Origin of the sequence: Massilia glaciei, assembly GCF_003011895.2 — a bacterium.
Taxonomy (GTDB): Bacteria; Pseudomonadota; Gammaproteobacteria; order Burkholderiales; family Burkholderiaceae_D; genus Telluria_A; species Telluria_A glaciei.
In genome coordinates this window covers 1-115,343 of record NZ_PXWF02000202.1, presented here as the reverse complement: position 1 = coordinate 115,343, position 115,343 = coordinate 1, and the positions used below count along the sequence as shown (strand labels likewise).

The following is a 115,343-nucleotide window of genomic DNA, read 5'->3' as shown; positions in this document are numbered from 1 at the left end:
AGCAGCAACGACATCAAGACCGCCAGCACGGCCGCGCTCGGCGACAACGCCAGCGTCACCGTCGCCGGCGACCCGCTCGGGACCGCGCCGGGCAACCTGCGCATCAACGCCGGCAACACGGTGGTGGCAACCGACAGTTCGACCGTCACCGCCGGCGGCGCCTTCACCGGCCTGACCTCCAAGTCGAGCACCAGCGTGGCGAGCACCAACACGGTCACGCTCGGCGCCGGCAGCAAACTGTACAGCGTCGGCGATCTCGAGCTGGGCACCTACAGCCAGGCCACCGTGGTCAACGACGCGTTCGCGCACGGCTACGGCCTGGCCGGCGGCGCCGGCGGAAGCGCCGTGACCGACATCAACGTCAACCAGAAGATCGACATCGGCAACAATGCGCAGCTCGACTCGTGGGGCAATATGCGCGTCACGGCGGGACAGGCCCAAAGCGCGCTGAACCAGAACTTCCTCTCGGCCAGGGCCGAGAACCAGGTCTATTTCGACGGCGCCTTCAACGGCACCGACCCGCACGCGCGCGCCCGCATCCACAACAACGGCGAGATCAATGTCGGCGCCGGCGCCCGACTCGACAGCGTGCGCAACATCGTGCTCGGCACCGTGGCCGGCGTGACGTCGGCCACCGCCACCGGCGTCGGCCACTACACCTTGCTCGGCGTCAAGTTGAAAAACTACGATGCCTCGACCGAGGACGACGGCACCCAGCGGCTGGCCATGAACGGCGCGGCGCGCGCCGGCACGCGCAACAACGTCGCGTTCGGCGTCGACGAACAAGGCAATGTGGTCCAGAATAACGTCGATTCCTGGTCCAAGAACGACGCCTACGATCCGGTCAAGGACGTCACCGAAAGCATCGGTGCGCTCCAAGCATTGTTGACGCCGGGCTTGGACAGTGAGGCCGCGGCTGACATCAACGCGCAGATCAAGGTGCTCACCGCGTTCAAGGACAGCCTCGCCACCCACGTTGCGGCCGGCCCGGTCAAGGCGGTCAAGGTCGGCCCGCTGCTCGCCGCGGCGGGCAACATCGAGGTCGACACCGGCGCCTTTTCGGGCAGCGGCACACTCGACGCCTTCGGCGGCCCGACCATCAAGCTGTCCAACGCCAGCGAGCGCTATCTACTGGTCGACCGGCTGCTGATTCCGAACGAATTGGGCGGCAACATCAAGTTCACCGGCACCGGCAAGCCGAGTGCGGCGTTCCAGGCGAACAATATCCACGAGGTCAACGCCAACGTAGCCGGCGCCATTTCGATCAGCAACACCTACGACAAGTCGATTCCGACCAATCTGGCGCCGGCGCCCGCGATCTTCCTGACCAAGGACATCGACAACGCCGGCGGCTCGCTGTACCTGTACAACGAATCGGGCGACCTTGGCCAGTTCGGTGCCGTCAGGGTCAACAGCCAGAGCGTGCTGATCCGCAACGGCTCGTATTTCGTCAACACCCCGGGCGTCGATTATTTCGTCAACGGCGCCCCGTACACCCAATTCGTCTCTAGTTCGGGCCGGATATTCGAGCTCTCCCACTTCTTTCAATTTAAAGACCACAAGTTCGGCGGAATGGCTTTGCCGGGCGGCTCGGAACCGACCAATGACAGCACGATGTCATCGAACGTCAACGGCGGCCACGGCGTGCCGAAATCGGCGGACGAGGCGGTCTTGTACGTTGCCAATTTTTTCGCGAAGGACTACCTGAAATACACCGGCGCGCAGCCGCTGGGCACGTTCCTGTCGGGCGGACCCAAGCAGTTCCCTGACCAGATCGCGGGCGGCACCGGCTGGATGTTCTTCTATCCAGGCAACGGCTACCTCGAAAACGGCGGCCATGCTTCGCAGGCGTGGCGGGACCAGAACGGCGGCGACACCAATTTCTACGATTGCCGCTGTGGCCACACGGCGCGCTACTCGTTTCCCTCGATCGGGGAGCGCAAATTGAGCAATTCGGTGGAGGCGCCGATGCGGGCGCCCAACGCCCCGCCGGCCAACAGCGTCAAGGTCGGCACCTCGGCCATCATCGTGGCCAAGACCATCGACATCAACGGCGGCATCCAGGCCGGCCTGTCGAGCGATTTTTCGGTCAACATCGCGCCCACCAAGATCGTTGTCGGCTTCGACGCGCAGACCAATCCGATCTTGCGCGACATGATCTCTTGCATCGACGATGCCGCCTGCCGCCCGTTCGCCGCCACCTATTTGCGCAGCAACGGGATGTACAAGTATCCTGGCACCTCGCGCATCAACGCCGGCGACACCCTGGTCGATGTGTATTACGATCCCAACGCCAAACAGCTGGTGCTGCAGAACATCTCCGGCGGCGGCAGCGGGTATGTCAGCCTGCACGGCGCCCTCATCAACACCAACTCCGGCGTCGGCGGCAGCGGCAGCGGCAGCGGCATCAATGTCAGCAACGGCTACGCCCAGGTCAAGGTCAACAACACCACCGGCATCGTGCTGCAGACGAGCGACGTCAACACCGGCAACGGCAACGTGGGCGTGATCGAGATCACCGACACCTTGCGCAAGCCCAATGGCAGGCCGATGACGACCTGGTATGTGAACAAGCTGGGCGAAGGAACACGCACCTACCAAAGCGACACGGCCAGCGATTTCACCGGCCTGAGCCCGATTTCTTTGAATACCAGCAACACGACCGGCTATCAACCCGTGGCGGGCACGCGCTACTACTGGCGCTACGACGCCGATCTGGCACGCTCGTTCAATTTCAACCAGGTCGACTGGAACACCGCGTCGACCACCCCGTGGCGCTGGCAAAGTGCCGGCTCGACCAATGGCAACGACACGCCGGGCCAGTTCTGGACGCGCACGACTTCGGTTGGGAACGATCTCGGCCTGGTCAACACCGCGTTCCGCCAGGATATCTCCGGCAGCGTGACCGGTTATTACCCGAATTTCATCAGCTACGAATACAACGGCCTGTGGAACTGGAACTGGAACGTCGTCACCAACGTCCACATCACCTCGAACCATAGCGTCAAGGCCGATTATCCGATCGCGATCGGGTTCACGGGCGGACGCGAGGCCGGCGTGGTCGGCGTCAATTCGAATGCGTCGATCGTGCTGGGCGGCAGTATCCAGAACATCAGCGGCAACACCCAGCTCGGCGCCAGCGGCACCGGTTCGACCATCAAGGGCCTGGCCACCGGATCGGTCCAGTCGCAATCGCTGTCGCTGTCGGCCGACGCCGGAATCGGCACCCTCGACTCGCCATTGAACGTGACCTTCACCAATCCGGCCGGCGCCGCGCCGCTGCGCAACACGCTCTCGGCCACCACCCGCACCGGCGCCATTGGGCTGTCGCTGCAAGGCGCCGACGCGATCCTGTCGGCCGTCAAGACCGACGCCAACAGCGATGTCTTGCTGCACAGCTACGGCAGCATCTCGGGCGACAGCGCCGCGCCGGGCCCGATCGTGGTGGGCCGCAACCTGCGCTTCGTCAGCGAAAACGGCGCCGTCGGCAGCACCGCCAGGCCGCTCGCCATTTCGGCCCTGTCGACCACCACCGCCGGCGGCGCCGCCAGCGGCGGCATCGTCGACGCCACCGCCTATGGCGACATCGGCCTGCACCAGCTCGGTGGCGATATGTACATCGGCCATGTCAGCACCACGGCCAATGTCAATCTGACGGCCGACGGCAGCCTGCTCGACGGTCGCGCCATCGACAGCAAGGACCGCAGCGCCGAGCTCGAAGCGCTGTGGGCCAAGCGCAACATGAAGGGCGGCGCGGCTGACTCCGACAGCAAGGCCTTCGAAAATTCGGTCAACGGCCAGTACCGCAACTACTGGAACCTGATGAGCCTGGGCAGCGCCGGCGCCGACGGCGTGTTCACCCTCAACGCGCAGGGCATGGCCGCGTTGCAGGGACAGGCCGACGCCAGCGTCGCCCGCACCGCGACCGCGGCCGAAGTGCAGGCGTACGCGCAGACGCGCTACCTCGCGTTGACCACCGGCCTGCGCGACGCCGGCGTGGGAAATCTGCAAAGCGCGGGCGACTACTGGAGCCTGATGGCGCTCGGCGGCACCGACGGCGCCGGAAAATTCACCCTCGGCGCCGGCGGCGTCGCCGCCCTGCAGGCGCAGGCCGACGCCAGCGTCAACGGCACGGCCACGCCGGCCGAGGTGGCACTGTTCGCGCAGCAGCGCTACGACGCCCTGTCGCCGCAGGAGGCAATCAATTTCAAGACCAGCACCACGCAACTGGCGGCCATGAACGCAGGCCGCTACTGGACCTCGGACGCCTTGCTGTACCAGATCAACGACGCGGCCCTGCAGCCGGCCAGCAGCGTCATTACGGCGGTGACGGACACCAACATCTCCGGCGCCAACGTGACGCTCGTTTCGAACGGCAGGAACATCGGCGCCCTCGGCACCCCGGTCGCTTTCGACATGTCGGGCGGCCTGACCGACAGCGCCCTGACCGGCGCCCAGAAGGCCGCGCTGGCGTCGGCCAATTCGGCCGGCGACGTGATCAACCAGGTCTACCAACGCGGCGGCGTGATCGACGCCGGCTGTTCGGCCGCGCTGGCCGACTGCAAGCTCACTTCATTCGACATCAAACAGACCACGCCGCTCACGCTCAAGGCCGACGGCGCCCTGGCGGCCGTTGCCTTGAACGGCAATATCCGGATCCAGGCGCAGGGCGTATTGCCCGTGGCGCATCTCGAAGCGGGCGGCGACGTCAGCGTCATCAGCGAACGGGGCATGCGCAATGTCGCCGAGGCCGGGCGCCCGGCGATCATCTCGGGCGGCAACTTGGTGCTGCAAAACGGCAGCGGCTCGATCGGCGACGCGGCCCGCTTCATGACGCTCTCGGGCGGCGGCGTGATCGAGTCGGCGCGCAGCGGCGACGCCGTTGGCGGCGACATCTACCTGGAGGCGCTGACGGGCAACCTGGCCTTCAACAATCTGTACGCGACCAACATTCTTTCGCTCAAGGCCAGCTCGCAGTTCGCCGGCCAGGGCAATGTCTACAGCACCAACGTGATCGGCGGCCAGATGGCGCCCTCGCTGGCCGCGCGCGCGCTCGTGTTGGACACGACCGGCAGCGTGTACCAGGTCGACACGGCTTCACCGCTGCTCACCCGGTTGGTGGCGGACACGGGCAGCGGCCTCGGCGCGGGCACTGTCAGCGGCGTGGTGCGCGGCGCGCTCAATCTGTCCAACGCGACCACCTTGCGGCTCGATAATCTGCGTGTCGACGGCAAGGCCAGCATCACCGCGCAGAGCGGCAATCTCGCGCTCGCCAGCGTGACCGGCCCGGACCTGAACCTGTCGGCCACGGCCGGCAAGATCGTCGGCGCGCCTTCCACGTCCGGCGCCAGCGCCCATGTCACCTCGGGCGGCACCGTCACGTTCAACGGCGGCGCGCAAGCGGCGTCGGCGGCCGGCAGCGGCACCGGCATCGGCGTCAGCGCGGCCGAGCGGCTGGTCGTGGCGGCCAACGCGCTCGACGCGACGACCGCCTCGGGCGACATCTTTGTCGGCCTGGTCGGCGGCGCCGGCCCCGACACCTCGGTGCGGATCGCCAGCGTGCCGGGCAGCACGATCGACCTCAGTTCGGCGACCAACTTCACGGCCACCAGCATCGTATCGGGCAAAGGCAGCGCCAGCGGCACCGCGCTCGACACGGGCAGCGACATCAAGCTGGCCACCACCGGCAGCGCGCTCATGACCATGGGCAACATCGACGCCGGCCGTGATTTGTACCTGAGCACGGTAGACGGCAGCTTCACGAGCGCGCCCGGCAGCACGGTCGCCGTCACGCGCGACCTGCACCTGACCATGACCGGCAAAGGCACCTTAACCGATTCGGCCGCTGCTGGCGGCGGATCGACCGCAGCCATCACGGCAGGACGCGATATCTTCATGAACGCCGCCGCGCTCAATCTCGGCAACGTCGCGGCGGTGGGCGGCATCAACTTAACCGCGCGCAACGGCGACATCACGTTTGCCAACCTGACCGCGAACGGCGCCGACGTGGTCGCGAGCGCCGGCGGCGACATCGTCGGCATGGGCAACGGCAAGCTCAGTGCAAAGCGCGACGCCAAGCTCGGCGCGCGCAACATCACCTTGAACAACCTCAGCGTCGGAAACGACGCGTTCATGACGCTCAACGGTGGCCAACTGGCGGCCGTGGCCGGCAGCGTGGTCGACGTCAAGCGCGACCTGCATGTCCTGGCGACTGGCGGCGTCACGCTGACCGACGCCAAGATCGCCGGCCTTGTCGCGGGGCGCGACCTCTACCTCGACGCAGCCGCACTGAGCCTGGACAATGTCAAGGCCACCCGCAGCCTGGTGCTCAACGCCAGTGGCGGCGACATCGACTACACCACGCTCAATGCCGATGGCGGCGACGTGCAAGCCGTAGCGACGGGCAATATCAACGGCGCCGCGAACGGGCAGTTGCGCGCCGCCGGCGCTGTCGCGCTCAGCGCCGCCAACATCACGGTGGCCGGCGTGCAGGCCGGCACGAACGTGGCGCTGACCACGGGCGGCGACGCTGCCTACGCGACGGTCAATGCAGGCAACGACGTGCAGGCAAGCGTGGCAGGCACATTGAAGGGTGGCGCGGGCGGCCTGCTGCAGGCCGGCGGCAATGCGACGCTCCAAGCGGGCGCGCTCAACGTCGATCGCATGCTGGTCGGCGGCAACGCCACCGTGTCGACCACGACAGGCGGCCTGGTCGGCGGTACGCTGCAAGCTGGCACCATCGCGCTTAACGCGATGACCGGCCTTACGCTCAACAGCCTGACGAGCACTGGAGCGGCAACACTCAACGCGGGCACAGATGCTGGAATCGGTACGCTGGAGGTTGGATCTGATCTGACGGCAACGGCAGGTGGCTTGATCAAGTTGGACAACGGCACGGTCACGGGAAAAATGCTGTCGTCCAGCGCCTCGCTTGGGCTGGGCAACGTGCGCGTCCAGGGTGATGGCAAGCTGGACACGACCGGACAAATGCAAGCGGTCAACTTGACGGTCGATGGCAGTCTGCAAGCGACCGCCGGCGCGGACATGCATCTGGCAACGGCCACTGTTGGCGGCGACGCCAGCCTGTCCGGCGCGGCACTGACGCTCGACAATGTGCAAGTCGGCCGCGACATGACGCTCGCTTCGAGCGGCAACACCGCCTACGTCACGCTCCAAGCCGGCAACAATGTGCTGGCGAATGTGGCGGGGACATTGACGGGTAGCGCGGGCAGCCTGCTGCAAGCGGGCGGCGACGCGACAGTTCTGGCCGGCGCGCAAGCGTTCGACCGCGTGCTCGTCGGCGGCAACGCCAACCTCACGACCACGACCGGCGGTCTGGTAGGCGCTTCGCTGCAAGCTGCTAGCATCGCGGCCGACACAAAGACCAATCTCGCGATCGACGCATTGTCAAGCACCGGACTGACAACCTTGAACGCCGGCACGGATGCGAGCATCGGTACGCTGGCAGTCGGATCTGATCTGGCGGCGACGGCGGGCGGCATGTTCAGGTTGGACCAAGGCACGGTCGCCGGCAGAATGCAGTCGTCCAGCGCCTCGCTGGCGCTGGGCACGATACGCGTCCAGGGTGATGGCAAGCTGGACACGACCGGACAAATGCAAGCGGCCAACTTGACGGTCGACGGCAGTCTGCAAGCGACTGCCGGCGCGGACATGCATTTGGCAACGGCCACTGTTGGCGGCGATGCCAGCTTGTCCGGCGCGGCACTGACGCTCGACAACGTTCAGGCCGGCCGCGACATGACGCTCGCGTCGAGCGGCAATACCGCCTACGGCACGCTCAAAGCCGGCAAAAATATGCTGGCGAATGTGGCGGGGACCTTGACCGGTAGCGCGGGCGGCCTGCTGCAAGCGGGCGGCAATGCGACGCTCGGGGCGGGGGCTGTGGCCTTCGACCGCATGCTGGTCGGTGGTAACGCGAGCGTGGCGACCACGACCGGTGGTCTGGTTGGCAACACGCTGCAAGCTTCAAACGCCGCGCTGGCCGTGAAGGCCGATCTGCAACTGCAGAACCTGAGCACGTCAGTCGCGGCGCAAGTCAAGACAGGGCAGGCGCTCGTGATCGGCAACCTGACGAGCACCGGTCCGGTCACACTCGACGCCGGCACCGATGGCAGCATCGGCGCAGTGGCGGTCGGCAACGCCGCGATGGCATCGGACATGGCCGCGACGGCGGTCGGGCTGCTGCGGATGGACAGCGGCGACATCTGGGGCCGGCTGCAGTCGGCGAGCGACACGCTCGAGCTGGGCACGGTGCGCGTGCATGGCAATGCCAAGCTGGCCACCGCCAACCAGATGCAGGCGACCCGCCTTACCGTCGATGGCAATCTGCAGGCGACTGCCGGTGGCGCCATGCATTTGGCCCAGGCGGGCGTTGGCGGCGACGCCAGCCTGACGGGCGCGTCGCTGACGTTCGGCGAGGTGCAAGCCGGCCACGACTTGACGCTCGCCACTGGCGGCAACGCCACATACGCGACGCTCAAAGCCGGCAGCGACTTGCTGGCGAACGTCGAGGGGACATTGTCGGGAAGCGCGGGCAGCCTGTTGAAAGCGGGCGGCAACGCGACGATCCGGGCCGGAGCGCAGGCCTTCGACCGCATGCTGGCCGGTGGTAACGCCAACGTGACGACCACGACCGGCGCAATGGTCGGCGGTTCGCTGCAAGCGTTGAATGCCGCGCTTGACGTGAAGACCGATCTGCATCTGCAGACCATCGGCACGACGGACGCGACGCGGCTCAAGACAGGGCATGCGCTCACGATCGGCAGCACGACGAGCGCCGGTCCGCTCACATTGGACGCCGGCACCGATGGCAGGATTGGCATGGTGGCGGTCGGCAACGCCGCGAAGGCATCCGATATGGCGGCGACCGCGGGCGGCCTGCTCCAGATGGGCAGCGGCGACATATGGGGCCAGCTGCAGTCCTCGAGCGATACGCTCGAGCTGGGCACGGTGCGCGTCCATGGCAATGCCAAGCTGGCCACCACCGGCCGGATGCAGGCGACCCGGCTGGCGGTCGACGGCGATTTGCGGGCGACTGCCGGCGCCGAGATGCAGCTGGCAACGGCGAGCGTCGGCGGCGACGCCAGCCTGACCGGTGCGTCGCTGGCGCTCGGCGAGGTGCAAGCCGGCCACGACCTGACCCTCAACGCCCTGCGCGGCGATCTCGCCTACGCCAAGCTCACAAGCGGCAACGATGTCATGGCGACCGTGGCGGGGACGATGACTGGCGGCCTGCTCACTTCCGGGCGTGACGTCCGGATCTCCGCGCGCGGCGTCAATGTTGATCAGATTCTCGCGGCGCGTGACGGCAATGTCGTGACGACCGGAGATATTGCGAGCCGTTCCATTATTGTTGGCAATAATCTGACCCTGGACGCTGGCGGTTCGATCACCGCCGCCGGCATCACGGCGGGCAACGCGCTGACCATGACGGCGGGAAAGGGGATCGACATCGGCGCCATCTCCGCGGCCGCGCTGACCACCAGCACGCCTGGCACTATCAAGTTCGATGACATGGTCGTGGCGGGCCAGGTGAACCTTGCCGCCGACAGGATCGAGGCGGACCTGCGCTACATCGGCCCCGGATCGCTGGCGTTCGACGTCAGCGGTTACCAGGGCGGCTTTGCGAGCAGTGTCGACCTGCGGATCGACGCCCCATACGGCCTGCTGTTCCCGACCTTCCGGGCCAAGGCCGCCACGGTGAGCTCGACCTCGCATTCGAACCGGATCGACAAGGGCTATGTGACCGGCACGCTCCACTTCATCACCCCGACAGGCAGCATGATGATGAACAATGTCAACCCGACTTCGGTGGCCGGCGCGGCGGTGCAACTGTATCAACCCGGTTTCGCGTTCTCGTTGACGCAGGACGGCATCCACTACACGACGGACGCGTACGTCACGCAGTACGCGCCGCACGTGCGGACCAAGTTGTTCAATTATCAGGAGAACCGCCTCCCAATCGGCATCCCGGTATGGGCCATCAGCGCCGCCCGCGACGCCGACCGCTATTCGATCGCCGGCCCCATATTGCGCTTGTCCGGCGCGCCTTTGCCTGCCCGGCGCGCGGCCGAGCCCGAGACGGTGCTCGATGTGCCGGCCGACGGCGACACCATCAATTTGAACGACACGGTCGGCCAGGCGCAAGCTAGCGACACCTTTATTGGAAATTAAGCACAAGTGATGAAGACAACGAAGAAAACGCCGGATGCCGGTAACAACATCGACCGCCCGCGCAGTGCCGGCGCGTCGGGACGGACCTTGCGCCGCCTCGCAGGCGCGATCGCCTTGATGCATGGCGCCGCGGCCTTCGCCCAGGTGGTGGCGCCCAACCAGGTCGATGCGGCGGCGTTGCAGCGGCAGGAGACTGAGCGGCGTCGCATTCAGGAGCAAGCGGTGCGGGCGGTCGAAGCGCCGGTGCCGGTCATCCGCAACGAACAGCCCGCGCCCTCCGCCGTGCCGATGACGCCCGGCGTCCAATTCACGCTGCGCGAAATCCGCTTCGGACCAAGCACCTATCTGAGCGGGGCCGATCTCGCCGGGCTCGCCGCGCGCCACGTCGGCAAGAAGATCGATTTCAACGACCTGTCGAACCTCGTCGCCGAGGTCAACGCACTGTACCGCCAACGCGGCGTCACCACTGCGCGCGCCATTTTGCGGCCGCAGAAGATCGAGGGCGGCGTGGTGCAGATCGAGTTGGTCGAGGCGCGCCTGGGGCGGGTCGAAGTGGCCGGCAACGCCTACACCAGGCCCGGCTGGGTGGCGGGCTGGTTGTCGGGGCAGCAGGGACAGACGCTCGATCTGGAGCGCATCGAAGACCGCTTGCAGCGCTTCAACCGCGGCGGCGAGGTGCAAATGGAGGCCAGTCTGCGCCCGGGCGCCAGTTTCGGCCTGAGCGACATCCTGCTCACGGTGCGCGAACCGGCGCGCTTCCAGGTTCGCGGGTTTCTCAACAACGAAGGATCCGAGAGCATCGGGCGCGAGCAGCTGGGTGTCGACGCGACCTTCAACGGCCCGGCCGGCATCGGCGACCGGCTGGCGCTGAACGTGACGCGCTCGCGCGGCGCGACCATGGGGTACGTGTCGTACAAGGTGCCGTTCAACCGGCGCGGCGGCAATGTCAGCGCGACGTACAGCGACAGCGCCACCAACGTCCTGGCCGGCCCCTATGCCGCGTTGGGGATCACCGGCAGGTCGAAATCGTTCCAGCTCGCCGCCGTCGAGCCGGTTTGGCACAGGGGCGGCGTCTGGATCGATCTGGCCGCTTCGGTCGGCCGGACCGCGAGTGAAAACCTGATCGACGGCTTAATGCTCAGCGATAGCGTGATCCGGAATCAAACGATCGGGGCCACGGTCAGCGCGCTGTCGAGCCAACGCAGCATGAACCTGACGCTGACCGCCACGCGCGCCACGGCGACGGCCGTCAACACCGAAAAGCGCAGCTTCACGGTGCGCCAATTGGCGGGGACCCTGGTCGAAAATTTCGGCGACAAACATTTCGCCTCGCTGCGCGCGACGCTCCAGAATACGAACCAGGTCATCTTGCCGCCATCGTTGTTGTTCCAACTTGGCGGCGTCGCCTCGGTGCGCGGCTACGAGGTCGGGGCCGTGTCTGGCGATAACGGTTATCTGTTCAACCTCGAGTTCCACCGCACCCTGAGCGATGATTTCAGCGCCTTTGTGTTCTCCGACGTGGGCGGGGTGCGCATCCGCGATGTGCCGAATCAGCGCGTGCAGTCGATCGGGGCCGGTTTGGATTTGCAATCGGGCAAGGCGATGCGGGCCAACATCACGCTCGGCTATGCGCTGAAGGAAGTGTTGCCAGATCAAAGCAAACTGCGCCTTACCGGACGAGTCTCCTACGAGTTTTGACGCGGGGGCGTTCGTTTGGACAAGCAAGGGAAGGGGGGCGGCGCCGCCGGAAATAGGGGGCGCCAAGACAAAGCCGGCTGGATTTGCTATACTTGACTAAATCGTTCAACTAATCAGGCCTTTCGGTGTTTCCACCGCAAGGATTGTTTGTTTGAAACGAGGCAACATTTTAGCACTGATGAAGGTTGTGATGCGTCTGACCACCAAAGGCCGTTTTGCTGTAACCGCGATGATCGATCTTGCCCTGCGCCAGGGCAAGGGCCCCGTCACGCTCTCGGGCATCAGCCAGCGCCAGGCCATCTCGCTGTCGTATCTTGAGCAATTGTTCGGCAAGTTGCGGCGCCATGAGATCGTCGAATCGATCCGCGGCCCGGGCGGCGGCTACAGTCTGGCGCGCCGCGCCGACCAGGTCACCGTGGCCGACATCATCATCGCCGTCGACGAGCCGCTCGACGCGACCCAGTGCGGCGGCAAAGACAATTGCCACGGCGCCGACCCGCTGACCGGCGCGCGCTGCATGACGCACGAGCTGTGGGCCACGCTCAACGAAAAAATGGTCGATTACCTCGACTCGGTCTCGCTGCAGGACCTGGTCGACCAGCAAAAATTGAAGAATCCCGAACAGAGCGTCGTGGTGGTGCACCGCAACCACGCCGCCGTCGAACCAAACTGAAGTAATGGAGTGAACTGATGAACGCGCCTTTGGACAAAAAACTCGAGCAGACCTTCGTGACTGCACCGCATTTCCCGATCTACATGGATTACTCGGCGACGACGCCGATCGACCCGCGCGTCGCCGACAAGATGATTCCGTTCCTGCGCGAGCAGTTCGGCAATCCGGCCTCGCGCAGCCACATGTACGGCTGGACCGCCGAGGCGGCCGTCGAAGAGGCGCGCGGCCACGTCGCCGCCCTCGTCGGCGCCGACCCGCGCGAGATCATCTGGACCTCGGGCGCGACCGAAAGCAACAACCTCGCGATCAAGGGCGCCGCCCAGTTCTACAAGACCAAGGGCAAGCACATCATCACGGTGAAAACCGAGCACAAGGCCGTGCTCGACACCGTGCGCGAGCTCGAGCGCGTCGGCTTCGAGGCGACCTACCTCGCGCCGCAAGACAACGGCCTGATCACGATCGAGCAGCTCGAGGCGGCGATCCGCCCCGACACCATCCTCGTCTCGGTCATGCTGGTCAACAACGAGATCGGCGTGATCCAGCCGATCGACGCGATCGGCGAGCTGTGCCGCGCGAAGGGCATCGTGTTCCATTGCGACGCCGCGCAGGCGACCGGCAAGGTCGAGATCGACCTCGCCAAGAGCAAGGTCGACCTGATGACCTTCACGGCCCACAAGACCTACGGCCCCAAGGGCATCGGCGCGTTGTACGTGCGCCGCAAGCCGCGCATCCGCATCGAGGCGCAAATGCACGGCGGCGGCCACGAGCGCGGCCTGCGTTCGGGCACGCTGCCTACGCACCAGATCGCCGGCATGGGCGAGGCCTTCCGCATCGCCAAAGAAGAAATGGCCAGCGAACTGGCGCGCGTGACGGCGCTGCGCGACCGCCTCGCCAAGGGCCTGCTCGAGATCGAAGAGGTCTACGTCAACGGCGACATGGAGCACCGCGTGCCGCACAACCTGAACGTGAGCTTCAACTACGTCGAGGGCGAATCACTGATCATGGCGATCAAAGACATCGCCGTGTCGTCCGGTTCGGCCTGCACCTCGGCCAGCCTGGAGCCGTCGTACGTGCTGCGCGCGCTCGGGCGCAGCGACGAACTGGCGCACAGCTCGATCCGCTTCACGATCGGCCGTTTTTCCACCGAAGCCGACATCGACTTCGCAATCGACCTGCTCAAATCCAAAGTACACAAGCTGCGCGAACTGTCGCCGCTGTGGGACATGTTCAAGGAAGGGATCGACATCGCCTCGATCCAATGGGCCGCCCACTAAACCGCATTCACCTATTTCAGGAGCACCAAAATGGCTTATTCAGACAAAGTGTTGGACCACTACGAAAATCCGCGTAACGTCGGCGCCTTCGACAAGGGCGACGACACCATCGGCACCGGCATGGTCGGCGCGCCGGCCTGCGGCGACGTCATGAAGCTGCAGATCAAGGTCGGCGCCGATGGCCTGATCGAGGACGCTAAATTCAAGACCTACGGCTGCGGTTCGGCCATCGCATCGAGCTCGCTCGTGACCGAATGGGTCAAGGGCAAAACGCTCGACCAGGCGCTGGCGATCAAGAACACCCAGATCGCTGAAGAGCTGGCGCTGCCGCCGGTCAAAATCCACTGCTCGATCCTGGCAGAGGACGCGATCAAGGCCGCCGTGTTGGACTACCAGACCAAGCACCCGGCCGCCGTCGCCTAAGCTGGAGAAACACATGGCAATCACACTGACCGAAAAAGCGGCCAAGCACATCAACCGCTACATCGAACGTCGCGGCAAGGGTGTTGGCTTGCGTTTTGGCGTGCGCACGACGGGCTGTTCGGGCTTGGCTTACAAGCTCGAATACGTCGACGAGGCGGCGACCGAAGACAGCGTCTTCGAGTCGCATGGCGTGAAGGTCTTTGTCGACCCGAAAAGCCTGCCTTACATCGACGGCACCGAGCTCGATTTCGCGCGCGAGGGTTTGAACGAAGGTTTTCGGTTCAACAACCCGAACGTCAAAGACGCCTGCGGTTGCGGCGAGAGCTTCCGGATCTAAACGGCGTCGGATGCAAAACCACTTCGACCTGTTCCAGCTGCCGGCCACGTTCGCGCTCGACATGAACGCGCTCGATTGCGCCTACCGCGACGTGCAGGGGCGCGTGCACCCGGACCGCTTCATCAACGCGACCGACGCCGAGAAGCGCGTCGCGATGCAGTGGGCGACGCGCGCCAACGAGGCCTACCAGACCCTGCGCAACCCGCAAAAGCGCGCCCAGTACCTGTGCGAACTCAATGGCGTCGATTTGCAGACGGAGTCGAACTCGGCGATGCCGATGGCCTTCCTGATGCAGCAGATGGAGTGGCGCGACGAGCTTGGCGATGCGCGCGCGGCGAAGGACGCGGACGCGTTGGAGGCGCTCGACGAGCAGGTCAAGCTGGAGCGCAAGAATCGTTTGACGGCAATCGGTGAGCAGATCGATAGCGGCGACTTCGAGCACGCGGCGCAAGGCGTACGCGCGCTGATGTTCCTCGAAAAATTCAACGAGGAAGTCCACTACGCCTTCGAGGCGCTAGAAAGTTGATGGCACGTTAAGCAGTGTTGTAACGCCGCAAAACCTACCCACGTCATTCCCGCGAAAGCGGGAATCCAGGCATTACCTGGATTCCCCCCATGCTGAGGTGGCGACCACTTAAACGATGAATCTTCAGCCAAGTATCAGCAGAAAATTCATCGACGCCAGCTATGTAGTTGGCGACTTCGCGTTGACGCTCGCTCAGTATGGATCCCCGGTAAAGGGGGCGCCGAGCCTGGGGACGACATGTTGTGATTGCATTGGTGTTCGCGTAAGCGCGACCTCAGTATGGATCCCCGCCTGCGCGGGGAAGACGTGCTAACAAAATAAAAGAAAATCGGCAAAGCTAATATGGCACTTCTCCAAATCTCCGAACCCGGCATGTCGACCGCGCCCCACCAGCACCGTCTGGCGGTGGGCATCGACCTCGGCACCACCAACTCGCTGGTAGCGACCGTGCGCAGCGGCATTCCCGAAGTGCTGAGCGACGAGGACGGCCGCCCGCTGCTGCCGTCGATCGTGCGCTACCTGCCCAACGGCCACGCGCACATCGGCCACAAAGCCCAGCCGCACCAGACCACCGACCCGAAGAACACGATCGTCTCGGTCAAGCGCTTCATGGGCCGCGGCCTGGCCGACATCGCCCACGCCGAGAACCTGCCCTACGATTTTCAGGATGCCCCCGGCATGGTCCAGATCAAAACCGTCGCGGGCGTAAAAAGCCCGGTCGAGATCTCTGCCCAGATCCTGGCCACGCTGCGCCAGCGCGCCGAAGACTCGCTCGGCGACGAACTCGTGGGCGCCGTCATCACGGTGCCCGCCTACTTCGACGACGCCCAGCGCCAGGCCACCAAGGACGCGGCCCAGCTGGCCGGCCTGAACGTGCTGCGCCTCTTGAGCGAGCCCACCGCCGCCGCCATCGCGTATGGCCTCGACCATGGCTCCGAAGGCGTGTTCGCGGTCTACGACCTTGGCGGCGGCACCTTCGACATCTCAATCCTCAAGCTCTCCAAGGGCGTGTTCGAAGTGCTGTCCACGGGCGGCGACTCCGCGCTCGGCGGCGACGACTTCGACCATCGCCTGTTCTGCTGGATCTGCGAGCACGCCAAACTGGCTCCGCTCTCGCACGAAGACACGGCCACGCTCATGGTCAAGGCGCGCCAGGCCAAGGAACTGCTCTCGACCAACGCCGACACCGTCATCGACGCCATTTTGAATTCCGGCGAGATGGTGCACCTCAAAATCAGCGCCGAGACCTTCGCCGAGATCACCAAGCACCTCGTCAACAAGACCATGACCGCGATTAAAAAGGCCATGCGCGACGCGGCCGTGTCGGTCGAGGACGTCGACGGCGTGGTCATGGTCGGCGGCGCCACGCGCATGCCGCACGTGCGCCGCGCGGTCACCGAATTCTTCAAGACCATCCCGCACGCCAACATCGACCCCGACAAGGTGGTCGCGCTGGGTGCGGCGATCCAGGCCAATCTGCTGGCCGGCAACCGCGCCGCCGGCGACGACTGGCTGCTGCTCGACGTGATCCCGCTCTCGCTCGGCATCGAGACCATGGGCGGCCTGGTGGAAAAAATCATTCCGCGCAATTCGACCATCCCGTGCGCCCGCGCGCAGGAGTTCACTACCTTTAAAGACGGCCAGACCGCGCTGGCCGTGCACGTGCTGCAGGGCGAGCGCGAACTGGTGTCGGACTGCCGCTCGCTGGCGCGCTTCGAGCTGCGCGGCATTCCGCCGATGGCCGCCGGCGCCGCCCGCATCCGCATCACCTACCAGGTCGACGCCGACGGCCTACTGTCGGTGTCGGCGCGCGAAACGCGCTCCGGCGTGGAGGCGTCGATCACGGTCAAGCCCTCGTACGGCCTGGCCGACGACGAAGTGGCACGCATGCTGCAGGACTCGTACACCTCGGCCGAAGTCGACATGGCGCTGCGCGCCCAGCGCGAAGAGCAGGTCGAGGCCGAGCGCATTTTGCTCGCAACGCAAGCGGCGCTCGATGGCGACGCCGCCTTGCTCAGCGACGAGGAGCGCGCCGACATCGACACCCTGATGGCCGGTGTGCGCGAAGCCCTCGCGCGCTCGAACGAAACCGCGCCCGGGGCCGGCGTTGACCCTGCCGCCAACCAGGCCGCCTTGCACGCCGCGGTCGAGGCGCTGGCCCAGGGCACCGAAGAATTCGCCTCGCGCCGCATGGACCAGAGCGTGCGCAGCGCGCTGGCCGGCAAACGGCTCGACCAGGTATAGGCAGCCCCGAAAGCAGCCCCGAACAAATCCAGAGGAAATCAAAGTGCCGCAAATCGTATTCCTGCCCCACCCAGTACTGTGCCCCGAAGGCGCGGTGATCGAAGCGCCCGCCGGACAGTCGCTGTGCGACGTGATGCTGGCCAACGACATCAACATCGAGCACGCCTGCGAAAAATCGTGCGCCTGCACCACCTGCCACGTGCTGGTGCGCGAGGGCTTCGATTCGCTCAGCGAGGCCGACGAGGACGAGGAAGACCAGCTCGACAAGGCCTGGGGCCTCGAGGCCGTGTCGCGCCTGTCGTGCCAGGCCAAGCTGGGCCAGGCCGACCTGGTCATCGAGCTGCCCAAGTACACGATCAACCACGCCAGCGAAAACCATTGATCGGAGCCGCCATGAAATGGAGTGATATTTCGGCGATCGCCGAGGCCCTGTACGACAAGCTGCCCGAGGTCGATCCGGCCACCGTGCGCTTCGTCGACCTGCACAACTGGGTCGTCGAACTCGACGGCTTCGACGACGACCGCACCCGCGGCGGCGAAAAGGTGCTCGAAGCGATCCAGGCGGCGTGGATCGATGAAGCGCGCTGACCAGGGCAAGAAGGGCGCCGCGCCCGAGGCGCCGGCGCTGGCTCCCGAAATTCGGCCCGGCCAGTCGGTCGCGCTGCTGCAGGAACTGCACATCCTCACGCGCGACGGCAAACTCAACCAGGACAGCCGGCGCAAGCTCAAACAGGTCTACCACCTGTACCAGTTCATCGAACCGCTGCTGCGCGAAATCCAGCAGGACCACGCCGACATCTCGCTGGTCGACCATGGCGCCGGCAAGTCCTACCTCGGCTTCATTTTGTACGACCTGTTCTTCAAGGGACGTGGCGACGGCTCGCGCATCTACGGCATCGAGACGCGCGAAGAGCTGGTCCAAAAGTCGACCGAGCTGGCCAAAAAGCTCGACTTCCCCGGCATGTCGTTCCTGAACCTGTCGGTCGCCGAATCGACCGAATCGACCCAGCTGCCAAAGCGGATCGACATCGTCACCGCGCTCCACGCCTGCAACACGGCGACCGACGACGCGATCGACTTCGCCCTCAAAAAGCGCGCGCGCTTCATGGTGCTGGTGCCGTGCTGCCAGGCCGAAGTCGCCTCCGTGCTCAAGAAGAACAAGGGCAAGGACCTCGGCAAGAGCGCGTTGACCGAGATCTGGCGCCACCCGCTGCACACGCGCGAATTCGGCAGCCAGATCACCAACGTGCTGCGCTGCCTGCAGCTCGAGGCGCACGGCTACCAGGTCAACGTGACCGAGCTGGTGGGCTGGGAGCACTCGATGAAGAACGAACTGATCATCGCGTCCTATAAAAACCTGCCGCGCAAGCGTCCGAGCGAGCGCCTGCAAGAGGTGCTGGTCACGCTGGGCCTCGAAGAAATGGGGCAGCGCTTCTATACCGGCAAACTGGCCGAGGCCGACGCCATGGCCCCGCACTGACCGCAACCGAATCGATACCTATGAACCAGACGACCAAACCCTGGATTGACCTGCGCAGCGACACCGTGACGCTGCCCGGCCCCGCGATGCGCGCGGCGATGCACGGCGCCGGCGTGGGCGACGACGTCTACGGCGACGACCCGAGCGTGAACCGGCTGCAGGACTACGCGGCCGAGCTGTTCGGCTACGAGGCGGCCCTGTTCGCGCCTTCGGGCACCCAGACCAACCTGATCGCGCTGCTGGTCCATTGCGCGCGCGGCGACGAATACCTGGTCGGGCAGGAGGCCCACACCTACAAATACGAAGGCGGCGGCGCCGCGGTGCTGGGCAGCATCCAGCCGCAACCGATAGCCAACCAGCCCGACGGCAGCATCGCGCTGGCCGACATCGCCGCCTACATCAAGCCCGACGACATGCACTTCGCGCGTTCGCGCTTGCTGGCGCTGGAAAACACGATCGGCGGGCGCGTGCTCGGCGCCGAATACATGGCCGCGGCCACCTCGCTCGCGCATGCGCGCGGCCTGGCCACCCACCTCGACGGCGCCCGCATCTGCAACGCGGCGGTCAAGCAGGGCATCAGCCTGCGCGCGGCCACCGCCGGTTTCGACACGGTCTCGGTGTGCCTGTCCAAAGGCCTCGGCGCGCCGGTCGGCTCGTTGCTGTGCGGTCCGCGCGCGTTCATCGAGCAGGGCAAGCGCTGGCGCAAGATGCTCGGGGGTGGCATGCGCCAGGCCGGCCTGCTGGCGGCTGCGGGCCAGCACGCGCTCGAACACAATGTCGAACGGCTCGCCGACGACCACGCCAACGCCGCCGCGCTCGCGCAGGGCCTCGCGCAGATCGCCCAGATCAAGGTCGCCACGCCGCAAACCAACATCTTCTATGTCGACGTGCCGGAAGCGGCCGTCGACGCCTTGCGCGCCGCGCTCACGCAGGCGGACATCAAGGCGACGGTCGGCAAGCACACGCGTTTGGTCACCCACCTTGGCGTCACGGCGGCCGACGTCGAACACGTCGTCGCCGTGTTCACGGCTTTTTTCAAAGACTGGCAAGCAGCTACATGACCGACAACACCATTCGCCTCGCCAAACGCGTGGCCGAGATGATTCCGTGCTCGCGCGCCGAAGCCGACAAATACATCGCCGGCGGCTGGATCAGCGTCGACGGCGTGGTGGTCGAGGAGGCGGGCGCCCGCGTGGCCGACGAGCAGGACGTGGTGATCCATCCGGACGCCACGCTGATCGAACTGGTGCCGGTGACGATCTTGCTGCACAAACCGGCCGGTTTTAGCGCCGGCGTCGACACCGATGCCGCGCCCGCGCTCGAGTGCCTCACGCAAGAGACCTTGCTGCTGGCCGACCATGGCAAGCAACGCTTTTTAAAGCGGCACCTTAGTAACCTGACCTTGACGTCGCCACTCGAGACCAAGGCCAGCGGCCTGGTGATCTACACGCAGGACTTCCGCGTGGCGCGCAAACTGGTCGACGAAGGCCAGCGTGTCGAGCAGGAGTACATCGTCGAAGTCGGCGGCGCGATCCGCGAGGGCGGCCTTGCCGCGCTCAACCATGGCCTGACCTTCAACGGCAAGGAGATCGCGCCGATGAAGGTGAGCTGGCAGAACGAGACGCGCCTGCGTTTCGCGCTCAAGGGCGTCAAGCCGGGCCAGATCACGCATATGTGCCGCATGGTCGGGCTTAGCGTGGTGAGCATAAAGCGCATCCGCGTGGGACGCATCTCGATGGCCGGTTTGCCGGTCGGGCAGTGGCGCTACCTGCACGAATACGAACGCTTCTAATTCGGGACAGAATTGAAAACGCCACTTTTTTACGTGGCGTTTTTTATTCGTTCTCGGTCTGCAGGTGGCAATTTAGTGGTTTTTAGTTCGGGCACATCTGAAGTAGGGCGTCATCGTATATTATTTCATTTTCGAAAAATTATTAAATAAATGAAAATGATGATAAGGCAAGGCATTGCCCGGATGCTGCTATGCGCAAGTACGCTTGCAATGCTTACTGCTTGCGCCACGACCAACGACGCGACCGATCCGCTGGAACTGCGTAGTGGATCTCGCGAGAGCCCCGTGGTCGTGAGTGTCACGCCCAACCTCAGCCAGATCATGGGTTTCGACGAGATCACCGTGACCCGGATTGACCCCGAATTTAGGCAGCGGGTCGAGCATTTCGTACTACGCCAGATCGCTCCAGGATTGACGCGCGACACCACCCTTTAGGCCCATAAGTTACTGTGCCTGGGCGACAATTCCGATTTGATCGGGAGATTCGTCGTTCATCCGAACAAGGGTGTGGACCTTGGGCGCCTGGTCGTTACGCGCATGAACAAGAAGGACATTGTCGGCCGCAGCCGGCAGGCGAAGTCGAACCTGAGCTTGATTGAGAAGTTTTCCCCACAGCACCGGCAGTTGTTTTCGGGCGATGTGGAGGCGGGTTGGAACGGCGCCGAAGAGGGCCGGTATGTTGTCGAAGAAAATGCGCTTGCGCGCCCGTTGGGAGCGGACTGTCTGACCGAACTGGCGGACGGAACGATGATTGCGGCGAGCCGCCTCGGCACGGTCCTCATCAGATCGAGCAAAGGGATATGGAGGGCGGTGCGGGGGCAGGGCATCGAATCGTTGCTTTGCGTCACCCCCGTTTCGCTTCCGAACGCGGAGTTTCTGGCAGTGGGGGAATTGGGCACCATTTTGCGCAAGCCGCCCGGGATCGACAAACTGCTTCCCGTCGATGGCGGAGACCTGCCAATGGGCAATCTACTGCGGATCGAGGGAAATGCCGAGGCGGGCTGGTTTGTTTTGCATGAGAAGGGGGACGAGCTTAGCCTACTGCACTCCCGGACGCTGGAAGCGGGCCAATGGCGTTTCGTGCGGAAGGAAACGCAAAAAGGCGATCTCTGGAACGCTTTCAGTTCGATCTGGATGTGGCGCACCAACAATGGCTTTGGCTACACCGTCTCAAATGGTCCTATCCATATCATGGACTTTGCCACCGGCGAGTGGACGGAAAGGGCGACGCCGAAGAACGAGCGCATCGCAGTGATCATCCACAGCCCGAACGGCACCTTGGGCGCGCTCACTGCGCCTAGAGGCGGTTTTTCAAAAGCGCTCGCCACGGTGTACTTCTCGAAAGACGATGCGCAAAGCTGGGTGCCGGCGGCGCTGCCGTTCAAATCCACCCCGTTTCCCATCATGCGCGGAGCGGACGGCACCGTGCCCATCATGCACTCATGGGACGGCACCATGCATGTCAGCGGCGGCAGTCTATCCGAGGCCCATGTCAGCAAGGACGAGGGAAAGACGTGGACGAATGAGGGGCGTTCCGGCAGATTGATGTCGCCCCTGAAATCGGGCGGTCTTGTCGCTTTGAATTTCGGCGTCGATAGGGTTTTCTCGATCATCCATTCGGCCGATGGCGGAAAAAACTGGGAAGTTGAATACAGCACCTCCGATCGACGCGCAGATGGCGCCGCGAATAAGAAGCCGTAGACGCTTGCCCGGGCTGACGCCGGGGCCAGCCGGAAATGGCGTTCTACGCTTTCGCCTTCTGCTTGGCCGGCGCGGCCATCTGAATCAGCCGCGTCCCCATCAATTTGTCATGCAGGAACTGGCGGTCCTTGTCGAGGAAGGCCGTCATGGCCCACGCGGCCAGATTGATCGCAAACAAGCCGAACACTTCGGCCTTGCCTGTTGGTTTCAAAGCATAGATGAGTATTGCCGCCGGCAGAAACCAGCCGCAGGCGAGCAAAAACCTGCCCAGGGCCACGCGCGGGGGCATCCTCGCAAACCCCGGCTTGACCAGTTTGATGCGCCAGGTCTTCATGGCCAGCGTGTGTCCGCTGTCGACCCAGCAATGGATGAAGTAGGCGGCCGCGATCAGGAATATCCACATCGACAAGCCATGCTGGAAGGCGTCCGCCTTCGTATCCTGCGCGCCAAACACGAATCGCGCGATCAGCAGATAAAGCAGGACGCCGAAGAACTCCACCGCGGTCAAAAGGAAGGCCTCGTACACCATGGCGATCAGGCGGCGTTTCAGGGTCGGTGTTGGCAGGCTTGTTGTCGCAGGCGAAGAACTATTTTGCATGTGGTGCGGGAGCAGCCGGCGTAGCCGGAGGGAGGGTGGTGGTAAGCGTCGGCGTCGGGGCGACTGGCGCCGGCACACAGGCCGGCAGCGGCGCTGCCGGATTCTTTATCGTGCCGGCCGGGCAGGCGGCCTCGGGCAAGCGCGCCGGCGCCGGCGGCACCGCTGTCGCGGCCTGCGCCGCGGCCTTGGGCTTGGGCGGCTCGGGCCTGGGCGGCTCTATGGCGGCCGGCTTGGCGAGTTTGTGCTTGGCAGCCGCAGCGTTGGCGGCGAGTTTTCTCTTTTGCTCGGCGGACAGCTGCTGGTACTGTTCCCACTTGGCCGACTTGCTGTTCGGGGCGATCTGCTTCGAGCGCGTGTAATTCTGGCGCACAACACGGCGCTCTTCGGGAGACAGCCTGCTCCATTCACGCATGCGCGCGTGCATGCGGCGTTGCTCCGCCGGCGTCATGGTCGCAAAACGGTTGGCGATGCCGAGCCATTTGTCGCGGCGCGCGCCCTCCATCCTGTCCCACTGGCCCGCGAGCGGCTTCAATGCAACACGTTGCGCTGGAGTCAACTCGCTCCAAGTCTTGGCGGGGGCGGCCGGCACCAGCAGGGGCGCCTGGGCCGCGACGGCGCGATCGCCAACTTGTTGCGCGGTGGCGGGCGGCGCCGCCAGCGACAACACTGAAAGCGCTGAAAGCGCGGCCAGGCAGGCCTGCAGGCGGGAACGGATGTCGATGCCGGCCATCCTTATTGGGCGCGCTCGGCGCCCTCGGCGAGGTAGGCGTTAAATCCGTCGTCGAGGTAGGCGGTCAGCGGGAGTTCGTCGGACAACACGCCGGCTTCGAGTTCGGCCAGTTCGAGGCCGCGGCGTTGCTCCTCGACCTCGAACACGCCGGCCAGGCCGACCACGAGGGCGAGCAGGGGAACGGCGACGCCGATGCGTCCGCCCAGCGAAGGTAACGAATAGTTGCTTAGGAGCTTGGCGGCCAGCGAGAGCCGGGCCAGGCGCGCAGGCGTCTGTGCCTTTTTGCGCGATAGGGCCAGTTTGCGGGCCGAAGCGAGCCGATCGGTTGTCGATGCGGGCAGATCGTCGAGTTTCTCGTTGAGCGCGTGGCGCACCTTGTACGCGAAATTGATGTCGTCGGTATTCATAATGTAATTCCCAAGGCTTTCAGCGAATCGGCGAGCGTATGCGTTGCGCGCGAGCAGTGCGTTTTGACACTGCCTTCGGAACATCCCATCGCTTCGGCTGTTTCGGCCACGTCCATATCGTGTAGGTAACGCATAAGGAACGCTTCTCGTTGACGCGCGGGCAGTTTTTGTACCTGGGCATCGATGATTGTCAGGGTCTGCATGCGCTCGGCGAGGTCCGCGCTCGATTCTGCCGCCGCAGATCCATGTTCCGCCTCATAGGCTTCGAGTATATCAAAATCGTCGTTCCCTTCGACGCGCTTGCCCATTGCCGAGAAAAGGCTGACCCAGGTGTTGCGCACCTTCTCGCGTCGAAAGTAATCGAGTATCGTATTTTGCAGGATGCGCTGGAACAACATCGGCAGTTCCGCCGCCGGCTTGTCGCCGTATTTCTCGGCGAGCTTGATCATGGCGTCCTGCACGATGTCCAGGGCGGACTCGTCCTTTCGCACGGCGTAGACGGCCTGCTTGAAAGCGCGGCGCTCAACGTGCTCGAGGAAATCGGATAGTTCTTTGTCTGTCGCCATGCGGTCGGGGATGGTTTGAGGCCCTGGGTCGATCAAGTTTCGTTTCTTTAAGCTCGCAATGGCATTTTGGAAAACTGACGCATCCTAGCAAAAATTGCCGCTTTCCGCAGGATATTTGGGGTTCAGGGACCTAAAACGGCCCGGCGGGACCCGATAGCCCTTGACCAAAATGGTGCGACGCAGTAAGGTGGAGAACGCTTTGCCACCCCGAAGCTTTATGGTCAGGTCGCCACCGGCACACAACGCAGGCATCGGCATGACGCGCTTTCATATGTAGGCAGTTTGTTCTAACCCGCGCCACAAGCGCGAGAGATCCGCACAACCGCCAACAGAAACTCAAGCCGAACGAGTTGCGTTCAGCGTCGTTTCGTAACGTATCTATGGGTACGTGAAAGATCGGCGTCACCGCAGAAAAAGGGGAGCCTGAGCCACTGTTGCGTAACGCGTATTTCGTTAGGAAAGAACATCCGATCACCTCCCAATGGGTCTTGAAAGGAATGTATCATGAGTAACGAAGCAGCAGTTCCCATCACGGGCGCTGAGATATTAGTGCGTTGCCTGGCCGAGGAGGGCGTCAAACACGTCTTTGGCTATCCGGGCGGTGCGGTCCTCTATATCTACGACGCCATCTTCAAGCAAGACAAATTCCAACACGTCCTCGTACGCCACGAGCAGGCGGCCGTGCATGCGGCCGATGCCTATTCGCGCAGCTCGAACACGGTCGGCGTCGCCCTCGTGACCTCGGGTCCGGGCGTGACCAACGCCGTCACCGGCCTGTCGACCGCGTACATGGATTCGATCCCGATGGTCGTCATCTCCGGCCAGGTGCCGAGCCACGCGATCGGCCAGGATGCATTCCAGGAATGCGACACGGTCGGCATCACGCGGCCCGTGGTCAAGCACAATTTCCTCGTCAAGGATGTCAAGGACCTCGCGCTGACGATCAAGAAGGCGTTCTTCATCGCGCGCACCGGCCGTCCCGGCCCGGTGCTGGTCGACATCCCCAAAGACATCAGCATGCACAAGTGCTTCTACGACTATCCCAAGGATATCGAGATGCGCTCGTACAAGCCGGTCGACAAGGGCCATTCGGGCCAGATCCGCAAGGCCGTGCAACTGCTGCTGCAGGCCGAACGCCCGATGATCTACACCGGCGGCGGGGTCATCCTCGCCAACGCTTCGCCCGAGCTCAACCGCTTGGTCGACCGTCTCGGTTTCCCGTGCACCAACACCCTGATGGGGTTGGGCGGCTACCGCGCCTCGAGCGAGAACTATGTTGGCATGCCCGGCATGCACGGCACCTACGAAGCGAACATGGCGATGCAGCATTGCGACGTCCTGATCGCCATCGGCGCCCGCTTCGACGACCGCGTGATCGGCAACCCCAAGCACTTCGCCTCGCATCCGCGCAAGATCATCCACGTCGACATCGACCCGTCCTCGATCTCGAAACGGGTCAAGGTCGACATCCCGATCGTGGGCAACGTCAAGGACGTGCTGGTCGAATTCCTGGCCCAGCTCGACGCCAGCGAGGCCAAGCCGAACGCGCCGGCCGTCAAGGACTGGTGGAAACAGATCAACGAATGGCGCGGCCGCGAATGCCTCAAATTCCAGGATTCAAGCCTCGTGATCAAGCCGCAATCGGTGGTCCAGAAGGTCTGGGAGCTGACCAAGGGCGACGCCTTCATCACCTCCGACGTCGGCCAGCACCAGATGTGGGCGGCCCAGTACTATGGTTTCGACAAGCCGCGCCGCTGGATCAATTCGGGCGGCCTGGGCACCATGGGCGTGGGCCTGCCGTACGCCATGGGCGTGCAGATGGCCAACCCCGACGCGACCGTGGCCTGCATCACGGGCGAGGGCTCGATCCAGATGTGCATCCAGGAGCTTGCCACCTGCAAGCAATACCATTTGACGCCGAAGATCATCCTGCTCAACAACCGTTTCCTCGGCATGGTGCGCCAGTGGCAGCAGATCGACTACGGCTCGCGCTATTCGGAGTCGTACATGGACTCGCTGCCGGACTTCTCGAAGCTGGCCGAATCGTTCGGCCACGTCGGCATGAAGATCGAAAAACCCGGTGACGTCGACGGCGCGCTCAAGGAGGCGTTCGACATGAAGGACCGCCTGGTGTTCATGAACTTCATCACCGACCAGTCCGAAAACGTCTGGCCCATGGTCAAGGCCGGCAAGGGCTTGTCCGAAATGCTGCTCGGATCGGAGGACTTGTAATGCGCCATATCATCTCAGTCCTGCTGGAAAACGAAGCCGGCGCGCTCTCGCGCGTGGTCGGCCTGTTCTCGGCCCGCGGCTACAATATCGAGACGCTGACGGTGGCGCCGACCGAGGACGCGACCCTGTCGCGCATGACCATCGTCACCAGCGGCTCGGACGACATCATCGAGCAGATCACCAAGCACCTGAACCGCCTGATCGAGGTGGTCAAGGTGGTCGACCTGACCGAGGGCGCCCACATCGAACGCGAGCTCATGCTCATCAAGGTGCGCGCGGTCGGCAAGGAGCGCGAGGAAATGAAGCGCACCGCGGACATCTTCCGCGGCCGCGTCATCGACGTCACGGAGAAGACCTACACGATCGAGCTGACCGGCAACAAGGGCAAGCTCGACGCGTTCATCGACTCCATCGACCGCGCCTCGATCCTCGAAACGGTGCGCACCGGCGGCTCCGGCATCGGCCGCGGCGAACGCATCCTCAAAGTGTAAGACCGTGCCGACGGCACAATCCCAAACAATTGAATAAATAAAACTAGGAATATGACCATGAATGTTTTTTACGACAAAGACTGCGACCTCTCCCTCGTCAAGGGCAAAAACGTTGCCATTATCGGCTACGGCTCGCAAGGCCACGCGCACGCGCAAAACCTGAACGATTCGGGCGTCAACGTCACGGTCGGCCTGCGCAAGGGCGGCGCCTCGTGGACCAAGGTCGAACAGGCCGGCCTCAAGGTGGCCGAAGTCAACGACGCGGTCAAGGCCGCCGACATCATCATGATCTTGCTGCCCGACGAGAGCATCGCCCAGGTCTACAACGAGAACATCGCCCCGTTCGCCAAGCAGGGCGCGGTGCTCGCGTTCGCGCACGGCTTTAACGTGCACTACGGCCAGGTCGTGCCGCGCGCCGACCTCGACGTCATCATGGTCGCCCCCAAGGCGCCGGGCCACACCGTGCGCGGCACCTACGCCAACGGCGGCGGCGTGCCGCACCTGATCGCGGTCTACCAGGACAAGTCCGGCTCGGCGCGCGACATCGCGATGTCGTATGCCATGGCCAACGGCGGCGGCCGCGCCGGCATCATCGAGACCAACTTCCGCGAAGAGACCGAGACCGACCTGTTCGGCGAGCAGGCGGTATTGTGCGGCGGCGCCGTCGAACTGATCAAGGCTGGTTTCGAGACCCTGACCGAAGCCGGTTACGCGCCCGAGATGGCCTATTTCGAGTGCCTGCACGAGCTCAAGCTGATCGTCGACCTGATCTACGAGGGCGGCATCGCCAACATGAACTATTCGATCTCCAACAACGCCGAGTACGGCGAGTACGTGACGGGCCCGAAGATCGTGACCGAAGACACCAAGAACGCGATGCGCCAGTGCCTCAAGGACATCCAGACCGGTGAATACGCGAAGAGCTTCATCCTCGAGAACAAGGCCGGCGCCCCGACCCTGATCTCGCGCCGCCGCCTCACGTCCGAGCACCAGATCGAGGAAGTCGGCGCCAAGCTGCGTGCGATGATGCCTTGGATCGCCAAGAACAAGCTGGTCGATCAGTCGAAGAACTAAATACGTGGTGCGGTCCGGCGGCGACAACTGTATCGCCGGAGCCGCCTCACTCCCCCGTCGTTCCCGGGCTCGGCGCCCCCTTGGCGGGAATCCATGCTGAGCATGCAGTCACGCGCCATCTGCAAATTTGTAACGTGGCCTAAAGGGTTGAACGGCGCGTCAAGACCGGCTCAGCATGGGTCTCCGCTAAGGGGGGCGCCGAGCCCGGGGAGTCATTTCTGCCAATGGCAGGAATGACGGGTGTTTTCATGGATCGCAGACTGTTCCTGGAGCGCGACTCGGCTTTTGCCCGAGCGGTGCCGTTTTGCGGGAAGTTGTATTCAATTGCAACTTTTCATTACAGCAGCGCGGTCAAAGTTGAAATACGGGTAAGGTGCTGGTTTGGACAAGCAAAATGGGGCGGCATGCCCCATTGCCGTCTGTTAACCTTCGGAGAACCACAATGGCACCATCAAAATTCATGATCCTGGCCGCCCTCGCGCTGGCCGCGCAGGTGCAGGCGCAGAACCTGCTGCCGACCACCGGCACCCTCGTCATCGTCCCCGCCTTCGGCGAGGTGACGCACCCCAACGACGAGGCCGTCGCGACCTTCATGGTCGAGGAATTCGACAAGGACAAGGCCGCCGCCGCCTCGCGCGTCAACCAGAAGATGAAGCAGGGCACCGAGATCGTCCGCAAGCAGGACCCCCAGGCCATCCTCAAGACGCAGGGCTACTACACCTACCCGGTCTACCCGGAGGAGCGCCCCATGCCCGACGGCAGCATGCCCGCCAAGCGCCTGCCCACCGGCTGGCGCGTCGGCCAGTACCTCGAAGTGAAAACACAAAATTTGAACGCGCTGCCGAAAACGGTGGCCGCCGCCCAGAGCGTGCTCGGTCTTAACGGCCTGCAATTCGGCCTGAGCCCGGCCACGCTCAAAAAGGTCGACGACCAGCGCATCGCCGCCACCTACCGCAACCTCAACGAGCGGATCGGCTCGATCGCCGCGGCGATGGGCCGCAAGGTGTCCGACGCCGTGCTCGACACGGTCGATTTCGAAGGCTCGGGCAATTACGCCGGTCCGCAGAGCGAAGGCGCGGTCGGCGCCATGATGATGAGCAAGCGTGGCGGCGGCCCCGAGCAGGTCGCCGAACCGAGCTTCGAGCCCGGCGAGACCACGCTGCAGATGCGCCTCGTGGGAAAGGTGAAGTTCAAGTAAGTACATCGTTTCGCTAAGTTGACTGTCTGCCCACTATAATGGACGGTCAAGCGGCGGGCCCGACCCGGGGCCGCCGCGGCAGCGATTAAATTACTCGAAACGGAAATCCATGGCCACCTTCCCACGCCGCCGCAAGCCCGCCAACCCGCAGGCCGCCAAAACGCCCAAATTCGCACGCTTTAGCAAGTTCGGGCGCCGCGCGTCCGAAACGGCCGGCGTGGCCAAGCGTCCGCGGCGCGGCATCTACCTGCTGCCCAACGCGTTCACCACGGCGGCCCTGTTTTGCGGTTTCTACGCCATCGTCAGCGCCATGGGGTTGCGCTTCGAACACGCCGCGTGGGCCATTTTCGTGGCCATGATCCTCGACGCGCTCGACGGCCGCATCGCGCGCCTGACCAACACCCAATCCGAATTCGGGGCCCAGTACGACAGCCTGTCCGACATGGTCTCGTTCGGCGCCGCGCCGGCGCTGGTGATCTACGAATGGTCGCTCAGCGGCATGGGCAAGCTCGGCTGGGTCGCCGCCTTCGTTTATTGCGCCGGCGCCGCGCTGCGCCTGGCGCGCTTCAACACCAACATCGAAGTGGTCGACAAACGGTTCTTCCAGGGCCTGCCCAGCCCGGCGGCGGCCGGCATGGTGGCCGGTTTCATTTTGCTCATGACCGAATTTGGCCAGACCGGGCGCAGCCTGGCCTGGATCTCGTTCGGCATCGCGTTGTTCGCCGGCCTGACCATGGTCACCAACGTGCCGTTCTATAGTTTTAAGGATGTCAATTTCCGCAAATCGGTGCCGTTCATCGTCGTGTTCCTGATCGTGCTCGCGTTCGCGATCGTGGCCAGCGCGCCCTCGATGGTGCTCATGCCCGTGTTTGTTTTATACGGTTTGTCCGGTTACGCGGTCTACTTCTGGCGCCTTGCGAAGGGCATGCCGGTCAGTATCGTGCAGACCGACGACGAACCGGTCGATCAAAGCGAGCGCCGCTGACCAATCGAGGTAGTTCGATGGCGGCGGGGTTTGCGCGTGTCTTGCGCGTGTCTTGCGTGTGTTTCGCGTGTGTTTCGCGTGTGTTTCAATAGATTACTGGAGCTGGCATGACTGATTCGAACCGCCTCATCATTTTCGACACCACCCTGCGCGACGGCGAGCAGTCGCCCGGCGCCTCGATGACCAAGGACGAAAAGGTCCGCATCGCGCGCCAGCTCGAGCGCATGAAGGTCGACGTCATCGAGGCCGGTTTCGCGGCCGCCTCGCCCGGCGACTTCGAGGCCATCCGCGCGATCGCCGCCGCCATCAAGGACTCGACCGTGTGCTCGCTCTCGCGCGCCAACGAGCGCGACATCGCGCGCGCCGCCGAGGCCCTGCAGCCGGCCGAGCGCAAACGCATCCACACCTTCATCGCGACCTCGCCGCTGCACATGAAAATGAAGCTGCGCATGGAGCCCGAGCAGGTGCTCGAGCAGGCCATGGCGGCGATCCGCTACGCGCGCCAGTACACCGACGACGTCGAATTCTCGCCCGAGGACGGCAGCCGCTCCGACGAGGACTTCCTGTGCCGCGTGCTCGAATCGGTCATCGCCGAGGGCGCCACCACCATCAACTTCCCCGACACGGTCGGCTACGCGGTGCCCGAGGTGTTCGGCCAGACCATCCGCCGCCTGCGCGAGCGCATCCCCAACTCCGACAAGGCGATCTGGTCGGTCCACTGCCACAACGACCTTGGCCTGGCGGTCGCCAATTCGCTCGCCGGCGTCATGATCGGCGGCGCGCGCCAGGTCGAGTGCACCATCAACGGCCTGGGCGAACGGGCCGGCAACACCGCGCTCGAGGAACTCGTCATGGCGGTGCGCACGCGCTCCGACTACTTCAAGCTGCAGCTCGGGATCGACACCACCCAGATCGTTGCCGCCTCCAAGATGGTCTCGCAGATCACCGGCTTCGCGGTGCAGCCGAACAAGGCGGTGGTGGGCGCGAACGCCTTCGCGCACGCGTCCGGCATCCACCAGGACGGCATCCTGAAGGCGCGCGAGACCTACGAGATCATGCGCGCCGAAGACGTCGGCTGGACCGCCAACAAGATCGTGCTGGGCAAACTGTCGGGCCGCAACGCGTTCAAGGCGCGCCTGCAGGAACTCGGCATCGAGCTCGAATCCGAGGCCGACGTCAACGCCGCCTTCGGCCGCTTCAAGGAGCTGGCCGACCGCAAGTCGGAGATCTTCGACGAAGACATCATGGCGCTCGTGTCCGAAGAGGACCACGCGCACGAGGGCGAGTTCTACCATTTCGTCTCGCTGGCGCAGCGCTCCGAGACCGGCGAGACCCCGAGCGCCAAGGTGGTGTTCTCGATGGACGGCAAGGAGGTCACCTGCGAAGGCGAGGGCGACGGACCGGTCGACGCCACCGTTAACGCGATCGAAAAAGAGGCCGCCAGCGGCGCCGAGCTGGTGCTGTTCTCCATCAACGCGATCAGCAACGGCAGCCAGTCGCAGGGCGAGGTGACCATGCGCCTGTCGCGCGCCGGGCGCATCGTCAACGGCGTCGGCTCGGACCCGGACATCATCGTGGCCACGGCCAAGGCCTACCTGTCGGGCCTGAACAAGCTGCACTCGAAGGTCGAACGCGTCAATCCGCAGCAGTAGCGGGAGGGGCGTCCCGCCCTTGGCGCGCCCCGGCCGACATGATGAAGACTATTTCTCGGTCAGCGACTCGACCGCATCCCAGTCCCGCGCGGGCGGCTCGGCGATGTGGCGCGCGCAGCGGGCCATGTACAGTTTGGTCAGCCCGTCGCGCGGCGCGGCTTCGAACCGGGTCAAGGCCTGCTCGAAGCGGCCGCCGCGGTAGTCCGCGAGCGCCTGCGCGTGCAGCGCCAGCTCGCCCGATCGCCGCGCGCTGATGTCGCTGCGGTGCCCGATCACGGAAAAAATCGCGACCGCCTCCTGCTTGCCCTTGACCCGCACCAGATCGAGTTCGCGGAACGCGATACCCGGGCAGCGGCGCATGGTGGCCTCGCTGACGATGATCGCCTCCCCGTAGTGTTTGCACAGGCCCTCGAGCCGCGAGGCCAGGTTGACCGTGTCGCCGAGCACCGTGTAATTGAGGCGCGAGCGCGAACCGATGTTCCCGGCCACCACGATGCCGCTGTGGATGCCGATGCCGATCGCCAGCGGCGGCCAGCCGTCGCGTGCGAACTGCGCATTCAGGGCGGGCAGGGCGCCGACCATCGCCAGCGCCGTCTCGAGCGCGCGCTGCGGGTCGTCCGGCGCCACCAGCGGCGCGCCGTACAAGGCCATGACGGCGTCGCCGATGTATTTGTCGACCACGCCGTCGTGGCCGTCGATCAGGTCGCTCACGGTGCCGAGGTAGGTGTTGAGCATCGACAGGATTTCGCTTGGCGCGCGGCCCTCGCACAGGGTGGTGAAGCCGCGGATGTCGGAGAACATCACGCTGACCTCCTGTTCCTGCCCGCTGAAGTCGATGTTCTGCGACAGCAGCTCCTCGGCGATCGCCGGCGAGACCACCTTGCCGAGCATGTCGCGCACCTTGTCGCGCTCGATCAGGCCGTGCACCATGTCGTCGAACGAGGCCGCCAGCGTGCCCAGTTCGTCGTGCGCGCCGATGTCGCCGATGGTTTCGTAGTGCCCGGCGCTGATGCGCTTGGCGCCGGCGGCGAGCCGCCGCACCGGACGCGTGACGCGGCTGGCGATATAGATCGCCGCGAACGCCGCCATCAGCGTCGACAGCACGAACACGGCCAGCAGCTGCCAGCGCAGCACATGGTAGTCGCCCAGCGCCTCGTCGAGCGAGCGTTGCAGCGCGCCGAGCAGGACCCCGCCGCCGGTCTTGCGCAGGGGCGCCTCGATCGCCACGTACTCCTCGCCGGCCATCGCGGTGATGCGCGCGGCCGCGCCGCCGGCCGCCGGCAGCATCGCGCCCTGGTGGTTGGCCAGGTAGTCGCGCCGCTGTTGCTGGTCCAGGGTCGACGCGAGCAGCATCGGCTGGCCCGCCGGCGTGCGCCACACCAGGCTCACGCTGGTGTGGGTTTGCCGCTCGAGCTGCTTGGCCAGCAGGTCGGTGACCTCGAAGCCGATGCCGACCCAGGCGATGGTGAGCGGGCCTTTGACCGGCACCAGCACCACCTGGTAGGCCCTGCCGTCGATGATCTCGATGCTCGAGGCGACCTCCTGCGGGTCGTTGGCGGCGCTGTCGCTGAGCGCGCGCAGGGCGGACGGCGCGCGCTTGCCGGCCGGGTCGAGTGTGTCGGCCAGCGCGCCTCCCTCGAGGTCGAGCACGAACATCCAGTCGGCCCCGAGGCGCTTGCGGTAGCTGCGGAACGCCGACATCAGGGTGGCCGGGTCGCCCACGCTCACCAGCGCCTTGAAGGCGAAATCGTGCGACAGCAGGCGCGCGAACTTGCGCAGGTTGTTCTCGCGCGTGGACATGGTCTCCTGCAGCGACAGCAGGGTCAGTTGCAGCGCCTCCTCGCTGGCGCCGATGGCGCTGCGGTTGGCCGCGGTGCCCACGGTGAAGAACACCAGCGCCTGCAGGACGAGCACCAGCACCACGATGAACGCGACCAGGCGGGTGCGGAAATGACGAAAGACGAAGCGTTTGGCCATGGGGAGGGGAGTGGAAAATATTGCCTTCATTCTACGCGCTGTCGGGTTGCCAGAAGCGAGAATCGGTCTGGCGAGCAAAGGTCCGGCGCCGCACGGCTGCGCAAGGCCGCAGCCCTGCCGTGCCTTACGCCGGGCTGCGGCGCCGATTCCGCCTCCTGGCCGCATCCAGGCGGCCGACAGGGATACTAGGTGGCGGCGCCGCCGGCCATGTGCTGCTTGCGCAGCGCGCGGTCGATATCGGCCGCGCGCTCCCGCAGCTCGCTCAGGAGTACGGCGAGCTGGCTGGTGTAAACCGATTTCACGTTCGGATGCGCGGCCACGAGCTTGTCGATCTCGAGCAATTTGAACATCAGGCCACGCAGGCGGTCCGCAGCGGCCTCGGTCACTTGCATCGACTGGGTCGCGGTGGTGATGTCGAGCATGAGCTGGTTGTTGAACGCGAGTTTTTGTGCCAGATAGGCGCCGGCGTCTTGTTCCGCGAACTTCCGGACGCCATTGAGCTCGTTGGTTTTCTCGGACAGGATGCGCTCCCCGTCGAGGCGGGCGACTTCGCTTTCGATTTTTTCACCAAACTCCTGATCGTCTTCCCGTGCCATGAGGCGGCGCGCGTACTGGTTGTCCTTCATCGACATCTTGACCATCAATGGGAGGGTGTCGATCAGCAATGCTGCCAAGTAGAAGGCCAAGCAGGCGGCCGCGACGCTCAGGTCGCGCGCCGCGAGTTTGAACAGCGCGATGGTCTGCGAGATGAAGTTCGGTTTATTCGCGCGCTCGACCAAGTCGCGCGAAACGCTGGCATCGCCTTCGAGTTTGCTAGCGACGCCCTTGACGTGTTTTGCATGCTCGCTCACGGCCGTGCTGGCCTCGGTGACCGATTGCTGCAGGCGCATGACCTGCGCGGCCTGGCGGCTTTTCAGGGCCCCCTCGGCTTCCTGCACCGCGACGTCGGCCCTATTGATGGCGGCTGCTGCCGTGCGCATTTTGGCTTGCACCGCTTCGAGCGCGCGGATACGGACGCCACGCCGCTTTTCGTCCTTGTCACTGGCGACCGCCGCCTTGGCCAGCGTGCTTGCCTTGAGGCGCAGCGCGGCGAGGTCCGCCTGCGCGGCCGACAGCTCGCTGCGGGCCGCGCTCAATTTGTCGTTTGCTTGTTCGACCTCGGGATCGCGCGGCGGGTTGGCGAATTCGGCGCGGGCGCGTTCCTCGCCGTCCTCCAACTTGCTAGCGCGGTCCTGGATCGCCGCCATGCCGGACAGGCTTTCGTTTTGCGCCTTCAGGACCAGCTGGCTGGCGACGCCTTCGCTGTGGAGCGCCAGGTTGATTCGATCATGCATCATCAGGGTGAGAATCGGCACCACTTGCATCGCGGTGATCAGAAGCCCGGCGCCGATCCGTACGACGATGGCCTTGGTCAATGGGTTTCCTGGCATCAAAGTTCCGAGGATCGCGCACTCGAGCGCTGCCGCGAACGAAAATACGAACGCAAATGTTGCGAGATTTGCCAGCAGGCCGAAGCCGAAGGCCTGGCTGAGTTTGAAGGTGATGCCGCCGGCCGTGATCATCGCCGTGCCCACCATCAGCAAGGCGAGCGCATGGAAGGTGCTTTGCAGCGATTTGCTCGACGTTGCCATGAGCCGGCGGTCGACGCCGACAAGCGAGCGCAACAGGCGCGCCCAGACCACGCCGGCGCGCTTGAAGCAGCGGGCGATGAAAGAGGCGATCATTACAAACAGCGTGAGCAGGCGGTGTACGAAGCTGGGACCGTGTTGCTCGTTATCGAAATTACCCATGATTCACTCCCGGTTCGAGATGATCGCCGCAGCATTCTGCGGCGATGTGCTTGTCGGATCGAGTCAGCATGGGGGTGATTTTCAACCCGGTGCGAATTAAAAACCTTAAGGCCGCGTGTTTTTCGCTCAGGTGCTTGTTTTGAAAATACTCAAGGCCGCGAGTCTTTGCGCGAGGCCGCGGGCTCGATAAAGCCGAGCAGGAACTCCTGCAGGGACGGCATGTCCTTCAATATCTGATCTGCGGCCAATTTCGACATGATCCAGGCAACATCGATTCTTTGCGCCGGAGCGGGACTGTCGACGATGGCGAAAAGGTCCCCGAATTCGAGTAGTCCGCGGCGCAAGCAGGCGACCAGCAAAACGTATGCGCACGGGGTGATGCTTGGTATCTCCTCCTGCTCATGCCATCCGAGCAGGCGCAGCAGCGGACCGTGCGGGTTTACATAATGTGGGTCGGTGGTAAACACCACGCTGACCTCTCCGCCGATCTCCTCGACGCCGACTGCGCCGTCGCGGTTGGTGAACAGGATATTGCGCCCGTCGCACTGCTCGAGCGCCACGTCGAGCAGCGTTTGGGGGCGCCAACGGGCCGAAAAGCAATCGGCTTTGGGCATGCAAAGCGCCTCCCTCGCCAATCGGAAAAAATTGTCGGTGTCGCTCGTTAGCTGTTCGAGGAAGTCGTCGAGGCCGCCATCGTAAGAGCGTTTGACGATCTGGATCACACTGTTCGTGTCCACTACGCTGCCTTGCGGCAACTCAGCCAGCACCTTGGTGATCTGCTCAAAGGGATGGTGGTTGTCGCTCAGCAGATTGAACGGGTTGCCGACCTTTTCATGCATCTTGACGATTGCCTGCCTTGGTAATACCCCGTCGCTCGGGAAAACATTTAAAAATGGCATTGCTCCGAACGAGAGCCCGTGTTTGACGCGTACCGCCAGTTGCGGCAACTGCTGTAAATGATGGGGGTGCAGGAAGCCGGACTGGTTGCCGAAGAACCGGTAACACATGCTGCATAGCGTTTCAAGCTTTTCGGCGTGCTTTTGCCCCCAGTCCTTGGATTTTTGCTTTTGATTGATCCTGGCAACCAAGGTCATCTCGTCGGTCGTGGCGCCGCGCAACCACATCAGCACCATGGTGAGCAGCTTGAGCAATACAACCTTCTTGAGGGCGCTATCCAACTGGTTGACAAAGGCGCGGCCGAACGCTTCGTTCTCGATGTAGGAGGTAAGCACGTCCATCAATAAAGCGAGTTGGAGGATATCTAGCTCCAGCCTCAGGCGCGAGCGCACCGCCTCCTCGAGTTCGGACAGGGCCTGCGGCGTCATCTGTGGTTGCTGTGACGCTTCCGGGACAAGCTCGCCTGCAACCTTTCCGAAGTCCGGGGCGCAAATCAGTCCTGGCAGCAAGGCCTCGACACTCCAGTTGCCGCTCGCGGGATGCTGCCTCAGCGCGTCGAGCCAGCGTGAGATCGGCGCCACCGCGTGCAGGCTGGTCCCCGTGTCGATCAGCGCCGCCCCAGCAGGCAATAGGCTGTGCAACAGGCTGTCGGTTTTGCCTTGGGCGCTACCTTGGGTGCTAATAAGCAGGATCCCCCCTTCCCGGTATTCGGAGGCCTTTTTAAGCACCACAAGGCACAGTTCGTCCAGCTTGCCCTTGTTTCCCGACGACTGATAGCCAACCGTGCTCTGGATGAAGCGGGTTATCAAAGGCAAGCCTTCCATGCGGTTTTTGTTCGCTTTGCGAACGGAGTCGAGCACGGTCCTAAACAGCGGAAAGCTGTAGTCTTCGAGCGCATGTTTGGGATTGATCGCTGAGAATTTGGGCGGCACATCCTTGCCAACGCGTTTGAGCGTATCGAGATCGCTTTGCAAGACGATATACGACAGGGACTTGGTGTTTGTCTCCGTATAGAAGTCGTTCAGGAACCGTTGGCGCAGCGCGGGGACCGCGAACGCGGACAACGGTATGCAGACGATCGCCTCGGCCGGCGGGGTGTGGGAATTCTTGTAGCCGAGCCTGCCGGCCCGGCCGAGCAAGTTATGGTATTGGTTGGCCCCCAATCTCTGCGGGGTTGGAATCGCAAAAGGATCGGCTGGGTTGTCTCGCGACATTTCCAGGGTTGTGAGGATCAGGCACGAAGCGCTCAGGTTCACGCCGTAGGTCAGTGTCTCTGTGCACATCAGCACCTTCGGCTTTTCGTTCGCGAGCACCGGCGCACGGAAGATCTTTGCGATCACTTCGCGCAGTTTTCTCGGTAACTGGCTGCTGTGGACATAGATCCCGCGGGCGGCCCAGCGCAGCATATTGCCGACGTTGGTCTCGGTCAGCCCGGACGAGTACAAGGCGAACGCGTACTTTTCCGGCACGGGGCACTGATCGACAAGATTGTCGAGTCGCTTCCAAAGCGCGTTGGCATAGCTTTCCGTATCGCTGACTGATTTGACGGCAACAATGGTTGTCTGGTGCACCTTGCGCTTGGACAGGATGAAGTCGTGTATTTGCCGGCTGATGTAATTGCGCTGGTTGGCGCGCCGGTTGAAGCTGTCCGCTTCGGTTCGGCTTGGCGCCAGCGTTCGCATTGTCATCTCCAGGTCGGACGGCGTCATATGGCGATTCGCGTTTTCCTTGAATTCCACGATGTCTTTCTCAACCCAGTCGGGTTCCCCCTTGCACGCGATTTCGTACATCACCGCGACTTTATGGCGCACCGGTACGGGGCGATCACTCACGTTGAGCAGGCAAGGACCAGCATCATCGTCGTCGACCCGGAAATCGAGCCAGCCGAGTTCGACCAGTTTCTGTGCCATTCCCTCGGTGGTGATGCCGACTATCTGGAGCGGGATACTCGAGAATTCGCCACTCAGGCGCAGGCGTGCCACTTGGGTTGCGTGGGAAATGAGCAAGTCGAGCAGGCCGCCGCGCGAAGGGTCTGCCAACATGTGCAATTCGTCGACGATGATCATCGTGAGATTGTTGAGCAAACGATGGCTATCCTCCGAACTGAACAATAAATTCGCCTTCTCGTTGACGATGCAGGCGAGTCCGAACCTGCCACTGGCAATGGCGTAGTCGTCCTTGCTGTAGTCCCCGGTCGACAACATCACACGCACCGTCTGTTGTTGCGGCAGCAAGGCCTTCAGATCTTCGCTGATGTTTTCGTGAAATTCCTCAACCAAGGCGCGGGTCGGTCCGATATAGAGCACCGAGCCGGCGCGGTTGTGCAAGCCATTGAGCACCAGTGCCTGCAGCAGCGTGGTCTTGCCGCAACCGGTCGGGCCGCTGATCAGCGTGTGCCGCAGCGCCTCGCTGTTGCCACCGAAGGGAGCGAATACCTTATCGAAGTTGCCGGGCTGCAGCGCCTGGATTTGAATGGGCAGCAATGCGCGCGCGGGCCGTTGTTTGAAGAACTCGTTGAGCCAGTCTTCTTGCGAGGTCGGGCGCAGCGCCTTTGGGTCAACGGCTGCGGCGAATAGATCTCTTTCCGTCAAAGTGCCTTCGGGGATGTCCGGCGGGGGCGCGACCTGCTCCGCAAGGGGAAGCGCGTACCTTGTTGCGAACTCCGCTAGCAGCCACGACGGCGAACCGTTCGAAGCGTAGAACGGTTCGAACACCGTTTCCGTCTCCGTACCCTTGTCGGCGAGCGCGTCGTAGTCGTCGCGGTGGATCCAGAGACTGAGTTTTTTCTGCTTCGCGTACGCAGCCTTGAGTTCGGTGTCCGCGCTATTGAGCGGATTGACCTGCCAACGATGTTGGACGATCGCCGCCAGGCCCGTCACCAGCACCCTTTCCTCGCCCGGCCGCACCGCAATTGCCTTGTGAAAAGTGGCCAACAGATGGAATGCGAGCGTGCCGGAGGCGCCATTCAAATTGAGGCGATTGTTGTGCCCCAGCACCGCCTTGCGCGCCTGCACGTCGCCGTCGAGAACGATATCAACCGAATAGCCTTTCAGGGTGAATTGCTGCAAATGCTCAAGATAGGGTGAAGCGAAGGCGACCTCGGCACGACTTCCATTTTCCCGATCGAGCATGGTGACCGTGGGCTCATCGTCGGGGCGCGCGCTTATGTAGGCGCAGACGACCACTTCTTGTCCCAATACCGATGCAATGATGGGAAAACCGATCTCCATCGTCTTCTTTTCGCGGGTATGCGCAATGTCGGTGATCTCGGCGGCGATAGGTATGGGGTTTTTCATGGATGCTCCTGCGGGAGATTGGGGGGTTATCGCGAAAAACATTTCTTCTCTTGTCTCTAGGGCGAGGCGCACTTCGTGCTCGAACAGGTCGACCGTCAGAAGCTCCTCAAGGACGCTACCTCCGGTGCCGCCGATTCCGAACACGACCAGTCGAAGGGCTGACAGCTCCCTATAGCGGAAAGGGCGCACCGTCAGCGTATGTGCGCTCCAGCTTATCTCGATCCGATCCGATTGCTCCAGCACGATGGTGGCGCTGAATTGGGCGCTGCTGGCCCGCGCCAGCGGAGTGGCATGGAACGCGTGGCCAAGCATGCCGCGCAGCGTTGCGCCGGCCAGGGCAAAGATCGCATGTTCGCGTGCGCGCTCCGGCACCAGCGTGCGCGCCGCGCGCGCCATGGCTGCCCGCACGGTGCCGTCGTCCCACTCCCAGTCGGCGCTCAAGGCGCCGACCGTGTGCAGGCGCCGCAAGTGGTCCACCGCCACGCCGCAGCATCCCATCTGGCGCATCGGAAAATACGCCGCATAGCCGGATGCCTTGAGCGGCCCGACATCGTCGGCCAGCCAGCGCGCGCCCAGGTCCCAGCATTCGGCGAGGCCGAGCCTGATTTGCAGTCCGGCGTGGGCACGCCAAATGCTGAAATCGGCGCGGCGCTGCCGCGCGTGCGCGTTCGGCCCGCCCTCCCTGGTTTCCTCGATCCACTTTTGGAGCGCCACCGCGTAGCCCCACCATTGTTCGCGCGTGACCGACTCGTAGTCGTACAACTTGCCGCTGCCGCCCCGCCTAAGCGCGGACCACGCGACGCCGAAGAAATCGTCCGGCTCGCGCAGCGTCGCCAGCAGCAGCGCATGCTCCTCGGGCGCGGCCGGGGCGGGGGCGGCAGCGATCGCGATGAAACCAACGTCGCCGTCCAGTCCCTTAAGGTCGCCGAGATGGAAACCGTCACCGACGTGGGCGATCAAGACGCAGCCATAGCCGGCACTGCGCGCATTCTCGCTCCAGCGCAGCAGTTCCTCGCCGCCGCAATCGACACTGACCAGGCTGAGGCGTTCGACGTTGAAATTCCTTGCCCCCTTCGCGCCAGTCCAGTTAAACCATGCCGTCGGGATCCGCTCCGGCGGCGCGGCGCACGACGCGAGTGTCTGCAGGGCCCCGGGCGTCAGCGCGTAGCTAACCAGTTGATTCATGTTCCAGCTCCAGAGTGGTGTGAGTGGCCAAACAGCGGCTGCGACCCCTTCAGCGGGCCGGCCCTGTGCAAAATGGGCGAAGCGAGGTCCTGCTTAATGGCCAGGCCGGAGAGCATTGGTGTCATCGCCAGGGTGATCAAGGTGTTGCGCATCGCGCCATCGCCGGGGTAGTCGGCGAGCGTCCGATTGCGTCTGGGTCCGGCACCGGTCGGCATCCGCACCTGCGGGACCAGGAACAGGAATCGGCTCAGGGCCTGGCCGGTCGGGCACGCAGACCTGTGGGCGGCAAGCCCGGCCGCGACATTGTTGATTACCTCGTCGACATGTTTCTGGAAAAGCCTGCCGTACAGCCAAAGGAATGGGCCCGCCGCAGCCGCGCTTTCCCGTTGCGCGAACGACGTTTTGTCACGCCAGTCGCCGGGCATGTCCTGCCAGTCAAAACCGGGCGCCAGCACTTCTGTCGCGCCGACATTTTTGTAATAGATTGCGCGTGTCATGGCGAGAATGGGCGCTGCGGCGGCATCTGGCGCGCAGTCCGGATTGACCGCCAGCGCAAGCTTGCGGACAAGTTCGACCTGCTCCGTCGCGGCGTTTTGGTTGCCGCTGGGTGAAGTGCAGGGAGGTTCGCTCAAGCCGTGATAAAACACGCCCAACTTGGCGGCGAGCCCGATCAGCGCGCTGCTGCGATAGGTCGAGTCGAGCAGCTGCTTGAAGATCTCCAGCACGAACGCGTGGTCGGCGGCCTTGATCGGCACCAGGGCGCGCGCGGTGTTGGCCGCCTTGCCCGCAATGTCCGGCTGTTTGCTCCATTCAAAGGCGCTCGTAATTTCGGTTGAGAATTTCTCGCCTTGATCCTTATCCGTCCCCCCATACAAACGCATCAAATTTTTCGAAATGCAGCCAGCAGACGCGGTGGTGTAGCAGCGTGAACGGAATACGTCGCTGATATCTCTACTGCACCACAACACCGAGATCAACCACGAAACGCATGGGTGGCCATGATGATCGCGCCAGACGAGGCATGCCAGCGCCGCACGGGTGGCGAAAAAGGAGTCGTCGCGAGAATATTCGCCGGTTTGCTCGACGAATTTCCCGTTTTGTTCGCATAGATAGACAGCGGCGAGCTGCGTCTGCAGCTTAGCGGGGTCGAACTGCACGCCGATGCTTTGCAAGCGGCGCAGGGTGGGCGCGACGCCGTGCTGAGCGCACAGGAGCATTGCCAAGCAATAAGTTGCCCGGTCCTTCGACTCGAACGTTGCGAGCACGCCGTCAATCGCCGGCACCAGTTTCGAGCAAAAACGCAAGAAGGCGTCAATGTCGCTTTGCGTATCCTGGCATATCAGTTCAAACGCACCCAAGGCTACGTGGCCACAATCAAGCGAACGCGTGAACCGCAATAAAGCCTCGCAATAGCACAGCCCCCTGGCCTCGCTTTCCTGCTCGCTGGCGGCGGAAAGTTCACATTGCTCTGCGGCAGCCTCGACCGCCACGGCTAAGGGGGAGGCGTCGAGTCCATGCCTGGCTAGCAACTCGCTAACTTCGGCGCGCCGGAAGGCGCTGCATACACCAGTTTCGAGCATTTTTTTCACGGCCGTTCGGCCGGGCACGCCGGTATAGTAGTTGTAGATACTGACGATCGCGCGTTTGCTCTCTTCGGTCGCCCCTTTCAGAAACTCTGCCACCGGATCGCCTGGGGCCCGACCGGCCCACTCCTCGAGGATCGCCGCCTGTTGTTGTTTGCGTGAATGCATTTACTCTTTCTTGTCGCGCACCGGAGGCTGGGGGCGGTAAATAACTAGCAATAAGTTCAAATAATCATTTGTAATTGATAGTAAGTACTATACTCGACTTCCCCCAGCGGCCTTCTGGCGCCTTTTCGGCCTGCATGCCTTCAATTGCTCCCCAGGGCGCGCAGCTTGTGGCATTCCGGAACCAGCTCGCGGCCCTGGGTGCGCAGCGGGCTGGACGGGAAACGAGCCGCCAGGCGCTGCATGTAGGCGGCGGCCATTCCGCAGCTGTGTCGCATCGCCGCCGCGATGGCTGCGTTGTGCAGCGCGACGTCGGCCACTCGGCTGTCGGGGTAGCGCAGCAGGAATGCCATGTAGGCCGTCTCCGCCTGCGCATAACGCTCCGCCTTGAACAGCTCCTGGGCGGCGCCGAATGCGGCCGGCGGATACTTGACCTCGGCCAGCGCGCGCTGGAGTGTTTCGAGCCGCCGTGCGAGCTCGGCGTCGTGGCTGCGGCCCCGGGCGTCGAGTTCGGCGGTGGCTTTTTCATTGCGATCGAGCTGACCCGCATGTTTGTCGAGGCGGTCCGTATGCACGATGCTCACCATCACCACCGTGAACAAGGCAAGCAGCGCCACCAGCGTGGCGCCGAGCGCGTAGCGCTGGGCGACGCGCGCCAGGGGTTGCGCCGGCTTGGCCCTTGGCGCCGCCGGGGTGGGACGCGGCACTGCGGCGCCGCCCGCCGCGGGCGCTTCAACGCCGGGCCCGGGACGGGGCCGGTCTCGCGCCTCCGGCCCCGCTGCGGCCCCCAGGCCCATCCGGTTGAGCAGCGCCTGCAGGTCCGCTTCGGCCTGGCGCAGCAACTGATCGCTGTCGCGCTTGGCCAGCTCGGCCACGCTGCCGTCGTGGCCGGCGCCGCCCGCCGCGCCGCGGTAATGGCGCAGCGGTGCGGGGGCTGCTGGCGGGCGCATTCTTTTTGGCGACGGGATTTTCATGGTGTCTCTCCTTGGCGCGATGGGATGGGAGCGGGGACCGGCGCGCTGCCGGCCACCAACGGAAGCATGAGCTCGCGGCCGAGCCAGATATTCCCCGCGACCTGGGCGTTGTTGCGTTTGCGGAGACGCGCCGAAGTCGCGCCTGGCACCCCGCAAATGATCAGATTCACGTCAAACGACGCACAAAAATGGGCCACCGCGGTGCCCAGGTCGCCGTCGCCCGATGCCAGGATGAGGTTGTCGGGCAGGTGGCCCTGCAGCAGCATTCCGAGCCCGAGCAGGATGTCATGGTCCGAATTCGCTTTTTCGACATGACCGTGGAAGGTATGGACCGTTTGCTTGGGGCGAACGTGGGCATCGATCCCCGCGCCCTCATACACCTGAGCTACCTGGTCCAGGCATTCCTCGGATGCCGTCGAATAGGCGTGTGCCTGCAACGCGGGAACCGTCGCCCCCAGTACTTGCATGAATGCGCCCCAGTCCAGTTTCAGGCCGGCGCGCTTGAGTGTGAAGGCGATATTTTCACCGTCGATCACGAGCAGGGTTTTGCCCTCGATATCGGAGGGGAATTGGCTGCGGGCCGGAATCCCCAATTCCTGGGGCCCGGCCCGGCCACGGGGGCAATGCGGACGGCGGGACGGGGCAGGTTTAAGCGGATCCGGCGAGCCGTCCGGCGTCACCGGAATCGGCGCCAAGCCGCCGCATGCCGCCAGAACCGGCATCATGCTGAGCAAGAAATCGTTGGCTGCGCCAAGACGCGCGCGCGCCATTTGTGCCGGCTTCGGAAGGCTTGGCGGAGCCGATGGCTCCTGCTGCGCCGCGAGAGGGCTTGAATTCGACATGTTAGTTTTCTCCTCGATCGACTGCACAGTGCAGTAAGCCAAGAGTAGTCATAACGGACGCCGAAGTCCTTAAGGCCGCTTGTAAAGCACCCGTCGGCTTGCGCCGGCAATATTGGCGAATAGGCAGCGTTGGCGCGCCCCGATTCCTCGGGAAAGGGGTCTTTTAAGTAGACAAGACTGGCACCTCCCCCCGTTTTCGCATATACTTGCCGGTCTGGCCGTTTTGGCCAGCCATCAATCGAAGTTCACGGTGCGCTGGGTTGCGACTCTTGCACCGCATGTGAAAGGTAATATCATGACCGTAGAAAACATCAACAAAGCCGCCATCATCGCGGACAACGCACGTGGCCAAAACGACACGGGTTCGCCGGAAGTCCAGGTCGCATTGCTGACCGCACGCATCAACGAACTGAACGGCCACTTCAAAGCCCACGCGAAGGATCACCATTCCCGCCGCGGCCTGATCATGATGGTCAACCGTCGTAAAAGCCTGCTGTCCTACCTGAAAAGCAAAGACGCTACACGTTATCGCGAGCTGATCGCCAAACTCGGTCTGCGCAAGTAATCATTGCCACACACGGTTTAAACAAAAAATGCCTGCTCCAGTTCGCTGTAGCGGGCATTTTGCATTTCAGAGGGCGCTGACAGGCAATCAATTTTGCCCGGAGCCATCTAAAACGCGCAAGTGAGAATCTAGTAAAGGCGGCCACGATCTGGCCGTCTGCGGTGAGGTGAACGACAGCTCCTGAAAATCTGTCGGCAATTAGAAAGGGATTACCCATGTTTAACAAAGTTACGAAGACCTTCCAGTACGGCCAACATCAAGTGACCCTTGAGACCGGCGAAATCGCGCGTCAAGCGTCCGGCGCCGTCATGGTGTCGATCGAAGACACCGTGGTCCTCGCGACCGTGGTGGCGCGCAAAGACGCCAAGCCGGGCCAGGATTTCTTCCCGCTGACCGTCGACTACGTCGAGAAGACCTATGCCGCCGGTAAAATCCCAGGCGGTTTCTTCAAGCGCGAAGGCCGTCCCTCCGAAAAAGAAACCCTGACCTCGCGCCTGATCGACCGTCCGATCCGTCCGCTGTTCCCGGAAGGCTACCTGAACGAAGTCCAGATCATCATCCACGTGCTGTCGGTCAATCCTGAGATCGACCCGGACATCGCCGCCATGATCGGGGCCTCGGCCGCCCTGTGCGTGTCGGGCATCCCGTTTTCCGGCCCGATCGGCGCCGCGCGCGTCGGCTACGCCAACGGGCAGTACATCCTGAACCCGACCACGACCGAACTGAAGACCTCGGAAATGGATCTGGTCGTCGCCGGCACCGAAACGGCCGTCCTGATGGTCGAGTCCGAAGCCAAGCAACTGTCCGAGGAAATCATGCTCGGCGCCGTCGTCTTCGGCCACGACCAGATGAAAGCGGTCATCGACGCGATCCACGACCTGGTGCGCGACGGCGGCAAGCCGGAAGTCGAGTGGGCCCCGCCCGCCAAGAACGAGCAACTGATCGCGCGCGTCAAGGATCTGGCCGACGCCAAGATCAACGAGGCGTATCAAACCAAAGACAAGGTCGCCCGCACCGCCAAGCTCAAAGGCGCCTTCGCCGACGTCTACGCGGCGCTCAAGGAAGACGCTGCCGCCGCCGGCACCCCGGTGCCGGACAATGTCGACGTCGGCAACGTGCTGTTCGACATCGAAGCCAAGGTCGTGCGCTCGCAGATTTTGAACGGCGAGCCGCGCATCGACGGCCGCGACACCCGCACCGTGCGCCCGATCTCGATCCGCACCAGCATCCTGCCGCGCACCCACGGTTCGGCCCTGTTCACCCGCGGCGAAACGCAAGCGCTGGTCGTGGCCACCCTCGGCACCGCCCGCGACAGCCAGAAGATCGACGCGCTGATGGGCGAGTACACCGATTCGTTCATGCTCCATTACAACATGCCTCCGTTCGCGACCGGCGAAACCGGCCGCGTGGGCACGCCCAAGCGCCGCGAAATCGGCCACGGCCGCCTGGCCAAGCGCGCGCTGCTCGCCGCGCTGCCGGCGCCGGAAGACTTCAGCTACTCGGTGCGCCTGGTCTCCGAAATCACCGAGTCGAACGGTTCCTCGTCGATGGCTTCGGTGTGCGGCGGCTGCCTCGCGCTGATGGACGCCGGCGTGCCGATGAAGGCGCACGTGGCCGGCATCGCCATGGGCCTGATCAAGGAAGGCGGCAAGTTCGCAGTCCTGTCCGACATCCTCGGCGACGAAGACCACCTCGGCGACATGGACTTCAAGGTTGCAGGCACCGCGGCCGGCATCACCGCCTTGCAGATGGACATCAAGATCATGGGCATCACCAAGGAGATCATGCAAGTGGCACTGGCGCAAGCCAAAGAAGGCCGCGACCATATCCTGGGCGAAATGCAAAAGGCGATGCCGCACGTGAAGACCGAACTGTCGGACTTCGCACCGCGCCTGATCACCATCAAGATCAACCCCGAAAAGATCCGTGACGTCATCGGCAAGGGCGGCGCCGTCATCCGCGCGCTGACCGAAGAGACCGGCACCCAGATCGACATCAGCGACGAGGGCGTGGTCACGATCGCGTCGGTCGACGCCGCCGCCGGCCAGGAAGCCAAACGCCGCATCGAGGAGTTGACCGCATCGGTCGAAGTGGGCAAGACCTACGACGGCGTCGTGCTCAAGCTGCTCGACTTCGGCGCCATCGTGCAAGTGATGCCGGGCAAGGACGGTCTGCTGCACATCTCGCAGATCGCCAACGAGCGCGTGGCGGCTGTCGCCGACTACCTCAAAGAAGGCCAGGCAGTGCGCGTCAAGGTCCTCGAGACCGACGACCGCGGCCGTTTGAAGCTGTCGATGAAGGCCGCCGAAGGCGCCGAAGCCGCAGCGCCGTTGTAATCAGTAACAGCCTCGGCTGAGTAAAAACCGCCAGCGCGCAAGCCTGGCGGTTTTTTTACGCCCCTCGCTTTGGCGCCGCATCATCGTGGCCAGCCCGGCCGCGTGAATTTGGTGCTGCCCTGAACGCCTATGCGCCAAGTTGGTGAGCTTGGCGTCCGGCCAGCCCCGGAGCGGGCTTGGCACGATTCATGCAATTGGTTGTGGCAATACGTTGCCGCGATCCGGCATTGGTCACCACCCTGGAAGGAAATCGACATGATCGAGCAAGCAGAAAAAACGGCGCGGACAAGCGCCACGCCAGCGGCCCCAACGACGCTCTCGGGCGACGTCATCGGCGCGCTCATCAACCTGTCGGGCCGCCGCCGCTTCACCTCGCAACGGGTGGTGCTGTACGCGGTGCTCGCCTCGATGGGCCATGACGGCGCGATCGAGACCGCGCGCGAAACCTTGGGCATGCTGCGCGACGCCCACCTAACGCTGGTCGAGGGCAAGGGCGTCTTCCCTGGCGTATTTTGCGAGCAGTTGCGCGAAGCCTACTTCGGCACCCTGCAGGGTGACAAGGCGATCCGCATCTTCATCCGGCATGCCGAGAGCACGCTCGACGCCATCAGCGGCAACACGCACGGCGCCCCCGGGCTGCTCGAGGAACTGTTGCGCATCTCGACGCCCTTGCTCAGCATCCTCAACGGCCTGACCCTGATGTACGAGGAGCAATCGAAGCGCCACGCGCAGATGCAACGCAAGGAACTGCAGACCATGATGGCCGAGATCAAGGTCGTCAGCAAGCAGGCGCGGGTGGCCGCGCTCAGCGCCCAGATCGTCGCCGCGCGGGCGGGGCTTGAGGGCAAGGCGTTCGCGGCCGAGGCGGGCAATATGACCAGCATCACGGGCCGGATGGACGAGCTGGTGCACAAGGCCTTGCACGGCGCGCTGGCGCACTAGCCAATAGAGCGGGCAAACCGGGGTATGTTGAGGGCGTCCCCCGCGCACGGACTCTTCATGGCGGCGCGAACGCATCCCGGGCATGCGCACCGGGGGGGCGCGCCCGCACGCCAGCGGACGGAGCGCCGCCCGGCGAAATCGCGGGCCCGCCCGCACCCGCGCACCGACCGGATCGGGTAGACTGCCAGTCCCCAATCACGCTGCGGCGCGCGACAAGCGCACATATGAAAATCCTGGAATACGCCGAGTTCTCCCCGCCGCGCAACAAGGCGCACTACGAAAAGGTCAGGCAGGCGATCGAGCGCGACGACTTCCGCTCGGTCGATGTCAAGAAGCTCGCCAATGTAACGCATGGCAAGTTCTATCGCGCAAAGCTCGACTATGCCGACCGCTTGCTGTTTTCCACAGTCCGCTTCGAGGGGGAGGTGTATGCCTTGATGCTCGAGGTGATCGAACAGCACGCCTACGACAAGTCGCGCTTCCTGCGCGGCGCCCATATCGACGAGGATAAAATTCCGGCCGTGGAAGCGATCGAGGCGGGCGGGAACGCCGAGCCGATGCGCTATCTGCACCCCGAACGCCGGCGCGTCCAGTGGCTCGACAAGGCGATCTCCTTCGATGACGCGCAGCACGCCGTGTACCAGCTGGCGGCGCCACTGATCATCGTCGGCAGCGCCGGCAGCGGCAAGACGGCGCTCACGCTCGAGAAAATGAAACATGCGCAAGGCGAGGTCCTGTATGTGACGCACTCGGCCTATCTGGCCCAGGCCGCACGCGATCTGTATTTCGCCCATGGCTTCGAACGCGATGGACAGGAGGCGACATTCCTTTCCTACCGCGAATTCCTCGAATCGATACGCATCCCCGCCGGGCGCGAGGCCGGCTGGCGCGATTTTGCGGCGTGGTTCGCCCGCATGCGCCAACAATTCAAGGACATCGACGCGCACCAGGCTTTCGAGGAGATCCGCGGCGTGCTCGCGGCCGATGCCGCGGGCGTTCTCACGCGCGAGCAATACTGCGCGCTCGGAACGCGGCAGTCGATTTTCGCCCCGAACGAGCGCGCGACGCTGTACGAACTGTTCGAGAAATACCGCGCGTGGTTGCGCGAGGCCAAGCTGTTCGACCTCAATCTCGTGGCGCACGACTGGCTTGGCCTGGCCCCGGCGCGCTACGATTTCGTGGTCGTCGACGAGGTGCAGGATCTGACCGTCGTGCAATTGGCGCTGGTGCTCCAGTCGCTCAAGAAGCCCGGCCAATTCTTGCTGTGCGGTGATTCGAACCAGATCGTCCATCCAAATTTCTTTTCCTGGACCAATGTCAAGAGTTTGTTCTGGCGCGATCCGGACTTGGCCGAGCGACAGCAATTGCAGATTCTGCGGGCAAATTTCAGGAACGGCACGCAAGTGACCCGGGTCGCCAACGCGCTGCTGAAAATCAAGCACCGGCGCTTCGGCTCGATCGACCGCGAAAGCAATTTCCTGGTCAACGCCGTCAATCAGGAGGCCGGCGCGGTCAGCCTGTTGGCCGACAGCGAGACCACGCGGCGCCACTTGAACGCGCAGACGCGCCGCTCGACACGCTTGGCGGTGCTGGTGCTGCGCGACGAGGACAAGGCCGAGGCCAAGAAACAATTCGACACGCCGTTGATCTTCTCCGTGCATGAAGCCAAGGGCCTCGAGTACGACAGCATCGTGCTGTTCCGCTTTGTTTCCGGCAACCGCGCGCAGTTCAATGAGATCGCCGCGGGCGTCGATGCGGCCGACCTCGCCGGTGACGAGCTGCAATATGGCCGGGCCAAGGACAAGACCGACAAGTCGCTCGAGATATTCAAGTTTTATGTGAACGCCTTGTATGTCGCGTTGACGAGGGCGATGCGCAACGTCTACCTGGTCGAATCGGATGTCGGCCACCCGCTTTTGGGCTTGCTCGATATCGCGCAGGCGGGCGCCGCCGACACGATCGAGGCGCAGTCGTCAAGCCTCGAGGACTGGCAAAAGGAGGCGCGCAAGCTGGCCTTGCAGGGCAAGCAGGAACAGGCCGATGCGATCGAACGCCTGATCCTCAAGACCACGCCGGCCCCGTGGCCGGTGTTCGACGAGGCCAAGCTGCGCGAGACGTTGACGAAAGTGTTCAGCGAGAAGGCGCCGGGCAGCAAGGCCAAGGGCCAGTTGTTCGACTACGCAAGCTGTTTCGACGAGCCGACCCTGGCCTACTTCCTCGACCAGGACGCTGGCTTCGAACAGGCGCGCAACTTTCAAAAGCTCGGCGCCACTTTGGCGCGGCGCCACTACCTGCCGTATTTCGCGCGCAATCACAAGGACATCCTGCGGCTTTGCGACAGGCATGGCGTCGAGCATCGCACGCCGATGAATCAGACGCCGCTGATGGCGGCGGCGGCGGCCGGCAATGTCGCGCTGGTCGAAAGCTTGCTCGCCCGCGGCGCCGACACCGGCGCCATCGACCACCTGGGCCGCAATGCGCTGCACTGGGCCATGGCGACGGCCCTGCGCGACGACGCCTACGCGCCGACAGCGCTTGGCGCCATCTACCAGTTGGTGGCGCCGTCCTGCATCGACGTGATGGCCGGTGGGCGCCTGGTGCGCATCGACCGGCACCAATCGGAGTATCTGATGTTTCAAACCATGTGGGTCTTGTTCAAATCGTGTTTTGGCAACGTCGACCCGAACTGCCGCGGCGCCTTCGACGCCGCCATGCTGCTCAAGGCCTATGCCAGGATGCCGGCTGAGATGCTGGCGCCGGAGCGCAAGAAACGCGCCTTTATATCCGGCGTGCTGGCACGCAACGAGATCGGGCGCGATTATGCGTACAACCGGCGCCTGTTCAAGCGTGTGTCGACGGGGCTCTACCAATTCAATCCGGAACTGGCGCTGCGCCGGCGCGGCGGCGACGGCGAGCAATGGCTTTCCGTGTTTTCCGTACTCAACCTTCCCTTGATCAAAGAGTCGGCCGACCCGCGCTACGCCGGACATATCGACCAGTTGCTCGCGCTCGCGGGCATGCCGCCCGCGGCCGAGTCGATCGCGTTCGCGAATAGCGGCCTGAAGCGCCTTGCCACGATGGAAATGGCGAAGCGGACGGCCCCGTCCACGGGCGCGCCGCAAAGACGGTGATTGCAGCCGCCTTTTCGGCACGCGGGCTGGATCAACCTGCCGCCGGAGAGGTAACGCTTATCAGGGGGGCGGCTTGCGCAAGGCTTTGTTCAAGACGCCCAGCGCCTTGTCGAATTTTTTCAATTCAAAGTTCTGCGGATCGTCGTGGGCGCCGGGAATGCCCTCGTCGACCACCGCGTGAAACGCCGGCACCAGCCACGTCCCGGCGCGCGCGCTGGCAGCCGCGTACAGCAAGGCGAGCTTGTCGTACTGCGCCGCGGTGAATCCGGGCGAGGGCGCGAGCGCGTCGTTCGGCCCCTTGCGCGAGCGCTCGCGCCGGCGCGGCTGCACCAGTTCTATATGCAGGTACAAGCCTTTGCCCGGCGGGCCCAGCAAATCGTTCTCAAACTTGGTCGCGCGCCACGGCACGCCAAAGTCATGCCCAGTCAGCGTCTCGCCCTTGCGGTTGACGAACACATGGGCCACCGCATCGGATCCCGCGTATTTGTCCAGCTTGTTCAGCGCCGCCGATCCGTTGCCCGGAAAGCGCGCCGCGTTGCCCAAGGCGGGCCAACTGGTGTCGTGGATCACGAAGTAGCGCGCCGCCGGCGCCTCGGCGTCGCCGTCGTTCGCCCGCGACAGCGTGCCTGCGAGCGCGCCGCCGACATCGGCCTCGTCGATGCCGCGCGCGGCCAGATGGCGCTCCAGCGCGGCCATTCCAACCATCGGCTCGCCGACGAGCGCCGCCAGCGCCGCCGGCAGGCGGGCGGGGCGCGACGCCACCTTGCCCCATTTGGCGACCGGACGCAGCAGACAGGCGGCCTGCGCGCGCGGCGTGCCCGCATATGTCAGCGTGGCAAGGTCGAAGCCGCATACGCCGCCCCCCTGTGCGTTGGCGCCGCCGCCCGCGGCCAACAGGACGGCGCCGAGCAGCGTGCGCAGCGCCGCGCTCATCGGGCCAGATGGGCGCCGAGCCGCTTGCCCAGGCACAGCAGGGTCAGGGTCGGCGGCAAGCCCCACGCCTGCGGAATCACGGACGCGTCGCAGACATACAGGTTGGCGGTTGTCGTCTGCAAGTCGCTGTCGACGCCGTGCCCGATGCGCACGCTGCCGCCCGGATGCGCCGCGAAATGCCAGCTCTTGAACACATGCTTGGCGCCCGCCGCGGCCAATATCTCGCGCGCCATGGCGACCCCGGTGTCGAGCTTTTTGCGGTCCGACGGCGCCAGCGTCTTGTCGACCCAGCGCGGGCCGATGGCGCCGCCGATCTCGTCCCTGATTTTGACCATCAGGCTGAGCGTGCCGCGGTGCGCGAGCAGGCGGTCGAAGCGGCCGACCTGGGCCGTGAAACCCTGGTACATCGGTTTGGGCAGGGTCATGTCGGCCAGGGTGATGCCGTCGGCGTCGAGGCGCAGCCCGGCCGCCATCGGCACTTCGGCCCCGCCGTCGAGCCCGTCCACGCTGCCCATTACGGCGACCACCGGATCGCTGAAAAAGGCGCTGCTGCGCGGCCACAGCCCGGACGCGTGCAACAGGCGCGGGCTGCCGACCCCGCCGCCGGCGAGCACCACGATGCGCGCCAGCGCGCGTGCGCGCACGCCGCCGCGCGTGAATTCGACGCCCACGGCCCTGCCGTCCTCGACGATCACGCGCTCGACCCTGGCGTTGTCGTGCAGGCGCGCGCCCAGCCCGACGGCCTCGTCGAGGAAGTCGCGCGCGCTCCACTTGGCCCCGAACGGACAGCCGTAGGCGCAGCGCCAGCAGCCGCTGCGGCAGGTCTGCGGCCGGATCATCTTGTCGAGCTTGCGCCAATCGAGGCCCAGCGCGAGCGCGCCTTGCATCAGGCGCGTGGCCGCCGGACCGATCAGCTGGTCGGGCAGGGGCCCGATCGGCAATTCGGCGCGCAGCGCGGCGAGCGCGTCGGCCAGCGCGACGCCGTGGCCGGCGAACATGGCCAGCGGCGGGTCGGCCGCGGTGGCGAAGTTGACGGTCGAGCTGCCGCCGGCGTTGATGCCCTGCACCAGCAGCGAGGCGTCGCGGTGGACGAACGCGCCCCTGCCGGGCACCGCCGCGAAGCGCGCCATCTGGCCGACGGTGCCGGCGATGGGCGCCGCGCTGCCCTGTTCGAGCACGAGCACGCGCAGGCCGCGCCGCGCCAGCTCGCGCGCCACGCTGGCGCCGCCGGGGCCGCTGCCGGCCACGATGGCGTCGTACTGGGGTGGGGCGGCTTGCTTCATGGCGGCGTTTTTCTCGGGATTGTGTGCTGGCGCGACGAGCCACAGTATCCGCGCCCGTGGCGGCGCCGTCAAACTGCCCGTGCGTTGCTTAAACACATGACGTTTGCCGGCTCGTCGCGCGTTTTGGTCAACCGGGTGGCGCAAATTGCAGTTCATCGCATTCCGGTGGAGCGGCGCGGGGGGGGGGCGCTATAGTGATTACATACCGCAAACGAATTCTCAGGAGCCAAAAATGAACATCGCCAAAAACATGGAACTCATCTTCGTCGCCGCCCTCGCCCTGATCGGTGTGAGCGGCCTGGCCGACGCCGCCCCGCAGGCGCGCCAGGCCAAGGCGGCGGCCGCCCCTGTCATCGAAGGCAAGATGCAAGTCGTCACGATCAGCGCCAAGCGCCTCGCGCCGGTCCCGTCCGCTGTGGCCAAATAGGCTCGGGGCACTGGAACGGCAAGCGTGTTGCTGGTAGTGTATCGGCAGCCGCAGATGAACAAAAAAGAAGAAAATTTCGGAGATTGACATGAACCACATCATCAAGCTGGGCCTGGCGACGGCGGCCATGTGCACCCTGTTCGCGGGCGCCCCGGCGCTTGCCGCGCCCGACGAGGCGGTCACCGAAACGCGTGTCGTCGATGCGCGCGTCACGCGCGTCAAGCTCGACGGCGTCGTCAATCTCAGGGTCAGGCAGGGCGCGGTCGCCTCGCTCGTGCTCAACGGCGACAAGCGCTGGGTCGGCAACACGACGACCGCGCAAAGCGGCGACACCCTCGTCATCGAGATGACCGACACCGACCACATCCGCGTGGGCCGCAACAGCCATATCGGCATCCGCGCCGAGCTGACGCTGCCGGCCCTGCGCGCGGTGAGCTCCGAGAGCCTCGGCTGGACCGAGGTCTCCGGTTTTTCCGGCGAGCGGCTCTCGCTCGAGCTCGACGGCGCCGGCGGCATGAAGGTCAACTGCCAGTACCGCATCGTCGATGCCACGCTGGGCGGCCTGGGGAGCCTGAATATCGAGGGCAACAACGAAGGCATCGACCTCGATTTGCAAGGCGCCGGCTTCGTGATCCTGTCCGGGCGCAGCAAGTGGCTCAAGGCCAATGTGAGCGGCCTGGGCGGACTGAACGCAAAAAAACTCGAGGCCGACACCGTCGACCTCGACCTGGGCGGCGTTGGCGGGGCGGCCGTGACGGCCAGGGAAAGCGCCAAGCTGAGCCTGGGTGGCATGGGCTCGGTGACGGTCTACGGCAAACCGGCCAAGCGCAACGTGAGCGTCGATGGACTCGGCAGTGTGAGCTGGAAGTAATCAACGGACCCCGGGGCACAGATCCCATTCAGGCACAAACCTATGAAAAAACACCTTTTTGCGATTGCCCTGGCCTGCGCGTGCAGCCTGCCCCTGGGCGCGGCGGCCGGATTCGTCGAGGGCGCCAACGCCTACAACGCCAAAAACTACGCCCTGGCCTTGAAAGAGGTCTTGCCGCTGGCCACCGCCGGGCATGCTGACGCACAGCATTTGCTCGGCGTGATGCATTACGTGGGGCGCGGCGTCGCGCGCGACTTCAAGCTGGCGCTGCAATGGCATCGCAAGGCGGCCCAGCAGGGCAAGGCCGACGCCCAGTACGTGGTCGGGGCCATGTATTACACCGGCAACGCGGTGCCCAAGGACCAGATGCAGGCATTGCAGTGGTTCCGCAAGGCGGCCGAGAAAGGCCACGCGGACGCCCAGCACACGCTCGGGCTCATGTACTGCTACCGCATGCCCGGGGTGCGGCACGACGTCGTCATCGCCTACATGCTCTACAATTTGTCGGCCGCGAACGGCAACAAGCATGCGCTCGCGCAGCGCAGCGCGATCACGCGCCGCATGACGCAGGAACAAATCGACGAGGCCCAGTCCCTGTCGCGCACGTGGAAACCCGGCACGCCCTTGCCGACCAAGTCGCTCACCGGCGGCGACTCGGCGTAGCGTCAGAGGCTGAGATGACGGTACTAAGGGCAGTTCAAGGCGACATCACCAAACTGGCGCTCGACGCGATCGTCAACGCGGCCAACTCCTCCTCCCTGCTTGGCGGGGGCGGGGTGGACGGCGCCATCCACCGCGCGGCGGGCCCCGAGCTGGTCCACGAGTGCCGTTTGCTGGGCTGCTGCAAGACGGGCGAGGCCAAGCTCACCAAGGGCCATCGGCTGCAGGCCAGATTCATCGTCCACACGGTCGGACCGGTCTGGCGCGGCGGCGACCATGGCGAGCCTGAACTGCTGGCCTCGTGCTACCGGCGCGCGCTGGAGATCGCCGCCGCCAATGGCATCCGGTCGATCGCGTTTCCAAGCATCAGCACGGGCATCTACGGCTATCCGATCGAGCGCGCGGCCACCGTCGCCGTGGCGACGGTAAGGGAAATGTTGGCAGGCAGTGGGGTGGGCGAGGTGGTGTTCTGCTGTTTCTCGGCAGCGGACCTGGCCGTGTATGCGAACGTGCTCAACGCGGCAGGAGAGGGCGCCGCCACAGGCTGAAAATATTTACATTTGGAAAGTGCTTTTGTTGCCAAAAATCATCTAGCATCATCGGACGCTAGCAACCGGTGCTTATCATGGAAGAATTGGGCAACAACCTTTTTCAAGACGCCGGGCCTGGCCTGGCAGAAACCTTCGACACCCCGGGGACCGTTGTTGCCGCCCCTGTCGCGGGTCTGGCCGCGGCAGCGCTGCTAAGCGCGTGCGGCGGCGGCGGCGGCGGAGGCGCCCCGGCGCCCGCCCCGCCGGCGCCCACGCCCCCACCGCCGCCCGTGATGCCGACCGCGGTCGAAGCCTCGCGTTTCCTGGCGCAGGCCTCGATGGGTGCCACGCGCGAGCAGATCGCGCGGGTGCAGGCGCTCGGCTACGCCGCGTGGCTCGAGGAACAATTCGCGTCGCCGCCTTCGACCACGCGCTGGGACTGGCTCGTGGCCGGCGGCTACGCGGTCGAGGCCAACAAGAACGGCGAAGCGGGGGCCGACGCCTGCCAGTGGCGCAAGCTGCTGTCGGCGCCGGACACCCTGCGCCAGCGCGTCACCCTCGCCCTGTCGGAAATCGTGGTCGCCGGCGTGACCGGTTTTGTCGGCGGCGGCTGGCGCGCGTTCTCGGCGGCGGCCTTTTTGGACCTGCTCGAGGCGAACGCCTTTGGCAACTACCGCACGCTGCTCCAGCAGGTGTCGCTGAGCGCGCCGATGGCCGAGTTCCTCACCTACCGCAACAACGTCAAGTTCAACGCCGCCACCGGCGCCATGCCGGACGAGAACTACGCGCGCGAAGTCATGCAGCTGTTCACGATCGGGCTGCTCCAGCTCAACCCCGACGGCTCGCTCAAACTGTCCGGCGCCCTGCCGCAGGAAACCTACACGCTCGACGACATCACCGGGCTCGCGCGCGTGTTCACCGGCTGGAACTACGACCTCGCCGGCGGCGACACCAACACGCCCGACTTCAAACGCCGCCCGCTGGTGCAAACCGCGAGCAGGCACGAAAGCGGCAGCAAGTCGTTTCTGGGAACCACGATCGCGGCCGGCACGGACGGCATCAACAGCCTGACGCAGGCGCTCGACACCATTTTCGGGCATGCGAACGTGGCGCCGTTCATCGGGCGCCAACTGATCCAGCGGCTCGTCTGCAGCAACCCGAGCCCGGCGTACATCGGACGCATCAGCGCGGTGTTCAACAACGACGGCGGCGGGGTAAAGGGCAACCTGCGGGCGGTGGTCAAAGCAATCTTGCTCGACGACGAGGCGCGCAATGCCGCACGGCTGAGCGACGCGTCGTTTGGCAAGCTGCGCGAACCGATCCTGCGCTTTACCGGATGGGCGCGCGCGTTCAAGGCCGGCTCCGCCAGCGACGCCTGGGCCGTCGGCAACACCTCGGATCCGGGCACCCGGCTCGGCCAAAGCCCCTTGCGCTCGGCCACGGTGTTCAATTTCTTCAGGCCCGGCTACGTGCCGCCCAACAGCGCGATCGGCAGCGCCGGCATGGTCGCGCCGGAGTTCCAGATCACCAACGAATCGACCGTGGTTGGCTATATCAATTACATGCAGACCGTGGTCAGCAGGGGAGTCGGCGACGTCAAGCCCGATTACGCGGGCCTGCTGGCGCTGGCCGACAACGCCCAAAGCCTGCTCGACGAGATCAACCTGGTGCTGGCGGCCGGCGCCTTGTCGGCGTCGACGGTGGGCCAGATGGTCGCCGCGCTCGACACCATGCTGTGTGGAACGGACGCGTTCCGTCTCAACCGGATCCATGCGGCATTGGTCATGGTGCTGGCCGCGCCCGAATTCATCGTTCAGAAATAGGCGGTCCCATGCAAAACAAAGACGGTATGAATGCGTCGCGGCGCGCCTTTTTGCAGCGCGCGTCGACCTTGTCGCTGGCCGGCGTGGCGGCGCCTTGGGCGCTGAACATGGCCGCCATGGCCGAGGCCAGCGCCGCCAACGCGACCGACTACAAGGCGCTCGTCTGCATATTTTTGTATGGAGGCAACGACTACGCGAACACGGTGGTGCCTTACGACAGCGGCAATCACGCGCTGTACGCCAATTTCCGGCCCGCGTTCGCGCACAGCCGCGACAATCTGGCCGCGACCGCGCTGCTGCCCTCGGTCACGCCGCTCGACGCCGGCGGTTTCGCCCACCAGTACGCGCTCGCGCCGAATCTGGCGCCCTTGCTGCCGCTGTTCAACACCGGCAAGCTCGGCGTCATGCTCAACGTGGGCACGCTGGTGCAGCCGACCACCAAGCTGCAATACACGAACAAATCGGTCAAGCTGCCGCCGAAGCTGTTTTCCCACAACGACCAGCAATCGGTCTGGCAGTCGTCCTCGCCCGAGGGCGCCACCTCGGGCTGGGGCGGGCGCATGGGCGACCTGTTCCAGGCCGGGAACGCGAACGCGACTTTTTCATGTGTCAACGTATCGGGCAACGCGGTTTTCATGTCGGGTAGGACGGCGGTGCAGTACCAGGTCTCGAGCAGCGGATCGGTGCCGCTCGCCGGGCTCAAGAGTCCCCTGTTCGGTTCGGCCGCCTGCACGGCCGTGTTGCGCAAGTTGATCAGCGAGCCGCGCAGCCACCTGTTCGAGAACGAGTACAACCGGGTCAGCAAACGCTCGATCGACGCCAACGAGGTGCTCACCAGCGCGCTCGCCGCGAGGCCCGCGCTGGCCACGGTTTTCCCCGCGGGGAACTCGCTCGGCGACCAGCTCAAGATGGTGGCGCGCATGATCTCGGCGGGCCCGGCGTTGGGCCTGAAGCGGCAGGTGTTCTTCGTCTCGCTGGGCGGCTTCGACAACCACGATGCCATGCTGACCGACCATCCCGTGCTCATGACCAGACTGGGCGCGGCCATGTCGGCGTTCTATGCGGCCACGGTCGAGCTGGGCGTGTCCGACGCGGTCACGGCGTTCACCGCCTCCGATTTCGGGCGCACCCTCAGCGGCAACGCGAACGGCTCCGACCACGGCTGGGGCAGCATGCACTTCGTGATGGGCGGCGCCGTCAATGGGGGGCGCTTCTATGGCACCGCGCCGATCGTGGCCAATGGCGGGCCGGACGACGTGGGGCAGGGACGGCTTTTGCCGAGCACCTCGGTCGACCAGTTCGCCGCTACCATGGGCGGCTGGCTCGGCGTCTCGGACACCGACCTGCTGGCGCTGCTGCCGAACCTGGCCAATTACAACGCGAGCGCGCGCAAACTGGGTTTTGTGTAGCGCCGGCGCCTGCGCCGCCCTTGCGCAGCGGCGCTGATCGCGGGAGGCAGTCCGGCGTGCGGAATGGTGGGCAAGATGGCGGACAGCGCGCCGCCACGCGGTCGATATTGCCGCGCCTATTGTCAAGAACCGCTCCAGTAGCGTTCCGCCTTCGCGAACGCGGCGGCGCCGACCTGGCGGCCAAGGGACAGCCCCGCCGTATTGCCCTTCTCGAAATGGATGCCGCCGTACAGCCGTGACTGCCCCGCCTCGGCCGCGGCGTCGCTGAACGTCGGCCACCGCAGCGCGATCTCCATCGAGGGCAGCTTGGGGTCGATCTTGAGCGAGCGCGCCCTGATGGTCGCGACCGCCCCGAACCGGTCGCTGCCGGTGTAGAGCTTGAGCACTTCGGCCGCGGCGGCGCTAAAGCAGCTGTGGCCCGAGACGTGCTCGGCGAACGGCGGCGTGATAAACGTGAGCGGCTGGTATGGCAGCCAGGCCGCCCCGCTGACCGGGCCGAGTCCGGCCGCCGGCCCGAGCGGTGAATAGGATATCACCGTCTCGGCGTTCATCAGATAGCGGATCGCGCTGATCGGGCGCGCGCTGTCGTAGCAGATTTTTGCATCCCAGGCCGCGATGGCGGCATCGGCGAGCGCGTTGGCGAGCGCGAAATACATCTTGACGTCGATGTCGTCGTCATGGACGTCGCGCTCGGAAACGAAGCGCGCCAGCAGGATCCAGTGTCCCGGCGGCAGTTCGGAGCTTGGGCCGTCGGCCCAGTAATCGGCGATGGCCTTTTCGGTCTCGCCCATGCTGGCCTGTATCGTAAGCAACTGGCGCGCCTGGTCGTTGAATTCGGCGGAGCCGAACGCGGCCGGCGGTCCGGGCCGAAATTGCGCCGCCGATGTCAGCGCGAACGGTTTCACGCGCGGCAAGCAGGCGGCGAGAAACTCCGGGGTTGTTGCCGCGCCGCCCGAATCGAGATAGGTCAACGGCTGCCAGTTTCCGGGAAAAGGGATGCGCTCGCGCGCGGTCGCCTGCAGCGCGATGGCGCCCGGGTTGCGCGGCTGGTAACCGGTGTAATCGGCATAGGCACGGCCGGAGGCTGTCAGCAGGCTGAGCTGGTTGGCGCCATCGCCGTGGCCATCCCGGATGCACGCCGCGGCAGCCACCGCGCCGACCGAGCGGGCCGAACCGGGGCTCGCATCGACCGGCGTGGTGTCGAGCCCGAGGGCGAGCAACTGCGCGTCGAACAGGGTTTTTTGGCTTGGAAATTGGTCGAGCAGGACCGCGTGCGCCGCGTGGCTGATGGCTGCAAACCGGTTGCGTCGATTGTGCTCGGCGCTGGGACGCCGCGTCGCCGCGCCGTGCTGGGTCGACATCGCTTGCGGATCGTAGGCGCTCCAGGCGTTGTACATGGCCGTGTTCATGATGGCGAGCGAGCGCGCGCACATCGGAGGGCCGGGCCTGGCCGCGCGGATCGCCTGCAGTGCCGTGTCGTTCCAGAACAGCACGGCTTTGGGCGGGGGCGGGGGCGGGGAAGGGGCCGGGCGTGGGCGGGGCCTCCACCGTCGCGATTGATGTAGTCGACGAACCTGAGCTACCGCATGCCGCGAGGGCTGTGGCCAAGGCCATGCCCGCTCCGAGTCTGAGAATTGAGCGTCTTTCCATTTCACATTCTCCTGGTTGAGTGCTTGAGTTTGCTTAAACTTCGGCGTGACTCAGCCATTTGAGCACCGCGAGAGTGCGCAATGCATGTGCATGATCAAAGGTCGAATGAGCGGATGTCGTATGTTCCGCGGGGAAAATGAGGAGGGGCGGGCGTGGCGCCGCCTGTGCGCGAGGCCGAACCGTTCGTCAATCCGGGCGCAACGAGCCGGGGCACGAGGAACCGAACCGGGTGTTGGTGGATGAAGGCCGGCAGAGCCGGAAAGGCATGCTATGCCGGGTTCACGTCCGCGCGGTCACAAGAAGAACGCGCCGCGGAACCCTCTGGCCGCATAGTACGACTGCGCGCCGTTGTGATACACGAATACCTTGCCATAGCGGCGGTCGCAGAAGAGGGCGCCACCGAGCGCGCGCACCTCGGGCGGGGTCTGGATCCAACTGGACGTGGTGGTGTCGAACTCGCCCAGCTTCTGAAGCGCTCGGTACTGTTCTTCGGTCAACAATTCGATGCCCATGGCGGCAGCCATTCCGGCGGCGCTGCCTTGCGGCTTGTTTCCCTTGCGTGAGTCCAAGGCTGCACGGTCGTAGCAGACGCTTCTGCGGCCCGACGGGCTCTCCTTGGAACAATCGAAAAACGCCAAGTGACCGGGCGCCTTCTCCTGAACAATCAGGTCGGACTCCCCGCCGCTTGCCTCCATCGCCGCGAGCGACTTCAGGGCGCCGGAATTGGATTCGATCTTAGCCAGAACTTCGTCCCACGCCACGTCTTGGTGGCGCTGCATGTTCTTCTCGAAGCGCGCTTTGAGTGCGCAAAGCAGATCTTGGCGTTCTTGGGCTTTCATGGCTCTCGGCGTAGGGGAACGATCGGTCAGGGGATTTGTCCAGTCGCTGCCGCCGGTGCCCGCATCGGGGGCGCTGCGCTGACTGCCCGGCGTGTTGCGACAGCAGCGACAGATTAGCACGCGTACGCTAGCGGCTCGATCGTGTTGTTGAATGCCGTGCGCAATCCGACGTCCCCGTGTGGAGGCGGCAAAACATAACGCCGCCCAATTCGATTAGGGTGAACTGGGCAGCCGCTGTTTTACAGTTGCGACTTGAAGTAGTTGAAAGAATGAACGAAGGCGTCGCGGACTTTTTCCATTTCGACTACCATGTTGTCCCACTTGTCTTCGCCGGTATCCATCAGCTCGTCGAATTTAGCTTTCGTCACTTTCGACTGGTGGCGCAGCTTCGCCATTTCCTCGAGATACTTTTCATGGGCTGCGTCCTTGGCGTTTGATGCCTTGGCTTCCAGTGTGTCCATTTTTGCGTCCAACTCGTCGAGCTGAAGCTTCATTTTGGTGATGTAGTTTTCTTTGTTTTGCATGGCGATAATCCTCTGTGGTGCTAGCAAACGGTGCGTCACGGAATGTGCGGCCGCCTGACAGTCCGATCAGATTAAGTCCAAAGCGCTTGCAACTCGGTGCGGTAGCCGACAGAAGTAGTAGAGCTTTGCCTCTAGTCTTACTGTGTCACAAAATCAATAATGCGCGTATACTGTTGCACTGTCAATAACGGCAGGAGACGGGAATGGAGAATTTGGCTGAGTTGGATCTATATCTTGATCGGCTCTGCGAGGCCCTGGGTCACATGGATCGCAGAGCAAGTCTAAAGGACTACTGCAAAGGGCTCATGCTGCCGATCAGTCGCAAGAGCGTCGAGCCGCTCGCGGCGCATCTCGAGCCTCTGCGTGTGCGCGCCAAACATCAATCGCTTCATCATTTTGTTGCGAAGTCGTCGTGGTCGGACAGCGCGGTTCTTGCATCGGTAGGTGATTCCGTCAAACCGTTGCTGGTTACGGATACGGGACATTATTGGATCATCGACGACACAGGTTTCCCAAAAAAAGGCAAGCATTCGGTGGGCGTGGCGCGTCAATATTGCGGTCAACTTGGAAAACAAGACAACTGCCAAGTGGCTGTTAGCTTGTCGCTCGCCACCGAGCTAGGCAGTGTGCCGATCGCCTATCAACTCTATCTTCCCAAAGATTGGGCGAGCGATCCTGAACGTCGTGCGGTGGCAGGCGTGCCAGAAGATGTCGCCTTCGCGACCAAGCCAGAGATAGCACTTGGGCAGTTGCGCGAGGCTGTCAAATCAGGCACGCCACCAGGCGTTGTTCTAACCGACGCCGGGTACGGTGACGACACCGACTTTCGCGATAGCATCACCGAGATGGGGATGATATATGCGGTCGGCATCCGGCCGGCGACTACGGTTTGGGCGCCAGGCACTGCACCACTACCGCCCAAGGCATGGAGCGGGCGCGGAATACCACCGACTCGGCTACGGCGTGAGACCGGCAACGAACCGGTTTCAGTAAAGGCATTGGCAGAGTCGTTGGCTCCGCAAGACTACCGCACGGTCACATGGAGGGAATGCTCAAATACCGAGCTATCCTCTCGCTTCACTGCTGTTCGTGTCCGCCCCGCTCACCGAGACTATCTCGGCACAAAGATGCGCGCCAAAGAATGGCTGCTGATCGAATGGCCTGAAGGCGACACGGAGCCATTAAAATACTTCTTATCTACAGCGCCCGAAGATGCAACCCTTGAGCAAATCGTATTCGTGACAAAAATGCGTTGGCGTATCGAAGGAGACTATCAAGAACTTAAACAAGAATTCGGACTAGGACATTACGAGGGGCGGGGTTGGCGGGGATTCCATCATCACGCCACGCTGTGCATTGCCGCTTATGGCTTCTTGACTACTGAGCGCCTCAAACATCCCGGGGTTAAAAAAAACTCTGCAAAACCAGAAACGTCTCGCTTACCCGACGATTACATCCCTCGTGGGAGCCGGCCGAGCGCAACGTCATGTGCCTGACTCAATTACAACGTTGCGCACGCTCATCGCAAGTGCAATAGCAGCACAACTGCTGCGCTGCCCTTGTTGTTGCCTGGCTAGATTAATTTTGTGACACAGTAAGACTAGGAGCCTGTCGGACTTAGATCGTCGGCTGCAAAAGGTGCTGGACGGTCCATATTTCGCCGCTTTCTCGGCCAATAGCTCGCTATTGGCACTGCGAAATCGTCAAAATCTGTCCTCGTCCAGCACTTTTTTCGCTTCGACTCCCTAAGTCCGACAGGCTCCTAGTCCCTTCCGCCCGTGCTGGCTTTCATCGGCGCCGCCCTGTTGCCGACGATTATGATCCTCGGCATTGTCGCCGCCATTGTGATCCCCTCATACTGGCAATACGGCATACGCGCGAAGCAAAGCGCCAGCTTGACGCAGGCGGTTCCCTTTTAGTTGCAGTCGCAATAGTGCGGACGCTGCCGGCATGGTCGGCCGCATGACGATGCAACCCTTCGTCCGGGATGGTTGCAAGTTGATGGCGGCCCCCCGTTCAATAATGACATTGATGGAATACCGAAGGGAGCGCCGCGGGTTGGGGCAGCTCGACAAATTCACAATCGGGGTCAGACCCCAGTTACACGACAAATTCACAATCGGGGTCAGACCCCAGTTACAAAATTTTTCCATACGTCCAGAATCGATCATAGGTGAGGAACTGAAAATGCACGAAAATTTTTTAACTGGGGTCTGACCCCGATTGAGGAAGGTTTTACCAATTGTAAAATTAGGTGCTTCTGCTATACGGTCGATGTTCGGCTCCCGCGCCAGACGTTGGGGACAACATCTCCAGGTGCGTCATCGCGCGCCACTGCCCGTGTCGTACAATCGCACTTTCCCAATCCGGAGTGCCTCCCATGCGCGCGATCGAAATCACCCAGACCGGTTCGCCCGAGGTTTTGCAACTGTGCGAGCGGCCCGTTCCCACCCTCAAATCCGGTGAAGTGCTGATCAAGGTGCATGCGGCCGGCGTCAACCGTCCCGACGTGCTGCAACGCATAGGGCGCTACCCGGTCCCGCCCGGCGCCTCCGACCTTCCCGGCCTCGAGGTGGCCGGCGAGATCGTCGACGGCGACCTCGCCGGCAGCCCGTTCCATAGGGGCCAGATGGTGTGCGCGCTGGTGCAGGGCGGCGGCTATGCCGAGTATTGCGCCGCGCCGCTGCAGCAATGCCTGCCGCTGCCGTCCGGCCTCACGCCGCTCGAGGCGGCTTCGCTGCCGGAAACCTTTTTCACCGTCTGGAGCAATGTGTTCGACCGCGCCCAGTTGGCCATCGGCGAAACCCTGCTGGTGCAGGGCGGCAGCTCCGGCATCGGCGTCGCCGCGATCCAGATCGCCACCGCGCTCGGGCACAAGGTTTATGCCACGGCCGGCACCGACGACAAATGCCGCGCCTGCGAGGCGCTCGGCGCGGTGCGGGCGATCAACTACCGCGACGAGGACTTCGGCGCCGAGATCAAGGCGCTCACGGGCGGGAAGGGCGTCGATGTGATCCTCGACATGGTGGGGGGCAACTACCTGCCGCGCGAGATCGATTGCCTGGCCGACGACGGCCGCATCGCCCTGATCGCCCTGCTGGGCGGCGCCAAGGCCGAGATCGACCTCGGGCAGGTGCTGCGCCGCCGGCTGAGCATCAGCGGTTCGACCCTGCGCGCGCGGCCGGTCGCGTTCAAGGCGGCCATCGCCTGGCGTCTGCGGGAGCGGGTCTGGCCACTGATAGAGGAGGGCAGGATCCGGCCCGTGATTTTCCAAACCTTTCCGCTTGAACAGGCCGCCGCCGCCCACACCTTGATGGAATCGAGCACCCATGTGGGCAAGATCATGCTTTCGCTCGTCTGATCCACGCTTCGTGTTGCCTTCTGGGCAACAAAAGCGCGCCCTTTGTTTGACCCGCTGGTCAACGGGCGTTAAAATAGCGGGTTAATTAGAACTGGGATACTATGCGCCGCAAACTCGTCGTAGGTAATTGGAAAATGAACGGCAGCCTGGCCGGCAACGAAGCCCTGCTGTCCGGGATTGCCGCCGGTACTGGCGCGGCCGGCGCCGATTGCGCCGTGTGCGCGCCCGCTCCCTACCTGGCGCAGTGCCAGGTGGCGCTTTCCGGTGGCGCGGTCGGCTTGGGTGCGCAGGACGTTTCGGCGCAGGCCGCCGGCGCCTTCACGGGCGAGGTCAGCGCGGCCATGCTGGCCGAGTTCGGCTGCCGCTATGCGATCGTCGGCCACTCCGAGCGCCGCGCGATGCACGCCGAGAGCAACGAACTGGTCGCCAATAAGGCCGTCGCGGCCCTGGCCGCCGGGATCACGCCGATCGTCTGCGTCGGCGAGACGCTGGCGCAGCGCGAGGCGGGACAGACCCAGCAGGTCGTCTCGGCCCAGCTCGACGCGGTGCTGGCGCTGCTCGGCGAGGGCGATGTCGCCCACATCGTCGTTGCCTACGAGCCCGTCTGGGCGATCGGCACTGGCAAGACGGCAACGCCAGAGATGGCCCAGGAGGTGCACGCGCAGTTGCGCGCGCAACTGAAGCAAACGAATGCAGTAGCTGCTGACACAGTGCAGATTTTGTACGGCGGCAGCATGAAGCCCGAAAACGCCAAAGAATTGATGGCGCAGCCGGACATCGATGGCGGGCTGATTGGTGGGGCGGCGTTGAAGGCGGCAGATTTCCTTGCCATCATCCACGCGGCCAATTAAATTATTTTTTTGTAGTTAAACTTGGAATGGAATAAGCATGAACACGTTGTTCAATCTGGTTGTGGCTGTACAGGTAATATCCGCTCTGTTGATCATCGCTCTCGTGCTGCTCCAGCACGGCAAGGGCGCTGACATGGGCGCGGCCTTCGGCTCGGGCGCTTCGGGCAGCCTGTTCGGCGCCAGCGGTTCGTCCAACTTCATGTCGAAGTCGACCGGCCTGGCCGCCGCGATCTTCTTCATCTCGACGCTGGGCCTGTCCTACATGGGCACCAAGGTCAAGACCCCGTTGGGTGGCAGCGTGATGCAAAACGCGGTCATCGCGCCGGTGCCGGTCACCGGTCCGGGCGCTATCCCAGGCGCCGCCGCCCCGGTCGCGGCGCCAGCGCCGGTCGATGCCGCGCCTGTCGCGCCAGCGCTCGAGGCGCCCGTCGTCGAGGCGCCAGCCGCCGCTGCAACGGCCCCGGCCGCCGCGGCGCCGGCACCAGCCGAAAAAACGCCGCAGTAAGCCCGCTGGCGGGTGCAATAAGTCCCGGGAAGCCGGGCCGGAGTCAAAAGAAGCAAAGATATATCATTTTTTCCTTGTTAATGCGCAAGTATGCATTGAAAAGTATGGGTGGGACGTAGTAGAATAATGCCTTCATCGCCGACGTGGTGAAATTGGTAGACACGCCATCTTGAGGGGGTGGTGACGTAAAGTTGTGCGAGTTCGAGTCTCGCCGTCGGCACCAGAATACAAAGAAGCCAGCAAGGGCTGCGCCTGAGCTGGCTTTTTTACGCGGATCAGTCGCACGCATCATGTTGGTAGGCATCAAACCAGATCGTGCGACAGGGTGCTGCAAGGATCGCAGTGGTTCATCAACCGATCATTCAACATGGGCTCATCCATCGTGAACCTCGAAAATTACTTCCCCGTATTGTTGTTCATTCTCGTAGGCCTCGGCGTCGGCATCGTGCCCCAGGTGCTCGGGTACTTCATCTCGCCAAACCGTCCCGACGCAGCAAAACTGTCCCCGTATGAGTGCGGCTTCGAAGCGTTCGAAGATGCCCGCATGAAATTCGACGTCCGCTACTATCTGGTCGCGATCCTGTTTATTTTGTTCGATCTGGAAACGGCATTCTTTTTCCCGTGGGGCGTCGCCATGCGCGACCTGGGCTGGTCCGGTTTCGTGACGATGATGATCTTCATCGCCGAGTTCGTGGTCGGGTTTTGGTATATCTGGAAGAAAGGTGCCCTTGATTGGGAGTAAGCCATGTCAATTGAAGGCAAGTTAAACGAAGGTTTCATCACCACCTCAGCGGATTCGCTGATCAACTGGGCGCGCACCGGGTCGATGTATCCGATGTCGTTCGGCCTGGCCTGCTGCGCCGTCGAAATGATGCACGCGGGCGCCGCCCGTTACGACCTGGAGCGCTTCGGCTTCATGTTCCGCCCGTCGCCGCGCCAGTCCGACGTCATGATCGTCGCCGGCACGCTGTGCAACAAGATGGCGCCGGCACTGCGCAAGGTCTACGACCAGATGCCCGAGCCGCGCTGGGTCATCTCGATGGGTTCCTGCGCCAACGGCGGCGGCTACTACCATTACTCGTATTCCGTGGTGCGCGGCTGCGACCGCATCGTGCCGGTTGACGTCTACGTGCCGGGCTGCCCGCCGACGGCCGAGGCGCTGCTCTACGGCATCTTGCAGCTGCATAACAAGATCAAGCGCACCAACACCATCGCCCGCTAATTATGACGACCAAAATTGAAAACTTAGCTTCGACCCTGGGCCGCGTGCTGGGCGAGGGCGCCACCGTCACCAGCGCCCTGGGCGAGGTGACGGTGCTGGTCAAGGCCGCCGACTACCTGGCCGCCATGGCGACCCTGCGCGAGCACGCCGAACTGCAATTCGACGAGCTCATCGACCTGTGCGGCGTCGACTACCTGAGCTACGGCGAAGGCACCTGGGAGGGCGCGCGCTTCGCGGCCGTCTCGCACCTGCTCTCCACCGTGCACAACTGGCGCGTGCGCGTGCGCGTGTTCGCGCCCGACGACGAGATGCCGATCATCGCCTCCGTCACCACCGTCTGGCGCGGCGCCAACTGGTACGAGCGCGAGGCGTTCGACCTGTACGGCATCCTGTTCGAAGGCCACAACGACCTGCGCCGCATCCTGACCGACTACGGCTTCATCGGCCATCCGTTCCGCAAAGACTTCCCTATCTCGGGCTACGTCGAGATGCGCTACGACCCCGAGCAGAAGCGCGTGATCTACCAACCCGTCACGATCGAGCCGCGCGAAATCATTCCGCGCGTGATCCGTGAAGAAACCTACGGGATGAAATAATGGCTGACATTAAGAATTACACGCTCAACTTCGGCCCGCAGCATCCGGCCGCGCACGGCGTTTTGCGCCTCGTGCTCGAGCTCGACGGCGAGGTCATCCAGCGCGCCGACCCGCACATCGGCCTGCTGCACCGCGCCACCGAAAAACTGGCCGAGACCCGCACCTACCTGCAGTCGGTGCCGTACATGGACCGCCTCGATTACGTCTCGATGATGAGCAACGAGCACGCCTACGTGATGGCGATCGAAAAGCTGTTGGGTCTTGAAATCCCCGTCCGCGCGCAATATATCCGCGTCATGTTCGACGAGATCACGCGTTTGCTGAACCACCTGATGTGGCTCGGCGCGCACGCGCTCGACGTCGGCGCGATGGGCCCGTTCCTTTACGCCTTCCGCGACCGCGAAGACCTGTTCGACTGCTACGAGGCGGTGTCGGGCGCGCGCATGCACGCGGCCTACTACCGCCCGGGCGGGGTCTACCGCGACCTGCCGGACGCAATGCCGAAACACAAGGCATCGATCCTGCGCAACGCCAAGGCGATCGACCAGCTCAACGAGAACCGCCAGGGCTCGCTGCTCGACTTCCTCGACGACTTCACCAGCCGTTTCACCAAGTACGTCGACGAATACGAAACCCTGCTGACCGACAACCGCATCTGGAAACAGCGCACGGTCGGCATCGGCGTGGTCTCGCCCGAGGCGGCGCGCGCGATGGGCTTCACCGGCCCGATGCTGCGCGGCTCCGGCGTGGCCTGGGACCTGCGCAAGAAGCAGCCTTACGCGGTCTACGACAAGATGGATTTCGACGTGCCGATCGGCACCAACGGCGATTGCTACGACCGCTACCTGGTGCGCATCGAAGAGATGCGCCAGTCGAACCGTATCATCAAGCAGGCCAGCGCCTGGTTGCGCGCGAACCCGGGCCCGGTCATGGTCGACAACAACAAGGTGGCGCCGCCGTCGCGCGTCGACATGAAGTCGAACATGGAATCGCTGATCCACCATTTCAAGTTGTTCACCGAGGGCTTCCACGTCCCGCCGGGCGAGGCGTACTGCGCGGTCGAGCATCCAAAGGGCGAGTTCGGCATCTATCTGGTCTCCGACGGCGCCAACAAGCCGTACCGGATGAAAATCCGCGCACCAGGCTTCGCCCACCTGCAGGGGCTCGACGAAATGGCGCGCGGCCACATGATCGCCGACGCGGTCACCATTATCGGTACGCAAGACATCGTATTCGGCGAGATCGACAGATAAATCGCTTGCACTTTTGAGGCAAAAAAACATGTTGTTATCAGAGCAGTCATACAAGAAGATCGACCGCGAAGTCGCTAAATTCCCGCCGGACCACAAGGAGTCGGCGGTGATGGCCGCGCTCGCCATTGCCCAGGACGAAAAGGGCTGGCTTCCACCGGAGGTGATGCAGGACGTCGCCGACTACCTCGGCATGCCCGCCATCGCGGTCCAGGAAGTGGCGACCTTCTACAATATGTACAACACCAAGCCGGTCGGCAAGTACAAGATCTCGGTGTGCACCAACCTGCCGTGCCAGTTGTCCGGCGGCGAGAAGGCGGCCCACCACCTGAAGGAAAAGCTCGGCATCGGCTACCGCGAGACCACCGCCGACGGCCAGTTCACGCTCGTCGAGGGCGAATGCATGGGCGCCTGCGGCGACGCCCCGGTCATGCTGGTCAATAACAAGCGCATGTGCAGCTGGATGTCGAACGACAAGATCGACGCACTCGTCGAGGAACTCAAGCAATGACATCACTCCACTCCCGCCACATCAAGCCGCTGATCCTCGCCGGCCTCGATGGCAAGAACTGGCATCTGCAAGATTACATCGCGCGCGGCGGTTACAGCGCGCTGCGCCGCATTCTGGAAGAGGGCATCACGCCCGAGCAGGTCATCGCCGAACTCAAAGCCTCGTCGCTGCGCGGCCGCGGCGGCGCCGGTTTCCCCACGGGCCTGAAGTGGAGCTTCATGCCGCGCCAGTTCCCGGGCCAGAAATACCTCGTCTGCAACTCCGACGAAGGCGAGCCGGGCACCTTCAAGGACCGCGACATCATCCGCTACAACCCGCACGCGCTGATCGAGGGCATGGCCATCGGCGCCTACGCGATGGGCATCACGGTCGGCTACAACTATATCCACGGTGAGATCTGGGCCGACTACGACCGCTTCGAGGAAGCGCTCGAGGAGGCGCGCGCCGCCAATTGCCTCGGCGATAAAATCATGGGCAGCGAGTTCACCTTCGAACTGCACGCCTTCCACGGCTACGGCGCCTACATCTGCGGCGAAGAGACCGCTTTGCTCGAGTCGCTCGAAGGCAAGAAGGGACAGCCGCGCTTCAAGCCGCCGTTCCCGGCCTCGTTCGGCCTGTACGGCAAGCCGACCACGATCAACAACACCGAAACCTTCGCGGCCGTCCCGTTCGTCATCAACATGGGCGGCGAGGCGTACGCCAAATTGGGCAAACCCAACAACGGCGGCACCAAGATCTTCTCGATGTCGGGCGATGTGGCTTTGCCGGGCAACTACGAAGTGCCGATGGGCACCCCGTTCGCTGACCTGCTGGCACTCGCGGGCGGCATGCGCGACGGCAAAAAGATCAAGGCGGTCATCCCCGGCGGGTCCTCGATGCCGGTGCTCACGGGCGAGGTCATGATGGCCACCGACATGGATTACGATTCGATCGCCAAGGCCGGCTCGATGCTCGGTTCGGGCGCCGTGATCGTCATGGACGAGACGCGCTGCATGGTCAAGTCGCTGCTGCGCCTGGCCTACTTCTATTACGAAGAGTCGTGCGGCCAGTGCACCCCCTGCCGCGAAGGCACGGGCTGGTTGTACCGCATGATCCACCGCATCGAACACGGCCAGGGCCGCGCCGACGACATCGACATGCTGAACTCGATCGCCGACAACATCCAGGGCCGCACCATTTGCGCGCTGGGCGACGCCGCCGCGATGCCGGTGCGCGCCATGATCAAGAACTTCCGCGAAGAATTTGAATATCACATCGAGCACAAGCACTGCCTAGTGCCCGCTTACATCTAAGCCAGGTCAGATCCAATGGTTGAAATCGAAATAGACGGCAAAAAAGTTGAAGTCCCACCGGGCAGCATGGTGATGGACGCCGCAAACAAACTCGGAACCTACATTCCGCACTTCTGCTATCACAAGAAATTGTCGATCGCCGCGAACTGCCGCATGTGCCTGGTCGAAGTCGAGAAGGCGCCCAAGCCTTTGCCCGCCTGCGCAACGCCGGTTTCGGCTGGCATGATCGTGCGCTCGAACAGCGAGAAGGCGGTGCAGGCCCAGAAGTCCGTGATGGAATTCTTGCTCATCAATCACCCGCTCGACTGCCCGATCTGCGATCAGGGCGGCGAATGCCAGTTGCAGGACCTCGCGGTCGGCTACGGCAAATCGGGCTCGCGCTACGAGGAAGAAAAGCGCACCGTGGTGCCGAAGGACGCGGGCCCGCTGATCTCGATGCAAGAGATGGCACGTTGCATCCACTGCACCCGTTGCGTGCGTTTCGGCCAGGAAGTGGCCGGCGTCATGGAGCTGGGCATGCTCGGCCGCGGCGAGCACGCCGAGATCACCACGTTCGTGGGCAAGACGGTCGACTCCGAAGTGTCGGGCAACATGATCGACCTGTGCCCGGTCGGCGCCCTGACCTCGAAGCCGTTCCGCTACAGCGCCCGCACCTGGGAACTGTCGCGCCGCAAGTCAGTCAGCCCGCACGACAGCCTCGGCACCAACCTGATCGTCCAGGTCAAGGGTGGCAAGGTCATGCGCGTGCTGCCGCTCGAGAACGATGCGATCAACGAATGCTGGATCTCGGACAAGGACCGTTTCTCGTACGAGGCGCTCGACAACCAGGAACGCCTGACCATGCCGCTGATCAAGCAGGGCGGCCAATGGCAGGAAACCGACTGGCAGACCGCGCTCGAGTACATCGCCCACGGCCTGCGCAACATCAAGCATGAGCACGGCGCCGACGCGATCGCCGCCGTCGCGACCGGCCACCAGACGTCCGAGGAACTCTACCTGCTGCAAAAAATGATGCGCGGTATCGGTTCCGAGAACATCGAGTTCCGCCAGCGCCAGACCGACTTCGCGCTCGACGGCCAGGTCACACCTTGGCTCGGCATGAAGATCGCCGAACTGACCCACGTCAAACGCGCCTTCATCATCGGCTCGTTCCTGCGCAAGGACCACCCGCTGGTCGCCACGCGCCTGCGCGCGGCCGTCAAGAGCGGCGCCAAGCTGTCGATCCTGCATGCTAGCGACGACGAGCTGTTGATCCCGGCCGCCAACAAGATGATCGCCGCGCCGTCCGACTGGCTCGCCGCCTTGTCGGAAATCGTGGTTGCGGTCGCCGCCGCCAAAGGCGTGTCCGCACCCGCCGGCTTCGAGAACGTGCAAGCGTCCGAGGCCGCCGGCAAGATCGCCGCGAGCCTGAACACGGGCGACGCCGGCATTCCCGCCGTCATCCTCATGGGCAACGCCGCCGCACAGCATCCACAAGCGTCCGCACTGCATGCCGCGGCCCAATGGATCGCCGAGCAGACCGGCGCCAAGTTCGGCTATATGGTCGAGGCGGCCAACAGCGTCGGCGGCTACCTTGTCGGCGCGACGGCCAAGAATGCGACCCCGGTGTTCTCGACCCCGAAAAAAGCCTACGTGCTGCTCGGCGCCGAGCCGGAGCTCGACGCGGCCAACCCGCAACAGGCGCGCGCCGCGCTCGACGCGGCCGAGATGGTCGTGGCCATGTCGCCGTTCAAGCATGGTTTCGACTACGCCGACGTGCTGCTGCCGGTGTCGCCGTTCTCGGAAACCTCGGGCACCTTCGTCAATTGCGAAGGCTTCGCGCAAAGTTTCAACGGCACCGTCAAGCCTTTGGGCGAGACCCGTCCCGCCTGGAAAGTGCTGCGCGTGCTCGGCAACTTGCTGAGCCTGCCCAACTTCGACTACGAGACCAGCGAAGCGGTCCGCGACGAAGTCTTCGGCAAGGGCGTGACCGACCTCTCAAGCAAGTTGAACAACATGTCGAAGACGGCCTTGACCGCCGCTTCGCACGGCGACGGCGGCGCCCTAGAGCGCGTCACCAACGTGCCGATCTATTTCGCCGACGCGATCGCGCGCCGCTCCGAGCCACTGCTGCGCACGGCCGACGGCCAGGCGCCGCTGGCCTGGTTGCCCGCCGCGCTCGCCGACAAGCTGGGCGTGAAAGCCGGCGACAGCGTCAAGGTGTCGCAGGGCGCGGGCAGCGCGGTCCTGGTTGCCGGCATCGATGCCGGTCTGCCGCCCAACGCGGTGCGCGTGGCCGCGGCGCACCCATCGACCGCCACCTTGGGCGCGATGTTCGGTGCCATCACAGTTGAAAAAGCAGGGGAGGGGATCTAATGGCTCTGCCTGAATTTGTTGGCGCGATCAACGCCTTTGGCGCCGAACACGTCGGTTACACCTGGCCGTTCTTCTGGACCCTTGCCAAGATCCTGATGGTGACGCTGCCCCTGATGGGCCTGGTCGCGTATCTGACCCTGTGGGAGCGCAAGCTGCTCGGATGGATCCAGATCCGTATCGGACCGAACCGCGTCGGCCCGCTCGGCCTGCTGCAGCCGATCGCCGATGCGATGAAGCTGCTGTTCAAGGAAATCATCATCCCGGCCAAGTCGAACAAGGCCTTGTTCGTGATCGGCCCGATCATGACGATCGCGCCGGCGCTCGCTTGCTGGGTGGTGGTGCCGTTCGGCCCCGAGGTGGTGCTCGCCAACGTCAACGCCGGCTTGCTGCTGCTGCTCGCGATCACCTCGATGGAGGTGTACGGCATCATCATCGCCGGCTGGGCCTCCAACTCGAAGTACTCGTTCATGGGCGCGATGCGCGCCTCGGCCCAGATGGTGTCCTACGAAATCGCGATGGGTTTTGCGCTAGTGATCGTGCTGATGGTGTCCGGTTCGCTCAACTTCATCGATATCGTGCAGGGCCAGCAGGTCGGCCAGATGCACGGCATGGGCCTCAATTTCCTGTCGTGGAACTGGCTGCCGCTGCTGCCGGTGTTCGTGGTGTACCTGGTGTCCGGCCTGGCCGAATGCAACCGCCACCCGTTCGACGTCGTCGAGGGCGAGTCCGAGATCGTCGGCGGCCACATGGTCGAGTACTCGGGCATGTCGTACGCGATGTTCTTCCTGGCCGAATACGCCAACATGATTCTGATCAGCGTGCTCGCTTCGCTGATGTTCCTCGGTGGCTGGGATTCGCCAATCGCGCTCCTCGACTTCATCCCCGGCTGGATCTGGCTCGGCATCAAGAGCTTCTTCGTCGTCTCGCTGTTTATCTGGACCCGTGGTACCTTCCCGCGCTATCGCTATGACCAGATCATGCGCCTCGGCTGGAAGGTGTTCATCCCGCTGACCTTGGCGTACCTCGTGATCGTCGCGGCCTGGATGCAGACGTCCTGGAATATTTGGAAGTAAGAGAGCGAATTAGACATGACCAGAGTGATAGATTTTTTCCGCAGCCTGCTGCTGTTGGAGCTGTTCAAGGGCTTGGCGCTGACGGGCAGGTATATGTTCGCGCGCAAGATCACCGTGCAATTCCCGGAAGAGAAGACGCCGATGTCTCCACGCTTCCGCGGCTTGCACGCGCTGCGCCGCTACCCCAACGGGGAAGAGCGCTGCATCGCCTGCAAACTGTGCGAGGCGGTGTGCCCGGCGATGGCCATCACGATCGAGTCGGAGCAGCGTGACGACGGCTCGCGCCGCACCACGCGTTACGACATCGACCTGACCAAGTGCATTTTCTGCGGTTTTTGCGAAGAGTCCTGCCCGGTCGACTCGATCGTCGAAACCCATGTACTCGAATACCACGGCGAAAAACGCGGCGATTTGTACTACACGAAAGAGATGTTGCTCGCTGTCGGCGACCGCTACGAAACCGAAATCGCCGCGGCCCGCGAGGCCGACGCGCCGTACCGTTAATTAAGCACGCCTTCAAAAAATCACAGTGCGCCTGTGCCGAATGGGCGCGCCTGATCGTTAATCTGTAGGTCTCTTGGGTTAGTTATGGATTTTAAATCTCTCTTATTTTACGTGTTCGCGTTCATCCTGATCGGTGCCGCGACCCGCGTTATCACGGCCCGCAATCCGGTGCACGCGGCCCTGTTCCTGGTGCTCGCGTTCTTCAACGCCGCCGGCATCTGGCTGCTGCTCAAGGCCGAGTTCCTGGCCATCGTGCTCGTGCTCGTGTACGTCGGCGCCGTCATGGTGTTGTTCCTGTTCGTGGTGATGATGCTCGACATTAATATGGACCGCATGCGGGAGGGCTTCTGGTCCTATCTGCCGCTGGCGACAACCATCGGGGCCGTCATCGTGCTCGAGATGGCGGCGGTGGTGTGGCGCGGCTATGCCGATTTCGAGCAGTCGGCCGAGGCGGCCGCGCTCAACATCGGCGGCACCAAGGAACTGGGTATGCTGATTTACACCGAATACATCTACGGCTTCGAGATCGCGGCCGCCATTTTGCTCGTGGCGATGATCGCGGCCGTCGCGCTGACCCTGCGCAAGCGCAAGGACAGCAAGCACTTCGATCCGGCCGAGGCGGTGCGCGTCAAGCGCAACGACCGCCTGCGCATCGTCAAGATGGACGCGGTCGACCAAGGCGCGATCGACCGCGCCTCGAACGCGGCCGACGCGCTGGCGGCCGAACAAGCCGCCAAGGCGGCCGAACAAGCGGCGCCCGGCGCCGGCAAGGAGACACCATGACACTCACGCTCGCACACTACTTGGTCCTGGCCGCGATCCTGTTCGCGATCTCGATCGTCGGCATTTTTCTGAACCGCAAGAACATCATCGTGTTGTTGATGGCCATCGAGTTGATGCTGCTGTCGGTCAACCTGAACTTCATCGCCTTTTCGCACTACCTGGGCGACGCGGCCGGACAGATTTTCGTGTTCTTCATCCTGACCGTCGCGGCGGCCGAAGCGGCCATCGGCCTGGCGATCCTGGTGGTCCTGTTCCGCAATCTGGACACGATCAACGTGGAAGACCTGGACAGCCTCAAAGGCTAAGCTGGCTGCGCACCGAAACCGCGCCCCCGGGCGCGCTTCAAATTCGAATAAATAACGATTAAGGTTCAACATGGCGGGGCAACTTCTTAACCCTAATATCCTTCTTGCCGTACCGCTGGCGCCGCTGGTCGGTGCCGTGATCGCGGGCTTGTTTGGTACAAAGTTCCTGGGGAACATCGTCGGCCGCAAGACGTCGCACACGGTCACGATTCTCGGCGTGCTCATCTCGCTGATACTGTCGGTCCACACGCTCATGCAGGTGCTCGACGGCGCCGCCGTGTTCAACGAAACGCTCTACACCTGGATGACCGTCGGCTCCCTGAAACTCGAAGTCGGGTTCCAGGTCGACGCGCTGTCGGCGATGATGATGTGCGTGGTGACCTTCGTGTCGCTGATGGTGCACATCTACACGATCGGCTACATGAAGGATGACGAAGGCTACAACCGCTTCTTCTCGTACATCTCGCTGTTCACGTTCTCGATGCTGATGCTGGTCATGGCGAACAACTTCCTGCAGCTGTTCTTCGGCTGGGAGGCGGTGGGCCTGGTCTCGTACCTGCTGATCGGTTTCTGGTACACCCGTCCGACCGCCATCTTCGCCAACATGAAGGCCTTCCTGGTCAACCGCGTTGGCGACTTCGGCTTCATCCTCGGCATCGGCCTGCTGTTCGCCTTCGCCGACACCATGAACTACGCCGAAGTGTTCGCCAAGAAGGACGCGCTGGCCGCGATGACCCTGCCCGGCACCGACTGGATGCTGCTCACGGTCGCCTGCATCTGCCTGTTCATCGGCGCGATGGGCAAATCGGCCCAGTTCCCGCTGCACGTATGGCTGCCCGATTCGATGGAGGGCCCGACCCCGATCTCGGCCCTGATCCACGCCGCGACCATGGTCACGGCCGGCATCTTCATGGTCGCGCGCATGTCGCCGCTGTTTGAATTGTCCGACACCGCCTTGTCGTTCGTGCTGATCATCGGTTCGATCACGGCGCTGTTCATGGGCTTTTTGGGAATCATCCAGAACGACATCAAGCGCGTGGTCGCCTATTCGACCCTGTCGCAGCTCGGCTACATGACGGTCGCGCTCGGCTCGTCGGCCTACGGCATCGCCGTGTTCCACCTGATGACGCACGCGTTCTTCAAGGCGCTGCTGTTCCTCGGCGCCGGTTCGGTCATCATCGGCATGCACCACGACCAGGACATCCGCAACATGGGCGGCCTGCGCAAGTACATGCCGATCACCTGGATCACCGCCTTGCTCGGCTCCCTGGCGCTGATCGGCACGCCGTTTTTCTCGGGTTTTTATTCGAAGGACAGCATCATCGAGGCGGTGCACGCGACCACGATTTTCGGCTCCGGCTTTGCCAACTTCGCCGTGCTGGCCGGCGTGTTCGTGACCGCGTTCTACTCGTTCCGGATGTACTTCCTGGTGTTCCACGGTGAAGAGCGTTTCGGCAGGGCGCATGCGCATGACCACGGCCACGACCATAAAACCCACGACCACAAAGATTCGGACGCCCACCACGAGGAAGAAGAGCACGACGCGCACGACGACCACGACGACCACGCCCACCACGGCCTGGCGCAGGGCGAGAAGCCGCACGAGTCGCCATTCGTGGTGACCTTCCCGTTGATCATGCTGGCCATTCCATCGGTGCTGATCGGCTACTTCACGATCGAGCCAATGTTGCACGGCGACTTCTTCAATGGCGTCATCACGGTCGACCCCAAGCACTCCGCGATGGCAACCTTGAAAGAAGCCTTCCACGGTCCGATGGCCATGACCTTGCACGGCATGATGACGCTGCCGTTCTTCCTGGCGATGTCCGGTGTCGCCTCGGCCTACTACTGCTATATGGTCAACCGCAAGGTGCCGGCCTGGTTCTTCGCCAAGTTCCACGCGCTGCACACGCTGCTCGAAAACAAGTACTACATGGACATGTTCAATGACGTGGTCTTCGCCGGCGGCGCCCGTCTGCTTGGCCGCGGTCTGTGGAGTGTCGGCGACAAGAGCATCATCGATGGCTTCGTCGTCAATGGCAGCGCAAAAATGGTGGGCCTGTTCTCGGCACTGTCGCGCAAGTTGCAGACCGGTTTCATCTACCACTACGCTTTCGTCATGATTCTCGGCGTGTTGGGCTTCCTGATCTACTTCCTGCCGTTTTGGCAAGTTTAACCCGCTGACACGCAAAGATAACGATAATGATGCAGTTTACGATCTCTCAATTCCCTCCGTACCTGAGTCTCGCGATTTGGGTCCCGATTTTGTTCGGCGTGCTGATCCTGGCGGTCGGCCGCGATGAAAAAGCGGGCTTCACCCGCGTGCTCTCGCTTGTCGGCGCCATCGTCAGCTTCTTGCCGACGATCCCGCTGATGATGAACTTCGATAACGCCGCGCACGGCATGCAGTTCGTCGAAAGCGCCCCGTGGATCGGCCGCTTCAACATCATGTACGCGCTCGCGGTCGACGGTTTGTCGCTGTGGTTCGTGCCGCTGACGGCGTTTATCACGATCATCGTGGTGATCTCGGCGTGGGAAGTGATCGAGAAGCGCGTGGCGCAGTACATGGGATCGTTCCTGATTTTGTCGGGCCTGATGGTCGGCGTGTTTTGCGCGATGGACGGACTGCTGTTTTACTTCTTCTTTGAAGCGACGCTGATCCCGATGTTTATCATCATCGGTGTGTTCGGCGGCGCCAACCGCGTGTACGCGTCGTTCAAGTTTTTCTTGTACACCTTTTTTGGCTCGCTGCTCACGCTCGTCGCGATCGTCTACCTGTATAACAAATCGGGCGGCTCGTTCAGCATCCTCGAGTGGCACCAGTTGCCGTTGACGATGCGCGAGCAGGTCCTCATTTTCTGCGCCTTCCTGATGGCGTTCGCGGTAAAAGTGCCGATGTGGCCGGTGCACACCTGGCTGCCCGACGCCCACGTCGAGGCGCCCACCGGCGGCTCCGTCGTGCTGGCCGCGATCATGCTCAAGCTCGGCGCCTACGGCTTCCTGCGGTTCTCGCTGCCGATCGCCCCGGACGCGAGCCTGTACCTGGCGCCGTTCATCATCACCTTGTCGCTGATCGCCGTGATCTACATCGGCCTCGTCGCGCTGGTGCAGACCGACATGAAAAAACTGGTCGCCTATTCGTCGATCGCGCACATGGGTTTTGTCACGCTGGGCTTCTTCATGTTCGGCGACATGGCAGTGCAGGGCGGCATCGTCCAGATGATCTCGCACGGTTTCATTTCGGGCGCGATGTTCCTGTGCATCGGCGTGCTGTACGACCGCGTCCATTCGCGCGAGATCGCCGCCTATGGCGGCGTGATCAACCGCATGCCGAAGTTCGCCGCCTTCTTCGTGTTCTTCTCGATGGCCAATGCGGGCTTGCCGGCGACGTCGGGCTTCGTCGGCGAGTTCATGGTGATTTTGGGCGCCGTCAAATTCAATTTCTGGATCGGCATGCTGGCCGCCACCGCCCTGATCCTGGGCGCGGCGTACTCGCTGTGGATGGTCAAGCGCGTGGTGTTCGGCGCCATCGCCAACAAGAACGTCGACGCCTTGACCGACCTGAACCGTCGCGAATTCTTCATGTTCGCCGTGCTTGCCATCGCCGTGCTGGCCATGGGCCTGTACCCAGCGCCGTTCACCGATACGATGCAAACCTCCGTGGCCGACCTGCTCAGCCACGTGAACGTGTCGAAACTGCCAGCGCTGCTGCCACAATAAAACTGACTGACAACTATGACCAACACGTTCCCGACCCCCAACCTGATCCCGGCCTACGCCGAGATCTTTTTGATGATCGCCGCATCCGCGATTCTGTTGATCGACATGTTCCTGTCGGAAGCGAAGCGCGCCGTCACCTACCGCCTCGCGCTGATGGCCCTGATCGGCTGCGCTGTGTTCACCGCCATCGACTTCGCGTCCGGCGCGACCGTCTACACGTTCAACAACATGTACGTGTCCGATCCGATCGCCAACCTGCTCAAGCTGTTCACCTACCTGGCCGTCGGCGTCACGCTGATCTATTCGCGCCAGTACGCGACCGACCGCGGCATGTTGTCGGGCAACCTCGGCGGCGAGTTCTATGTGATCGCGCTGTTCGCGATGCTCGGCCAGATGATTATGATCTCAGGCAATAACATGCTGTCGATCTACCTCGGCCTCGAACTGATGTCGCTGTCGCTGTACGCGCTCGTCGCGCTGCGCCGCGACCACGCGATCGCGACCGAAGCGGCGATGAAGTACTTCATCCTGGGCGCGCTCGCCTCCGGTTTCTTGCTGTACGGCATCTCGATGATCTACGGCGCGACCGGCTCGCTCGACCTGTCCGACATCGCCCGCGTCATCGAAAGCGGCACGGCAAACACCAACGTGCTCAAGTTCGGCCTCGTGTTCGTCGTCGCCGGCCTCGCCTTCAAGCTCGGCGTGGTGCCGTTCCACATGTGGGTGCCGGACGTCTACCAAGGTGCCCCGACGGCGGTCACGCTGTTGCTGGGCGGCGCGCCCAAGCTGGCCGCGTTCGCGATCGTCGTGCGCCTGCTGGCCGAGGGCCTGCGCCACATGGCGCTCGACTGGCAGCTGATGCTCATGGTGCTGGCCGTCATGTCGCTGGCCATCGGCAACCTGACCGCGATCGCGCAAACCAACATCAAGCGCATGCTGGCCTATTCGACCATCGCCCAGATGGGCTTTGTGATGCTCGGCATGCTGGCCGGCGTGGTCGCCGTCGCCGGCGGTCCTCCTCACAACGAAAGCAACATGGCGGCGGCCTACGGCGGCGCCATGTACTATGTGATCACGTATGTGCTGACGACGCTGGGCAGCTTCGGCCTCATCATGATGCTCGCGCGCTCCGGCTTCGAGGCCGAGGAACTGAGCGACTTCAAGGGCTTGGCCAAGCGCAGCCCGTGGTTCGCCGTTGTCATGACGATCCTCATGTTCTCGCTCGCCGGCGTGCCGCCCGCGATGGGCTTCATCGCCAAGTTCGCGGTGCTCGACGCGGTCGTGACGACGGGTCAGATCTGGCTGGCGGTGCTGGCGGTGATGTTCTCGCTGATCGGCGCGTTCTACTACCTGCGTGTGGTCAAGGTCATGTGGTTCGACGAAGCGTCCGACGCATCGCCGATCGTCGCGCCGCTCGACATGCGCGTGATGATGTCCATCAACGGCATCGCCATCGTCGGCCTTGGCCTGTGGCCAGGCGCCTTGCTCACGACCTGCATCGATGCGATGAGCAAGTCGCTGGTCAGCTGATGGATGTTTCACTTGCGAGCTGGCTGCTGATTTTGGTCGCCCTGGTACTTGCCAATTTGCCGTATGTGAACGAGTCCCTGTTCGGCTTCATTCCCCTGAAGCCGGCGCAGCCGGGCGGGGCCCCCAACAAGCACGGCTGGGTGCGCATCGGCGAACTGGCGGTGCTGTACTTTGTCGTCGGGGCGCTGGCCTGGCTGCTCGAGTCGCGCATCGGCAACGTGTTCAAGCAGACCAAAGAGTTTTATATGATCACGGTGCCGCTGTTCGTGGTGCTCGGTTTTCCCGGCTTTGTGATGCGCTACCTGCGCAAACGCTGATACTCATCTACCCGACCCTGGAGTCGCGCATGGATTCGCAGCTCAGAGAGACCCGAATCGACGGGGAAGTGGTCTACGACGGCGGTTTCCTCAAGCTCGCGCGCGACATCGTGTCGCTGCCCAACGGCAAACACACCGCGCGCGAATACATCAAGCATCCGGGCGCGGTGGTCATCTTGCCGTTGTTCGACGATGGCCGCGTGCTGCTCGAGCGCCAGTTCCGCTATCCGCTCGACCGCGTGTTCATCGAATTTCCCGCCGGTAAAATCGATCCCGGCGAAGCCTCGCTCGACTGCGCCAGGCGCGAGCTGCAGGAAGAAACCGGCTATATCGCCAGCGACTGGCAATCCGTCTGCACCATCCACAATGCGATCGCCTATTCGGACGAACACCTCGACCTGTTTGTCGCGCGCGGACTGACCGCGGGGCCGACCAAGCTCGACGACGGCGAGTTTCTCGAGGTGTTCACGGCGACCGTGCCGGAGATGCTCGAGATGGTCCGCGGCGGTCAGATCACCGACGTGAAGACGATCATCGGCGCGTTCTGGCTCGAGAAAATTATCGCGGGTGCCTGGACGCCGGGGTAGGGGGCTCTGATCAATCGGCGTCTATTCGATTTCGACCCGGGGCCGTCGATCGGCAAGATCATCTTCGTGGCCGGCGCCGTGCTGGCCGCGCTTGTCGCGCTGCTCGCATGGCTGTTTCCGGTGCCGGGCCTGGGTTACGCCGACGCATTACTGAGCTGGGCGCATTGGCCCTTCATCTTGTTTCTGTGGATTGTCTGCGAACTGGCCGGCCCAAAACTGGACGAACTATCGTTCTGGCAATTGCCCAGTGTCGCCCGTGTTTCGGTCGGTGTTATTTCCATCGTCGCGATCGTGGTCCCGTTGTTCCTTATTTATTCAGAGGTTTAGCGAACCGGTTTCCCCCTACTGGAAACGCCCATCGCGCATGAGGCGGTTGATGTGCTCGATCATGTCGGCCTCGGGGTAGGGCTTGCCGAGCAGCACATCCACACCCGCGTCGGCCGCCTTGGTCGCGTAACTCTCCTCGGCCGTGATCATGATGACGGGGATGTGCGCGGTCGCCGGATTCTGGCGCAGCGAGACGGTCAATTCAAAACCGTTCATGCCAGGCATCTCGACGTCGGTGATGAGGATGTCGGGCATGCGTTCGGCGATCTGGCGCACCGCGTCGAGGCCGTCCTCGGCCAATTGCACCTGGAAGCCATTGTTGCCGAGCAAACGGTTGGTCTTGATCCGCACCACCTTGGAATCGTCGGCGATCATGATGATCGTCTCGGCGACCGCCTTTTGCGCCGGTTTGCCGCGCCTTGGCGCCGCGGCGGCGTTTGCTTTGGCGTCCGCTTCGGCTTTCGCCGCCGCGGCGGCCTGGCGCTCGGCCTCGAGACGCGCGGTCTTTTCGTGGGCGACCCGTTCGGCTTCCGCGCGCACCGCTTTTTCGGCAGCCAGGCGCGCCGCCTTTTCGGCCGTGCGGCGCTGCGCCTCGAGCAGCAGCCTGGCTTCGTTCTCGATGCGCGCCGCTTCCAGGCGTTCATTGACCGCCTTGGTGATGCGCTCCTCGTCCAGACGGGCGGCTTCTTCGGCCGCGAGCCGTTCGGCTTCGATGCGCGCGGCGTTGTCGGCTTCAAGGCGTTCGGCCGCGCGCAGTGCAGCCTCTTCGGCCGCGATGCGCTCGGCCTCGATGCGCGCCGCGTCTTCGGCGGCGAGGCGTTCGGCTTCAAGGCGCGCGGATTCCTCGGCGGCGAGACGCTCGGCTTCAAGGCGGGCCGCTGTTTCGGCCGCGACGCGTTCTTCTTCAAGGCGCGCCGCTTCGGCCGCGGCGGCGCGTTCTGCTTCGAGGCGCCGGGCTTCGGCGGCCCGTTCGGCCTCGAGGCGCGCCGCTTCGGCTGCCCGTTCGGCTTCCACGCGCGCCATTTCGGCGATGCGTTCGGCTTCAAGGCGTGCGATCTCGGCGATGCGTTCGGCTTCGAGGCGAGCGGCTTCTTCGGCCGCCAAGCGCAATGCCTCGAATTGGGCCGCGTCTTCTTCGGCAATGCGTTCGGCCTCGAGCCGTGCCACTTCCTCCTCGGCCAGGCGGATCGCCTCGAGCCGCGCCGCTTCCTCGGCCTCGATGCGCGCGACCTCTTCGGCGGCGCGGGCGATCGCGGCCGCCTCTTCGTTGGCCGCGTGCTCGAACGCGGCACGCGACTTTTCCAGTTCGGCGATGCGCTCGGCTTCGATGCGCGCCTCAACCTCGGCGTTCGTGGGCGCCAGGTCGGCCAGGTTGTCCTCGTCGAATTGCGCCGCGGACGCGTTTTCAGGTGCGTTTTCGGCTTCCGGTTCGGATGGCGCCACCGCTGCCGCTGCCGCTTCCGGCGCGCTCGGGACCGGGTGGACTATCAGTTCGACGCCAAGGTCCTCGCTGTCGGCCGCGGCGGGCGCTTGTTCCTCGGGAAAAGCGGGGGTGGGCGCCTCGGCCGGGCGCTCGGCGCGGACCGCTGCGCCATTGCGATCGAAAATGAACTCGACATCGAGGCGCGACGGTTCGCCTTCGATGTCGATCTGTTTTTCGGCCAGCAGCCTGGCTTCCTCGGCGGCCAGGCGCTCCGCTTCAAACCGTGCTTCATTCTGCTGCGCGATATGTTCGGCCTCGATGCGGGCATCCGCCTCTTCGGCCAGCCGCGCCGCTTCGATGCGGTCGGCTTCGTCTGCGGCTAGGCGCCCGGCCTCGATGCGCGCTTGTTCTTCCGAGGCCACGCGCTCGGCTTCAAGGCGCGCCGCCTCGGCCTCGGCGGCCGTCTGGCGCGCGTTGTCGTCCCCGGTCTGAGCCGGCGCATCTTCTTTAGCGGCGTCCCCGGCGGCGGCGGGCGCATCGCCAAAGATGAAATCGACATCGAGTGCCGATGGCTCGCCTTCGATTTCGGTGCCGAAGTCGTCCGCCTTGGGGCGCGTGCGCGGCGCGTCGAGTCGGCTGACGTCGATTTCGTCGATGATCGTGTCCGGGCGCCCGGCCAGTTCCTCTTCGGCGCGGGCGGCGGCGATCCGGGCGTTTTCGTCGTTGTCAAAACGCTCCGTTTCGAGCCGCTTGGCCTCGAGCTCAACGACGCGCCATGCCATGCGCAGTTCCAATTCCTTGACGCGCTGTCGTTCCTCGACCTTGGCCCACACACCGGAATGCAACTCGGCCGACTGGGCATCGAGCCAGGCCTGGTCGTCGAGCGGGTCGGCATCGGCAGGCTGTCCGGCGTACCCATCGTGTGCGTCGACCGAAACGGGATGCGCGGCTTTTTTGAGAGGCTGGACTTCGACCGAGCCGTCATCGAGCAACGCCGTCTCTTCGGGTGGCGCGGCCATTTGTGGCAGGCGCGATTTCAACTGACGGAATTTGAAAAAACCGAATGCCGCCCCTGCAATAATAATCAGGATTAATCCTGCTATGAGTACTGTATTTTGCACGTGAAACAGCTCCATCAGCCAGAAAGGCGATCTTTGTGAGAGGGAAGATATCTATATGGAACAATCTTACACCCTCATGCGTGCGTACGGGATTGCACAACGGAACTATTCTATCAATGTATCTTTTGGTACATATCAAGCGCTGCGCAACTTGCAAAATGTCCGGCGCTGACATAAAGGCGATGTGCGATGCGCGTTGCGCGTGGCGCGTCGCGGCTGAATATTGCCGCATAGTCAGCTTGCTGTTAAAGTGGAAAGATTGACCACTTTAAAAAAACTTGACTGTCCGGGCTGCGCGCCCGGACGGAAGAAAGGTAACAATGAACTATTGGGCCATACTTGTGGCAGCTGCATCGAGCTTCTTGCTGGGCGGTTTGTGGTATTCGCCGGCACTGTTCGGCCGCATCTGGAACGCGGAGAACGGCGGCCAGCCGCAAACCGGCCATCCCGCAAAAGTGTTCGGCGTCAGCTTCGCCTTTTCGGTCGTGGCCGCGGTCGCATTCGCCGCCGTGCTGCCGGCCGGGACCACGCTCGAGGGCGCGCTGTCGCTGGGACTGTTGATCGGCTTCGGCCTGGTCGCGACCAGCTTCGGCATCAACTACCAATTCTCCCAGCGCAGCTACAAGCTGTGGCTGATCGACGGCGGCTACCATACCGTGCAGTTCGTGCTGTTCGGCCTTGTTTTCGGGCTCTGGCAACCGGGTTGATGCGGCCGATACGGGCTTGGGGCGCGCGGCGGGTCCATGTTCAAGAACATAGATTCCAGCGCATCGAGTGCGGCACCTCAACACCGACTTTGACCATTTGCCGACAGTGGAAGCTGGCGTGCGGCGGGGTCTTTACAGGCCGCCGGCCGGGACCGCAATAATGAGCGCACCTGAGCAAAGTTCGCGGAGGTGAGGTACAGTTCTTAGTGCAGCCGTCCGCACCTCGAGCGCGCGGGCAGCGGCAAGAACGGCATTAAAAACAGGAGTAGAAACAGCAGTAGAAACAGCGGGAAAAACGGCAGTAGAAACAGCGGAAAAAACAGCGGCACGACAAGGCACGATGAAACCAACGACCCAGGCAGCACCGCGTTACTTCGCCCTCATTCCCGCGGCCGGCGTTGGCGCGCGCATGGCCGCTGACGGCCCCAAGCAATACATCGACATCGGCGGCAAGCCGATGCTGCGCCACACGATCGACGCCTTCCTTTCCAGCGCCCTGATCAGCCACACCTATGTCGTCGTCAGTGCGCACGACGGCCAGATCGACGCGGTCGTGCCGCCCGGCGCGGTCACGGTGCTGCGCTGCGGCGGCGCTTCGCGCCTGGCCTCGGTGCAAAACGCATTGCGCGCCCTGGCCGGCGAGCTCGGCGAGTTCGACTGGGTACTGGTGCACGACGCCGCGCGCCCGGGGCTCAACGCGGCGCTGATCGCAAAACTGATCGACGCCGTCGGCAACGACGCGGTCGGCGGCCTGCTCGCGCTGCCGGTGGTCGACACCGTCAAGCGCGCCAGCATGGCCGCCGGCGCCAACGTTCCTGCCGCCACATCGAGCGTCGCGCGCGACGGCCTGTGGCTGGCCCAGACCCCGCAGATGTTCCGATACCGACTGCTATGCGACGCGCTCGCAGCGGCCACCGACGCCAGCGTCATTACCGATGACGCCAGTGCGATCGAAGCGATGGGCTTCGCGCCGCGCCTGGTCGAGGGACATCCCCGTAATTTAAAAGTGACGCTGCCGGCGGACATCCGGATCGCCGAGATGTACCTGGCAGCGCCCTAACCTAAAAGTGTGAAACCAAACTATGGCACTCGCTTCCTACAACCCAACCCCGCCGTTTCGCATCGGCACCGGCTATGACTGCCACGCCCTCGTCGAGGGCCGCAAACTGATCATCGGCGGGGTCACGATCCCGCACCGGCTGGGCCTGTTCGGCCATTCGGACGCCGACGTGCTGCTGCACGCCATCATCGACGCCTTGCTCGGCGCGGCCGCGCTGGGCGACATCGGCAAACATTTCCCCGACACCGACCCGATGTTCGCGGGGGCCGATTCGCGCACCCTGTTGCGCGAAGTGGCGCACCGGGTCGTCGCGACCGGCTACACGATCGGCAATGTCGACGCGACCATCATCGCGCAGGCGCCGAAAATGGCGCCCCACATCGCCCAAATGATTTCGCGCATCGCCGAAGACCTCGGGGTCTCGCCCCAGCAGGTCAACATCAAGGCCAAGACCAACGAAAAGCTCGGTTACCTCGGCCGCGAAGAGGGCATGGCGGCCGAAGCGGTCGCCATGCTGATCAGGGCCACCACGACCTGAGTGGCTGAGAGTCTGCGCCCATGCCCGCTCGGCACGCCGGAAGGCGCCCGCTCGTCGTTGCACATAGCCCGCGCTATGGCTGTGCTTGGCGCCTCGATCGGCCACCTTCTGGCGCGCTGCTAGCAGCCTGTCGGACTTAAAGAATCGAAGCGAAAATTCGGCTGAGCGAGGACAGATTTCGACGATTTTGAAGGTCAATAGTTATTCTATTGGCCAAAAAAGCGGCGAAATATGGACCGCTCAGGCGGATTTGCAGCCGATATCCTTCAAGTCCGACAGGCTGCTAGGGCACGTCCGGTAAAGTCTCACCATCTGAGGCGCGCCTCTACAAGCTGCGTCGTTCCATGAGGTAAGATCAAGCACTTCATGGGCGACGAAAGCTTGATCGATGGTCTACGTATATCTGCTGTTGGCGGCGCTGGCCGCCCTCTTTGTCGCAACCCGGCTCGCGCCGGAACTGCTCACGCGCATCGCGATGGGCGCCGAACGGCGTTTTGGCGGGCTGTCGACGCGCACGGCGCGGGTGGGCAGGTTCGACATGCCCTACCTCGAAGGCGGCAAGGGCGAAGCCCTGATGCTGATCCACGGTTTTGCCGGCGACAAAGACAATTTCACCCGCATCGCGCGCCACCTGACCCCGCACTACCGGGTCCTGGTTCCGGACCTGCCCGGTTTCGGCGAAGCGACGCGCGACATCGACGCGAACTATTTCATGTCCGACCAAGTGGGGCGCCTGCACGTGTTTCTGGCCCAGATGGGGGTAAGTCGGGTGCACCTGGCCGGCAACTCGATGGGCGGCTTCATTGCCGCGCAATTTGCGGCGACGTATCCGGAGATGGTCGGCAGCGTGTGGTTGATCGACGCGGCCGGGACCGAAGCGGCGCACGACACGCCGCTGTTGCGCCATTACGAGAAAACGGGCGAGATGCCCTTGCTGGTCAAGGATGAAGCCGGATTCGACGCCTTGATGGCGGCTACGATGCACAAGGTGCCATACTTCCCGCGATTTTTGCGCCGGGTGCTGGCGCGGCGTGCGATCGGCGATTTCGCCTTGCACACGCAGATCCTCCAGCAACTGACGAGTTCGACGCTGCTCGAGGCCCAGTACGCGCCGCAGCCGACGCCGGCGCTGATCGTGTGGGGCGCCGAGGACCGCATCCTGAGTCCGACGGGGGCGGACGCCTTGGCCCTGCTGTTCCCAAATTCCAAGGTTCACATCATCGACGGCCTGGGCCACTTACCGATGCTCGAGTCACCCAAGGCGGTGGTGCAAGAATACCTCGCGTTCCGGCGCACGCTGGTGGCGCCGCTCCCCGTTCCCGCCTGACCCCGGGCTCCTATCCCAGGCGCATCGTTCCACAACCGGGGTCTGACCCCAATGGTGAATTATTTAACAAACGGGGTCAGACCCCGGTTGTGAAATATTACGGAAGAAGATGCCTAAATGCGTTCCTCTATGGGCGCGTTTTTAGGCTGGGAATTTTTCGCCGAAATGTTCCTTAACTGGGGTCAGACCCCGATTGTGACATGTTCACATTTGGGGTCTGACCCCGATAGTGCCGATAGTGGAAGGTTTCCGGGGCGGATGGCAAAACGCGCCCGGGGAGGGCGCGTTTTTTTGCAGATCAGCTTGCGGCGGGCTTGCCGCGCAAGCGGGGCGATCAACGGCGGTTGGCGATTGCCATGCCCAACACCATGCCGATGCCGGCGCCGACCACGCCCGACACCGCAATCGACGACCATGGGTTTTGATGCACGTATTTGTCGGTCGAGGCCGCTGCATCCTTGGCCGAGGTGATCGCCATTTTCTCGAGCTCCTGTGCCTTGCAGATGCTGCTCGACAAAAGGTCCAGGCCCTTCTTGCGCAGCTCTTCCGCTTTTTCACCAGTCGTCGTCTTGGCTTCGTTCAGCGTGCGCTCCGCCTCGTTGATCATCGACTTCATTTCGTTGCCGGCAGTGCTGATGTTCGATCCAAACATGGTTATCTCCTTGGTTGCTAAAATAAAATTCCAGACAGCAAGGATAACCAAGCGCCGCTAATTGTTCTGTACGTTAGCGAACGGATTAAAGTGCTTTTTAGGAAATTGTGCGCGCGAGCTCGCCGCTGTCGATCAGGCCCCGCAGTTCGCTGAAGCCGCCGATCAGGGTGCCCTTCACGAAGATCATCGGGTAAGTCGGCCAGCCGGTCCACATCTTGAGCGCCGTGCGCGCCCGCCACTGGCTCAGGTAGCCGCCGTATTCGAGGTATTTGTACGGGGTGTTGAGCGCGTCGAGCGCCTTGCGCGCCTTGCGCGGGTAGGGGTTCTGGCGCATGCCGACCACCACGATGGCGTTGTTTGCGATGGCCGCCTGCACTTCCTTGACGATGTCGGCGTGCCGCTCGCTGATGTGCTGCCGGATGGCGGGGTGGATCTGGGCTTCGTCGAGGATGCTGCGGGGCATGATGGGGTCCGGTGTGGTGATTGAAACCCACTACGCCCCCCATGGCGGGGCCGGGGACGACGTAGTGGTTGGCGATACTATATATGCAAAGCGTGTCCCAGTGCCCGCAATGCCGCTTCCTGCACCGCTTCGCCCAGGGTCGGATGCGCATGGATGGTTCCGGCCACGTCTTCGAGGCGCGCGCCCAGTTCGATCGAATGCGAAAACGCGGTGCTCAGCTCCGACACGCCGCGCCCGACCGCCTGCCAGCCCACAATCAGGTGGTTGTCGCCGCGCGCGACGACCCGCACGAAGCCGTCCGTGCCTTCGATCGTCATCGCCCGGCCGTTGGCCGCGAACGGGAAGTTCGCCGTGATGCAATCGATGCCGGCCTGCTTCGCCTCTTGCGGCGTCAGGCCGACCACCACGATTTCGGGATCGGTGAAGCACACCGCCGGAATCGCGACCGGCGTGAAGTGGCGCCGCTTGCCTCCGATGATGTCGGCCACCATTTCGCCCTGCGCCATCGCGCGGTGCGCCAGCATCGGCTCGCCCGTGATGTCGCCGATCGCCCACACGCCGCGCATCGATGTCTGGCATTGGTCGTTGATCTTGACCGCGCGTCCGTTCATGTCGAGCAGCAGGCTCTCGAGGCCCCAGCCTTCGGTGCGCGGACGGCGTCCAACCGCCACCAGCACGCGGTCGGCGGCGAGTTCCGATTCGTTCCCGGCGGCGTCGCGCACGCGCACTGCGTCGCCCGCTTCATTCATGCCCAATACGCTGCATCCCAGGTGTGTCTGCACGCCCAGCCGCTTGAGCGAGCTGGCCACCGGTTTGGCCAGTTCGTCGTCGTACGCCGGTAAAATGCGGTCCATGGCCTCGACCACGGCCACTTCGGCGCCCAGCTTGCGGTAGGCGATGCCTAGCTCGAGCCCGATGTAGCCGGCGCCCACCACCACCAGCCGCTTGGGCAGCGTGGCCGGCGAGAGCGCCTCGGTCGCCGACATCACGGCGCCTCCGAATTCCATGAAGGGCAGTTCGACCGCCTGCGATCCGGTGGCCAGCAACAGGTGTTCGCAGCTGATGCGGGTCACTTCGCCGGCGCCGGCCTCCTGCACCTCGACCGTCTTGCCGTCGACGATGCGCGCCCAGCCGCTGAGCACCTGCACGCCGTTTTTCTTGAGCAGGGCGCCGACCCCGCCGGTCAGGCGCTTGACGATGCCGTCCTTCCATTGCACGGTGCGCTCAAGATCGATGCGCGCCTTGTCGACCGAGATGCCGAGCGGCGAACCGTCGGCGTAGTGGCACACCTTGTCGTATTCCTCGGCCGCGTGGATCAGCGCCTTGGAGGGGATGCAGCCAATGTTGAGGCAGGTGCCGCCAAGGCGCTCGCCCTCGACCAGCATGGTGGGAATGCCCAGTTGCCCGGCGCGGATCGCGGCCACGTAGCCGCCAGGGCCGCCGCCGATCACGAGCAGTTTTGTTGTTACCGATTTCATTGACTACTCCACAAACAGGGTGGCCGGGCATTCCAGATAGCCGCGGATCATTTGCACGAACTGCGCCGCGTGCATGCCGTCGACGACCCGATGGTCGAACGAGGACGACAGGTTCATCATCTTGCGGATGACGATCGCGCCGTCGCGCACCATCGGCCGTTCGACCATGCGGTTGACGCCCACGATGGCGACCTCCGGATGGTTGATGATCGGCGTGGTGACGATGCCCCCCAGCGCGCCAAGGCTGGTGATGGTGATCGTCGAACCCGACAACTCCTCGCGCAGCGCCTTGCCGACGCGGGCCGCCTCGGCCAGGCGCGCCACCTCGGCCGCGCTCGACCATGGATCGCGCGCCTCCGCATTGCGCACCACCGGCACGATCAACCCGGCGTCGGTCTGGGCGGCGATGCCGATGTGGACCGCGCTGTAGAGCGTGTTGATGTTGGCCTCGTCGTCGAAACGCGCGTTCATCTGCGGGAAACTGCGCACGCTGAGGACCACGGCGCGCATCAGCAGCGGCAGGATCGTCAGGCGGCCGCGTTCCTTGCCGTAGCGCGTGTTCAGTTGCGTGCGCAGCGCTTCGAGTTCGGTGACGTCGATTTCCTCCACATACGTGAAGTGCGGGATGCGCCGTTTTGCGTCCTGCATCTTTTGCGCGATCTTGCGCCGCATGCCGATCACGGGCACCGCGGTTTCGCCGTCGAGCGTGGCGTAGCGGTTGTCGCCGGCGCCACCCGCGCCACCCGCGCCACCGGCGCCGCGCGCAACGTAGTCGTCGAGGTCGGCGTGCGTGATGCGCCCGGCCGGGCCGCTGCCGAACACGAACTGCAGCTCGATCCCGAGGTCCCAGGCGCGCTGGCGCACGGCCGGCGCGGCCAGCGGCTTTTCGCCCGCCGCCCGGCTAGCTTGCGTGACGAGGCTTTTCGCCGGCGCCGACTTGGCCACCGGTGCCGGGGCGACCGGCGCCGCCACAGGGGCGGCTTCGACCACCGCGGCCGCGGCCACGGCAACGGGCGCCACCACCGGCGCCGCGGCGGCCGCCATCGTGCGCGAGTTCTGTTTGACCGCGCTCTGGTTGCCTTCGCCCTCGACCTCGATCAGGATCAGCGCCGCGCCGACGGCGAGCGCCTGGCCCAGCTGGCCACCGAGTTCGATCACGGTGCCGGCCACGGCGGACGGGATTTCGACCGTCGCCTTGTCGGTCATGACATCGGCCAGCACCTGGTCTTCGACCACCACGTCGCCCGGCTTGACATGCCAGGCCACGACTTCAACTTCCGCAATGCCTTCGCCCAGATCGGGCATTTTAATTACATGTACGCCCATATCAGGCCTCCATCGCACGTTTGAATGCGGCACCGACGCGGTCGGGGCCGGGGAAGTAAGCCCATTCCTGCGCATGCGGGTAGGGGGTGTCCCAACCGGTCACGCGCTCGATCGGCGCTTCCAGTTCATAGAAACAGTGTTCCTGCACGAGCGCCGCAAGTTCGGCGCCAAAACCGCTGGTGCGGGTGGCCTCATGCACCACCACGCAGCGGCCGGTCTTTTTGACCGAGGCGACGATGGTGTCGAGGTCGAGCGGCCAAAGCGTGCGCAGGTCGATGATCTCGCAATCGATGCCGGTCTCCTTGGCGGCCGCCTCCGACACGAACACCATGGTGCCGTAGGTGATCACGGTCAGCTCGGTCCCCGGGCGGAACACCGACGCCTTGTCAAGCGGGACGGTGTAATACCCCTCGGGCACCTCGCCCATCGGGTGCTTCGACCACGGCACCACCGGCTGGTCGTGGTGGCCGTCGAACGGGCCGTTGTAGAGGCGCTTGGGTTCGAGGAAGATGACCGGGTCGTCGTTCTCGATCGAGGCGATCAGCAATCCCTTGGCGTCGTACGGATTCGACGGCATCACCGTGCGCAGGCCGCACACATGGGTGAACATCGCCTCCGGGCTCTGGCTGTGGGTCTGGCCGCCGTAGATGCCGCCGCCGCAGGGCATGCGGATCACCATCGAGGCGGTGAACTCGCCGGCCGAGCGGTAGCGCAGGCGCGCCGCCTCCGACACGATCTGGTCCGAGGCCGGATAGAAGTAGTCGGCGAACTGGATCTCGACCACGGGGCGCAGGCCGTAGGCGGCCATGCCGACCGCGGTGCCGACGATGCCGCCCTCGGAGATCGGCGCGTCGAACACGCGCGAGCGCCCGTACTTGGCCTGCAGGCCGTCGGTGCAGCGGAACACGCCGCCGAAATAGCCCACGTCCTGGCCGAACACGACCACGTTGTTGTCGCGCTCGAGCATGACGTCCATGGCCGAACGCAGGGCCTGGATCATGGTCATCGGCGCGGTTACCGCATTTTTCATTCGTTCCACGATCACACCCCCAATTGTTGACGTTGCTGGCGCAGGTGCTCGGGCATCTCTTTATAGACATCCTCGAACATCGACGCCGCGCTTGGAATGCGGCCGTTGGCCAGCGTGCCGGAACTCTCCGCCTCTTTTTGGGCGGCGATGATTTCAGCCTCGAGCTCCTTGGTCGTCGCCTCGTGCTCCTCGTCCGACCACAGGCCCAAGAGCGTGAGGTGCTTGCGCAGGCGCGCGATCGGGTCACCCAGCGGGAAGTACGACCAGTCGTCGGTGGGGCGGTATTTGCCCGGGTCGTCCGAGGTCGAGTGCGGGCCTGCGCGGTAGGTGACCCATTCGATCAGGGTCGGTCCGAGGTTGTTGCGGGCGCGCTCGGCGGCCCACTTGGAAGCCGCGTGCACGGCCAAAAAATCGTTGCCGTCGACCCGCAGCGCGGCGATGCCGCTGCCGACGCCGCGCGCGGCGAAGGTGACGCTCTCGCCGCCGGCCAGCCCCTGGAAGCTCGAGATCGCCCACTGGTTGTTGACCACATTGAGGATCACCGGCGCCTGGTACACGTGGGCGAAGGTGAGGGCGGTGTTGAAGTCCGACTCGGCGGTGGCGCCGTCGCCGATCCAGGCCGAGGCGATTTTCGTGTCGCCCTTGATGGCCGAGGCCATGGCCCAGCCGACCGCCTGCACGAACTGGGTCGCGAGGTTGCCCGAGATGGTGAAGAAGCCGAGCCGGCGCACCGAGTACATCACCGGCAGCTGGCGCCCCTTGAGCGGGTCGGCCTCGTTCGAGAGCAACTGGCAGATCATCTCGACCATCGGCGCCTCGCGCGCGAACAGCAGGCTTTGCTGGCGGTAGGTCGGGAAGCACATGTCGCCGTCGACCAGCGCGAGCGAATGGGCGGTTCCGATCGCCTCCTCGCCGAGGCTGGTCATGTAGAAGGACATTTTCTTTTGGCGCTGGGCGATGACCATGCGGGCGTCGAAGATCCGCGTTTTCATCATGGTGCGCATGCCGAAGCGCAGCAGTTCGCTGTCGACCTCCTCGGCCCACGGGCCGACCGCGTTGCCTTCGTCGTCGAGCACGCGGATCAGGCTCGAGGCGATGTCGGCGGTTTCGGACGGCAACACATCGATCGGCGGCCGGCGTACCTTGCCGGCGTCGCTTAATTGTAGGTACGTAAAATCAGTCTTGCAACCGGGTCTGCCTGTAGGCTCCGGGACGTGCAGTGTCAGAGGCTTACTCTGGCTCATGGGACTTCCCCTTGGTAAGGTTATGTGCGGCGCAAGCATAGCAAAATTCGCACGTCGGGGACATGAACTCGGTAACATTATTTATACTGCACTGCAATATCTTGTGGGCGCCTTGGCCTGCGCAACCCTTATTCGTTGATTTGCAGCGGCGCGTTCGGGATCGCCCCGAACACGTCGGGCGCGTACATCGCCTCGACCCGCGTCGGCGGCAGCACAAACGTGCCCGCGTTGTTGATGCGGATCGTGTACCGCTGGCTGAAGCGGCCGCGCGGGATGTGCCGGTAATAGCTGCGGTAGCGCGTGAAGTTGCGTTCCTCGTAGGCGGGCCGGGGCCCGCCGCTCTGTTCACCTTTGGTCGCGCCGGCCGCGTCGCGCCCCAGGCCCGAGCCCATGATGCTGGCGCCGGCCGGCACCGGGTCGTCGAGCACGACCCAGGTCATGTCGGCCTGCGCGTCGACATCGACGCTGACGCGCCAGAGGTCGCCGACGCTGATCCGCCCCGGCACCCTCTGCTGTACCGGGGTCATCGATTTTTCGATCCGGTAGCCGGCCGACTGCGGCGCGAGCAAAGGCACGGCCGCCAGCGCCTGGACCGTGACCCAGGGCTTGCCGCCGCCGGCATGGGCCAGGCGCAGCTCGAACGGGCCTTGCGCCAATGGCAGCGTCATGGGGGCCGGCTGGCCCGCGTCCCATTGCACCGCCTTGGGCGGCGATTGGGACGATGCGAGCGTGACCCCGGTGCGGCCGGTGACCGCGGCCGCTTCGAATTGGCCGGCGAACTGCTTGATCGCCAGCGTGCCCCAGACATTGGCCACGGTGCTGCTCCAGGCGCCGCCTTGCTGGCGCCCGAGCAGGCCGCCGGCGATGCGCGGCAAATCGTCGCGCCACGGGGGCAGGTCGCGCACGGCCAGCAGCAGGCGCGCCGCGTCGACGTCGCCATTGCCCATCAACCACCACCAGTGATCGCGCTTTTCGCTCGAGAACACCGTGCGCGTGCCCTGGAAGCCCAGGCGCGCGCGCAGCTGGTTTTCGGCCTGTTCCTGCAAGGCGCGCGCGTTGGGGATGCCTTCGACACGGCGCAGCACATTGAGCCAATCGGTGAGCATGGCGACGGTCCATTCGTCGGGGTCGATTCGGACGCCGGCCACCATCGCCGCGCTCGCCCGCGCGTGCCGGGACAGCACCGCCACGGCGGCCAGCCTGCGCGCCGTGCTGTCGTCGCGCGGCGCCCAGTGCGCGCGTTTGATCTTCGATTGCGCGAACGCTGCCAGGCCTTCGAGCATGCGTGTGCGCTCTGTGTCGGGGATGGCCCAGCCGGCCTCGTGCGATAGCGCGAGCAGGTAGGCGCTCAGGGTGTCGCTGCCGTCGGCGCCGCCGGACGCCGGCACCGGGAAGTACGAGGCCAGGCCATCGGCGTCCAGGTACTTGGGCAGTTCGGCCATGACCTTGCCCCAGGCGCTTTGGTCCGGCAGCCCGAATGCGACCGAGGCGCGTTGTTCGAGGCACTGGTAGGGGTAGCGTTCGAACCAGCGCCGCACGCCGGGCATGCCTCCGGCCAGGCTGGCCTGGAACGCGATGTTGAGCGAACCGCTGCCGGCGAGGGCGTCCCGGGGCAGGGCGAGCGGGATCGCGAAGGCCCCGTCGAGCTCGCGAAGGGTCGCCGCCTGCACCGTCACCGGGGTGGCCGGGGCGATGCTCTGGCTGACCGCGAGCCGGTCGCCGTTGCCCGGTTTGCCGGCCTCGGTCGCGCCGAGCTGCCACGCGAGCGCGGCGCGACCCTCCGGAATGTCGACCATCCACCTGACCACTTGCGACGCGCCCGGCGCGAGCGTGATGCTGCGTGTCGGCAGCGGCGCGACGCCCTCGGCCCTGGCCGAGACGTCGAGCGTGAGGGCGCGCTTGGCCGCGTTGCGCACGGTGACCATCGCCTGCAGCCGGTCGCCGGCATGGACCACCGGCGGCAGGCCCGAGCTCACCTGCACGTCCTGGGCGACGTCGATGTTGATGCTGCCATTGCCGAAGTAATTGCTGCCGACGCTCGCGACGGCGACCAGACGGAATCGGGTCAGGGCGTCGTTGAGCGGCACTTCGATGACTGCCTCGCCGTTGCCGTCGAGCGCGATCGCGGGCTCCCACAGCAGAAGATTGTCGAGCAGGGCGCGCAGGGCGGGGGCCCGGTCCTTGGGAGCGGGCGGCAAGACTGGTTCCGAAGCGTCCGACGCGGCGACCCGGGACCCGGTGACAATGACCGACCTTTTCAACGACATCGCGCTCTCAAGGACTGCGGGTGCGCCTTTTTGAATCCGCGCGATCGATTCGAGCACGCGCTGGATCGCCCGTTGTTGCTGCTGCTGCGGCGTATGGCCCATCGGCAATGCCAAGGGCGTGTGGGTCGAGACGTTGTAGAAGCGCCCATGGATCAAGCTTGCCAGCAATTGCCACGATGTATTGTCCTTCAAGGCCAGCAAGGCCTCGTCGACCGCAGCGAATGCCACCGTTGTTCCGGGCGGTACTTTTTTCCCGTCCGGCATGGCCACATGGATGCGGACTTTGTCGCGTTCGCGCGGCGCGTAGCCTGGCTTGTCGCTCTTGAGTGTGACCCGCAGCGCGCGGTGGCGCATGCCCACCTTGAGGTTGAGCGCGCCCCAAGCGTGGTCGGGCCTGGCGCCGGGGTCCGCCATTGCCGCCTGCGTCAGCGGTGCGATCGCCAGCACGGAGACGAACACGTTCGGCCCCCAGGCCGGCAGGATCGGCAGCGCGATCTGCGCCCGCGGGCCCGCAAGCGCGATGACGCGCGTCTCCATGACGCCCTCGCGTTCGACCGCGAGCAGGGCATTGGCTTTAGCGAAGGGCACATCGATGCGCAGCCGGGCCGTTTCGCCCGCTTGGTAGAGCGCGCGGTCGGCACGCATGAACAAGTCTTTTCCCGCGCTTGGGCCGGCCCCGACCCGCGTCTCGACGGCGACCGTCGCGGCCCGGCCGTCGGCGTCCTGCGTGTGCGCGGTGAATTCATACGCTCCCGCCGCGTGGAACCGGTACGGGCACTCGAGGATGCCGAGGGCATCGCTGCGGCCCTCGCAGACGATCCCAAGCGCGTCATACGATGTGGTCGCGTTCCGATGCTGGCCGTCGCCGGGCCGGGCGCGGCGCGCCGAAATACGCAGCGCCTGGCCGGATTGGCGCGCACCCTTGGTATCGAGCGCGAGTGCTTTGAGCAGCAGCGGGCGTCCGATCTCCGGTTTTCCATGTGCTGCCAAACCGACCCGAATCGCCGCCGGCCACACCGTGGCTTGCTCACCGAGCATTTGCTGTTCCCCGTTCGGGTCGGCGTAAGTGAGTTCGAGCAGCAGATTGTAGGGATAGTCCTTGCGCGGCAGCGACGGCAAGGCGAGATTGACGGATCCCCCGGCGTTGAGCGTCAGCTCGCGTTCGTCGAGCGTCACGATGCTGTTGCGGTCCTTCCAGTCGGGGGCGTCGACATACCAGTCCGACGCGCTTATCTTGTAGCCGTATTCCGTCTTTTCCCGTGTGGGTGTGCGGTTCAGCGTGGCGCGCATGCGCACCGGCCAGCCTTTCGCCGCGCCGCCGTTGGCGTGGCGCAGCGACGCCTCGATCGTCGGCGCCTGTCCGGACAGCACGGGCAATCGCGCCGGCGCCACGCCGATCCGCCCGGCCATCAGCGGCTGCCGGAAAGCGGCCACGGTGAAGCCGCCGTTGTATTGATCATTCCTGTCGTGCTTGGCGGGGTCCTCGGACAGCAAGATCGCGTAGTCGCCGAGCGTGGCATCGGGCGCAAGCGCAAAGCGCGATGCGGCGGCGGAACCGCCCCGTCCCACACGAGGGGGATGCTCCATCTCTTATCGCTCCCCAGATGGGAGAGCACGACAAAGCCGGGAAGCTTGTCCCTCGGCACAAAATCAAGGCCGTCCTTGCTTTCCTGGCGCAGGAAGTGGCGCATCGACACCGTTTCTCCGGGCCGGAACAGGGCGCGATCGAGTACGGTATTGGCCCGGTGGACGGTTGCGTAGCCATGGCGGTAGCCGCCCCCGCCCTGTATCGCGTGCCTCCTCGGGTCGGCCGCGTCGGCCCAAGTGCTCAGGCTGAAAGAGACGTCCTCGTTTCCCTTCGCATCGCGGTGCCTGGCAACAACGCTGTGCCGTTCGCCATGGCGCCCGCATTCGGGCAGGGCCACGTTTATGCGCGCGATGCCGTGGCGATCGGTCTTGCCGCGCCAGACGATTTGTTGACCGCAGTCATACAGGCGCAGCTCGGCGCCGCCCATCGGCGCGGCGGTGTCGAGCGTCGTGACCCAGGCCACGCTGCCCTGCCGGGCCAGCTTGAGATGGACCGCCATGTTCGTCACCAGTACCGCGGCCCGGCTGAACAAGGGGCCGCCGGCTTCGCCTTGCGCCGCGGTTTTCATCTCCAATAAATGCAAGCCGCGGCCGCTCAGCTTCAGTCGCGGTTTCCACACATCGGCAGCCGGGCCGGCAGCCGGGCCGTCGGGCAGCGCGCGCGCGCGGCGCCGCCTACCCGTCCAGCAGCGAAGCGCGCGCGTGGGCCAGCGATCCGTCGCGGTGGACTTGGTCGGAAGGCGCCATTTGATAGGCTTGCATCCAGCGCAGCATGTCCTGGTCGGCCCGTTGCTGGTCGCTCCCGGCGCCGACCAGCAGTTCACGCATGGCGAGCGGGCGCGCCCCGTGGGTAAACAGCAATCCGGCGGAACTGTCGGCGTCGCGCGCGACGGCAAACGACGGTCCGCTGAATGTGGCGGTCGGAATGTGCGCACTCGTAAGCACGCCCGCCGGCAGCCCCCAGGGTGGCGCGGTCCGGCCCTCGCGGTCGGCTATGCCCGCCGGATAGCTGATCGAAAACCGCGTGTCATGGCGATGCGGTCCCGCGAATGTCAACTTGCTGACCGGGCTTCCATGCCCGTGGAAGTGGCCGACGCGGGCCGCGCCGGCGCGCGCGCCATCGGGCGAGGACAGCCGTATGGCCGCCAGGAATGTTTCGGAAACCTCCGCGTTGAATATGAGCTCGATCGGTTCGTAAGGCGTGCACGCGCCGGTCGCGGGAACGGACTGGCAACTGATGGTGGCAGCAAAAGCGGGGCGTATCTTGAATTTGGCAAGCGCGGGTTTGAGGCCGCCGCGATCCATTCCGATCCGTATCGTCGCGCCGCTCGGCAGCGGGCGCGGGCAACGCACCGCGAGGATCGCCGCGTCGGCGTCGAGCTGGTCTTTCCACTGAGCGCCGAGCGCGGCCCGCATGGTCGCAGCCCGGTCCTGAACGACCACGCTCTCGTGTGCCTGTATGCCCCAATCGCAAAAAAGGGCCGGCTTGAAGGATTTGAGCGGCCGGCTGAAACGCAACAAGAAGGTCTGGTCCTCGGCGGCTCGTTGCCAGTGCTGCGGGTGCTGGCCGACGATCCGCAGCGTTTGCGCTTCGCTGAGCGCGGGCAGCTTGAAGTCGAAGCGCCGCTCGCCCTGCACGGGCTTGCCGGCAAGCGTGCGCAGCCCGGCTTTGAGATTGAACACGCAGCTCAGGGCGTCGCGCTTGATCTCGTCCGCCTTTGGGCGCACATCCCATACCCAGTTGCGCTGGTCGACCCAGTGTCCGTGGCCGTCGAGGGCGCAGTCGATCTCCAACGGCGCGCCGGCGCGGGTGTCGCCCATGCCCACCATCGGATCGCTGAAGCTGGCCCTGACCTGGTCCACCTCCTGCACCGCCGCGCGCGGGGAGAACGTCGCCACCGTCGCCGCCGATGCCGGCATGGTGAGCAGGGTGAGCAGGGTGAACAGGGTGGGCGGGGCGAGGACGAGGAGGCGGCAAGTGCGGAGGCGGCTGGACATTTTCTGGACTTGAAAAAGAGGTAAATCAAGTATAGCCGGTAAATAATTGCTAATTGTCAATAATATGTAATGAAAAAGCGTTGGGCCTGCCAAAGCGTGCAACTGCACTATAATTCGTTTCATTCACTCCGTGCAGTTACACCTATTTCGGTTTCGACCATGAGCGCAACTCCCGAAAGCCCGCTGGGCTGCACCTGCTTCAAGCTGCGCAAATTGACGCGCACAATGTCACGCGTGTACGACCAGCACCTGGCCGCGGTCGGCCTCAAGACCACCCAGTACTCGCTGCTGGCCAACGTGGCGCGCGCCGCCTTGCCGGTGGCCGAGCTGGCCGACATCCTGGCGACCGAGCGCACCACCCTCACGCGCAACCTCAAGCCGCTGATCGAAGCCGGCTGGGTGACGCTCAACCCGGGCGCCGACGGGCGCGTGCGCATGGTCACCATCACCCCGGCCGGGCTGGCCAAGGTCAAGAGCGCCAAAGTGGCGTGGCGCGCGGCCCAGGACGAAACCGAACGGCTGCTCGGGCGCGATGCGGTGCGCGCCCTGCACCACCAGCTCGACGCCACGCTGACCCGGCTGCTTCCCCTGCTCGACGGCCAACACCATGCAAAACCAGCCTGACACGACGCCGCGCGCCGCGTGGCTGTTGATCCTCGCGGCCTCCGCGATCTTGATGATCACCATGGGCGCGCGCCTGACCACGGGCTTGTTCATGTCGCCGATTACCACCTCGACCGGCCTGGGCATCGCCTCGATCAGTTTCGCGCTGGCGATCGGCCAGTTCGTCTGGGGCGCGGTGCAACCGGTGTTTGGCGCGGTGGCCGACAAATACGGCGCGCTGCACGTGATCATCCTCGGCGCGCTGCTGCTGGCGCTGGGCATGGCGCTCACGCCGTTCGCCAGTTCGCAGTGGGGCCTGATCATGACCATGGGCGTGCTCTCGGCCGCCGGCGCGGGGGCGGGCAGCTTTTCGATCCTGATCGGCGCCACGGCGCAGCGCCTGCCGGCGGCGCGGCGCCCGTTCGCGGCGGGCTTCATCAACGCGGGCGGCTCGTTCGGCCAGTTCGTGTTCGCGCCGCTGATGCAAGCCATTATCAGCAGCGCCGGCTGGATCGTGGCCATGTTCACCATGGCCGCCACCACGCTGCTCACGATTCCGCTCGCATGGCCGCTGCGCCGCGGCGCCGGCCTGCCGAAGGCGGCGGGCGTGGCCGCGCCCAGCCCGGCCGGGCCGCCCGGCATCGGGCTTTGGGCGCAGATCAAGATCGCCATGCGCGAGCGCAGCTACCTGTGCCTGCACGCGGGCTTCTTCACCTGCGGTTTCCACATCGCGTTTTTGGTGACCCATCTGCCGGGCGAGGTCGCCCTGTGCGACCTGTCGGCCGGCGTGTCGGCGACCGCGCTGGCGCTGATCGGCTTGTTCAACATCGCCGGCAGCCTGGCCGCCGGCGCGCTGGGCACGCGCTACCGCATGAAGTCGCTGTTGGCGCTGATGTACGGCAGCCGCGCGGTGATGATCGTCATCTACCTGCTCGCGCCCAAGACGGCGCTGACCTTTTACGTGTTCGCGGCGGCGCTCGGCTTCACCTGGCTGGCCACGGTGCCGCCCACGGCCGGCCTGGTCGGCAAATTGTTCGGCATGCGCTACCTGTCGACCCTGTTCGGAATGACGCTGCTGTCGCACCAGATCGGCGGCTTTTTCGGCGCCTGGCTGGGCGGCCTCGCGTTCGTCAACTTTGGCAATTACAATTGGATGTGGTACGCCGACATCGCGCTCGCCATCGCCGCCGCCTTGGTCAACCTGCCGATCCGCGAGGCGCATGTGATGCGCCCGCTGCCGGCCCCACCAGTGAAAGTTTGAATCATGGCACGTGATATTTACGCCTACCGCGAAGTGGCGGTCGAATCGATGCTTGACGCCCGCAGCGGCGCGCTGCGCATCCGCCCCATGGCGGGACAGGCGTTCGCGCCGAGCTTGTCGGTGCAGTGTTCGCGCAACATGGTTGATCCGGCGCTCTATCCGGCGGGCACCAGGTTCCTGCTGTCGGCCAAGCTGACCGACCGCCAGGGCGGCCCGCCGTTTTTGTACGCCTACCATGGCGATCCGGTGCACGTGCTGACACCGGCGCAGGCGAAAAAATTCCTGGCCGAGTTCCGGCGCGGCAGGATCTGACGGCGCCGGCGTGCGCGCATGGTGCGCGCATAAGCATGCGAAAATGGTTACTATGAAGACCTTCATCCTGAAAGGTCCGACATGGCAACGAGAAAAATCGCGGTACTGGTAGGCAGTTTGCGCAAGGAGTCGTTCACCCGCAAGGTGGCCAAGGCATTGGTGCTGCTCGCGCCGTCGACGCTCGAACTCGAGATCATCGAGATCGGCCAGCTCGAGATGTACAACCAGGATGACGACCCGTCGCCGCCACCGACCTACGTCGAATTCCGCGAAAAAATCAGCCAGTTCGACGGCATCCTGTTCTGCACGCCCGAATACAACCGCTCGGTCCCCGCCGTGCTCAAGAACGCGGTCGACGTCGGTTCGCGCCCGCCTGGAAAAAGCGTCTGGAGCGGCAAGCCGGGCGGCATTGTGAGCGTGTCGCCGGGCGCGCTGGGCGGCTTTGGCGCCAACCACCATCTGCGCCAGTCGCTCATGGCGGTCAACGTGCCGACCATGCAGCAGCCCGAGGCCTACGTCGGCAACGCGGGCAAGCTGTTCGAGGGGGCCGAGTTGATCGACGAGGCGACCACGGTCCACCTGCAAAAATACATCGACGCCTTCGCCACCTGGGTCGAGCGGCACGCCGACTGAGAGGCTGAGAGTCTTTCGATCATGCCCGCTCAGCACGCCAGAAAGCGCCAGTTCGTCGTTGCAAATGCTCGCCATAGCCCGCTATGGCTGTGCTTTGCGCCTCGATCTGCCGCTTTCTCGCGGGCTGCTTGGACACGCCCGAAAAACTCTCAGCCTCTGAGCGCCCGGCCTCTCAGACCTCGGTCCCGCGCCGGCCGCGCAAGACGGTTCCTGCGGCCATGGGGGAATGCGGCTTGTCATCAATGCTTAAATATCAACATTGAGAAGCGCGCTCAACGGGCCATGTGCGACGGGCTGCGCAATTGGGCCGTCGAAACGTCGAAAATGGACCGCGGAAACCGACGATTGCGCCATGACCGCCACGTGGCCAGCCCTGGCACGACCTGAACACCCGGCCGGGCAAGGGCTTCGCGCTGTCGATGCCGCGTGTTATTGTGCAAACGTCCGGCTGCGCCGCAATTTCCACCGTCCACCATGCCTAGAACAAGCGCGATTCCCAGCACCCTCAAAAAGAAGGCGAAAGAATTCGGCAAGCCCCAGTCCGGCTTTCGGCTGCACCTCTACACGATCATTTTCGAGGCCGACACCAAGGCCGGGAAGCGCTTCGACGTCGCCATCGTCATCGCCATCCTGTTGAGCATATCGGTCGTGCTGGCCGGCAGCGTGCCCCAGATCGACGCGCGCCACGGGCGCACGATGGACATCCTCGAATGGGGCTTCACGCTGTTGTTCACGGCCGAATACATCGCGCGCCTGGTCTGCGTGCGCCACCCCTTGCGCTACGCCACCAGTTTTTTCGGCATCATCGACCTGCTGTCGATCCTGCCGACGTATTTTTCTCTTTTCGTGCCCGAGGCGGGCGCGCTGCTCGATGTCCGCATCCTGCGCCTGCTGCGCATCTTCCGCATCTTCAAGCTGACCTTGTATCTGGACGAGTACATGATGCTGGGCGAGGCGCTGCGCGCGAGCGGGCGCAAGATCCTGATCTTCCTGTCGGTGGTGCTGATGGCGGTGCTGATCCTGGGCACCATCATGTACGTGGTCGAGGGCCCCAAGAGCGGTTTCACCAGCATCCCCATCGCCATGTATTGGGCCGTGGTGACCATGACCACGGTCGGTTACGGCGACATCGTGCCGCAGACCGGCGTGGGCAAGGCCATCGCCTCGTTCATGATGTTGCTCGGCTGGGGCGTGCTGGCGGTGCCGACCGGCATCGTCACCGCCGAGATGACCTCGCAGCGCATGGGGCGGCGCGCTCCGACCACGCGCACCTGTCCGGAATGCCTGACCGAGGGACACGAGGCCACCGCCCGCTTCTGTAAAAATTGTGGGGCGGAATTGCCTCCGTATAGATACGAGCCCGTATAAGACGAAACGCCGGGCCAATCGGCCCGCGTTTGCGCTTTGGATGGACACGATTGACCAATGTCATGGGGCGCTGAGCCCATTACCTTAGCCTTGAAGACCGTGCTGAAGCGATGCTGGTTTTTAGACAAATCAGCGAGCAAATCGTTTTTCACACGCACGCGCTGTGGCAACGCGACAAACGGCATCGGTACGACCGCCCCGCTCGTTACGGACCGCAATTTCTTTCTTCGTTTTAAATTCTTTGAGGCTAATTCCATGTATCCATTTTCCCAGTCTGTTACCCCAGCCGTCCGTAGCCACATGGACGCGCAGATGTCGTTTATCAACGACATGTCCAAATCGCTGTTCCGCTCGTTTCAACAACTGTGCGACCTGAATATCCAGTTGACCCAGACCATGCTCGAAGAGTCGACCCTGGCCACCCAGCAAGTGCTGACCGCCGACCGCCAGACCGATGTGATTGGTGCCGCCGCATCGCGCGCCCAGCCAGCAACGGAAAAGCTGCGCGCCTATCAGCAGCACATCTCGCGCGTCGCCGCTGATGCGCAAATCGACCTGGCCCGCGTGACCGAGCAGCATATCCAGGAAACGAGCCGCACCGCGCGCGAACTGGCCGACGAAGTGGCGCGCGTGGCCAGCGAAGAGACCGAGCGCAGCATGCGTTCGCAGCAAGAAACCATGCGCAAGTTCAGCGATCCTTTCCAAACCGGCGCATCGCAAGGCCGTAGCGGCAACGGTTCGGCCGGCGCCAGCATGCAAAGCTCCGGCGGCAGCCAAAGCGAAATGCAAGGCAGCATGCAAGGTTCCATGAGCGGCCAAGCTGGCCAAGCCGGTACCTCCGGCAAGCCAGGCACCAGCCCACGCAAGGAGTAATGTGTAGCCTGGCCGCTTAGGCGCCAGGCGCCATGTAGTCATGAAATCGCAGCCCGCCATGTCAACAGCATGGCGGGCTTTTTCGTTTCCGTTTCACCGTTCTCGCTTCACCGTTTCCGCTTCACCGTTTCCGCTTCTCCGTTTCCGCTTCACCTCAAAGGGCCGGCGCGCCCGGGGCCGCAGGCGCGGCGTGCGCAGCCGGTGCCGGCGGGGCGGCTTTGGCGTGCGTAGCCGGTGCCGCGTTGCGCGGCAGCCCGAACAGCGGGCGCAGCAACGCGCTGCGGCGCGCCAGTTCGAACAGGGCGAAACTGATCGCTAGGGTCAGCACAAACAAAACAAACGCTTCGATCGCCGGGGCCAGTTTGGCCGGTTTGATCAGGTGCGCGATTCCCACAATCAGCGTCTGGTGCGCGATGTACACCGGAAAAGCTGCCTGCGTCAGATAGCGCCGCGCGGCGCTGTCGAATGCGAGGTGGCGGTGCGCAAAGCCGCAGACGGCGATGATCGCGCTCCATTGGCACAAGGCGTAGACCAGGCGTTGCAGCGCGCCCTCGAGGCCGTCGTAGGCGCGCATTGGTTCAGGCAGCGAGTAGTAGATGGTCATCGCGGCCCAACAGGCGAGCGCCGTGCCCAGTGCGGTCCAACGCAAGCCGTCGAGGCGGGCCCAAAACGCCGCTTGCCGCGACAGCAGGGCGCCCAGCAGAAACAGCACGAAATAATTGGCGTGGTTGTACCAATCGTCGATCAGGGCGTGGGTCGTGGGAAAGCGCGCGTGCATCACGACGCGGGCCAGGCCGAGTGCAACGAGCGGCAGCACGAAGACGCGCCAGCCGACCAGGCGCCGGGCCAGGGCATCAGAGAGCGCGTCGAAGCGCGCGCCCAGTGGCAGCATCAAGGCCCCGAGCAGCAAGGTGTAGACCCACAGGTAGGCGACGAACCACAGGTGGTTCCAGGTCGGCAGGATCAGGCATTCGGTGGGCGCGCTGCAAAAGCCGCCGTAGGCACCCAGATAGAGGCGCAGGAAATCGCCGTAGGAACCGGCATAGGCGAGCTTTTCGACGACCTCGAAGTAGGACTGGGGCGGCACGATCACCAGCATGCCGAACAGCAGCGGCACCAGCAGGCGCGCGCTGCGTTCGCGCATGAAGCGCAGCGCGCCCAGTTTGGCCAGCATGAAGCGCGCGCCGACGCCCGAGATCAGGAACAGCAGGCCGAGCCGCCAGGGCGAGGACAGCAGCATCAGCGGTTCGATGGCGTCGCTCTTGGCGGCGCTCTTGACGTGCCAGTCCCAGCTCACGTAGTACATGCCGATGTGATAGACGATCAGGACGAAGAAGGCGAGGATGCGGACCCAGTCGAGGAAATACAGACGGGTCGGGTGGTGATGTGCTTGCATGGCGGTCGGCTCTGGAAGTGGGAACAGCGTCCAGAGTAGGGCCGCCGCCGGGCGCGGGCGAGCGCGATGTGGCCGGATGGACCCGCCGTGGGGCGGGGCGGATTTGGCCGTTCGTGTCTTCGTCGCCGCCGGACCGAGGAAAGAAGCCCTACCTCGGGAAGCCCTACCTCGGTCGCCTCCCGCACAAGATCGCGCACCCGCGCTGGGAAAAGCTATTTTTTTACTTTGGTACCGCTGGCAAACAACTCAATCTTTCGCGTGGGGCCCGACACGATGAGCAGATCGGCAGATTGCACCGATGTCTCCGGGGTGGCATGCTGGAAGTCGGTGTTTGCCCGCTTGACGCCGACGATGGTCACCCCAAATTGCTCACGCACGCGCGATTCGGTCAGGGTCTTGTCGTGGGTCATCACGGGGGCGTGGATCTTGGCGATGGCGAAACCGTCATCGAATTCGATGAAATCGATCAGTCGGCCCGTGATCAGATGGGCGACCCGCTCCCCCATGTCCGCCTCGGGCGTGACCACATGATGGGCGCCCATTTTTTTCGCAAGCTGTCCGTGGTCGCGGTCAAGCGCCTTGACCCAGATGTCCTTGATCCCCAATTCGGTCAGCACCATCAGTGTCAACAGGCTCGAGGCGATGTCGCCGCCGATGGCGACGATCGCGTGCGAAAAATCGGCGGCGCCCAGTTGCAGCATCACGGCCTCTTTGGTCGAATCAGCCTGCACCGCGTGGGTCAGCTTGTCCGCCCACAGTTGGACCCGTTCGCCGTTGGTGTCGACGCCCATGACGTCGTGGCCCAAGCGGACCAGTGACTGGGCCACGGAACTGCCGAAGCGGCCCAAGCCGATCACCAAAACACTGTCGCCCGCCGAAAACGCGAACTGCTCTGTAAAAATTCTACCCAACAATTGGATGCTCCTCAGGATAGCGATACGGCATGCGCCGTTCGCCGAGTATAAGTGATGTCGCCAGGGTGATCGTCCCTATGCGGCCCAGGTACATCAGTACAATCAGCACAAACTGCCCCACGGCCGGCAGTTCGGCGGTGATTCCCGTCGATAGTCCAACGGTGCCGAAGGCGGAAATCACTTCAAAAATGATGCGGTCGGTCGGGGCGTCGCTGACCGATAAAAGCACCATCGTGCCCAGGATGACCATTGCGCCGCCGAGCACCAGGACCGTGATCGCCTGCCGTTGCGCCGCTGTGCCAACACGGCGGCCGAACGCCTCGCTGTCCGGATGGCCGCGTATCTCCGCCACGACAAGCAAGAACAGGATCGCCACGGTGCCCACTTTTACGCCGCCCGCGGTGCCTGCGCTGCCCGCCCCGACGAACATGAGCAAATAGTGGAGGGCCCAGGTTTCCCGGCTGGCGACGGCGAAATCGATGGAATTGAAGCCGGCGGTCCGCGCCGATACCGAGGTGAACGCCGCCGACAAAACCTTGTCCGGAAGCGACATCACGCCAAGGGTTTTTGCGTTGGACCATTCAAAAACCAGGACCCCGACAAAACCGAGCAACAGCAGCACGCCGGTGACCGCGAGCGTCAGCTTGGTGTGCAAGGACCAGCCGCGCGGCGATCTGGCCTTGTCGCGCAGATCCATCAACACGGGAAAGCCTATGCCGCCGATAAAAATCGCCAACATCAGTGGCAGGAGGACCAGCGCGTCGGGGGCATAGCGCATGACGCTGTCGGCGTGGATCGAAAACCCGGCGTTGTTGAAAGCCGAAACGGCATGGAAAAGCCCGCTCCAGGCGGCCTTTTGCCATTCCAGTCCATAGCCGAAATGGAAGCGCATCGTCAGCACCAGCGCGACAATCAACTCACACGCGATGGTCACAGCCAGCACCAGCTTTGCGACGTTGGCAACGTCGCCCAATCCCAATGAATGTGTCTCCGTCTGGGTGATGAGTTTAAGGCGCAACCTCGGCGAGCGGTTCACCATCAAACCGAGCAGTGTCGCACCCGTCATCATTCCAAAGCCGCCTATCTGGAACAGCAGCATGATCGTGCCCTGTCCCGCCGAAGACCAATAGGTGCCGGTGTCGACGACGGCCAGTCCCGTGACGCACACCGCGGAGACGGAGGTGAAGAGCGCGACCAGGAAGGGCGCCGAGCCCGCCCCGGACCGGGCAAACGGCATCATCAACAAAAGCGTGCCGATCAGGATGGCCACAAGAAACGCGAGCGCGACTATGCGCGCGGGGTGGAGTAGTCGTTGTTTTATCATTTTTTTATTGTTCTTTGGTCAGTCGGCGTCGCAAGTGCAGGGACGTCCTGGGCCCGCGCTGAGATCAATCCCTGTCGCAGGTGTCGGATGCGGTGGGACCATGCCGGGACCATGCCGGGCCTTTTTTTGGTACGCGCCGCACGCGCTCAAACGGTAAAGGGGGAATCGATCGCTCAACGGCGATCGTAATGTAACAGAATCCCCGCGCACAATTCGTTCCAAATGGCAAATATGGCATGCGAACCGGCCGCTTCGGGACGTCGATGATCGGCAGTTGGATTTTTGCGTCCGACATTCCCCGTTTCCGCCGTCCGCCCCGCCTACAACCTCGCGATCAGCGCCGACCGGTACTGGCGGCTGCAGGGGACCAGCGCGCCGCCGCTGAGCAGCAATTCGCAGTCGCCTTTGTCGAGCGCGATGATGCGTTCGACGCACGCGAGCCGCACCGCCGCGCGGCGGTGGCAGCGCATGAAGCCGGGGCCCAGTTTGTCGAGCAGTCCGGCCAGCGTCTGGCGCATCAGCGGCTGCTCGTGCGCGCAATGGAGCACCACGTAATTGTCGGCCGTCTCGATCCAGCCTATCTGGTCGACCCGCACGATGCGGGTCACGCCGCGCTCGGTCACGAGCAACTGGCGCACCGGCTGGCCGGTGTCGGGCGCCATGCCCAGCCGGTCGGCCGGCGCGCCCGGCCGCAGCCGCGCGCGCACCCGCGCAAGCGAGCGGCGCAGGCGTTCGCGGTCGTAGGGCTTGAGCAGGTAGTCGATCGCGTTGGCGTCGAAGGCGCTGATTGCGTATTGGTCGAACGCGGTCACAAAGACGATCAGCGGCACCGGCGCCGGCAGCGAGGCGGCCAGCTCGATGCCGCTCACGCCGGGCATCTGGATGTCGAGGAACACCACGTCGGGGGCGCTGGCGGCGATCTGCTGCAAGGCGTCGATGCCGTCGCGCGCCTCGGCCACTTCGGTGACGTCGGCCTCGAACGCGAGCAGGCGGCGCAGCTTGTCGCGCGCGGGGGCCTCGTCGTCGACGATCAGCACGCGCATGGCAGCCGCATCTCGGCGCGCACGCCGGCGGGTAGTAGTTGGCTCAGTTCGAGGGTGGCGCCGGCGCCGTGCAAAAACGCGATCCGGGCGCGCACGTTGCGCAGCCCGATGCCCGGTTCCTCGTCGCCTGCCAGCGTCCCGCTGTCGTCGTCGAGCCGCACCAGCAGCGAGCCCGCCCGGCAGCTGGCCGAGATCACGATGTTGGTGCGCTCGCTGCGCCGTTCGACGGTGTGTTTGAAAATGTTCTCGAGCAGCGGCTGCACGCTGATCACGGGGACGGCGCAGGCGAGGGCGCTGTCGTCGATGCGCCAGTCGATTGCCACCCGGTCGCGATAGCGCTCGGCCATCACGCGCGCATAGGCGCGCGCGAGCCGGATCTCGGTCGCCAGCGGCGCCTCGTGCAGCTCGCCCAGTTCGAGTGTGGTGCGCAGCACGTCGGCCAGCTCGATCAGGGTGGCGTCGGCGCGCTCGACATCGGAATGCATCAGGGACGAAATCGTATTGAGCGCGTTGAACAGGAAATGCGGTTGCATCTGCTGCGTCAGGCGTTGCAATTGGGCCTGGCGCAGCAGCGAGTTCGATTGCTCGACCCGCAGTTTTTCCTCGAGCAGTTCGCGGTACGACAAGACGCCGAAGCGGATCACGATCAGCAGTCCCACGAACACCGAAATTTTGAGCGACTCGTAGACGAAGGTGTCGAGCCAGGGTTCGTGTTGGTAGACCTGGCCAGCCAGGGCGTAGACCCCGTGGCGCATGCCGAAGGCGAGCGGCACGAAGGCGACCCAGTACATCGGCAGCCAGAGCGCCTGGCGCGCGAACCAGCGCCAGGGCGTGGCCAGCAGCGCGTCGTGGGAGCGCGTGAAGTGGCGTTGCAGCAGCAGCAGGGCGGTCCCGGTGAGCAGCGACGAGGTCTCCCACAACACGGGCTGCCACAGGTGTTGGCCGTGGTCGCGCAGGTAGTCCTGGATCGCGACGCACACCATCAGGGTCCAGAACAGGAGCCAGGACAGGCCGAACACGAGGGCGGTGCGCTTGCTTGGATTCATGTGTCCGATGGGCTGGTTCATTCTTCGGCGTCGGCGTCTTCGCTGACCTTTTCGGTGCGTTCGGCGTCGAGCTTGGCCTTGAGGGCGCCGGCGCCGGCCATGAACTGGTCGACGCTGTGGTCCGGGCTCATGCGCAGCGACGGCGGCAGCAGCAGCGACATGTACAGGTTGTCGCCAAACTGGCCGCGGCGCTGCTCGTTGCCGATCAGGGTCAGTCCGGCGGCGAGGATCGCGAACAGCAGGCACACGTTGGCGAAGCGGCGCGGGTGGTGCGGCTTGACCGTGCGCAGGTGGAAGAACACCATGCCGGCGCCGAGCGCGATCGCCACGATCGAGCCGAAGCGGGTGAGCGATTCGAGCGAGAACGCGTACGCCGTCATGCTCGCGGCAAATTTATACAGCGTGACGGCGGCCATGCCGCAGGCGAGGATGAACAGGTGGCGCCCCATGCGCGCGTGCTGCCCGAACAGGCGGTTGGCCAGCGCCCAGGCGCCGCCCCAGATCAGGCCGAGGCCGACGCCGAACGCGATGGTCTGCAAATAGCGCTGCACCCGGAAGGTCTCGGTGTCGGCGAGCCAGACCGTCAGCACCGCCACCAGCGCGATGATGACCAGCCCCACCAGCCCCGGGTAAAAACCCTCCCAGTTGTGCATGGTGCGGTCGACCAGCTCGGTAGGGACCGGAAAGTCGGCGGCGCGCACGCGCAGGCTGGTGTGCCCCATGCGCACCACCGTGTCGCCGGTCAGCACCACGCTGGCGAGCCGCCGGCCGCGGTGGACCACGCCGTTGCGGCTGCCCAGGTCGCGCAGTTCGAGCTGGCCCTCGGCGTTCAGGTCGACCAGCGCGTGGCGCGGCGCGGCGTGGGCGTCGTCGACGATGATGTCGTTGTCGTAGCCGCGGCCGATCCGGATCGGCAGCGTGCCTACCTGCTGGCGGTGCAGCACGTCGCCATTGCGCGCGAGCGTTTCGATAAAATACGGGCCGCTCATTTTTTGGCCCCGCGCGCCATCGCGTCGAGGAAGGCGCGGGTGGTGCGCATGCCGTTCTCGAACGAGACGCCGGAGACCTCGAGCCGGCTCTGGAAGGTCGCCTTGGCGTCGTCGGTGCTGGCGCTAAGGAGCACGAAGTTGTACAGGCCGGCGAACTTGCGGTAGGCGCGCACGCACATGACGGCGCGCAGCGGCAGCGAGTTGGTCTTGATGAAGCGCTCGGTGCACGAGGGCGCGGTCAGGCGCGGGCCCTTGCCGTTGCCGACGCTCCAGTCCTTGAATATCTTGCTCGCCAGCGCAGCGAAGCGGACCTGGTCGAGGCTTTCGGAGCGCACGTAGTGATGGGTGATCGACAGTTGGCCGGTCTGCTGGGTGTCGGACACGTAGATCGCCGACTCCATCGAGCAGCTCATGGTGTCGGCGGTGAAGGTCGCCTCGGCCTTGACGTTGGAGCGCCCCCAGCAGCGCATCTGCCCGGACTCGCGCACCGGCGCCAGGTACGGACCCATCGGCTTGAGCGTGAGCGGGGCGTCGAGCAGGCGGTCGATCATGCCGCGCTGGTGGGCCAGCAGCTGGCGCCCGATCAGGGGATTGAAATCCTTGGGCGGCGCGGGCGCCGCCGCGACCCTGGCCAGCAGTTCCTGGGCGTAGCGCACCGGCACCAGAAAGCTGACCAGCTCGCCGTCGCGCCGCTTCGACACGTTCACGCCCGCGACCTCGCCGCCGGCGGTCACGCTGGGCCCGCCGCTCATGCCCGAGTTGATCGGGCCGGTGAACATGAGCTGGTCGTAGAAGCTGCGCGTGACGACGCCGTTGTAGGCGCCCTCGGAGATCGCGAAGCCGAGGTCGAGCGGGTTGCCGAGCGAGTACAGGTACTGGCCCTGGGTCAGCTTGCCCGGTTTTTCGGGGATGGTGAACACGCCCGTGCCCTTGCGGTTGATGCGCACCACGGCCAGGTCGTGCAACACGTCGACGGCGAGCAGCTCGATCGGGCCGCTCTTGCCGTCGGTGTCGACGTATTGGCCGACGTAGACGTCGGGGTCGAGCGCCATTTGCGACACCACGTGGTAGTTGGTCAGCACCAGGTTGCCGGTGCCGACCAGGAAGCCCGAGCCGACGGTCGACTGGGTGCGCCCGTTTTTGAGCAGCATGCGGATCTGCAGCAGGTCGGCGCGGGCCGTCGAATACAGCTTTTGCGCGGCCGAGGAGGGCGGCGGCAGGGTGGTGCTGGCGTCGGCCTGGATGTCGGGCGCGGGGTCGGCGGCGCCGGGGATGGCTGGGGCGGCATCGGCCGGCAGGACGGTTTGCGTCGCCGCGAGCGCCGCCGCCGGCGCGCTGGCCGCGGGCGCGCTGGCGGCCGGCGC

At 64.3% G+C, this 115,343-nt stretch carries 93 protein-coding genes, 1 tRNA gene and 1 pseudogene (1 of these 95 running past the window's edge); 63 read left to right on the top strand and 32 right to left on the bottom strand.

Annotated elements, in window-relative coordinates:
- The 15 genes from C7C56_RS12540 to C7C56_RS12470 all read left to right on the top strand — a co-directional run.
- Positions 1-10,194, top strand: partial view of a beta strand repeat-containing protein gene (locus C7C56_RS12540; RefSeq protein ID WP_307719045.1) — the 3' portion only. It extends 8,046 nt beyond the left edge of the window; 10,194 of the gene's 18,240 nt are visible here — the last part of the coding sequence; its start codon lies off the left edge, out of view; the stop codon is at positions 10,192-10,194.
- Between the two features lie 9 nt (positions 10,195-10,203).
- Positions 10,204-11,892 (top strand): ShlB/FhaC/HecB family hemolysin secretion/activation protein, encoded by a 1,689-nt coding sequence (locus tag C7C56_RS12535; protein ID WP_106757724.1) that lies wholly within the window; start codon positions 10,204-10,206, stop codon positions 11,890-11,892.
- A 190-nt stretch (positions 11,893-12,082) separates the two neighbouring features.
- Positions 12,083-12,565 (top strand): Fe-S cluster assembly transcriptional regulator IscR, encoded by a 483-nt coding sequence (iscR, locus tag C7C56_RS12530; RefSeq protein ID WP_106757745.1) that lies wholly within the window; start codon positions 12,083-12,085, stop codon positions 12,563-12,565.
- A gap of 17 nt (positions 12,566-12,582) precedes the next feature.
- A complete protein-coding gene (locus C7C56_RS12525; RefSeq protein WP_106757723.1) occupies positions 12,583-13,839 on the top strand; it encodes an IscS subfamily cysteine desulfurase in 1,257 nt (418 codons plus the stop codon).
- 30 nt (positions 13,840-13,869) lie between these two features.
- On the top strand, positions 13,870-14,262 hold the full coding sequence (iscU, locus tag C7C56_RS12520; RefSeq protein ID WP_106757722.1) for a Fe-S cluster assembly scaffold IscU: 393 nt from the start codon (positions 13,870-13,872) through the stop codon (positions 14,260-14,262).
- A 13-nt stretch (positions 14,263-14,275) separates the two neighbouring features.
- Entirely contained in the window at positions 14,276-14,599 is a 324-nt protein-coding gene (gene iscA / locus C7C56_RS12515; RefSeq protein ID WP_106757721.1) for an iron-sulfur cluster assembly protein IscA, read from the top strand.
- Positions 14,600-14,609: 10 nt separating this feature from the next.
- Positions 14,610-15,125 carry a Fe-S protein assembly co-chaperone HscB gene (gene hscB / locus C7C56_RS12510; RefSeq protein ID WP_106757720.1) on the top strand — a complete coding sequence of 172 codons (516 nt, stop codon included), beginning with the start codon at positions 14,610-14,612 and terminating at the stop codon, positions 15,123-15,125.
- A 342-nt stretch (positions 15,126-15,467) separates the two neighbouring features.
- Positions 15,468-17,369 carry a Fe-S protein assembly chaperone HscA gene (hscA, locus tag C7C56_RS12505; protein ID WP_106757719.1) on the top strand — a complete coding sequence of 634 codons (1,902 nt, stop codon included), beginning with the start codon at positions 15,468-15,470 and terminating at the stop codon, positions 17,367-17,369.
- Between the two features lie 43 nt (positions 17,370-17,412).
- Complete coding sequence (gene fdx, locus C7C56_RS12500; RefSeq protein ID WP_106757718.1) at positions 17,413-17,751, top strand: ISC system 2Fe-2S type ferredoxin; 339 nt, start codon at positions 17,413-17,415, stop codon at positions 17,749-17,751.
- Between the two features lie 11 nt (positions 17,752-17,762).
- Positions 17,763-17,957 carry a Fe-S cluster assembly protein IscX gene (gene iscX / locus C7C56_RS12495; protein WP_106757717.1) on the top strand — a complete coding sequence of 65 codons (195 nt, stop codon included), beginning with the start codon at positions 17,763-17,765 and terminating at the stop codon, positions 17,955-17,957.
- Positions 17,944-18,849, top strand: a complete 906-nt coding sequence (locus C7C56_RS12490; protein WP_106757716.1) for a class I SAM-dependent methyltransferase — start codon at positions 17,944-17,946, stop codon at positions 18,847-18,849. The genes iscX and C7C56_RS12490 overlap by 14 nt, the downstream gene beginning before the upstream one ends.
- Positions 18,850-18,869: 20 nt before the next feature.
- Positions 18,870-19,910 carry a low-specificity L-threonine aldolase gene (gene ltaE / locus C7C56_RS12485; RefSeq protein WP_106757715.1) on the top strand — a complete coding sequence of 347 codons (1,041 nt, stop codon included), beginning with the start codon at positions 18,870-18,872 and terminating at the stop codon, positions 19,908-19,910.
- Positions 19,907-20,641, top strand: coding sequence for an rRNA pseudouridine synthase (locus C7C56_RS29850; protein ID WP_106757714.1), 735 nt, complete (start codon positions 19,907-19,909; stop codon positions 20,639-20,641). Before ltaE ends, C7C56_RS29850 begins: the two co-directional genes overlap by 4 nt.
- Positions 20,642-20,791: 150 nt before the next feature.
- Positions 20,792-21,076, top strand: coding sequence for a hypothetical protein (locus tag C7C56_RS12475; RefSeq protein ID WP_106757713.1), 285 nt, complete (start codon positions 20,792-20,794; stop codon positions 21,074-21,076).
- Between the two features lie 102 nt (positions 21,077-21,178).
- Positions 21,179-22,342: a beta propeller repeat protein gene (locus tag C7C56_RS12470; RefSeq protein WP_146204453.1), complete on the top strand. Its 1,164-nt coding sequence runs from the start codon at positions 21,179-21,181 to the stop codon at positions 22,340-22,342.
- A 43-nt stretch (positions 22,343-22,385) separates the two neighbouring features.
- On the opposite strand, the gene C7C56_RS12465 is transcribed toward C7C56_RS12470, so the two are convergent.
- From C7C56_RS12465 to C7C56_RS12450, 4 genes are read right to left on the bottom strand one after another with little or no spacing between them, the layout of a single operon-like run.
- On the bottom strand, positions 22,386-22,940 hold the full coding sequence (locus tag C7C56_RS12465) for an RDD family protein (RefSeq protein WP_106757711.1): 555 nt from the start codon (positions 22,938-22,940) through the stop codon (positions 22,386-22,388).
- The gene (locus C7C56_RS29845; RefSeq protein WP_181373149.1) at positions 22,930-23,670 is read right to left on the bottom strand and encodes a DUF3106 domain-containing protein; all 741 of its coding nucleotides are present in this window, start codon (positions 23,668-23,670) and stop codon (positions 22,930-22,932) included. The genes C7C56_RS12465 and C7C56_RS29845 overlap by 11 nt, the downstream gene beginning before the upstream one ends.
- A gap of 2 nt (positions 23,671-23,672) precedes the next feature.
- Positions 23,673-24,077: a DUF3619 family protein gene (locus C7C56_RS12455; RefSeq protein WP_106757710.1), complete on the bottom strand. Its 405-nt coding sequence runs from the start codon at positions 24,075-24,077 to the stop codon at positions 23,673-23,675.
- Positions 24,074-24,643, bottom strand: coding sequence for an RNA polymerase sigma factor (locus C7C56_RS12450; RefSeq protein WP_106757709.1), 570 nt, complete (start codon positions 24,641-24,643; stop codon positions 24,074-24,076). The genes C7C56_RS12455 and C7C56_RS12450 overlap by 4 nt, the downstream gene beginning before the upstream one ends.
- 504 nt (positions 24,644-25,147) lie before the next feature.
- Here C7C56_RS12450 and C7C56_RS12445 point away from each other — a divergent pair.
- The 6 genes from C7C56_RS12445 to C7C56_RS12420 all read left to right on the top strand — a co-directional run bounded on the left by C7C56_RS12445 (position 25,148) and on the right by C7C56_RS12420 (position 32,275).
- Positions 25,148-26,875, top strand: coding sequence for an acetolactate synthase 3 catalytic subunit (locus C7C56_RS12445; RefSeq protein WP_106757708.1), 1,728 nt, complete (start codon positions 25,148-25,150; stop codon positions 26,873-26,875).
- Positions 26,875-27,366: an acetolactate synthase small subunit gene (gene ilvN / locus C7C56_RS12440; protein ID WP_106757707.1), complete on the top strand. Its 492-nt coding sequence runs from the start codon at positions 26,875-26,877 to the stop codon at positions 27,364-27,366. The genes C7C56_RS12445 and ilvN overlap by 1 nt, the downstream gene beginning before the upstream one ends.
- Before the next feature lie 57 nt (positions 27,367-27,423).
- Positions 27,424-28,440: a ketol-acid reductoisomerase gene (ilvC, locus tag C7C56_RS12435; protein WP_106757744.1), complete on the top strand. Its 1,017-nt coding sequence runs from the start codon at positions 27,424-27,426 to the stop codon at positions 28,438-28,440.
- 442 nt (positions 28,441-28,882) lie between these two features.
- Positions 28,883-29,638 carry an SIMPL domain-containing protein gene (locus tag C7C56_RS12430; RefSeq protein ID WP_106757706.1) on the top strand — a complete coding sequence of 252 codons (756 nt, stop codon included), beginning with the start codon at positions 28,883-28,885 and terminating at the stop codon, positions 29,636-29,638.
- Positions 29,639-29,747: 109 nt separating this feature from the next.
- On the top strand, positions 29,748-30,623 hold the full coding sequence (pssA, locus tag C7C56_RS12425; RefSeq protein WP_106757705.1) for a CDP-diacylglycerol--serine O-phosphatidyltransferase: 876 nt from the start codon (positions 29,748-29,750) through the stop codon (positions 30,621-30,623).
- Positions 30,624-30,730: 107 nt separating this feature from the next.
- Positions 30,731-32,275, top strand: a complete 1,545-nt coding sequence (locus C7C56_RS12420) for a 2-isopropylmalate synthase (RefSeq protein WP_106757704.1) — start codon at positions 30,731-30,733, stop codon at positions 32,273-32,275.
- Between the two features lie 48 nt (positions 32,276-32,323).
- Here the strand turns inward: C7C56_RS12420 and C7C56_RS12415 are convergent, their stop codons facing one another.
- The 6 genes from C7C56_RS12415 to C7C56_RS12390 form a co-directional block, all read right to left on the bottom strand.
- Positions 32,324-34,252, bottom strand: coding sequence for an adenylate/guanylate cyclase domain-containing protein (locus C7C56_RS12415; RefSeq protein WP_181373148.1), 1,929 nt, complete (start codon positions 34,250-34,252; stop codon positions 32,324-32,326).
- A gap of 185 nt (positions 34,253-34,437) precedes the next feature.
- Entirely contained in the window at positions 34,438-36,042 is a 1,605-nt protein-coding gene (locus C7C56_RS12410; RefSeq protein ID WP_106757702.1) for a DUF4407 domain-containing protein, read from the bottom strand.
- A gap of 149 nt (positions 36,043-36,191) precedes the next feature.
- Positions 36,192-41,420: a DEAD/DEAH box helicase gene (locus C7C56_RS12405; protein ID WP_106757701.1), complete on the bottom strand. Its 5,229-nt coding sequence runs from the start codon at positions 41,418-41,420 to the stop codon at positions 36,192-36,194.
- Positions 41,417-43,171 carry a hypothetical protein gene (locus tag C7C56_RS12400; RefSeq protein WP_106757700.1) on the bottom strand — a complete coding sequence of 585 codons (1,755 nt, stop codon included), beginning with the start codon at positions 43,169-43,171 and terminating at the stop codon, positions 41,417-41,419. The genes C7C56_RS12405 and C7C56_RS12400 overlap by 4 nt, the downstream gene beginning before the upstream one ends.
- Positions 43,172-43,311: 140 nt before the next feature.
- A complete protein-coding gene (locus C7C56_RS12395; RefSeq protein WP_146204452.1) occupies positions 43,312-44,142 on the bottom strand; it encodes a tetratricopeptide repeat protein in 831 nt (276 codons plus the stop codon).
- Entirely contained in the window at positions 44,139-44,984 is an 846-nt protein-coding gene (locus C7C56_RS12390) for an NYN domain-containing protein (RefSeq protein WP_146204451.1), read from the bottom strand. The genes C7C56_RS12395 and C7C56_RS12390 overlap by 4 nt, the downstream gene beginning before the upstream one ends.
- A gap of 295 nt (positions 44,985-45,279) precedes the next feature.
- Between C7C56_RS12390 and rpsO the strand changes: the two genes are divergently transcribed.
- From rpsO to C7C56_RS12370, 4 genes are all read left to right on the top strand, one after another.
- Complete coding sequence (rpsO, locus tag C7C56_RS12385) at positions 45,280-45,549, top strand: 30S ribosomal protein S15 (protein WP_106757697.1); 270 nt, start codon at positions 45,280-45,282, stop codon at positions 45,547-45,549.
- 215 nt (positions 45,550-45,764) lie between these two features.
- Positions 45,765-47,885: a polyribonucleotide nucleotidyltransferase gene (pnp, locus tag C7C56_RS12380; RefSeq protein WP_106757696.1), complete on the top strand. Its 2,121-nt coding sequence runs from the start codon at positions 45,765-45,767 to the stop codon at positions 47,883-47,885.
- A gap of 255 nt (positions 47,886-48,140) precedes the next feature.
- Positions 48,141-48,827 carry a chemotaxis protein gene (locus C7C56_RS12375; protein ID WP_106757695.1) on the top strand — a complete coding sequence of 229 codons (687 nt, stop codon included), beginning with the start codon at positions 48,141-48,143 and terminating at the stop codon, positions 48,825-48,827.
- 224 nt (positions 48,828-49,051) lie between these two features.
- Complete coding sequence (locus tag C7C56_RS12370) at positions 49,052-51,958, top strand: AAA family ATPase (RefSeq protein WP_181373147.1); 2,907 nt, start codon at positions 49,052-49,054, stop codon at positions 51,956-51,958.
- Positions 51,959-52,018: 60 nt separating this feature from the next.
- Here the strand turns inward: C7C56_RS12370 and C7C56_RS12365 are convergent, their stop codons facing one another.
- Together C7C56_RS12365 and C7C56_RS12360 are read right to left on the bottom strand one after the other, a co-directional pair.
- Entirely contained in the window at positions 52,019-52,891 is an 873-nt protein-coding gene (locus C7C56_RS12365; RefSeq protein WP_106757694.1) for a hypothetical protein, read from the bottom strand.
- Positions 52,888-54,174, bottom strand: coding sequence for an FAD-dependent oxidoreductase (locus C7C56_RS12360; RefSeq protein ID WP_106757693.1), 1,287 nt, complete (start codon positions 54,172-54,174; stop codon positions 52,888-52,890). The genes C7C56_RS12365 and C7C56_RS12360 overlap by 4 nt, the downstream gene beginning before the upstream one ends.
- A 232-nt stretch (positions 54,175-54,406) precedes the next feature.
- Between C7C56_RS12360 and C7C56_RS12355 the strand changes: the two genes are divergently transcribed.
- The 6 genes from C7C56_RS12355 (at position 54,407) to C7C56_RS12330 (ending at position 59,894) form a co-directional block, all read left to right on the top strand.
- The gene (locus C7C56_RS12355) at positions 54,407-54,601 is read left to right on the top strand and encodes a hypothetical protein (RefSeq protein WP_106757692.1); all 195 of its coding nucleotides are present in this window, start codon (positions 54,407-54,409) and stop codon (positions 54,599-54,601) included.
- An 88-nt stretch (positions 54,602-54,689) separates the two neighbouring features.
- Positions 54,690-55,472, top strand: coding sequence for a GIN domain-containing protein (locus tag C7C56_RS12350; protein WP_106757691.1), 783 nt, complete (start codon positions 54,690-54,692; stop codon positions 55,470-55,472).
- A gap of 42 nt (positions 55,473-55,514) precedes the next feature.
- Entirely contained in the window at positions 55,515-56,135 is a 621-nt protein-coding gene (locus C7C56_RS12345; protein ID WP_106757690.1) for a tetratricopeptide repeat protein, read from the top strand.
- A 14-nt stretch (positions 56,136-56,149) separates the two neighbouring features.
- Entirely contained in the window at positions 56,150-56,680 is a 531-nt protein-coding gene (locus C7C56_RS12340; protein WP_106757689.1) for an O-acetyl-ADP-ribose deacetylase, read from the top strand.
- Positions 56,681-56,757: 77 nt separating this feature from the next.
- Complete coding sequence (locus C7C56_RS12335; protein ID WP_229458737.1) at positions 56,758-58,485, top strand: DUF1800 domain-containing protein; 1,728 nt, start codon at positions 56,758-56,760, stop codon at positions 58,483-58,485.
- Positions 58,486-58,493: 8 nt separating this feature from the next.
- Positions 58,494-59,894, top strand: a complete 1,401-nt coding sequence (locus C7C56_RS12330) for a DUF1501 domain-containing protein (protein ID WP_229458736.1) — start codon at positions 58,494-58,496, stop codon at positions 59,892-59,894.
- A gap of 122 nt (positions 59,895-60,016) precedes the next feature.
- Here the strand turns inward: C7C56_RS12330 and C7C56_RS12325 are convergent, their stop codons facing one another.
- From C7C56_RS12325 to C7C56_RS12315, 3 genes are all read right to left on the bottom strand, one after another.
- Positions 60,017-61,387 carry a vanadium-dependent haloperoxidase gene (locus C7C56_RS12325; protein ID WP_106757688.1) on the bottom strand — a complete coding sequence of 457 codons (1,371 nt, stop codon included), beginning with the start codon at positions 61,385-61,387 and terminating at the stop codon, positions 60,017-60,019.
- Positions 61,388-61,837: 450 nt separating this feature from the next.
- Positions 61,838-62,383 carry a DUF4256 domain-containing protein gene (locus C7C56_RS12320; protein WP_106757687.1) on the bottom strand — a complete coding sequence of 182 codons (546 nt, stop codon included), beginning with the start codon at positions 62,381-62,383 and terminating at the stop codon, positions 61,838-61,840.
- Positions 62,384-62,622: 239 nt separating this feature from the next.
- Entirely contained in the window at positions 62,623-62,907 is a 285-nt protein-coding gene (locus tag C7C56_RS12315; protein WP_106757686.1) for a sll1863 family stress response protein, read from the bottom strand.
- A gap of 203 nt (positions 62,908-63,110) precedes the next feature.
- Here C7C56_RS12315 and C7C56_RS12310 point away from each other — a divergent pair, with 203 nt between their 5' ends.
- From C7C56_RS12310 to C7C56_RS12205, 22 genes are all read left to right on the top strand, one after another.
- Positions 63,111-64,403, top strand: coding sequence for an IS701 family transposase (locus C7C56_RS12310; RefSeq protein WP_106757685.1), 1,293 nt, complete (start codon positions 63,111-63,113; stop codon positions 64,401-64,403).
- Between the two features lie 884 nt (positions 64,404-65,287).
- Complete coding sequence (locus C7C56_RS12300) at positions 65,288-66,268, top strand: NAD(P)H-quinone oxidoreductase (RefSeq protein WP_106757683.1); 981 nt, start codon at positions 65,288-65,290, stop codon at positions 66,266-66,268.
- Positions 66,269-66,369: 101 nt separating this feature from the next.
- Complete coding sequence (gene tpiA, locus C7C56_RS12295) at positions 66,370-67,119, top strand: triose-phosphate isomerase (RefSeq protein WP_106757682.1); 750 nt, start codon at positions 66,370-66,372, stop codon at positions 67,117-67,119.
- 37 nt (positions 67,120-67,156) lie between these two features.
- On the top strand, positions 67,157-67,624 hold the full coding sequence (secG, locus tag C7C56_RS12290) for a preprotein translocase subunit SecG (RefSeq protein ID WP_106757681.1): 468 nt from the start codon (positions 67,157-67,159) through the stop codon (positions 67,622-67,624).
- A gap of 137 nt (positions 67,625-67,761) precedes the next feature.
- Positions 67,762-67,847 (top strand) — tRNA-Leu (locus C7C56_RS12285).
- A 159-nt stretch (positions 67,848-68,006) separates the two neighbouring features.
- Positions 68,007-68,366 (top strand): NADH-quinone oxidoreductase subunit A, encoded by a 360-nt coding sequence (locus C7C56_RS28835; protein ID WP_181373153.1) that lies wholly within the window; start codon positions 68,007-68,009, stop codon positions 68,364-68,366.
- A 3-nt stretch (positions 68,367-68,369) separates the two neighbouring features.
- The gene (locus C7C56_RS28830) at positions 68,370-68,846 is read left to right on the top strand and encodes a NuoB/complex I 20 kDa subunit family protein (protein WP_181373146.1); all 477 of its coding nucleotides are present in this window, start codon (positions 68,370-68,372) and stop codon (positions 68,844-68,846) included.
- Positions 68,847-68,848: 2 nt separating this feature from the next.
- On the top strand, positions 68,849-69,442 hold the full coding sequence (locus C7C56_RS12275; protein ID WP_106757680.1) for an NADH-quinone oxidoreductase subunit C: 594 nt from the start codon (positions 68,849-68,851) through the stop codon (positions 69,440-69,442).
- Positions 69,442-70,695, top strand: a complete 1,254-nt coding sequence (locus tag C7C56_RS12270) for an NADH-quinone oxidoreductase subunit D (RefSeq protein WP_106757679.1) — start codon at positions 69,442-69,444, stop codon at positions 70,693-70,695. The genes C7C56_RS12275 and C7C56_RS12270 overlap by 1 nt, the downstream gene beginning before the upstream one ends.
- 28 nt (positions 70,696-70,723) lie before the next feature.
- Complete coding sequence (gene nuoE, locus C7C56_RS12265; RefSeq protein WP_106757678.1) at positions 70,724-71,203, top strand: NADH-quinone oxidoreductase subunit NuoE; 480 nt, start codon at positions 70,724-70,726, stop codon at positions 71,201-71,203.
- A complete protein-coding gene (gene nuoF / locus C7C56_RS12260) occupies positions 71,200-72,495 on the top strand; it encodes an NADH-quinone oxidoreductase subunit NuoF (protein WP_106757677.1) in 1,296 nt (431 codons plus the stop codon). The genes nuoE and nuoF overlap by 4 nt, the downstream gene beginning before the upstream one ends.
- 15 nt (positions 72,496-72,510) lie before the next feature.
- Complete coding sequence (gene nuoG, locus C7C56_RS12255) at positions 72,511-74,850, top strand: NADH-quinone oxidoreductase subunit NuoG (RefSeq protein ID WP_106757676.1); 2,340 nt, start codon at positions 72,511-72,513, stop codon at positions 74,848-74,850.
- Entirely contained in the window at positions 74,850-75,923 is a 1,074-nt protein-coding gene (gene nuoH / locus C7C56_RS12250) for an NADH-quinone oxidoreductase subunit NuoH (protein WP_106757675.1), read from the top strand. Before nuoG ends, nuoH begins: the two co-directional genes overlap by 1 nt.
- Before the next feature lie 15 nt (positions 75,924-75,938).
- Positions 75,939-76,427 carry an NADH-quinone oxidoreductase subunit NuoI gene (nuoI, locus tag C7C56_RS12245; RefSeq protein ID WP_106757674.1) on the top strand — a complete coding sequence of 163 codons (489 nt, stop codon included), beginning with the start codon at positions 75,939-75,941 and terminating at the stop codon, positions 76,425-76,427.
- Between the two features lie 84 nt (positions 76,428-76,511).
- Positions 76,512-77,210, top strand: coding sequence for an NADH-quinone oxidoreductase subunit J (locus C7C56_RS12240; protein WP_106757673.1), 699 nt, complete (start codon positions 76,512-76,514; stop codon positions 77,208-77,210).
- Entirely contained in the window at positions 77,207-77,515 is a 309-nt protein-coding gene (gene nuoK, locus C7C56_RS12235) for an NADH-quinone oxidoreductase subunit NuoK (protein WP_106757672.1), read from the top strand. Before C7C56_RS12240 ends, nuoK begins: the two co-directional genes overlap by 4 nt.
- Positions 77,516-77,585: 70 nt before the next feature.
- Positions 77,586-79,691, top strand: coding sequence for an NADH-quinone oxidoreductase subunit L (nuoL, locus tag C7C56_RS12230; protein ID WP_106757671.1), 2,106 nt, complete (start codon positions 77,586-77,588; stop codon positions 79,689-79,691).
- A 26-nt stretch (positions 79,692-79,717) separates the two neighbouring features.
- Complete coding sequence (locus C7C56_RS12225) at positions 79,718-81,235, top strand: NADH-quinone oxidoreductase subunit M (protein WP_106757670.1); 1,518 nt, start codon at positions 79,718-79,720, stop codon at positions 81,233-81,235.
- 15 nt (positions 81,236-81,250) lie between these two features.
- Positions 81,251-82,765 carry an NADH-quinone oxidoreductase subunit NuoN gene (gene nuoN / locus C7C56_RS12220; RefSeq protein ID WP_106757669.1) on the top strand — a complete coding sequence of 505 codons (1,515 nt, stop codon included), beginning with the start codon at positions 81,251-81,253 and terminating at the stop codon, positions 82,763-82,765.
- Positions 82,765-83,082 (top strand): DUF2818 family protein, encoded by a 318-nt coding sequence (locus C7C56_RS12215; RefSeq protein WP_106757668.1) that lies wholly within the window; start codon positions 82,765-82,767, stop codon positions 83,080-83,082. Before nuoN ends, C7C56_RS12215 begins: the two co-directional genes overlap by 1 nt.
- A gap of 29 nt (positions 83,083-83,111) precedes the next feature.
- Positions 83,112-83,669: an NUDIX domain-containing protein gene (locus tag C7C56_RS12210; protein WP_106757667.1), complete on the top strand. Its 558-nt coding sequence runs from the start codon at positions 83,112-83,114 to the stop codon at positions 83,667-83,669.
- Positions 83,670-83,735: 66 nt separating this feature from the next.
- Positions 83,736-83,996 carry a hypothetical protein gene (locus tag C7C56_RS12205; protein ID WP_106757666.1) on the top strand — a complete coding sequence of 87 codons (261 nt, stop codon included), beginning with the start codon at positions 83,736-83,738 and terminating at the stop codon, positions 83,994-83,996.
- A gap of 15 nt (positions 83,997-84,011) precedes the next feature.
- On the opposite strand, the gene C7C56_RS12200 is transcribed toward C7C56_RS12205, so the two are convergent.
- On the bottom strand, positions 84,012-86,438 hold the full coding sequence (locus tag C7C56_RS12200) for a response regulator (RefSeq protein ID WP_146204450.1): 2,427 nt from the start codon (positions 86,436-86,438) through the stop codon (positions 84,012-84,014).
- A gap of 422 nt (positions 86,439-86,860) precedes the next feature.
- Here C7C56_RS12200 and C7C56_RS12195 point away from each other — a divergent pair, with 422 nt between their 5' ends.
- The 4 genes from C7C56_RS12195 to C7C56_RS12180 all read left to right on the top strand — a co-directional run bounded on the left by C7C56_RS12195 (position 86,861) and on the right by C7C56_RS12180 (position 90,172).
- Complete coding sequence (locus C7C56_RS12195; RefSeq protein WP_106757664.1) at positions 86,861-87,247, top strand: DUF1761 domain-containing protein; 387 nt, start codon at positions 86,861-86,863, stop codon at positions 87,245-87,247.
- Between the two features lie 340 nt (positions 87,248-87,587).
- On the top strand, positions 87,588-88,307 hold the full coding sequence (gene ispD / locus C7C56_RS12190; RefSeq protein ID WP_106757663.1) for a 2-C-methyl-D-erythritol 4-phosphate cytidylyltransferase: 720 nt from the start codon (positions 87,588-87,590) through the stop codon (positions 88,305-88,307).
- 22 nt (positions 88,308-88,329) lie between these two features.
- Entirely contained in the window at positions 88,330-88,845 is a 516-nt protein-coding gene (gene ispF, locus C7C56_RS12185) for a 2-C-methyl-D-erythritol 2,4-cyclodiphosphate synthase (RefSeq protein WP_106757662.1), read from the top strand.
- 388 nt (positions 88,846-89,233) lie between these two features.
- On the top strand, positions 89,234-90,172 hold the full coding sequence (locus C7C56_RS12180; protein ID WP_106757661.1) for an alpha/beta fold hydrolase: 939 nt from the start codon (positions 89,234-89,236) through the stop codon (positions 90,170-90,172).
- Between the two features lie 334 nt (positions 90,173-90,506).
- Here C7C56_RS12180 and C7C56_RS12175 read toward each other — a convergent pair whose 3' ends face one another.
- The 9 genes and pseudogenes from C7C56_RS12175 to C7C56_RS12135 form a co-directional block, all read right to left on the bottom strand.
- A complete protein-coding gene (locus C7C56_RS12175; RefSeq protein WP_106757660.1) occupies positions 90,507-90,824 on the bottom strand; it encodes an ElaB/YgaM/YqjD family protein in 318 nt (105 codons plus the stop codon).
- A gap of 97 nt (positions 90,825-90,921) precedes the next feature.
- On the bottom strand, positions 90,922-91,287 hold the full coding sequence (locus tag C7C56_RS12170) for a glutaredoxin domain-containing protein (protein ID WP_106757659.1): 366 nt from the start codon (positions 91,285-91,287) through the stop codon (positions 90,922-90,924).
- Positions 91,288-91,364: 77 nt separating this feature from the next.
- On the bottom strand, positions 91,365-92,765 hold the full coding sequence (gene lpdA, locus C7C56_RS12165; protein ID WP_106757658.1) for a dihydrolipoyl dehydrogenase: 1,401 nt from the start codon (positions 92,763-92,765) through the stop codon (positions 91,365-91,367).
- Positions 92,766-92,768: 3 nt separating this feature from the next.
- A complete protein-coding gene (locus tag C7C56_RS12160; RefSeq protein ID WP_106757657.1) occupies positions 92,769-94,091 on the bottom strand; it encodes a dihydrolipoamide acetyltransferase family protein in 1,323 nt (440 codons plus the stop codon).
- 1 nt (position 94,092) lies between these two features.
- Positions 94,093-95,121 carry an alpha-ketoacid dehydrogenase subunit beta gene (locus C7C56_RS12155; RefSeq protein ID WP_106757656.1) on the bottom strand — a complete coding sequence of 343 codons (1,029 nt, stop codon included), beginning with the start codon at positions 95,119-95,121 and terminating at the stop codon, positions 94,093-94,095.
- An 11-nt stretch (positions 95,122-95,132) separates the two neighbouring features.
- Positions 95,133-96,365, bottom strand: coding sequence for a 3-methyl-2-oxobutanoate dehydrogenase (2-methylpropanoyl-transferring) subunit alpha (locus C7C56_RS12150; protein ID WP_106757655.1), 1,233 nt, complete (start codon positions 96,363-96,365; stop codon positions 95,133-95,135).
- Between the two features lie 128 nt (positions 96,366-96,493).
- The gene (locus C7C56_RS29840) at positions 96,494-100,219 is read right to left on the bottom strand and encodes an alpha-2-macroglobulin family protein (RefSeq protein WP_106757654.1); all 3,726 of its coding nucleotides are present in this window, start codon (positions 100,217-100,219) and stop codon (positions 96,494-96,496) included.
- A 254-nt stretch (positions 100,220-100,473) separates the two neighbouring features.
- A pseudogene (locus tag C7C56_RS30700) lies at positions 100,474-100,719 on the bottom strand (hypothetical protein); the annotation flags it as partial.
- 175 nt (positions 100,720-100,894) lie between these two features.
- Positions 100,895-102,217 carry a hypothetical protein gene (locus tag C7C56_RS12135; RefSeq protein ID WP_106757653.1) on the bottom strand — a complete coding sequence of 441 codons (1,323 nt, stop codon included), beginning with the start codon at positions 102,215-102,217 and terminating at the stop codon, positions 100,895-100,897.
- A 159-nt stretch (positions 102,218-102,376) separates the two neighbouring features.
- Between C7C56_RS12135 and C7C56_RS12130 the strand changes: the two genes are divergently transcribed.
- The 6 genes from C7C56_RS12130 to C7C56_RS12105 all read left to right on the top strand — a co-directional run bounded on the left by C7C56_RS12130 (position 102,377) and on the right by C7C56_RS12105 (position 107,267).
- The gene (locus C7C56_RS12130) at positions 102,377-102,841 is read left to right on the top strand and encodes a MarR family winged helix-turn-helix transcriptional regulator (protein WP_181373145.1); all 465 of its coding nucleotides are present in this window, start codon (positions 102,377-102,379) and stop codon (positions 102,839-102,841) included.
- Positions 102,825-104,081, top strand: a complete 1,257-nt coding sequence (locus C7C56_RS12125) for an MFS transporter (protein WP_106757652.1) — start codon at positions 102,825-102,827, stop codon at positions 104,079-104,081. Before C7C56_RS12130 ends, C7C56_RS12125 begins: the two co-directional genes overlap by 17 nt.
- A gap of 3 nt (positions 104,082-104,084) precedes the next feature.
- On the top strand, positions 104,085-104,393 hold the full coding sequence (locus tag C7C56_RS12120) for a hypothetical protein (RefSeq protein ID WP_106757651.1): 309 nt from the start codon (positions 104,085-104,087) through the stop codon (positions 104,391-104,393).
- Positions 104,394-104,474: 81 nt separating this feature from the next.
- A complete protein-coding gene (locus C7C56_RS12115; protein ID WP_106757650.1) occupies positions 104,475-105,026 on the top strand; it encodes an NADPH-dependent FMN reductase in 552 nt (183 codons plus the stop codon).
- A gap of 474 nt (positions 105,027-105,500) precedes the next feature.
- Positions 105,501-106,394: an ion transporter gene (locus C7C56_RS12110; RefSeq protein WP_106757649.1), complete on the top strand. Its 894-nt coding sequence runs from the start codon at positions 105,501-105,503 to the stop codon at positions 106,392-106,394.
- 99 nt (positions 106,395-106,493) lie between these two features.
- Positions 106,494-107,267 carry a phasin family protein gene (locus tag C7C56_RS12105; RefSeq protein ID WP_229458740.1) on the top strand — a complete coding sequence of 258 codons (774 nt, stop codon included), beginning with the start codon at positions 106,494-106,496 and terminating at the stop codon, positions 107,265-107,267.
- 154 nt (positions 107,268-107,421) lie between these two features.
- Here the strand turns inward: C7C56_RS12105 and C7C56_RS12100 are convergent, their stop codons facing one another.
- From C7C56_RS12100 to C7C56_RS12070, 7 genes are all read right to left on the bottom strand, one after another.
- Positions 107,422-108,663 (bottom strand): acyltransferase family protein, encoded by a 1,242-nt coding sequence (locus tag C7C56_RS12100; RefSeq protein WP_106757647.1) that lies wholly within the window; start codon positions 108,661-108,663, stop codon positions 107,422-107,424.
- Positions 108,664-108,875: 212 nt separating this feature from the next.
- Positions 108,876-109,574: a potassium channel family protein gene (locus C7C56_RS12095; RefSeq protein WP_106757646.1), complete on the bottom strand. Its 699-nt coding sequence runs from the start codon at positions 109,572-109,574 to the stop codon at positions 108,876-108,878.
- Positions 109,567-110,901 (bottom strand): TrkH family potassium uptake protein, encoded by a 1,335-nt coding sequence (locus C7C56_RS12090; protein WP_106757645.1) that lies wholly within the window; start codon positions 110,899-110,901, stop codon positions 109,567-109,569. The genes C7C56_RS12095 and C7C56_RS12090 overlap by 8 nt, the downstream gene beginning before the upstream one ends.
- 320 nt (positions 110,902-111,221) lie before the next feature.
- On the bottom strand, positions 111,222-111,944 hold the full coding sequence (locus C7C56_RS12085) for a LytR/AlgR family response regulator transcription factor (RefSeq protein ID WP_106757644.1): 723 nt from the start codon (positions 111,942-111,944) through the stop codon (positions 111,222-111,224).
- On the bottom strand, positions 111,932-113,011 hold the full coding sequence (locus C7C56_RS12080; protein WP_229458733.1) for a sensor histidine kinase: 1,080 nt from the start codon (positions 113,009-113,011) through the stop codon (positions 111,932-111,934). The genes C7C56_RS12085 and C7C56_RS12080 overlap by 13 nt, the downstream gene beginning before the upstream one ends.
- Positions 113,008-113,979, bottom strand: a complete 972-nt coding sequence (locus tag C7C56_RS12075; RefSeq protein ID WP_106757642.1) for an FHA domain-containing protein — start codon at positions 113,977-113,979, stop codon at positions 113,008-113,010. The genes C7C56_RS12080 and C7C56_RS12075 overlap by 4 nt, the downstream gene beginning before the upstream one ends.
- Positions 113,976-115,343: S1 family peptidase (locus tag C7C56_RS12070; RefSeq protein WP_229458732.1), on the bottom strand; the 1,368-nt coding region annotated here is incomplete at its 5' end. The genes C7C56_RS12070 and C7C56_RS12075, both read right to left, overlap by 4 nt.

Excerpts from the sequence above, each read along its gene's own strand:
- C7C56_RS12450 (WP_106757709.1), bottom strand. The coding sequence starts at position 24,643 with ATGGCGACAGACAAAGAACTATCCGATTTCCTCGAGCACGTTGAGCGC.
- C7C56_RS12125 (WP_106757652.1), top strand. The coding sequence starts at position 102,825 with ATGCAAAACCAGCCTGACACGACGCCGCGCGCCGCGTGGCTGTTGATC.
- C7C56_RS12400 (WP_106757700.1), bottom strand. The coding sequence starts at position 43,171 with ATGCATTCACGCAAACAACAACAGGCGGCGATCCTCGAGGAGTGGGCC.
- C7C56_RS12240 (WP_106757673.1), top strand. The coding sequence starts at position 76,512 with ATGGATTTTAAATCTCTCTTATTTTACGTGTTCGCGTTCATCCTGATC.
- pnp (WP_106757696.1), top strand. The coding sequence starts at position 45,765 with ATGTTTAACAAAGTTACGAAGACCTTCCAGTACGGCCAACATCAAGTG.
- lpdA (WP_106757658.1), bottom strand. The coding sequence starts at position 92,765 with ATGAAATCGGTAACAACAAAACTGCTCGTGATCGGCGGCGGCCCTGGC.
- nuoK (WP_106757672.1), top strand. The coding sequence starts at position 77,207 with ATGACACTCACGCTCGCACACTACTTGGTCCTGGCCGCGATCCTGTTC.
- ilvC (WP_106757744.1), top strand. The coding sequence starts at position 27,424 with ATGAATGTTTTTTACGACAAAGACTGCGACCTCTCCCTCGTCAAGGGC.
- C7C56_RS12320 (WP_106757687.1), bottom strand. The coding sequence starts at position 62,383 with ATGAAAGCCCAAGAACGCCAAGATCTGCTTTGCGCACTCAAAGCGCGC.
- C7C56_RS12200 (WP_146204450.1), bottom strand. The coding sequence starts at position 86,438 with ATGGCCGCGCCACCCGAAGAGACGGCGTTGCTCGATGACGGCTCGGTC.
- C7C56_RS28830 (WP_181373146.1), top strand. The coding sequence starts at position 68,370 with ATGTCAATTGAAGGCAAGTTAAACGAAGGTTTCATCACCACCTCAGCG.
- C7C56_RS12330 (WP_229458736.1), top strand. The coding sequence starts at position 58,494 with ATGCAAAACAAAGACGGTATGAATGCGTCGCGGCGCGCCTTTTTGCAG.
- nuoH (WP_106757675.1), top strand. The coding sequence starts at position 74,850 with ATGGCTCTGCCTGAATTTGTTGGCGCGATCAACGCCTTTGGCGCCGAA.
- secG (WP_106757681.1), top strand. The coding sequence starts at position 67,157 with ATGAACACGTTGTTCAATCTGGTTGTGGCTGTACAGGTAATATCCGCT.
- rpsO (WP_106757697.1), top strand. The coding sequence starts at position 45,280 with ATGACCGTAGAAAACATCAACAAAGCCGCCATCATCGCGGACAACGCA.
- C7C56_RS12135 (WP_106757653.1), bottom strand. The coding sequence starts at position 102,217 with ATGTCCAGCCGCCTCCGCACTTGCCGCCTCCTCGTCCTCGCCCCGCCC.
- C7C56_RS12420 (WP_106757704.1), top strand. The coding sequence starts at position 30,731 with ATGACTGATTCGAACCGCCTCATCATTTTCGACACCACCCTGCGCGAC.
- nuoL (WP_106757671.1), top strand. The coding sequence starts at position 77,586 with ATGGCGGGGCAACTTCTTAACCCTAATATCCTTCTTGCCGTACCGCTG.
- C7C56_RS12465 (WP_106757711.1), bottom strand. The coding sequence starts at position 22,940 with ATGCAAAATAGTTCTTCGCCTGCGACAACAAGCCTGCCAACACCGACC.
- C7C56_RS12445 (WP_106757708.1), top strand. The coding sequence starts at position 25,148 with ATGAGTAACGAAGCAGCAGTTCCCATCACGGGCGCTGAGATATTAGTG.
- C7C56_RS12100 (WP_106757647.1), bottom strand. The coding sequence starts at position 108,663 with ATGCAAGCACATCACCACCCGACCCGTCTGTATTTCCTCGACTGGGTC.
- iscX (WP_106757717.1), top strand. The coding sequence starts at position 17,763 with ATGAAATGGAGTGATATTTCGGCGATCGCCGAGGCCCTGTACGACAAG.
- C7C56_RS12335 (WP_229458737.1), top strand. The coding sequence starts at position 56,758 with ATGGAAGAATTGGGCAACAACCTTTTTCAAGACGCCGGGCCTGGCCTG.
- C7C56_RS12175 (WP_106757660.1), bottom strand. The coding sequence starts at position 90,824 with ATGTTTGGATCGAACATCAGCACTGCCGGCAACGAAATGAAGTCGATG.
- C7C56_RS12415 (WP_181373148.1), bottom strand. The coding sequence starts at position 34,252 with ATGGCCAAACGCTTCGTCTTTCGTCATTTCCGCACCCGCCTGGTCGCG.
- ilvN (WP_106757707.1), top strand. The coding sequence starts at position 26,875 with ATGCGCCATATCATCTCAGTCCTGCTGGAAAACGAAGCCGGCGCGCTC.
- C7C56_RS12130 (WP_181373145.1), top strand. The coding sequence starts at position 102,377 with ATGAGCGCAACTCCCGAAAGCCCGCTGGGCTGCACCTGCTTCAAGCTG.
- C7C56_RS12405 (WP_106757701.1), bottom strand. The coding sequence starts at position 41,420 with ATGAATCAACTGGTTAGCTACGCGCTGACGCCCGGGGCCCTGCAGACA.
- C7C56_RS12225 (WP_106757670.1), top strand. The coding sequence starts at position 79,718 with ATGATGCAGTTTACGATCTCTCAATTCCCTCCGTACCTGAGTCTCGCG.
- iscA (WP_106757721.1), top strand. The coding sequence starts at position 14,276 with ATGGCAATCACACTGACCGAAAAAGCGGCCAAGCACATCAACCGCTAC.
- nuoN (WP_106757669.1), top strand. The coding sequence starts at position 81,251 with ATGACCAACACGTTCCCGACCCCCAACCTGATCCCGGCCTACGCCGAG.
- C7C56_RS12170 (WP_106757659.1), bottom strand. The coding sequence starts at position 91,287 with ATGCCCCGCAGCATCCTCGACGAAGCCCAGATCCACCCCGCCATCCGG.
- C7C56_RS12470 (WP_146204453.1), top strand. The coding sequence starts at position 21,179 with ATGAACAAGAAGGACATTGTCGGCCGCAGCCGGCAGGCGAAGTCGAAC.
- C7C56_RS12150 (WP_106757655.1), bottom strand. The coding sequence starts at position 96,365 with ATGAGCCAGAGTAAGCCTCTGACACTGCACGTCCCGGAGCCTACAGGC.
- C7C56_RS12490 (WP_106757716.1), top strand. The coding sequence starts at position 17,944 with ATGAAGCGCGCTGACCAGGGCAAGAAGGGCGCCGCGCCCGAGGCGCCG.
- iscR (WP_106757745.1), top strand. The coding sequence starts at position 12,083 with ATGCGTCTGACCACCAAAGGCCGTTTTGCTGTAACCGCGATGATCGAT.
- iscU (WP_106757722.1), top strand. The coding sequence starts at position 13,870 with ATGGCTTATTCAGACAAAGTGTTGGACCACTACGAAAATCCGCGTAAC.
- C7C56_RS12155 (WP_106757656.1), bottom strand. The coding sequence starts at position 95,121 with ATGAAAAATGCGGTAACCGCGCCGATGACCATGATCCAGGCCCTGCGT.
- C7C56_RS12115 (WP_106757650.1), top strand. The coding sequence starts at position 104,475 with ATGGCAACGAGAAAAATCGCGGTACTGGTAGGCAGTTTGCGCAAGGAG.
- C7C56_RS29840 (WP_106757654.1), bottom strand. The coding sequence starts at position 100,219 with ATGGAGCATCCCCCTCGTGTGGGACGGGGCGGTTCCGCCGCCGCATCG.
- C7C56_RS12410 (WP_106757702.1), bottom strand. The coding sequence starts at position 36,042 with ATGGGTAATTTCGATAACGAGCAACACGGTCCCAGCTTCGTACACCGC.
- tpiA (WP_106757682.1), top strand. The coding sequence starts at position 66,370 with ATGCGCCGCAAACTCGTCGTAGGTAATTGGAAAATGAACGGCAGCCTG.
- C7C56_RS12525 (WP_106757723.1), top strand. The coding sequence starts at position 12,583 with ATGAACGCGCCTTTGGACAAAAAACTCGAGCAGACCTTCGTGACTGCA.
- C7C56_RS12180 (WP_106757661.1), top strand. The coding sequence starts at position 89,234 with ATGGTCTACGTATATCTGCTGTTGGCGGCGCTGGCCGCCCTCTTTGTC.
- nuoG (WP_106757676.1), top strand. The coding sequence starts at position 72,511 with ATGGTTGAAATCGAAATAGACGGCAAAAAAGTTGAAGTCCCACCGGGC.
- C7C56_RS12430 (WP_106757706.1), top strand. The coding sequence starts at position 28,883 with ATGGCACCATCAAAATTCATGATCCTGGCCGCCCTCGCGCTGGCCGCG.
- C7C56_RS12090 (WP_106757645.1), bottom strand. The coding sequence starts at position 110,901 with ATGATAAAACAACGACTACTCCACCCCGCGCGCATAGTCGCGCTCGCG.
- C7C56_RS12365 (WP_106757694.1), bottom strand. The coding sequence starts at position 52,891 with ATGAGCGCGGCGCTGCGCACGCTGCTCGGCGCCGTCCTGTTGGCCGCG.
- hscB (WP_106757720.1), top strand. The coding sequence starts at position 14,610 with ATGCAAAACCACTTCGACCTGTTCCAGCTGCCGGCCACGTTCGCGCTC.
- nuoF (WP_106757677.1), top strand. The coding sequence starts at position 71,200 with ATGACATCACTCCACTCCCGCCACATCAAGCCGCTGATCCTCGCCGGC.
- C7C56_RS12360 (WP_106757693.1), bottom strand. The coding sequence starts at position 54,174 with ATGAAGCAAGCCGCCCCACCCCAGTACGACGCCATCGTGGCCGGCAGC.
- C7C56_RS12270 (WP_106757679.1), top strand. The coding sequence starts at position 69,442 with ATGGCTGACATTAAGAATTACACGCTCAACTTCGGCCCGCAGCATCCG.
- nuoI (WP_106757674.1), top strand. The coding sequence starts at position 75,939 with ATGACCAGAGTGATAGATTTTTTCCGCAGCCTGCTGCTGTTGGAGCTG.
- C7C56_RS12160 (WP_106757657.1), bottom strand. The coding sequence starts at position 94,091 with ATGGGCGTACATGTAATTAAAATGCCCGATCTGGGCGAAGGCATTGCG.
- C7C56_RS12300 (WP_106757683.1), top strand. The coding sequence starts at position 65,288 with ATGCGCGCGATCGAAATCACCCAGACCGGTTCGCCCGAGGTTTTGCAA.
- C7C56_RS12455 (WP_106757710.1), bottom strand. The coding sequence starts at position 24,077 with ATGAATACCGACGACATCAATTTCGCGTACAAGGTGCGCCACGCGCTC.
- C7C56_RS12345 (WP_106757690.1), top strand. The coding sequence starts at position 55,515 with ATGAAAAAACACCTTTTTGCGATTGCCCTGGCCTGCGCGTGCAGCCTG.
- ltaE (WP_106757715.1), top strand. The coding sequence starts at position 18,870 with ATGAACCAGACGACCAAACCCTGGATTGACCTGCGCAGCGACACCGTG.
- C7C56_RS12110 (WP_106757649.1), top strand. The coding sequence starts at position 105,501 with ATGCCTAGAACAAGCGCGATTCCCAGCACCCTCAAAAAGAAGGCGAAA.
- C7C56_RS12210 (WP_106757667.1), top strand. The coding sequence starts at position 83,112 with ATGGATTCGCAGCTCAGAGAGACCCGAATCGACGGGGAAGTGGTCTAC.
- ispF (WP_106757662.1), top strand. The coding sequence starts at position 88,330 with ATGGCACTCGCTTCCTACAACCCAACCCCGCCGTTTCGCATCGGCACC.
- nuoE (WP_106757678.1), top strand. The coding sequence starts at position 70,724 with ATGTTGTTATCAGAGCAGTCATACAAGAAGATCGACCGCGAAGTCGCT.
- C7C56_RS12310 (WP_106757685.1), top strand. The coding sequence starts at position 63,111 with ATGGAGAATTTGGCTGAGTTGGATCTATATCTTGATCGGCTCTGCGAG.
- C7C56_RS12375 (WP_106757695.1), top strand. The coding sequence starts at position 48,141 with ATGATCGAGCAAGCAGAAAAAACGGCGCGGACAAGCGCCACGCCAGCG.
- C7C56_RS12475 (WP_106757713.1), top strand. The coding sequence starts at position 20,792 with ATGAAAATGATGATAAGGCAAGGCATTGCCCGGATGCTGCTATGCGCA.
- C7C56_RS12275 (WP_106757680.1), top strand. The coding sequence starts at position 68,849 with ATGACGACCAAAATTGAAAACTTAGCTTCGACCCTGGGCCGCGTGCTG.
- C7C56_RS12080 (WP_229458733.1), bottom strand. The coding sequence starts at position 113,011 with ATGAACCAGCCCATCGGACACATGAATCCAAGCAAGCGCACCGCCCTC.
- C7C56_RS12085 (WP_106757644.1), bottom strand. The coding sequence starts at position 111,944 with ATGCGCGTGCTGATCGTCGACGACGAGGCCCCCGCGCGCGACAAGCTG.
- C7C56_RS12315 (WP_106757686.1), bottom strand. The coding sequence starts at position 62,907 with ATGCAAAACAAAGAAAACTACATCACCAAAATGAAGCTTCAGCTCGAC.
- C7C56_RS12535 (WP_106757724.1), top strand. The coding sequence starts at position 10,204 with ATGAAGACAACGAAGAAAACGCCGGATGCCGGTAACAACATCGACCGC.
- C7C56_RS12390 (WP_146204451.1), bottom strand. The coding sequence starts at position 44,984 with ATGTCGAATTCAAGCCCTCTCGCGGCGCAGCAGGAGCCATCGGCTCCG.
- C7C56_RS12195 (WP_106757664.1), top strand. The coding sequence starts at position 86,861 with ATGAACTATTGGGCCATACTTGTGGCAGCTGCATCGAGCTTCTTGCTG.
- C7C56_RS29845 (WP_181373149.1), bottom strand. The coding sequence starts at position 23,670 with ATGGCCGGCATCGACATCCGTTCCCGCCTGCAGGCCTGCCTGGCCGCG.
- C7C56_RS12350 (WP_106757691.1), top strand. The coding sequence starts at position 54,690 with ATGAACCACATCATCAAGCTGGGCCTGGCGACGGCGGCCATGTGCACC.
- C7C56_RS29850 (WP_106757714.1), top strand. The coding sequence starts at position 19,907 with ATGACCGACAACACCATTCGCCTCGCCAAACGCGTGGCCGAGATGATT.
- C7C56_RS12395 (WP_146204452.1), bottom strand. The coding sequence starts at position 44,142 with ATGAAAATCCCGTCGCCAAAAAGAATGCGCCCGCCAGCAGCCCCCGCA.
- ispD (WP_106757663.1), top strand. The coding sequence starts at position 87,588 with ATGAAACCAACGACCCAGGCAGCACCGCGTTACTTCGCCCTCATTCCC.
- C7C56_RS12215 (WP_106757668.1), top strand. The coding sequence starts at position 82,765 with ATGGATGTTTCACTTGCGAGCTGGCTGCTGATTTTGGTCGCCCTGGTA.
- C7C56_RS12340 (WP_106757689.1), top strand. The coding sequence starts at position 56,150 with ATGACGGTACTAAGGGCAGTTCAAGGCGACATCACCAAACTGGCGCTC.
- pssA (WP_106757705.1), top strand. The coding sequence starts at position 29,748 with ATGGCCACCTTCCCACGCCGCCGCAAGCCCGCCAACCCGCAGGCCGCC.
- C7C56_RS12075 (WP_106757642.1), bottom strand. The coding sequence starts at position 113,979 with ATGAGCGGCCCGTATTTTATCGAAACGCTCGCGCGCAATGGCGACGTG.
- C7C56_RS12120 (WP_106757651.1), top strand. The coding sequence starts at position 104,085 with ATGGCACGTGATATTTACGCCTACCGCGAAGTGGCGGTCGAATCGATG.
- C7C56_RS12370 (WP_181373147.1), top strand. The coding sequence starts at position 49,052 with ATGAAAATCCTGGAATACGCCGAGTTCTCCCCGCCGCGCAACAAGGCG.
- C7C56_RS12355 (WP_106757692.1), top strand. The coding sequence starts at position 54,407 with ATGAACATCGCCAAAAACATGGAACTCATCTTCGTCGCCGCCCTCGCC.
- hscA (WP_106757719.1), top strand. The coding sequence starts at position 15,468 with ATGGCACTTCTCCAAATCTCCGAACCCGGCATGTCGACCGCGCCCCAC.